Origin of the sequence: Acinetobacter sp. GG2 (genome assembly GCF_000292385.1) — a bacterium.
Classification (GTDB): Bacteria; Pseudomonadota; Gammaproteobacteria; order Pseudomonadales; family Moraxellaceae; genus Acinetobacter; species Acinetobacter seifertii.
This window is the reverse complement of the sequence record NZ_ALOW01000029.1, coordinates 1-115,009: the sequence shown is the minus strand read 5'-3', so window position 1 is coordinate 115,009 and position 115,009 is coordinate 1. Positions and strand designations below refer to the sequence as shown.

General features: G+C 37.2%; 114 protein-coding genes, 2 tRNA genes, 7 pseudogenes and 1 riboswitch (1 of these 124 cut by a window edge). Of the genes and pseudogenes, 62 read left to right on the top strand and 61 right to left on the bottom strand.

Annotated features, from left to right (window positions below):
* From B554_RS0106660 to benA, 7 genes and pseudogenes are all read right to left on the bottom strand, one after another.
* On the bottom strand, positions 1 to 114 hold the 5' portion of the coding sequence (locus tag B554_RS0106660) for an OprD family outer membrane porin (protein ID WP_019457437.1). Its footprint begins 1,149 nt before the window's first position; the window shows 114 of its 1,263 coding nt (coding positions 1–114); it begins with the start codon at positions 112 to 114; the stop codon falls past the left edge of the window.
* A 44-nt stretch (positions 115 to 158) separates the two neighbouring features.
* Positions 159 to 1,517 carry an aromatic acid/H+ symport family MFS transporter gene (locus B554_RS0106655; protein ID WP_019457436.1) on the bottom strand — a complete coding sequence of 453 codons (1,359 nt, stop codon included), beginning with the start codon at positions 1,515 to 1,517 and terminating at the stop codon, positions 159 to 161.
* A gap of 477 nt (positions 1,518 to 1,994) precedes the next feature.
* A complete protein-coding gene (gene benE, locus B554_RS0106650; protein ID WP_019457435.1) occupies positions 1,995 to 3,188 on the bottom strand; it encodes a benzoate/H(+) symporter BenE in 1,194 nt (397 codons plus the stop codon).
* Positions 3,189 to 3,245: 57 nt separating this feature from the next.
* Positions 3,246 to 4,031, bottom strand: a complete 786-nt coding sequence (locus tag B554_RS0106645) for a 1,6-dihydroxycyclohexa-2,4-diene-1-carboxylate dehydrogenase (protein ID WP_019457434.1) — start codon at positions 4,029 to 4,031, stop codon at positions 3,246 to 3,248.
* Positions 4,032 to 4,049: 18 nt separating this feature from the next.
* Positions 4,050 to 5,066 carry a benzoate 1,2-dioxygenase electron transfer component BenC gene (benC, locus tag B554_RS0106640; RefSeq protein ID WP_004702725.1) on the bottom strand — a complete coding sequence of 339 codons (1,017 nt, stop codon included), beginning with the start codon at positions 5,064 to 5,066 and terminating at the stop codon, positions 4,050 to 4,052.
* Between the two features lie 52 nt (positions 5,067 to 5,118).
* Positions 5,119 to 5,638 (bottom strand): annotated as a pseudogene (gene benB, locus B554_RS0106635) (benzoate 1,2-dioxygenase small subunit).
* On the bottom strand, positions 5,635 to 7,017 hold the full coding sequence (gene benA, locus B554_RS0106630) for a benzoate 1,2-dioxygenase large subunit (RefSeq protein ID WP_019457432.1): 1,383 nt from the start codon (positions 7,015 to 7,017) through the stop codon (positions 5,635 to 5,637). The pseudogene benB and the gene benA overlap by 4 nt, the downstream one beginning before the upstream one ends.
* A gap of 106 nt (positions 7,018 to 7,123) precedes the next feature.
* On the opposite strand from benA, the pseudogene B554_RS18575 reads away from it, so the two are divergent.
* Both B554_RS18575 and B554_RS0106625 read left to right on the top strand, forming a co-directional pair.
* Positions 7,124 to 7,253: pseudogene (locus tag B554_RS18575) on the top strand (hypothetical protein).
* Positions 7,254 to 7,297: 44 nt separating this feature from the next.
* The gene (locus B554_RS0106625; protein ID WP_019457431.1) at positions 7,298 to 8,257 is read left to right on the top strand and encodes a LysR family transcriptional regulator; all 960 of its coding nucleotides are present in this window, start codon (positions 7,298 to 7,300) and stop codon (positions 8,255 to 8,257) included.
* A 48-nt stretch (positions 8,258 to 8,305) separates the two neighbouring features.
* Here the strand turns inward: B554_RS0106625 and B554_RS0106620 are convergent, their stop codons facing one another.
* The 7 genes from B554_RS0106620 to B554_RS0106590 all read right to left on the bottom strand — a co-directional run bounded on the left by B554_RS0106620 (position 8,306) and on the right by B554_RS0106590 (position 14,028).
* Positions 8,306 to 9,187, bottom strand: a complete 882-nt coding sequence (locus B554_RS0106620; protein ID WP_019457430.1) for a transporter — start codon at positions 9,185 to 9,187, stop codon at positions 8,306 to 8,308.
* A gap of 185 nt (positions 9,188 to 9,372) precedes the next feature.
* Positions 9,373 to 10,434, bottom strand: coding sequence for an NADH:ubiquinone reductase (Na(+)-transporting) subunit F (locus B554_RS0106615; RefSeq protein ID WP_019457429.1), 1,062 nt, complete (start codon positions 10,432 to 10,434; stop codon positions 9,373 to 9,375).
* Positions 10,435 to 10,448: 14 nt separating this feature from the next.
* On the bottom strand, positions 10,449 to 10,811 hold the full coding sequence (locus B554_RS0106610) for a phenol hydroxylase subunit P4 (protein ID WP_019457428.1): 363 nt from the start codon (positions 10,809 to 10,811) through the stop codon (positions 10,449 to 10,451).
* A gap of 59 nt (positions 10,812 to 10,870) precedes the next feature.
* On the bottom strand, positions 10,871 to 12,397 hold the full coding sequence (locus tag B554_RS0106605; protein WP_000211828.1) for an aromatic/alkene/methane monooxygenase hydroxylase/oxygenase subunit alpha: 1,527 nt from the start codon (positions 12,395 to 12,397) through the stop codon (positions 10,871 to 10,873).
* 45 nt (positions 12,398 to 12,442) lie between these two features.
* Entirely contained in the window at positions 12,443 to 12,709 is a 267-nt protein-coding gene (locus B554_RS0106600; protein ID WP_000049450.1) for an MmoB/DmpM family protein, read from the bottom strand.
* A gap of 11 nt (positions 12,710 to 12,720) precedes the next feature.
* A complete protein-coding gene (locus tag B554_RS0106595; protein WP_019457427.1) occupies positions 12,721 to 13,719 on the bottom strand; it encodes an aromatic/alkene monooxygenase hydroxylase subunit beta in 999 nt (332 codons plus the stop codon).
* A gap of 21 nt (positions 13,720 to 13,740) precedes the next feature.
* Positions 13,741 to 14,028: a phenol hydroxylase subunit gene (locus tag B554_RS0106590; protein ID WP_019457426.1), complete on the bottom strand. Its 288-nt coding sequence runs from the start codon at positions 14,026 to 14,028 to the stop codon at positions 13,741 to 13,743.
* A gap of 369 nt (positions 14,029 to 14,397) precedes the next feature.
* Between B554_RS0106590 and mobR the strand changes: the two genes are divergently transcribed.
* Positions 14,398 to 16,068 carry a phenol degradation transcriptional regulator MobR gene (gene mobR / locus B554_RS0106585; RefSeq protein WP_019457425.1) on the top strand — a complete coding sequence of 557 codons (1,671 nt, stop codon included), beginning with the start codon at positions 14,398 to 14,400 and terminating at the stop codon, positions 16,066 to 16,068.
* 57 nt (positions 16,069 to 16,125) lie between these two features.
* Here mobR and B554_RS0106580 read toward each other — a convergent pair whose 3' ends face one another.
* Entirely contained in the window at positions 16,126 to 16,326 is a 201-nt protein-coding gene (locus tag B554_RS0106580) for a heavy-metal-associated domain-containing protein (protein WP_081400315.1), read from the bottom strand.
* A gap of 166 nt (positions 16,327 to 16,492) precedes the next feature.
* Between B554_RS0106580 and B554_RS0106575 the strand changes: the two genes are divergently transcribed.
* The 3 genes from B554_RS0106575 to B554_RS0106565 all read left to right on the top strand — a co-directional run bounded on the left by B554_RS0106575 (position 16,493) and on the right by B554_RS0106565 (position 19,876).
* Entirely contained in the window at positions 16,493 to 18,964 is a 2,472-nt protein-coding gene (locus B554_RS0106575) for a heavy metal translocating P-type ATPase (protein WP_019457423.1), read from the top strand.
* Positions 18,965 to 19,039: 75 nt separating this feature from the next.
* Positions 19,040 to 19,441 carry a Cu(I)-responsive transcriptional regulator gene (cueR, locus tag B554_RS0106570; protein WP_004642046.1) on the top strand — a complete coding sequence of 134 codons (402 nt, stop codon included), beginning with the start codon at positions 19,040 to 19,042 and terminating at the stop codon, positions 19,439 to 19,441.
* 27 nt (positions 19,442 to 19,468) lie between these two features.
* Complete coding sequence (locus B554_RS0106565; RefSeq protein ID WP_025465127.1) at positions 19,469 to 19,876, top strand: GFA family protein; 408 nt, start codon at positions 19,469 to 19,471, stop codon at positions 19,874 to 19,876.
* A gap of 603 nt (positions 19,877 to 20,479) precedes the next feature.
* On the opposite strand, the gene B554_RS0106560 is transcribed toward B554_RS0106565, so the two are convergent.
* A complete protein-coding gene (locus tag B554_RS0106560; RefSeq protein WP_019457421.1) occupies positions 20,480 to 20,836 on the bottom strand; it encodes a four-helix bundle copper-binding protein in 357 nt (118 codons plus the stop codon).
* A 476-nt stretch (positions 20,837 to 21,312) separates the two neighbouring features.
* Positions 21,313 to 21,642: a hypothetical protein gene (locus B554_RS0106555; RefSeq protein ID WP_029767636.1), complete on the bottom strand. Its 330-nt coding sequence runs from the start codon at positions 21,640 to 21,642 to the stop codon at positions 21,313 to 21,315.
* A gap of 374 nt (positions 21,643 to 22,016) precedes the next feature.
* Here B554_RS0106555 and B554_RS0106550 point away from each other — a divergent pair, with 374 nt between their 5' ends.
* Positions 22,017 to 22,610, top strand: coding sequence for a LysE family translocator (locus B554_RS0106550; RefSeq protein WP_004702695.1), 594 nt, complete (start codon positions 22,017 to 22,019; stop codon positions 22,608 to 22,610).
* Between the two features lie 47 nt (positions 22,611 to 22,657).
* Positions 22,658 to 22,876 carry a hypothetical protein gene (locus B554_RS0106545; RefSeq protein ID WP_004702694.1) on the top strand — a complete coding sequence of 73 codons (219 nt, stop codon included), beginning with the start codon at positions 22,658 to 22,660 and terminating at the stop codon, positions 22,874 to 22,876.
* A 241-nt stretch (positions 22,877 to 23,117) separates the two neighbouring features.
* Here the strand turns inward: B554_RS0106545 and xseB are convergent, their stop codons facing one another.
* The gene (xseB, locus tag B554_RS0106540; protein WP_004702693.1) at positions 23,118 to 23,312 is read right to left on the bottom strand and encodes an exodeoxyribonuclease VII small subunit; all 195 of its coding nucleotides are present in this window, start codon (positions 23,310 to 23,312) and stop codon (positions 23,118 to 23,120) included.
* A complete protein-coding gene (xseA, locus tag B554_RS0106535; protein WP_019457419.1) occupies positions 23,302 to 24,567 on the bottom strand; it encodes an exodeoxyribonuclease VII large subunit in 1,266 nt (421 codons plus the stop codon). Before xseA ends, xseB begins: the two co-directional genes overlap by 11 nt.
* A gap of 265 nt (positions 24,568 to 24,832) precedes the next feature.
* Here xseA and B554_RS0106530 point away from each other — a divergent pair.
* Together B554_RS0106530 and B554_RS0106525 are read left to right on the top strand one after the other, a co-directional pair.
* Positions 24,833 to 24,909: transfer RNA gene (locus B554_RS0106530), tRNA-Met, on the top strand.
* Positions 24,910 to 25,082: 173 nt separating this feature from the next.
* Positions 25,083 to 25,316, top strand: a complete 234-nt coding sequence (locus B554_RS0106525; RefSeq protein ID WP_002119938.1) for a hypothetical protein — start codon at positions 25,083 to 25,085, stop codon at positions 25,314 to 25,316.
* Positions 25,317 to 25,466: 150 nt separating this feature from the next.
* Here B554_RS0106525 and B554_RS0106520 read toward each other — a convergent pair whose 3' ends face one another.
* Positions 25,467 to 26,138, bottom strand: coding sequence for an XRE family transcriptional regulator (locus tag B554_RS0106520; RefSeq protein WP_019457418.1), 672 nt, complete (start codon positions 26,136 to 26,138; stop codon positions 25,467 to 25,469).
* 589 nt (positions 26,139 to 26,727) lie between these two features.
* Between B554_RS0106520 and B554_RS0106510 the strand changes: the two genes are divergently transcribed.
* Both B554_RS0106510 and B554_RS0106505 read left to right on the top strand, forming a co-directional pair.
* Positions 26,728 to 27,117 (top strand): hypothetical protein, encoded by a 390-nt coding sequence (locus B554_RS0106510; protein ID WP_019457416.1) that lies wholly within the window; start codon positions 26,728 to 26,730, stop codon positions 27,115 to 27,117.
* Between the two features lie 36 nt (positions 27,118 to 27,153).
* The gene (locus tag B554_RS0106505) at positions 27,154 to 27,699 is read left to right on the top strand and encodes a glycoside hydrolase family 108 protein (RefSeq protein ID WP_019457415.1); all 546 of its coding nucleotides are present in this window, start codon (positions 27,154 to 27,156) and stop codon (positions 27,697 to 27,699) included.
* A gap of 95 nt (positions 27,700 to 27,794) precedes the next feature.
* Here B554_RS0106505 and B554_RS0106500 read toward each other — a convergent pair whose 3' ends face one another.
* On the bottom strand, positions 27,795 to 28,412 hold the full coding sequence (locus B554_RS0106500) for a LysE family translocator (protein WP_019457414.1): 618 nt from the start codon (positions 28,410 to 28,412) through the stop codon (positions 27,795 to 27,797).
* 514 nt (positions 28,413 to 28,926) lie between these two features.
* Between B554_RS0106500 and B554_RS0106495 the strand changes: the two genes are divergently transcribed.
* The 3 genes from B554_RS0106495 to B554_RS0106485 all read left to right on the top strand — a co-directional run bounded on the left by B554_RS0106495 (position 28,927) and on the right by B554_RS0106485 (position 30,666).
* Positions 28,927 to 29,142 carry a cold-shock protein gene (locus tag B554_RS0106495; protein ID WP_004702680.1) on the top strand — a complete coding sequence of 72 codons (216 nt, stop codon included), beginning with the start codon at positions 28,927 to 28,929 and terminating at the stop codon, positions 29,140 to 29,142.
* Positions 29,143 to 29,346: 204 nt separating this feature from the next.
* Positions 29,347 to 29,556: a hypothetical protein gene (locus tag B554_RS0106490; RefSeq protein ID WP_019457413.1), complete on the top strand. Its 210-nt coding sequence runs from the start codon at positions 29,347 to 29,349 to the stop codon at positions 29,554 to 29,556.
* Positions 29,557 to 29,850: 294 nt separating this feature from the next.
* Positions 29,851 to 30,666 (top strand): pyrroline-5-carboxylate reductase family protein, encoded by an 816-nt coding sequence (locus B554_RS0106485; RefSeq protein WP_004702676.1) that lies wholly within the window; start codon positions 29,851 to 29,853, stop codon positions 30,664 to 30,666.
* 161 nt (positions 30,667 to 30,827) lie between these two features.
* Here the strand turns inward: B554_RS0106485 and B554_RS18565 are convergent, their stop codons facing one another.
* The gene (locus tag B554_RS18565) at positions 30,828 to 30,947 is read right to left on the bottom strand and encodes a hypothetical protein (RefSeq protein ID WP_004702673.1); all 120 of its coding nucleotides are present in this window, start codon (positions 30,945 to 30,947) and stop codon (positions 30,828 to 30,830) included.
* A gap of 433 nt (positions 30,948 to 31,380) precedes the next feature.
* On the opposite strand from B554_RS18565, the gene B554_RS0106480 reads away from it, so the two are divergent.
* Both B554_RS0106480 and B554_RS0106475 read left to right on the top strand, forming a co-directional pair.
* Positions 31,381 to 31,704, top strand: a complete 324-nt coding sequence (locus tag B554_RS0106480) for a hypothetical protein (RefSeq protein WP_004702672.1) — start codon at positions 31,381 to 31,383, stop codon at positions 31,702 to 31,704.
* Between the two features lie 323 nt (positions 31,705 to 32,027).
* A complete protein-coding gene (locus B554_RS0106475; protein WP_025465125.1) occupies positions 32,028 to 32,792 on the top strand; it encodes a membrane protein in 765 nt (254 codons plus the stop codon).
* Positions 32,793 to 32,869: 77 nt separating this feature from the next.
* Here B554_RS0106475 and B554_RS0106470 read toward each other — a convergent pair whose 3' ends face one another.
* Positions 32,870 to 34,087, bottom strand: coding sequence for an MFS transporter (locus B554_RS0106470; RefSeq protein ID WP_019457411.1), 1,218 nt, complete (start codon positions 34,085 to 34,087; stop codon positions 32,870 to 32,872).
* Between the two features lie 109 nt (positions 34,088 to 34,196).
* On the opposite strand from B554_RS0106470, the gene B554_RS0106460 reads away from it, so the two are divergent.
* Complete coding sequence (locus B554_RS0106460) at positions 34,197 to 34,643, top strand: winged helix-turn-helix transcriptional regulator (protein WP_019457409.1); 447 nt, start codon at positions 34,197 to 34,199, stop codon at positions 34,641 to 34,643.
* A 284-nt stretch (positions 34,644 to 34,927) separates the two neighbouring features.
* On the opposite strand, the gene B554_RS0106455 is transcribed toward B554_RS0106460, so the two are convergent.
* The gene (locus B554_RS0106455) at positions 34,928 to 35,800 is read right to left on the bottom strand and encodes an aldo/keto reductase family oxidoreductase (protein ID WP_029767631.1); all 873 of its coding nucleotides are present in this window, start codon (positions 35,798 to 35,800) and stop codon (positions 34,928 to 34,930) included.
* An 80-nt stretch (positions 35,801 to 35,880) separates the two neighbouring features.
* Here B554_RS0106455 and B554_RS0106450 point away from each other — a divergent pair, with 80 nt between their 5' ends.
* Complete coding sequence (locus tag B554_RS0106450; protein ID WP_019457407.1) at positions 35,881 to 36,540, top strand: TetR/AcrR family transcriptional regulator; 660 nt, start codon at positions 35,881 to 35,883, stop codon at positions 36,538 to 36,540.
* 374 nt (positions 36,541 to 36,914) lie between these two features.
* Here the strand turns inward: B554_RS0106450 and B554_RS0106445 are convergent, their stop codons facing one another.
* Both B554_RS0106445 and B554_RS0106440 read right to left on the bottom strand, forming a co-directional pair.
* Positions 36,915 to 37,808 carry a hypothetical protein gene (locus tag B554_RS0106445; RefSeq protein ID WP_019457406.1) on the bottom strand — a complete coding sequence of 298 codons (894 nt, stop codon included), beginning with the start codon at positions 37,806 to 37,808 and terminating at the stop codon, positions 36,915 to 36,917.
* A 16-nt stretch (positions 37,809 to 37,824) separates the two neighbouring features.
* The gene (locus tag B554_RS0106440) at positions 37,825 to 38,913 is read right to left on the bottom strand and encodes an MrcB family domain-containing protein (RefSeq protein ID WP_019457405.1); all 1,089 of its coding nucleotides are present in this window, start codon (positions 38,911 to 38,913) and stop codon (positions 37,825 to 37,827) included.
* A 154-nt stretch (positions 38,914 to 39,067) separates the two neighbouring features.
* Here B554_RS0106440 and B554_RS0106435 point away from each other — a divergent pair, with 154 nt between their 5' ends.
* From B554_RS0106435 to B554_RS0106425, 4 genes and pseudogenes are all read left to right on the top strand, one after another.
* Positions 39,068 to 39,298 carry a hypothetical protein gene (locus tag B554_RS0106435; protein ID WP_019457404.1) on the top strand — a complete coding sequence of 77 codons (231 nt, stop codon included), beginning with the start codon at positions 39,068 to 39,070 and terminating at the stop codon, positions 39,296 to 39,298.
* A 26-nt stretch (positions 39,299 to 39,324) separates the two neighbouring features.
* Positions 39,325 to 39,606, top strand: a complete 282-nt coding sequence (locus tag B554_RS0106430) for a TonB C-terminal domain-containing protein (RefSeq protein WP_019457403.1) — start codon at positions 39,325 to 39,327, stop codon at positions 39,604 to 39,606.
* Positions 39,588 to 39,755, top strand: a pseudogene (locus B554_RS18995) (putative metallopeptidase); the annotation flags it as partial. The gene B554_RS0106430 and the pseudogene B554_RS18995, both read left to right, overlap by 19 nt.
* Positions 39,735 to 40,262 (top strand): annotated as a pseudogene (locus B554_RS0106425) (hypothetical protein); the annotation flags it as partial. The pseudogenes B554_RS18995 and B554_RS0106425, both read left to right, overlap by 21 nt.
* Positions 40,263 to 40,462: 200 nt before the next feature.
* Here B554_RS0106425 and B554_RS0106420 read toward each other — a convergent pair.
* On the bottom strand, positions 40,463 to 41,650 hold the full coding sequence (locus B554_RS0106420) for a sialidase family protein (RefSeq protein ID WP_019457401.1): 1,188 nt from the start codon (positions 41,648 to 41,650) through the stop codon (positions 40,463 to 40,465).
* Between the two features lie 218 nt (positions 41,651 to 41,868).
* On the opposite strand from B554_RS0106420, the pseudogene B554_RS0106415 reads away from it, so the two are divergent.
* The 3 genes and pseudogenes from B554_RS0106415 to B554_RS18990 all read left to right on the top strand — a co-directional run bounded on the left by B554_RS0106415 (position 41,869) and on the right by B554_RS18990 (position 43,742).
* Positions 41,869 to 42,266: pseudogene (locus B554_RS0106415) on the top strand (hypothetical protein).
* A gap of 109 nt (positions 42,267 to 42,375) precedes the next feature.
* On the top strand, positions 42,376 to 43,149 hold the full coding sequence (locus B554_RS0106410; RefSeq protein WP_019457400.1) for a DUF4882 family protein: 774 nt from the start codon (positions 42,376 to 42,378) through the stop codon (positions 43,147 to 43,149).
* Positions 43,150 to 43,222: 73 nt separating this feature from the next.
* Positions 43,223 to 43,742 (top strand): annotated as a pseudogene (locus B554_RS18990) (glycoside hydrolase family 108 protein).
* 140 nt (positions 43,743 to 43,882) lie between these two features.
* Here B554_RS18990 and B554_RS19270 read toward each other — a convergent pair.
* From B554_RS19270 to cysS, 3 genes and pseudogenes are all read right to left on the bottom strand, one after another.
* A pseudogene (locus B554_RS19270) lies at positions 43,883 to 44,894 on the bottom strand (tyrosine-type recombinase/integrase).
* A gap of 136 nt (positions 44,895 to 45,030) precedes the next feature.
* A tRNA-Gly gene (locus B554_RS0106395) sits at positions 45,031 to 45,106 on the bottom strand.
* Between the two features lie 63 nt (positions 45,107 to 45,169).
* A complete protein-coding gene (cysS, locus tag B554_RS0106390; protein WP_019457397.1) occupies positions 45,170 to 46,591 on the bottom strand; it encodes a cysteine--tRNA ligase in 1,422 nt (473 codons plus the stop codon).
* Positions 46,592 to 46,805: 214 nt separating this feature from the next.
* Here cysS and B554_RS0106385 point away from each other — a divergent pair, with 214 nt between their 5' ends.
* From B554_RS0106385 to B554_RS0106335, 11 genes are all read left to right on the top strand, one after another.
* Complete coding sequence (locus B554_RS0106385; RefSeq protein ID WP_019457396.1) at positions 46,806 to 47,783, top strand: KpsF/GutQ family sugar-phosphate isomerase; 978 nt, start codon at positions 46,806 to 46,808, stop codon at positions 47,781 to 47,783.
* Between the two features lie 3 nt (positions 47,784 to 47,786).
* A complete protein-coding gene (locus B554_RS0106380) occupies positions 47,787 to 48,326 on the top strand; it encodes a KdsC family phosphatase (RefSeq protein ID WP_004702656.1) in 540 nt (179 codons plus the stop codon).
* A 37-nt stretch (positions 48,327 to 48,363) separates the two neighbouring features.
* Positions 48,364 to 48,912 (top strand): LPS export ABC transporter periplasmic protein LptC, encoded by a 549-nt coding sequence (lptC, locus tag B554_RS0106375; protein WP_004702654.1) that lies wholly within the window; start codon positions 48,364 to 48,366, stop codon positions 48,910 to 48,912.
* On the top strand, positions 48,896 to 49,444 hold the full coding sequence (gene lptA, locus B554_RS0106370; protein WP_004702651.1) for a lipopolysaccharide transport periplasmic protein LptA: 549 nt from the start codon (positions 48,896 to 48,898) through the stop codon (positions 49,442 to 49,444). Before lptC ends, lptA begins: the two co-directional genes overlap by 17 nt.
* Positions 49,444 to 50,190 carry an LPS export ABC transporter ATP-binding protein gene (lptB, locus tag B554_RS0106365; protein WP_002051056.1) on the top strand — a complete coding sequence of 249 codons (747 nt, stop codon included), beginning with the start codon at positions 49,444 to 49,446 and terminating at the stop codon, positions 50,188 to 50,190. Before lptA ends, lptB begins: the two co-directional genes overlap by 1 nt.
* 274 nt (positions 50,191 to 50,464) lie before the next feature.
* A complete protein-coding gene (locus B554_RS0106360; RefSeq protein WP_019457395.1) occupies positions 50,465 to 51,931 on the top strand; it encodes a TolC family protein in 1,467 nt (488 codons plus the stop codon).
* Positions 51,928 to 54,063, top strand: coding sequence for a type I secretion system permease/ATPase (locus tag B554_RS0106355; RefSeq protein ID WP_019457394.1), 2,136 nt, complete (start codon positions 51,928 to 51,930; stop codon positions 54,061 to 54,063). Before B554_RS0106360 ends, B554_RS0106355 begins: the two co-directional genes overlap by 4 nt.
* A 3-nt stretch (positions 54,064 to 54,066) precedes the next feature.
* The gene (locus tag B554_RS0106350) at positions 54,067 to 55,257 is read left to right on the top strand and encodes an HlyD family efflux transporter periplasmic adaptor subunit (RefSeq protein WP_019457393.1); all 1,191 of its coding nucleotides are present in this window, start codon (positions 54,067 to 54,069) and stop codon (positions 55,255 to 55,257) included.
* A 92-nt stretch (positions 55,258 to 55,349) separates the two neighbouring features.
* Positions 55,350 to 55,949: an IMPACT family protein gene (locus tag B554_RS0106345; protein ID WP_004702645.1), complete on the top strand. Its 600-nt coding sequence runs from the start codon at positions 55,350 to 55,352 to the stop codon at positions 55,947 to 55,949.
* Entirely contained in the window at positions 55,942 to 56,553 is a 612-nt protein-coding gene (locus B554_RS0106340; protein ID WP_019457392.1) for a chloramphenicol acetyltransferase CAT, read from the top strand. Before B554_RS0106345 ends, B554_RS0106340 begins: the two co-directional genes overlap by 8 nt.
* A 156-nt stretch (positions 56,554 to 56,709) precedes the next feature.
* Entirely contained in the window at positions 56,710 to 57,552 is an 843-nt protein-coding gene (locus tag B554_RS0106335; protein ID WP_004702641.1) for a universal stress protein, read from the top strand.
* Between the two features lie 116 nt (positions 57,553 to 57,668).
* Here B554_RS0106335 and B554_RS0106325 read toward each other — a convergent pair whose 3' ends face one another.
* The 6 genes from B554_RS0106325 to B554_RS0106300 all read right to left on the bottom strand — a co-directional run bounded on the left by B554_RS0106325 (position 57,669) and on the right by B554_RS0106300 (position 64,565).
* Positions 57,669 to 58,337: an O-methyltransferase gene (locus tag B554_RS0106325; RefSeq protein WP_004702639.1), complete on the bottom strand. Its 669-nt coding sequence runs from the start codon at positions 58,335 to 58,337 to the stop codon at positions 57,669 to 57,671.
* Positions 58,338 to 58,533: 196 nt separating this feature from the next.
* The gene (locus B554_RS0106320) at positions 58,534 to 59,256 is read right to left on the bottom strand and encodes a D-Ala-D-Ala carboxypeptidase family metallohydrolase (protein WP_174742285.1); all 723 of its coding nucleotides are present in this window, start codon (positions 59,254 to 59,256) and stop codon (positions 58,534 to 58,536) included.
* Between the two features lie 131 nt (positions 59,257 to 59,387).
* Positions 59,388 to 59,711: a ferredoxin FdxA gene (gene fdxA / locus B554_RS0106315; RefSeq protein ID WP_003650851.1), complete on the bottom strand. Its 324-nt coding sequence runs from the start codon at positions 59,709 to 59,711 to the stop codon at positions 59,388 to 59,390.
* 345 nt (positions 59,712 to 60,056) lie between these two features.
* Complete coding sequence (locus B554_RS0106310; protein ID WP_031944931.1) at positions 60,057 to 60,587, bottom strand: GNAT family N-acetyltransferase; 531 nt, start codon at positions 60,585 to 60,587, stop codon at positions 60,057 to 60,059.
* 64 nt (positions 60,588 to 60,651) lie between these two features.
* Positions 60,652 to 63,297: a DNA mismatch repair protein MutS gene (gene mutS / locus B554_RS0106305; protein ID WP_019457388.1), complete on the bottom strand. Its 2,646-nt coding sequence runs from the start codon at positions 63,295 to 63,297 to the stop codon at positions 60,652 to 60,654.
* 356 nt (positions 63,298 to 63,653) lie between these two features.
* Positions 63,654 to 64,565 carry a LysR family transcriptional regulator gene (locus B554_RS0106300; protein WP_019457387.1) on the bottom strand — a complete coding sequence of 304 codons (912 nt, stop codon included), beginning with the start codon at positions 64,563 to 64,565 and terminating at the stop codon, positions 63,654 to 63,656.
* A 102-nt stretch (positions 64,566 to 64,667) separates the two neighbouring features.
* Between B554_RS0106300 and B554_RS0106295 the strand changes: the two genes are divergently transcribed.
* Positions 64,668 to 65,864, top strand: a complete 1,197-nt coding sequence (locus B554_RS0106295; protein ID WP_019457386.1) for an MFS transporter — start codon at positions 64,668 to 64,670, stop codon at positions 65,862 to 65,864.
* Positions 65,865 to 65,918: 54 nt separating this feature from the next.
* Here the strand turns inward: B554_RS0106295 and B554_RS0106290 are convergent, their stop codons facing one another.
* Genes B554_RS0106290 through B554_RS0106275 form a run of 5 tightly spaced genes read right to left on the bottom strand, consistent with a single transcriptional unit; the run spans position 65,919 to position 71,235 of the window.
* On the bottom strand, positions 65,919 to 68,048 hold the full coding sequence (locus B554_RS0106290) for a peptidase domain-containing ABC transporter (RefSeq protein ID WP_019457385.1): 2,130 nt from the start codon (positions 68,046 to 68,048) through the stop codon (positions 65,919 to 65,921).
* Positions 68,049 to 68,051: 3 nt separating this feature from the next.
* Positions 68,052 to 69,317 (bottom strand): HlyD family secretion protein, encoded by a 1,266-nt coding sequence (locus B554_RS0106285; RefSeq protein ID WP_019457384.1) that lies wholly within the window; start codon positions 69,315 to 69,317, stop codon positions 68,052 to 68,054.
* Between the two features lie 8 nt (positions 69,318 to 69,325).
* The gene (locus B554_RS0106280) at positions 69,326 to 70,474 is read right to left on the bottom strand and encodes a JmjC domain-containing protein (protein WP_025465121.1); all 1,149 of its coding nucleotides are present in this window, start codon (positions 70,472 to 70,474) and stop codon (positions 69,326 to 69,328) included.
* Between the two features lie 53 nt (positions 70,475 to 70,527).
* Entirely contained in the window at positions 70,528 to 70,896 is a 369-nt protein-coding gene (locus B554_RS18880) for a hypothetical protein (protein WP_155757398.1), read from the bottom strand.
* Positions 70,897 to 70,935: 39 nt separating this feature from the next.
* Positions 70,936 to 71,235, bottom strand: coding sequence for a hypothetical protein (locus tag B554_RS0106275; RefSeq protein ID WP_019457382.1), 300 nt, complete (start codon positions 71,233 to 71,235; stop codon positions 70,936 to 70,938).
* 1,641 nt (positions 71,236 to 72,876) lie between these two features.
* On the opposite strand from B554_RS0106275, the gene B554_RS0106265 reads away from it, so the two are divergent.
* From B554_RS0106265 to B554_RS0106230, 7 genes are all read left to right on the top strand, one after another.
* The gene (locus B554_RS0106265) at positions 72,877 to 73,419 is read left to right on the top strand and encodes a TetR/AcrR family transcriptional regulator (protein ID WP_019457380.1); all 543 of its coding nucleotides are present in this window, start codon (positions 72,877 to 72,879) and stop codon (positions 73,417 to 73,419) included.
* A gap of 275 nt (positions 73,420 to 73,694) precedes the next feature.
* Complete coding sequence (dmeF, locus tag B554_RS0106255) at positions 73,695 to 74,633, top strand: CDF family Co(II)/Ni(II) efflux transporter DmeF (protein WP_019457378.1); 939 nt, start codon at positions 73,695 to 73,697, stop codon at positions 74,631 to 74,633.
* A 102-nt stretch (positions 74,634 to 74,735) separates the two neighbouring features.
* A riboswitch (yybP-ykoY riboswitch) is annotated at positions 74,736 to 74,848 on the top strand.
* An 11-nt stretch (positions 74,849 to 74,859) separates the two neighbouring features.
* On the top strand, positions 74,860 to 75,939 hold the full coding sequence (locus tag B554_RS0106250; protein WP_223851871.1) for a sodium:calcium antiporter: 1,080 nt from the start codon (positions 74,860 to 74,862) through the stop codon (positions 75,937 to 75,939).
* Positions 75,940 to 76,283: 344 nt separating this feature from the next.
* Positions 76,284 to 77,675, top strand: a complete 1,392-nt coding sequence (locus B554_RS0106245) for a putative bifunctional diguanylate cyclase/phosphodiesterase (RefSeq protein WP_031944930.1) — start codon at positions 76,284 to 76,286, stop codon at positions 77,673 to 77,675.
* 62 nt (positions 77,676 to 77,737) lie between these two features.
* On the top strand, positions 77,738 to 77,932 hold the full coding sequence (locus B554_RS0106240; RefSeq protein WP_004702621.1) for a hypothetical protein: 195 nt from the start codon (positions 77,738 to 77,740) through the stop codon (positions 77,930 to 77,932).
* A gap of 213 nt (positions 77,933 to 78,145) precedes the next feature.
* Complete coding sequence (locus tag B554_RS0106235; RefSeq protein ID WP_019457375.1) at positions 78,146 to 79,078, top strand: lauroyl acyltransferase; 933 nt, start codon at positions 78,146 to 78,148, stop codon at positions 79,076 to 79,078.
* Between the two features lie 144 nt (positions 79,079 to 79,222).
* Positions 79,223 to 79,459 (top strand): hypothetical protein, encoded by a 237-nt coding sequence (locus tag B554_RS0106230; RefSeq protein WP_004702617.1) that lies wholly within the window; start codon positions 79,223 to 79,225, stop codon positions 79,457 to 79,459.
* A 104-nt stretch (positions 79,460 to 79,563) separates the two neighbouring features.
* Here B554_RS0106230 and B554_RS0106225 read toward each other — a convergent pair whose 3' ends face one another.
* The 8 genes from B554_RS0106225 to B554_RS0106185 form a co-directional block, all read right to left on the bottom strand.
* Positions 79,564 to 80,919: a dihydroorotase gene (locus B554_RS0106225; RefSeq protein ID WP_019457374.1), complete on the bottom strand. Its 1,356-nt coding sequence runs from the start codon at positions 80,917 to 80,919 to the stop codon at positions 79,564 to 79,566.
* Positions 80,909 to 81,469: a carbonate dehydratase gene (locus tag B554_RS0106220; protein WP_019457373.1), complete on the bottom strand. Its 561-nt coding sequence runs from the start codon at positions 81,467 to 81,469 to the stop codon at positions 80,909 to 80,911. The genes B554_RS0106225 and B554_RS0106220 overlap by 11 nt, the downstream gene beginning before the upstream one ends.
* Positions 81,470 to 81,598: 129 nt before the next feature.
* Complete coding sequence (folE2, locus tag B554_RS0106215) at positions 81,599 to 82,501, bottom strand: GTP cyclohydrolase FolE2 (protein WP_019457372.1); 903 nt, start codon at positions 82,499 to 82,501, stop codon at positions 81,599 to 81,601.
* 151 nt (positions 82,502 to 82,652) lie between these two features.
* Positions 82,653 to 82,877, bottom strand: coding sequence for a helix-turn-helix domain-containing protein (locus B554_RS0106210; protein ID WP_049065792.1), 225 nt, complete (start codon positions 82,875 to 82,877; stop codon positions 82,653 to 82,655).
* A gap of 139 nt (positions 82,878 to 83,016) precedes the next feature.
* Positions 83,017 to 84,021 carry a cytochrome d ubiquinol oxidase subunit II gene (gene cydB, locus B554_RS0106200; protein ID WP_019457370.1) on the bottom strand — a complete coding sequence of 335 codons (1,005 nt, stop codon included), beginning with the start codon at positions 84,019 to 84,021 and terminating at the stop codon, positions 83,017 to 83,019.
* Entirely contained in the window at positions 84,018 to 85,451 is a 1,434-nt protein-coding gene (locus tag B554_RS0106195; protein WP_019457369.1) for a cytochrome ubiquinol oxidase subunit I, read from the bottom strand. The genes cydB and B554_RS0106195 overlap by 4 nt, the downstream gene beginning before the upstream one ends.
* Positions 85,452 to 85,597: 146 nt before the next feature.
* On the bottom strand, positions 85,598 to 86,056 hold the full coding sequence (locus B554_RS0106190) for a DUF2946 family protein (RefSeq protein ID WP_019457368.1): 459 nt from the start codon (positions 86,054 to 86,056) through the stop codon (positions 85,598 to 85,600).
* Between the two features lie 281 nt (positions 86,057 to 86,337).
* Complete coding sequence (locus tag B554_RS0106185) at positions 86,338 to 87,003, bottom strand: TetR/AcrR family transcriptional regulator (RefSeq protein WP_019457367.1); 666 nt, start codon at positions 87,001 to 87,003, stop codon at positions 86,338 to 86,340.
* 192 nt (positions 87,004 to 87,195) lie between these two features.
* Between B554_RS0106185 and B554_RS0106180 the strand changes: the two genes are divergently transcribed.
* From B554_RS0106180 to B554_RS0106160, 5 genes are all read left to right on the top strand, one after another.
* Positions 87,196 to 88,050 (top strand): metal-dependent hydrolase, encoded by an 855-nt coding sequence (locus B554_RS0106180; protein ID WP_019457366.1) that lies wholly within the window; start codon positions 87,196 to 87,198, stop codon positions 88,048 to 88,050.
* Between the two features lie 21 nt (positions 88,051 to 88,071).
* Entirely contained in the window at positions 88,072 to 88,521 is a 450-nt protein-coding gene (locus tag B554_RS0106175) for a limonene-1,2-epoxide hydrolase family protein (RefSeq protein WP_019457365.1), read from the top strand.
* 221 nt (positions 88,522 to 88,742) lie between these two features.
* Positions 88,743 to 89,834 carry a DUF6670 family protein gene (locus B554_RS0106170; protein WP_019457364.1) on the top strand — a complete coding sequence of 364 codons (1,092 nt, stop codon included), beginning with the start codon at positions 88,743 to 88,745 and terminating at the stop codon, positions 89,832 to 89,834.
* A gap of 661 nt (positions 89,835 to 90,495) precedes the next feature.
* Positions 90,496 to 91,050, top strand: coding sequence for a TetR/AcrR family transcriptional regulator (locus B554_RS0106165; RefSeq protein ID WP_019457363.1), 555 nt, complete (start codon positions 90,496 to 90,498; stop codon positions 91,048 to 91,050).
* Positions 91,051 to 91,315: 265 nt separating this feature from the next.
* The gene (locus tag B554_RS0106160) at positions 91,316 to 92,620 is read left to right on the top strand and encodes an MFS transporter (protein WP_019457362.1); all 1,305 of its coding nucleotides are present in this window, start codon (positions 91,316 to 91,318) and stop codon (positions 92,618 to 92,620) included.
* Between the two features lie 95 nt (positions 92,621 to 92,715).
* On the opposite strand, the gene B554_RS0106155 is transcribed toward B554_RS0106160, so the two are convergent.
* Positions 92,716 to 93,153 (bottom strand): DUF2147 domain-containing protein, encoded by a 438-nt coding sequence (locus B554_RS0106155; protein ID WP_025465118.1) that lies wholly within the window; start codon positions 93,151 to 93,153, stop codon positions 92,716 to 92,718.
* Positions 93,154 to 93,986: 833 nt separating this feature from the next.
* Between B554_RS0106155 and B554_RS0106150 the strand changes: the two genes are divergently transcribed.
* Complete coding sequence (locus B554_RS0106150; protein WP_019457361.1) at positions 93,987 to 94,457, top strand: spore coat U domain-containing protein; 471 nt, start codon at positions 93,987 to 93,989, stop codon at positions 94,455 to 94,457.
* Positions 94,458 to 94,510: 53 nt separating this feature from the next.
* On the opposite strand, the gene B554_RS0106145 is transcribed toward B554_RS0106150, so the two are convergent.
* The 4 genes from B554_RS0106145 to B554_RS0106130 all read right to left on the bottom strand — a co-directional run bounded on the left by B554_RS0106145 (position 94,511) and on the right by B554_RS0106130 (position 99,018).
* On the bottom strand, positions 94,511 to 95,188 hold the full coding sequence (locus tag B554_RS0106145) for a hypothetical protein (protein WP_019457360.1): 678 nt from the start codon (positions 95,186 to 95,188) through the stop codon (positions 94,511 to 94,513).
* A gap of 48 nt (positions 95,189 to 95,236) precedes the next feature.
* A complete protein-coding gene (locus tag B554_RS0106140; RefSeq protein WP_019457359.1) occupies positions 95,237 to 97,408 on the bottom strand; it encodes a TonB-dependent siderophore receptor in 2,172 nt (723 codons plus the stop codon).
* 157 nt (positions 97,409 to 97,565) lie between these two features.
* Positions 97,566 to 98,150, bottom strand: a complete 585-nt coding sequence (locus B554_RS0106135) for a GNAT family N-acetyltransferase (RefSeq protein WP_019457358.1) — start codon at positions 98,148 to 98,150, stop codon at positions 97,566 to 97,568.
* Positions 98,151 to 98,199: 49 nt separating this feature from the next.
* Positions 98,200 to 99,018 (bottom strand): isocitrate lyase/PEP mutase family protein, encoded by an 819-nt coding sequence (locus B554_RS0106130; protein WP_019457357.1) that lies wholly within the window; start codon positions 99,016 to 99,018, stop codon positions 98,200 to 98,202.
* A gap of 315 nt (positions 99,019 to 99,333) precedes the next feature.
* Between B554_RS0106130 and B554_RS0106125 the strand changes: the two genes are divergently transcribed.
* Entirely contained in the window at positions 99,334 to 100,038 is a 705-nt protein-coding gene (locus tag B554_RS0106125) for an SDR family oxidoreductase (protein WP_019457356.1), read from the top strand.
* A gap of 121 nt (positions 100,039 to 100,159) precedes the next feature.
* On the opposite strand, the gene B554_RS0106120 is transcribed toward B554_RS0106125, so the two are convergent.
* On the bottom strand, positions 100,160 to 100,480 hold the full coding sequence (locus B554_RS0106120) for a pyrimidine/purine nucleoside phosphorylase (RefSeq protein ID WP_004702576.1): 321 nt from the start codon (positions 100,478 to 100,480) through the stop codon (positions 100,160 to 100,162).
* Positions 100,481 to 100,718: 238 nt separating this feature from the next.
* Between B554_RS0106120 and B554_RS0106115 the strand changes: the two genes are divergently transcribed.
* From B554_RS0106115 to metC, 3 genes are all read left to right on the top strand, one after another.
* Entirely contained in the window at positions 100,719 to 101,189 is a 471-nt protein-coding gene (locus B554_RS0106115; protein ID WP_004702573.1) for an Lrp/AsnC family transcriptional regulator, read from the top strand.
* Between the two features lie 41 nt (positions 101,190 to 101,230).
* Positions 101,231 to 101,959, top strand: coding sequence for an AAA family ATPase (locus B554_RS0106110; protein WP_019457354.1), 729 nt, complete (start codon positions 101,231 to 101,233; stop codon positions 101,957 to 101,959).
* A gap of 240 nt (positions 101,960 to 102,199) precedes the next feature.
* Positions 102,200 to 103,381, top strand: coding sequence for a cystathionine beta-lyase (metC, locus tag B554_RS0106105; protein ID WP_019457353.1), 1,182 nt, complete (start codon positions 102,200 to 102,202; stop codon positions 103,379 to 103,381).
* A 207-nt stretch (positions 103,382 to 103,588) separates the two neighbouring features.
* On the opposite strand, the gene B554_RS0106100 is transcribed toward metC, so the two are convergent.
* Complete coding sequence (locus B554_RS0106100; RefSeq protein ID WP_019457352.1) at positions 103,589 to 104,311, bottom strand: GMP synthase; 723 nt, start codon at positions 104,309 to 104,311, stop codon at positions 103,589 to 103,591.
* Positions 104,312 to 105,055: 744 nt separating this feature from the next.
* Between B554_RS0106100 and B554_RS0106095 the strand changes: the two genes are divergently transcribed.
* Positions 105,056 to 105,268, top strand: a complete 213-nt coding sequence (locus B554_RS0106095) for a cold-shock protein (RefSeq protein ID WP_002054492.1) — start codon at positions 105,056 to 105,058, stop codon at positions 105,266 to 105,268.
* A 350-nt stretch (positions 105,269 to 105,618) separates the two neighbouring features.
* On the opposite strand, the gene B554_RS0106090 is transcribed toward B554_RS0106095, so the two are convergent.
* Entirely contained in the window at positions 105,619 to 106,191 is a 573-nt protein-coding gene (locus B554_RS0106090; protein ID WP_019457351.1) for a TetR/AcrR family transcriptional regulator, read from the bottom strand.
* A gap of 321 nt (positions 106,192 to 106,512) precedes the next feature.
* Between B554_RS0106090 and B554_RS0106085 the strand changes: the two genes are divergently transcribed.
* A complete protein-coding gene (locus tag B554_RS0106085) occupies positions 106,513 to 107,376 on the top strand; it encodes a hypothetical protein (protein WP_025465117.1) in 864 nt (287 codons plus the stop codon).
* A gap of 94 nt (positions 107,377 to 107,470) precedes the next feature.
* On the opposite strand, the gene B554_RS0106080 is transcribed toward B554_RS0106085, so the two are convergent.
* Positions 107,471 to 108,169, bottom strand: coding sequence for a DUF1826 domain-containing protein (locus tag B554_RS0106080; RefSeq protein ID WP_025465116.1), 699 nt, complete (start codon positions 108,167 to 108,169; stop codon positions 107,471 to 107,473).
* A 257-nt stretch (positions 108,170 to 108,426) separates the two neighbouring features.
* Here B554_RS0106080 and B554_RS0106075 point away from each other — a divergent pair, with 257 nt between their 5' ends.
* The 3 genes from B554_RS0106075 to B554_RS0106070 all read left to right on the top strand — a co-directional run bounded on the left by B554_RS0106075 (position 108,427) and on the right by B554_RS0106070 (position 110,441).
* Positions 108,427 to 109,377: a 3-hydroxyacyl-CoA dehydrogenase NAD-binding domain-containing protein gene (locus tag B554_RS0106075; protein ID WP_019457348.1), complete on the top strand. Its 951-nt coding sequence runs from the start codon at positions 108,427 to 108,429 to the stop codon at positions 109,375 to 109,377.
* Positions 109,378 to 109,535: 158 nt separating this feature from the next.
* A complete protein-coding gene (locus B554_RS19040) occupies positions 109,536 to 109,730 on the top strand; it encodes a hypothetical protein (protein WP_081400313.1) in 195 nt (64 codons plus the stop codon).
* 252 nt (positions 109,731 to 109,982) lie between these two features.
* Positions 109,983 to 110,441 carry a hypothetical protein gene (locus B554_RS0106070; RefSeq protein WP_019457347.1) on the top strand — a complete coding sequence of 153 codons (459 nt, stop codon included), beginning with the start codon at positions 109,983 to 109,985 and terminating at the stop codon, positions 110,439 to 110,441.
* 106 nt (positions 110,442 to 110,547) lie between these two features.
* Here B554_RS0106070 and B554_RS0106065 read toward each other — a convergent pair whose 3' ends face one another.
* On the bottom strand, positions 110,548 to 110,949 hold the full coding sequence (locus B554_RS0106065; protein WP_155757397.1) for a DUF6130 family protein: 402 nt from the start codon (positions 110,947 to 110,949) through the stop codon (positions 110,548 to 110,550).
* A 141-nt stretch (positions 110,950 to 111,090) separates the two neighbouring features.
* On the opposite strand from B554_RS0106065, the gene B554_RS0106060 reads away from it, so the two are divergent.
* The gene (locus B554_RS0106060; RefSeq protein WP_019457345.1) at positions 111,091 to 111,705 is read left to right on the top strand and encodes a TetR/AcrR family transcriptional regulator; all 615 of its coding nucleotides are present in this window, start codon (positions 111,091 to 111,093) and stop codon (positions 111,703 to 111,705) included.
* A gap of 148 nt (positions 111,706 to 111,853) precedes the next feature.
* On the opposite strand, the gene B554_RS0106055 is transcribed toward B554_RS0106060, so the two are convergent.
* Both B554_RS0106055 and B554_RS0106050 read right to left on the bottom strand, forming a co-directional pair.
* Positions 111,854 to 112,567, bottom strand: coding sequence for an HAD family hydrolase (locus B554_RS0106055; RefSeq protein ID WP_019457344.1), 714 nt, complete (start codon positions 112,565 to 112,567; stop codon positions 111,854 to 111,856).
* A gap of 157 nt (positions 112,568 to 112,724) precedes the next feature.
* Positions 112,725 to 113,972, bottom strand: coding sequence for a serine hydrolase (locus B554_RS0106050; RefSeq protein ID WP_025465113.1), 1,248 nt, complete (start codon positions 113,970 to 113,972; stop codon positions 112,725 to 112,727).
* Between the two features lie 707 nt (positions 113,973 to 114,679).
* On the opposite strand from B554_RS0106050, the gene B554_RS0106045 reads away from it, so the two are divergent.
* Positions 114,680 to 115,009: TetR/AcrR family transcriptional regulator (locus B554_RS0106045; protein WP_019457342.1), on the top strand; the 330-nt coding region annotated here is incomplete at its 3' end.

The window sequence follows — 115,009 nt, the reverse complement described above, 5'->3', positions numbered from 1 at the left end:
TTCATCTTCACTTTGTTGAGCTGTATCTGCTGCCCATAAACTTGAGCTAGTCAATAAACCTAATAATGTGGCTATTGCTAAATTACATGGTTTAAAGCGGTGTAATAATTCCATAATCCATTTCCAAAAAGATGCGCCAGTCCTCGGCGCATGTATTTTTACTGCTGGGTAAGCGTGTTTTGAGGGTTAAAAGTTGATGGCGTTTGTGCGGCAACAGAGGCTTTGAGATTCACCATAAATATTGCAAGTGCAGCAATCACACCTGGAATTGCAATCGCTAAGAAATTCATTTGGTGAGGAAGCTCAAGAGTGAGTAGGGCTCCAGTTAAAACTGGTCCGATAATCGCGCCAATACGACCAATTCCAGATGCCCAGCCCATGCCAGTTGAACGAAGTGCTGTCGGATAGAACTGCGCAACAAAAGTGTAGAGTAAGATTTGCGAACCAATTGTGGCAGCGCCAGCAATCGCAATCAGGCTATATAAAATAATTTGCGGACTATTAATGCCAAGCAGAATTAAAGCTGCTGATCCCACAATAAACATGATCGTAATAACAGGTTTTAAATGAAATCTGTCTGCTAAAGCACCGCCACCAATTGCACCGACCATGCCGCCAATATTAAGTGCAAAGAGGAATAACATGCTTGCACCTAATGAGTAGCCCGCTTGCAGCATGAGTTTAGGTAACCAGCTTCCTAAGGCATACACCATGAGTAAGCACATAAAGAAAGCAATCCAGAACATAAATGTGCTGAAGGTACGGCCTTGTTGGAAAAGCGCACGGACAGGTGCATCGGTCGTTGTACTTTCGTTTAACACCAGTTGTGTATTGGCGTTTACCTGCGTTTGAGGCGCAATTTTACAAACAATACTTTTTGCCTGCTCGCTATGGTTTGATTTCACTAAAAAGGTGAGAGACTCTGGCAAAAATTTCCAAATCAGTGGGAGTAGTAAAAGAGGAATACCTGCAATTAAAAACATGATTTGCCAGCCCATGTCTTTCACGAGCCATGCACCGAGTAGAGCAGATGTCATCCCCCCAATTGCATAGCCACTAAACATGATTGCCACTAATGTACTGCGGATTTTTTTCGGTGCGTATTCGGTCATAAGTGCGACCACATTTGGCATAACGCCACCAATCCCTAGGCCTGCAATAAAGCGCAAAATGGCAAACTCAGTTGGTCCTTTGGCAAAGGCACCTATAAAGGTAAAACCACTAAATAATGTGACACAAATCAGGATGGTTTTTTTACGCCCCAGTTTGTCTGAAAGTGTGCCGAAAATCATGGCACCAAACATCATGCCGAATAGAGCAGCACTGGCGAGCAAACCAGCTTCTACCGCAGTTAATGACCATTGTTGCATTAACAGAGGAAGAGCAACTCCATAAATAACTAAATCATATCCATCAAAAATAATAATAAGTAAGCACCAGATTAAAACTTTCCAATGAAAAGATGTAAAACTGGCTTTATCAATTAACTCATTAATATTAACCTTGCTCGTATCCATTTTCTTCACCTCCAATTTGTGAAGCATCGCGTTATTTTTTAATAAACTATTTTGTTATTGGATTAGAGTCAAAAACCTAATTGATATATCTTTATGTCTTTAAGGTATTGTGCTTTTATTAATTTAATTATTTGAAAAATATGTATTTATTTTTATTGTTTTAGTTGGCTTTGTTGTGTCTTTAAAATAGGGTTAAATATTGTATTATGAGAATTTTAAGGATTTTATAGATGTTTTTTTATAGATTTTATTGATGATAATCACAACTAAAAATATCGTTAAATTTATATTATGAGTTGAAGTGAAAATATAAAAATAAAATACTAAAGTCTATTATTTAATTATTTTATAAATTGATCTTAAGAATGAAAATTAATTTATATTTAATAAAAATCGCCAAGTCAGAATTAGCAAGTTATTTGCATCCTGATTTGGCGATTGAGGTTTTATTTTAGTGGCGGGCGCTTAGATAAAAACTTAATTTGTGGCTGAAGTTGAACGTGGGGTGAGAATGAAATGGGCGATTACACCAATACAAATACCCCAAAAGACTGAGCTTAAACCAAGGAAATGCATGCCTGATGCCGTGGCTAAAAAGGTAATAAGTGCGGCATCACGTTGATTATCATTTTTCATAGCAACAGAAATATTGGTGGCAATAGCACCTAGCAAAGCTAAACCTGCCAGTGCTGCCACCAACTCTTTAGGAAGTAAGCTAAATAGCATGACAATACTGCCAGCAAATAAGCCTCCTAAAATATAAAAAATCCCATTGGCGATTCCTGCGATATAACGCTTTTCTTTCAGTTCATGTGCATCTTTGCCCATACATAAAGCTGCGGTAATTGAGGCAAGCACAATCGTAATACCGCCGACGCAGGCAACAGCTAAAGAGGCAATACTGGTGACAGTAATAATAGGTTTGGCTGGGGTATCGTAACCGCTGAGTTTCATAATCGCCATACCCGGTAAAAATTGGCCGGTTAGACTGACTAAAATGAGAGGAACAGCGAGGTTGAGTGTCGAGTTCCATGTCCATTCTGGGCTAATCCACTGTGGAATAGCTAAACTAAAACTCACATCAACCGGATTCATTTTTCCTAAAATGAGGCTTAATAAAACTCCAGCAGCTAACACCCAGATCATGGTGTAGCGCGGCATTAAACGTTTGGCAATTAAAAAGACAATGAGCATGCTAAAGACAATAAAAGGCATGCTATCAGATGCGGTAAATAGACCAATACCAAATTGAAAAAGAATACCTGCCATCATGCCGGCAGCGACGTCTTGCGGAATCCATTTTAGTAATTTGTCGAAGTAACCTGTAACGCCAATTAAAAAAATAACGATGGCAGAAGTAATATAGGCGGCTACTGCTTCATTCAACGAGACGTTAGGAAATAGGGTAACTAATAGGGCAGTGCCCGGTGCAGACCATGCGGTTATGACAGGCGTTTTATATTTAATCGAAAGATAAATACCTGAAACGGCGGCACCAATTGAGATTCCCCAAATCCATGACACCATCATGTCGGTGGACACATGGGCGCGCTGAGCAGCTTGGAAAAAAATAATCAGTGGGCCTGAGTAAGAAATTAAAACCGCAAGAAAGCCAGCAACTGTTGCTGATATAGACCAGTCATTTTTTAATGTCTTTAACAGGGTTGCCATGTGTGATTGCCTCCATGCAAATCATGTTATTTACCCAATCATGCAAAAAGATCAGGGTTAACCCTGATCTCCACCTCCGACTGAAATAACCGAGCCAGTCATATAGGATGCTTCGTCTGATGCAAGAAATAAAATTGCATTGACTTGTTCTTGAATTGTGCCATAACGGCCCATAAATGTTCGATCTATGGTTTGATCAACCACTTGCTGCATCCATTCTTTTTCATTTTGACTTAACGGATTAGCATTGCGTGGTACTTTCCGAGGTGGTGCTTCAGTTCCACCAGTCGCAACAGCATTGACTCGAATTCCATCTTTGGCATGTTCAAAAGCAAGCGATGCTGTTAAAGCATTTACACCGCCTTTAGATGCAGAGTAAGGAATACGGTTAATACCACGGGTTGCAATTGAAGATACATTTACAATCACACCCGATTGTTGCTTAATCATAGCGGGTAACACAGCGCGGCAGCACCATAATGTTGGAAACAACGAGCGATTCACTTCCTTAATGATCTCTTCTTCAGAAAACTCTTCAAAAGGTTTCATCCAGATCGCGCCACCCACATTATTAATCAGGATATCTACCCGACCATAATGTTCAATGGCTTTTGCAACAACCGCTTGCGCACCTGCATAGGTTTCAAGGTCGGCATTAATCGTGACGGCATTGCCACCCGCACTCTGAATTTCTTTGAGAACGTCTTCAACATATTCAGAGCGGTCAGCCATGACGACTTGTCCACCCTCAGCCGCGACTTGTAGTGCCACGCCACGACCAATGCCTTGAGCACTACCCGTTACAATCACGACTTTATTAGTAAATCTTTGACGGTTTGACATAGATAACTTCTCCACCTGTTAATTCGCAGAGAATTTTTCAAACAAGAAATTAGCAGGTTTGATATTTTCAGTTTCTAACCAGCCACGTACAGCTTCTACCATTGGAACGGGCCCACATAGATAAACATCGACGTCGCCACCGTTTAACCAGTCACTTTCAATATGACCAGTGACATAGCCTTTACGTTCATGATTGCTCTCAGGACTTGCAACTACAGTTCGATATTCAAACCATGGGAATTTTGCTTGCAATTCATTGAGTTTTTCTAGAGCAACCAAATCAAAGTCATTGGTGACACCAAAGACTAAACGAACAGGCTGTTCTGAACCTTTTTCTTCAAGCACTTGTAACATCGACATAAATGGAGCAATACCAGTACCACCGGCAAGCATCAACACTGGACGCGCTACATTACGTAAATAGAAGCTACCGAATGGACCCGTAAATGTCATTTTGTCGCCAGCTTGGGCATTTTTGCTTAAGAATTCACTCATTTTGCCGTTCGGTACGTTACGGACCACAAAGCCCGTTAAGCGATTGCCTGGTTTTGAGCTAAATGAATATGAACGTGTTTCGCCAGTTTCAGGAATAGCAACGTTGACGTACTGACCTGCAAGGAAATGAATATCTGGTTGACCTTCATCAAGTTGAATGTCAAAAGTGATGGTTGAATCTGATAAGTTTTCAACGCGGGCTAATGTACCTTGGAAGCTATGAATTGCAGTTTTGCAAACATCTGACGATGCTTGAATCTGGAATACAGCGTCTGAAGTTGGGCGACACTGGCAAGCAAGAATATAGCCTTGCTCAGCTTCTTCTGGGGTTAGTGCATCTTCAATATAGGTTTCTTCTGGCATGTCATAACTGCCGGATTCGCAAAATGCGCGGCAAGTTCCACATGCACCATCACGGCAATCCAAAGGAATATTAATTTTTTGGCGATAGGCTGCGTCAGATAGGGTTTCGCCTTGAGCTACGTTAATGAAACGTGTAACACCATCTTCAAATTGAAGTGCGATATTGTGGTTTGACATGGCATGTATCCTACAAAATATTTGAAACTTTTACCCTCAGCCAACAGTCCGTTTAACTGAGGGGGTATGTCTTAAAGGTGGTAGATATCAATCACTTGATTGATGTAGTCATTTTTCAAAACGACATACTTGCTCAAGATTTTTGGTTGATCACCTGAAAAATCGATCACATAACGTGACATACCGAAATAGCTGTAATTTGTCTTGTAACGGAAACTCAAGGTATTCCAGTTAAAGCGAACAGTGACTTTGTCGCCATCGCGTTCTACGACTTCAACGTTGGCAATATTATGGCTTGTGCGTGTGTCCGGCATGGTTGCCGATGAGCGCTCGGTTTTAATACGGAACACGCGGTCTTCTAAACCTTGACGGTCTGGATAATAAATAAGTGAAATTTCAGATTGTGGATCTTCAGTTAATTTATCGTCATCGTCCCAAGCTGGCATCCAGAAAGAAGCTTCCGGTGCATAGCATTCAATCCATTCTTCCCATTGTTCATCATCTAAAAAGCGAGCTTCACGATAGAGAAACTGAGCAATATTTTCTAAAGTTGCTTTGTCTTGAGTGCTCATGCTGTTTCTCCCTGATCAGCAATTTCTTTCTCTAATGCAATCGCGTGTTTCATGGTGTGTAACCAATATTGATGTTGGGCAAGATAAAGACCTTCATCTTCAGTTTTGATACCACTTAACATTGGTTTTAAACCGATTTCATTCGCTGCATCGTCTGGTCCATAAATCCAGTGTTTTGAACCGCGGCACATGTCATTCCACTCAAGTGCAATACCTGCATAGCCTGCCTGACAAGCACGGAATTCTTCTAAATCGTCTGGTGTTGCCATGCCTGATGCATTAAAGAAATCTTCATATTGACGGATACGACGTGCACGAGCTTCGGGTGCTTCACCTTTAGGTGCGATACAGTAAATGGTGACTTCGGTTCTATTGACAGAAAGTGGGCGAAGTACACGAATTTGCGAACCGAACTGATCCATCAAATAAACGTTTGGATAGAGACACAAGTTACGTGAACGCTCAATCATCCATTTCGACATCGCTTCACCGTATTTTTCGGTGTATTCGTCTGCTTTCGGGAAGTTTGGACGGTCTTCAGGGTTTGCCCATTGTGTCCAAAGCAACATGTGGCCATTTTCAAAGCCATACGATCCACCGCCTTGTTTACCCCAAGAACCTGCACTCATCGCACGGATGTTATCGGCAGCTTGAGTTTCTTTACGGTGTTGAGTCGTTGCTGCGTAGTTCCAGTGCACAGCAGAAACGTGGTAACCATCGGCACCATTTTCAGCGGTGAGTTTCCAGTTGCCTTCATAGGTATAGGTAGATGAACCACGTAAAACTTCCAAACCATGTTCAGACTGATCAACAATCATGTCGATGATTTTGGTGGTTTCACCCAAGAATTCTTCAAGTGAAGGAACATCGGGATTTAAGCTACCAAATAAGAAACCTTTGTAGCTCTCAAAACGAGCCACTTTTTTAAGGTCATGTGAGCCTTCTTGGTTGAAGCAGTCTGAGTAACCAGCTTCGCTTGGATCTTTAACCTTGAGTAATTTACCTGAATTGTTAAACGTCCAGCCGTGGAAAGGGCAGGTATATGTTGCTTTGTTACCACGCTTGTGACGGCAAAGTTGTGCTCCGCGGTGTGAACACGCATTGATCATGGCATTGAGTTCGCCGTTACGGTTGCGGGCAATAATGACTGGCTGACGACCAATGTGAGTGGTGTAGTAGTCATTATTATTTGGAATTTGGCTTTCGTGCGCTAAGTAAACCCAATTACCTTCGAAGATATATTTCATTTCGAGGTCAAATAGGGCTTCGTCAGTAAACACTGAGCGATGAAGTTTAAATTCACCTGTATCGATATTATCTACAAGTAATTCATCAATACGGTCAAGATGGCTAGTATTGATTACAGGAATACGTGGCATGTCCGTTCTCCGACTTTCCAAAAGTGTGGAAGTCACCAAGGCCTTAGCTACGATCTACAAGGTCTTGATATCCTAATATTGTCAATGAAGCGCATGAGTGCGCTGGGTGTTTAACCGTGAATTGATGAAGATGAATCACTGGAAGATTGGCAAGAGGGCTTTTTCACAAAGCAATTCATCACTTCATCGGTTTGTTGCTTGTATATACCTTAAAAGAATGGTTAAACTGTGTCTAAGACTGAATTTGCATTTTTTTATATCTTAAAGGTATGGATGCCTTATGGAACTAAGACATTTACGGTATTTTGTGGCTGTTGTTGAAGAGCAGAGCTTTACAAAAGCTGCGGAAAAACTATTTATTGCTCAACCACCTTTGAGTCGACAGATTCAAAATTTGGAAAGTGAGCTTGGAATTCAACTGTTTGAGCGTGGAAGCCGTCCTTTACAGACAACCCCAGCCGGACATTTCTTTTATCAGCACGCCCTTAAACTTTTGTCGAATGCTGAAGAAATAAAAAGTATGACCAAACGTATTGGACTGATTGAACGTAGTGTGACGATTGGTTTTGTTGGGTCTTTACTCTATGGTTTACTGCCTCGAATCATTTATTTATTTCGACAACAACAACCTCATTTGAATATTCAATTGATGGAGTTAAGTACCACTGAACAACTACAGGCATTAAAAGAAGGACGTATTGATGTTGGCTTTGGACGTTTAAGAATTAGTGATCCTGCGGTAAGACGTATTCTGCTACGTAAAGAACGTTTGGTGGTTGCTGCACATACGAGTCATCCCATCGCTCAGCGTACCGAAGGGGTATATTTGGCTGATCTCATTGATGAAAAGATGTTTATGTATCCCACTTCTCCAAAGCCTAATTTTTCGACCCAGCTTTTAAATATTTTTGCCGAGCATAGTTTGGTTCCAAAAAATATGCATGAAATACGGGAAATTCAGCTGGCTTTGGGCTTGGTAGCAGCGGGTGAAGGTTTGTGTATTATTCCTGCCAGTGCCGATACCATTCGTTTTCCTCATTTAAATTACATTCCGATTTTAGATAACGGCGCAGTCAGTCCGATTTTCATTACGGCACGCGCAATGGACCGAAGTGAAGACTTACAGCTTTTATTTGATTGTATTTATCAGGTTTATGATCTTGAAGGTATTCCATATAAACGTACCGTTTTCACGCTCGATCAGAACCCGATAGATGATTCAAACGGCATCGACTTTTAAATAAAGCTGGGCATAGCCTCAAAAGCTGAAGCTATGCGTTGATGTGTTTTAGAAAGCCCAAATTAGTTTTAGCCAGCTGGTATGTCCTTCGGGACGATATTCGACTTCGGTTTCTTTTAAAAATTTGGCTTCAATAGACCAGTTTTTATCGGCATATTGAATGCCTGGACCAATTGCAAAAGCCTGTCCTTTAAACCCAATGTCACTTCCGTTTACTTTGTCATCTGTGGTTTGTTTAAAAGCATAGCCTTCAACTGCAACTTTGAGTTTGGGGTTAATGCGGTAACCTAAGCTATAGTCACCCGCAATGTATTGTCCAGACTTATAGTCGGTCGCGTCGTTACGTGTATTCCAGCTATAAGACAGTTTAGTTGAAAGATCTAAGCCCGCCGCGTTGGCATAACTATATGCAAGAATAGGTCGAATGGTGTGATAGTTTTTCCCGAGATTGGCTTCAACTGGATGTGTCGTACTTGGAGTGTCGTAATCACCTGTTCCAAGTACGGTTTCTAGGGCTGCAATCCAGTGATGATTTCCTTGATGCCAGCCAAGCATACCACCCAAAATTAAGTCTCCGAGTCCTTGGTTTGAGTCAGCCATTCCATTTACTTTTAGTCTTAGATCAACCAATGGCTGGGCTGCATAAAACCCGAGTTGTCCATCCATAATTTTTTGATTGGTCATCCAGACCAACCGCGGAACCACAGCGTTGACATCAACATGGAACTGGTCGGGACCATTTTGAAAATCTGATGCGTGGTAATTTTGATAATAACTGAGTAGATAGACCCCAGCAGGTGGTAAGGCACCCGCCATCATACCTTCGGCACCTAATGCAAAAGAGTCTGAGCCATTTTCTGTCGCAAATGCAGAGGGAAGGTAAAGGGCGCTGATTACACCACATATGATTGCAGCAATTTTGTTATTCATAGAATGTCCTATTCTGTGTTGTTTGGCTTGTCACTAAAAAAACGTTATTCCTTAACGGTCTTTAAAAACTTAAGTCTGTTTAACCTGTAAATTTTGAATGCAAAACTCCTGTGAGCCTTGTATTTGCTTTCTAAATTACAAATACAAAGCTCATTTGAAAAAGTGGCGTGCTTAACGGTTTATCTTTAGATGTGCTTAAACAAAGCCGAACGCGATTGTCCAGCAGCGCCATGGGCTGCACTTAAGAAACGTTCAGTGTGAATGTCTCGTTCGAATAAGCGGCTTTGCATGAGTGTTGAAATTGCCGAGTCGATCATGATGGGTGGGCCACACAAATACGCTTTGTGTCCACCACATCGATTTTCAAAGTAATCGGCAACAGCCTCATGCACGAATCCGGTAAATCCAGTCCATTGGTCTTCTGCTTTTGGTGCATTGAGAGCAGGGATATAGCGGAAGTTCGGATAGTCTTTCACGAGTTGTTCAAACAATTCTCGGTTGTATAGCTCTGCCAAGTCTCGTGCTCCTTGGAAGAGGTAAATCGTGCGACTATCTCCAGACTCAAGTAAATCTAAAATCATCGATTGTGGACTTGAAAGACCTGAACCTCCTGCAATGAAAATGGCATTTTGATCATCTGACTTGCGTACGAAAAATTGACCGTAAGGGCCTGAAATATCAAGCTGATCACCTGTGGCAAGTTGTTCATGTACATAAGTCGTCGCTGCACCGCCTTCAACTTTACGAATATGCAACTCAACAATGCCCACTTCACTTGGTGAATTAGCAATTGAAAACGCTCGAGTTCCTTCAATATCTGGGAACTGGACATTGATATATTGGCCAGCTTGGAATTCGATTGGGCGATCTAGTTGTAGACGAATACCCTTAATGGTTGGCGATAAGTCTTTTATGTCAATGACGATCGCTTGATAGTCTTGAACCAAATGACCTAAGAAATCTGGGTCTTCATCGACATCAGCTTCAATGACCATGTCGGACTGTGGTTTGCAGCAGCAGGCAAGCACCTTATTTTCATCGCGTTCAATATCCATGAGCGCAAATGGTGAAGCTTCACCAACATCGTAAAAACCATCGGTGACTTGAACCTTACATGTCCCGCAAGTGCCATGACCACAGGCAAAGGGTAACCAAACGCCTTGGCGTAAAGCGGCATCTAAAATGGTTTGGTCTTCTTCTACTTCAATCGTTGTTCCGATCGGTTCAATGGTGACTTGATAACTCATGACACACCTCCGAATTAAACGTAACTGTCGTTATAGCCATTTAATTCTGGCGTAACGAAACGAAGTAATGACTTATGCCCAAAACCAAGCTCTGCCAAGCTTTGTGTACTCTCTGGGCTAATTGTTTGGCCATCTAAGGTGTATTGCACTTTTGACCAATCAATTTTGTCAAAATCTGGATGTTGGGCAAAACCACCTGTAATTTGTTGCTCAATCAACTGTTCAAAAGTTTGTTGAGGCGAGGCAAGCATGGCATGTGCCGAGCAAAAAAGGGTGTGATGATCCCAACCCACGTAAAGTAAGAATTGATCGCCATAATTTTTTTGCAGATCAAGCGGTTCAAATTGATAGTTGTTGTGTATCGCGCGAACAGTCATGTTCAATCTCCTTATTTCCTATCAGGCAGTTTGATGACTGCCTGAACAATTCCTTGTGCTTAAGCTGCGTTGCCTTTCCATTTTTTCCAGCGCTGTTGGTCTGGTGAACCTTCAATATCCAGATTGTCGGCACCGACATTCATACGGTAATAATCGCGGAGCATGGTTTCGAGGTCGCCACCACCACAGTTGCCTTGCAAAATTTGATTTACAGGTAACCATGCTTGTATATATTTCTCAGGCTCACGCTCGAAAATGTCATGACAGCCATCTGAACAGGTGTGGTAGCGTTCGCCTTGGTAGATGCTATGGCGATAACTAAACTGAGTCGGGTCATCGCCCATTTCAGTAAAGGTCATTGGAATCTGACAAACCTGACAAAGCTGTGGTAAACCTGCGCTATAGAAGCGTTTACCTTCGGCTTCCATTTTGCGAGCCAACTCCCATTTTGGACGGTAGTATTTATCGAAAGTGTCTGGATATTTAGCAGATAACCAATCCATTTCTTCGTCGGTTGGAATCCAAGTATGGAAACCAGCAGCATGACCAAAGTTATAGAAAATCCACCATGCCTGATGTGAGACATGCTCTTTTTCTTTCACAATGACATCGCTATATTTCGGCATGCGAATGCCATAACGACTTAAATCTTTAAATAGCGCACCGCCTGCTTGTTCAAAATAAACTTCCCAAGCTTCTTTCCAAGACATCACTTTGTTTGGCAGCATGTAATCCATCATCATGCCCACAATTGAAAGCAAACGCGTCCCACGCCAGAACCATTTATCAATCCATTCCTGCACAATCGGCACATTGTCTTCATGCTGTTCGAGCAAGAATTTTACGATTTCAAGTCCAAGCGTCATGTGACGAGCTTCATCTGACTGAGCACTAAAACCAAAGGTCACGGTTGCCATATCGCCGTTATAAGCTGCACCTGACATAAACGGCACAAACAGTAAGTTGGTAAGTACATATTCAAAAGCAAAACTAATCGCTAATAAAAATTCGAAAGGTCCGGCAGAACGGGCATCTTCAAAAAATGATTTAGGCACAGACAAATACCAAACGCGGTCATGCATATGTGCCCAGTCCTGAAAACCATCAAAGAACTTGTTGTAATGGCTCATAGCATGAATTTGAGTCTGTACATGACGCAGCTCATCAATCGACTGCATCTGAGAAGCAATACGTGCTCCAATACCACTAAACTGGCGGCCTACGTGGGCATAGCCTTGATAAGCCTGATATTCAAGTGGGGTAACTGCCGTTAAAAAGAGTTTTATGGCATTGAGGTAGCGTTCATTGCTGACATTCATCTGACCATTGTTTTGAGCAAAGGCATCAAAAATGGCATAAAGTTTTTTCTCTTTTTCTGCCTGATATTTCCAGTAAGCATCCATAGTTAAACGGAACGGATCTTCCCATTTAGACCAGTCGGTAATTTTGATACCTTCAAACTCTTCATAAGGGAAGGCGTCTTTACGGTCAGCATAAGAAAAGTCCCAGTCCAAATCACGGGTTAATGCACGGTAACGATCTTTAGCATTTAATTTTTTGCTGGTTTCTTTCGTTTGAGTTGTCATGATTGATCATCCTTAAATCTTTGTTAAACAACATCTATGTTGTGATTAATTCCAATGAAGACGGAAAGTATCGTCATCTTCTTCGACGTTGCCGCCTAGCGTAATCATGTTGAGTTGTAACGACTGGATGTCCCAATCTTGGCCTAATTTTTCAGAAACGGTTTCGGCTTTAATCACTAAGTCGGTTTCACTTTCAATTCGGATCATGGCAGGCAAATACTGAATTGAAGCTTCAGGGTTATCTTCTTCAATCGCTTCGAGGATGTAGCGTGAAGTATCGTTGTCTTGTAATGCGAGATAGACTTTAGACATGTTGCTTCTCCTTAAGCATTTGTAAGTGGTTGTAGGCCGAGTTTTTTTGCACGATCAATCACAACTTGTTCTGCTTGATCAACTGCATCTGCTCTTAAGGCTGCTGTTGCCCAAGGTATAAAAGCTGCTTTTACTTGAGCTAAAGACTGGGTGAACCATTCATTTAATAGCTGTTTGTTGTGATCGGATTCTGCTGCCGCAGTTTTAATGACGGTGTCTGACCACTTACGTAAATCACCTAAAGTGTCTTTCATAAACTCAGTCAGCATGGCTAAGTCACGAGCATTTTGAGTGACTAACCACTGATCAAACTGTTGATAAACAAGCTCTGTCACAAAGCCGTCAATCACAAGGTTCTGTAATAGGAAAAGTTTGAAATAGTCTTGCTCGGTGAGACTTTGTTCACACAGACGGCGTAAGCCTTGCCATGCAGGATGTTGCATCCAAGCCTGTTTTGCCTGCTGTAATGAATCGCCGCTATTACCATCTAAAGCTAAGCCAATGCGTGAGATGTACTGCGCAATTCCTAAATGATCCATCGCGGCATAAATACAAGCTTGGGTAATCACGGTGCCATAACCATAGGCACTGCCAGACATCATGTGTAAGTTTGCAGTTTGTTCAACGTGGCGAAATGGCAATAGGCATTCAATGACCTTAGCTTTGACTTCATCAGACAAATGTTCTGCAAGCTGACGTTTTTCAAAAAAAGCAAAATTACTTTCGGCTGTGTCCTGCAAACGTGCACGGTGTTGAACATAAGTTCCATAATAGAATTGACGTGGATCTTTAAATGCATACCAATCTTGCATTTGCAGGGCAGTATGGGTTTTATCATTTAAAGTCTTTTCAGGTTTCCACAAAGGACGATAGTGGAAGTTAGTTTCTGCCTGTACATCGAAACTCACTTCTTGATATCGAGTTGCTGGCTTACTACCAAATCGTCTTTCGATATAGGCGTAGTTTTGGCGGATAGGTTCGACATTTGACGTTTTGATTTCTAAAGTCATGGCTTTATCTCCTTATATTTTTTACATCTGATCATCGTGATCGTTGCTATTACGTTGCGTGCCGACTAAGGTTACTTCAGTGCCATAGCGCCATTTTTCTTCCTGAGCATCATTAAAAGCTTGTTGCTCTTGGGTCATTTCAACCACTTGATTGGTTTTACAAAAATTATTAAATGCATGTTTAGGCAAAACCAGTTCCACAAATAGACTTGGGTCGTGAATGGCAAAATCGAATTCGATAAACTCTGCGTTTAAGTCGCCAGTGACCCGGATATATTTGGTTAATGCTTCGACTTGAGGTTGCGTCATGCTGTACTCCATCAAGACATGGTCTCGAAATTGATGAATGCTCCTTGCTCTCGCTATAAGCTTTACAAAAGCTATGCCAACTTTATTTTTATAATTAAAAACAATTGCTTAGTATTTTTATTAAAAGTGCAGCATTTTTAAAATTCACCATTTCATGAATTTTTTTGAATGGTGAAAAAGAGATATTCATGATTTGATGAAGAGGGTCGTAAAAATTTCTTTTTAGATTGTTTGGGGCTTTAAAAGGAGAAATTTAGAAATACTTTTTTAGTATGAAGTTATGTCTTTAAGGTACTAGGACATTTATCTTGTTCTTCGATAAGATGAGATAGCACCCAAATGTGTTTAATGGATTAAAACAGATCACTCATGGCTCGAGTAAAATACGATACAACGGGACGATACGCAGATCATCCGCAAGAAATTCATGATTTGCTATCTAAACTGCACTTTGATACTGCCCACGGTCAAATCTGGTTTGATGAATATCGGATGCTGCTTTTACACACCAGCATTATGGGATATTTGCGTAAAGATTTAGCGCACATGATTGGACTTGAGCGAACCAAGCGTTTCTTTATTCGTTTAGGGTATCAAGCAGGGTTAAAGGATGCAGAAGTGACAACAAAAATGCGTCCAGATCTAAATGAACACGATGCTTTTATGGCAGGCCCACAAATGCACGCCATTCGTGGAATGGTGCAAGTACAGGCCAACCAGCTCAATTTAAGCCACGATAAAAAACAGTTTTATGCCGATTTAAATTGGCTTAACTCTTTTGAAGCTGATGTGCATTTAGAGCATTTTGGTCCAAGTGATGAACCTGCGTGCTGGATGCTTCTGGGTTATGCATGCGGCTACAGTAGTTTTGCGACGGGCATGACCATTATTTATCAAGAAATAGAGTGTAAAGCGTGTGGCCACGAGCATTGCCGTATTATTGGTAAGCCTTTAGAAGAGTGGGAAAATGCAGATGAGCTGATTCAGTTCATGTCTCCCGAACCCATAGAAAAAGAACTGATTGCGTTGCAGGCTGAACTTTTTGAACTTAAAAAATCAATTTACAGTGACAGTGAAGCCGATTACCAATTATTTAGTTCTGTGGGTAAGTCAGCATCTTATAAACAGGTCTGTGCATTATTAACCAAAGCAGCAGGCTCGAAAGTTTCTATTTTGCTACAAGGCGAAACAGGGGTTGGTAAAGAAGCTTTTGCACGAGGGGTTCATGAAAATAGCCAAAGAAAAGACCATCCTTTTATTGCGGTAAATTGTGCAGCGATTCCACCAGAATTAATTGAGTCCGAATTATTCGGCGTAGAAAAGGGTGCCTATACAGGAGCGCATCAATCTCGCTTGGGTAAGTTTGAACGAGCCAATGGTGGTACGATTTTTTTAGACGAAGTGATTGAGCTTTCACCTCGTGCACAAGCGGCACTATTACGCATTTTGCAAGAAGGTGAATTTGAGCGAGTTGGAGACTCACAAACTCGTATTTTAGATGTTCGTGTAATTACAGCAACCAATGAAGATCTTGAGCAAGCGGTGAAAACAGGACGATTTCGGGCAGATTTGTATTATCGCTTAAATATTTTCCCAGTGCAGATTCCGCCTTTGCGAGAGCGCCGTGAAGACATTCCTTTACTGGTTGAACATTTTCTTCGTCGCTTTGAAAAAATGTACGGCAAAACCATTCAAGGTGTAAGTGAAAAGACCAAAGTTTTTATGCAGCAATATGAATGGCCGGGAAATATTCGAGAGTTGGAAAACTTATTAGAAAGGGCGGTTTTATTAACGGACGATCAGCAACTGATTAAGTTAAATGCCATTTTTCCACAGATCAAGCATGACCTAGAGCAGGCTGTAGCTGTTAAAACTGACTTTGAGCAATTATTACAGGCAGAGTTTAATTTAGAAGAACACGAAAAGCAGTTAATTTTAACGGCTTTAAAAAAGGCAAATCATAATGTGTCTGAAGCGGCACGTTTATTAGGGCTAACTCGGGCAGCACTGGATTATCGAATTAAAAAATTTCAGCTTTGAGTCAATATCAACACGCTCAAAAATAAAGGCCTAACTTTAAATGTTAGGCCTTATTCATTATTGCACTTGAGCAGGGAAACCATCTTCTTCAAGTGCTTCAGTAATTTTATCGATGCTTTCACTGCTTTCAACAGTTACGATTTTGGTCGCTAAGTCCACATCTACTTTTGCATTTGGGTCGATATCTTGAATCGTCGCAGTCACGCCACGAGCGCAGCCACCACAAGTCATATTTTCAATAAGTAGTTTCATATTCATACTCCATCAAGAATGAGATGTTTGTTTGGATAACACTGAGTCTAAACCTTGTCATGATTGTAAGGTCAAGACCAATTTTTTAAAAAAATATGCTTGACCTTCCCATGATGGGAATCTATATGCTCAATACAGAATATTAAATTTTGCAGATTTGCAGAGGTGTTTGATGGACTCAAAAAACACAAAATTGCCAGCATATAGTGAAACACTTCCAATCGAAGGCATGACCTGTGCCTCGTGTGTAGGTCGTGTCGAAAAAGCACTTAAGAAAGTTGAAAATGTAGAAATTGCTAATGTTAATTTGGCAACAGAGAAAGCCGTTGTTTATTCAAATCAACCGATTCAGCGTGAAGCATTGGTTAAAGCAGTTGAACGAGCAGGTTATGATGTTCCTAAAGCTGCGCCAGTGGAGTTGTCTATTGAGGGCATGACCTGTGCATCTTGTGTTGCACGAGTTGAAAAAGCCCTAAAAAAAGTAGACGGCGTTCAAGAAGCCACAGTCAACTTAGCAACAGAGCAGGCTTGGGTGCAGGCAGATAATTCAGTCAATGTCGAAGACTTAATTCGCGCTGTTAAAAAAGCAGGTTACGATGCAAAAGCATCTGAAAAAAATCAAGATGAGCAGCTCGACAAAAAAGAGTCAGAGTTAGATCAGCTTAAAAAAGATTTGATCATTTCGATTGTGTTAGCCTTACCTGTGTTTATTCTGGAAATGGGTTCACATCTCATTCCAGCTTTTCACATGTGGGTCATGCACACGATTGGGCAATACAATAGCTGGCTTTTACAGTTTGTTTTGACCACATTAGTACTCGTTTTTCCTGGTCGCCGTTTTTACCAAAAAGGTATTCCAGCCTTATTGCGTTTAGCGCCAGATATGAACTCGCTGGTTGCTGTTGGCACCTTAGCTGCCTATAGCTTTTCAGTTGTGGCAACCTTTATGCCGCAGGTTTTACCCGAAGGCACGGTCAATGTTTACTTTGAAGCGGCTGCCGTTATTGTCAGTTTAATTTTGCTCGGACGTTATTTTGAAGCCAAAGCTAAAGGGCGTACTTCACAAGCGATTCAACATTTGGTAGGAATGCAGCCGAAAACTGCTCGTATCCAGCGTGATGGTCAAGTGGTGGAAGTTGCAGTTGCTGAAGTGGTCAGTGGAACTATTGTAGAAATTCGTCCGGGTGAACGTGTGCCAGTCGATGGTGAAGTCGTCGAAGGACATAGCTATATTGATGAATCTATGATTACGGGTGAGCCTGTTCCTGTTGAAAAGAAAATAGGAGAGCAGGTGGTCGGTGGTACGGTCAACCAAAACGGTACTTTAAACATTCGAGCAACCGCCGTTGGTTCTTCTTCTGTACTTTCACAAATTATTCGCATGGTTGAACAAGCCCAAGGTTCTAAACTTCCGATTCAGGGTTTAGTCGATAAAGTCACCATGTGGTTTGTACCGGCTGTCATGCTAATTGCTGCAATCACTTTCTTAGTTTGGTTTATTTTTGGGCCAGAACCTGCGTTGACTTTTGGTTTGGTGAATGCTGTTGCGGTACTGATTATTGCTTGTCCTTGTGCGATGGGACTTGCAACGCCAACCTCTATTATGGTCGGTACTGGACGTGGTGCTGAGTTAGGTGTCTTGTTCCGCAAAGGTGAAGCTTTGCAGCTTTTACAAGAAGCACAGGTCGTTGCCGTTGATAAAACAGGCACACTTACCGAGGGTAAACCGACACTAACAGACTTTAATGTGCAATCAGGTTTTGAGCGTGAACAAGTGCTAACTTTAGTTGCTTCGGTCGAAGCCAAGTCTGAACACCCAATTGCACTTGCGATTGTTCAAGCAGCAGAAAGTGAAGGCTTAAACTTATTACCCGTAACAGCATTTAACTCGATTACAGGATCAGGTATTGAGGCAGAAGTATCAGGCCAAAAAGTACAAATTGGCGCAGACCGTTATATGCACCAACTTGGTTTAGACACCAACTCATTCCAAGCGATTGCTGCTCAATTAGGTGAAGAAGGCAAAACACCGCTTTATGTTGCCATTGACCAAAAACTTGCTGCAATTATTGCCGTGGCAGACCCAATTAAAGAAACAACCTATGCTGCGATTGAGGCATTGCATCAATTAGGTCTCAAGGTTGCTATGATTACAGGAGACAACCGTCATACGGCGCAAGCGATTGCTAAAAAGCTGAATATTGATGAAGTTGTGGCAGAGGTTTTACCCGAAGGCAAAGTGGACACAGTTCGCCAACTGCAAAAACAATATGGTCGTTTGGCCTTTGTAGGTGATGGTATTAACGATGCTCCAGCCTTGGCGCAAGCAGATGTTGGGTTAGCCATTGGTACAGGAACAGATGTTGCCATTGAAGCAGCCGATGTTGTGTTGATGTCAGGTAGTTTAAAAGGTGTACCGAACGCAATTGCATTAAGTAAAGCCACCATGCGAAACATACGTCAAAACTTGTTCTGGGCATTTGTATATAACGTTGCACTTATTCCAATTGCAGCAGGTGCGCTATATCCAGCATTTGGTGTGTTACTTTCACCTATGTTTGCAGCAGGCGCGATGGCACTTTCTTCGGTCTTTGTTTTAGGCAATGCATTACGCTTAAAACGTTTTCATGCGCCAGTACAGTAAGGGTGCTGAAAATCAACTTTTGGTTTAAGATCATGACAACAGGTCTTAAACCAAATTTAATATTTGAGGTGTGAGATGAATATCGGTCAGGCATCCAAACATTCGGGCATTTCGGCGAAAATGATTCGCTACTATGAAGAAATCGGTTTACTTGAAGCAGCTCAGCGTTCTGCTTCTGGCTATCGCATTTATTCAGAAACAGACCTTAAAACTTTAAACTTTTTAAAGCATGCTCGAGAGTTAGGTTTTTCATCTGAACAGATGAAAGAGCTTATTTCACTTTGGAAAAATACAGACCGGCAGAGTGCAGAGGTGAAAGCCTTAACCGTAAAACACATTGCCGAATTAAAACAGAAAATTGCCCATCTCCAAGAAATGGTCAATATTTTGCAGGCTTCAGCCGATGATTGCTGCGGCAACCAGCAAGCTTCTTGTGCGATCTTAGATCACATTGAAAAAGGTGTGGGTGTAAGCTAAGTTTCATTAAAATAAAAAAGGAAAATCATAGTGTATACGGCATCTTGTCTATGTAATGGTATCCAACTACAAATTAATAGCGAATTAGAACCCATCATGGTGTGTCATTGCACACAGTGCCAAAAAGCTCAAGGTACTGCTTTCGCTGCCATTACTCAAGTACAAAAAAGTGACTTAAATATTGTGCAGGGTGAAAATCTTTTACAGGCTTATTTTGCATCACCTAATAAAAAGAGAGTGTTCTGTAAAACTTGTGGTTCGCCGATCTGGAGTGAACGTTTAGATAAGCCTGAAGTAGTGCGTTTAAGGGTAGGCCTTATTAATGAAGAAATATCGACATCTGTAATTTCTCATGCTTTTGTGTCTTCAAAAGTGAAGTGGTATCCAATTTGCGATAGTGCTCGCCAATATCCAAATGCGGTAGAAAACCCTTAAATATTAAGGTTGGATCGTATTTTATTCATTTGTAAAAAAACGTGAACAAGACTAGCCATGAATAAATAATGTGCTATAACTGTACCTAAGGTAATCGTAATATCTCCTCGATCCACAGGGAAACTTGGGACAGGGCAAAAGATACGATAGGACCTTACATATAGCTAGCAAAGAGCATGTAAGAGATGGATAGACACAAATCTTAGATTGCTCACCGTTGCAGAAAAGCCCGTGAAACGGGCTTTTTTAATGCCTGTAGAAAGCTATTTCTAATTTGAGAAGTGCATAAATTTTTAGACTATTTATGAAAAATTAATGTAAAAATAACAAAATATTTTAAATAAACAGACTATTCTGTATTGTAATTTGTTTTTATTAAGGGTACATTTAATCAACGGTTTAAAGTTCAAGCTTAATAATGAACTCATGGTCGTTGTGGGAGATCTAAGAGCCTGCATTTTCCCCAAGATGCGGGTTTTTTTTATGCTTAAAGAAAAGTAGTTATTCATCTCATCTAAAATTTTAATTTTCTAGTTCTTAGTTTTTTTAAATTTAAAAACCTACGAGCCTTATAGATCGTAGGTTTCTATGCTCACTAGAAAGTTAAGCACGATATGCCTGACAGGCTTGTGCACATGCTAAACATGCTTTTGCACAAATCTTGCAATGTTCATGTTCATGCTTACTACATTCAGCAGCGCAGAGTTGGCATGCACTCGCACATAATTGCATGGCTTGTTCAGCAAGCTCGGAATGTCTTAATTCTAAAGACGTACATAACTGACAGGTTTCTACGCAGGTTAAACAATGCTTAATACATTCACGCATCATATGCACATGCTCTTCTTGTAAGCATGCAGAGGCACAATGTTTACAAGCAAACATACATTCAATGCAGGCTTGAATAGAATTAGATGCTTGACTAAATAAAGAAGGATCAGGGGTTTGCGAGCTATTCATTTTAATATTCTCCTTTTCAAAGGCTTTTATTAAAAAACCGAATATTGTTATCTTTTTTCATTTTATAAAATCATTTCTCCTACAGGGACTTTTGAAATGAAAGGTCTACAAATGCTCAATAAGTGATTAACCTCGTATAAGAATGTTACATGTACTTGGCTCACTCAATTTTTGAAAGAAGATGAAGCACGAAGAAAAAATTTCTCAAACAAGACATAAACTTTATTTCGATATAATACTTTTGGCTAATTTCTTATTGTGTGAATATTAGGCAAATTAGGAATGTGAACTTTGAAGGACACGAAATGGAAAACGTTAATCAATACGCTCACGGAGCTGAGCATGAAGTCCACATCCATTGCAAACGATCATTAAGCACATTAATACTGAGTATGTTCGTATTAATTACAACTGGTCGTTAAAAGAAAAAGCACCCGAGGGTGCTTTTTCTGTATATAGCGACGAAATAGATAATTTTAAGAACTTATAAAGCCGCGCCGTTTTTTGTAGGCTTTACGGTCATAAGAAGGGATATTTGATTGCTGGAGATCAATCGCCAGTTGTTTCTTGCGTTGAAACTGAACTTCATTAAGAAGAGCAGCATAAATTTTTGGTCGGTCAGTTTTAAACTTATCTACATCCAATGGAATCTTATCTTCATTCTTGACTAAATATAGAACAGAACCGTTTGCATTGGTTTCATATATTGTCCAGCCAAGCCGAACAATGTAGAGACCTGTTTTTTGATTTTTACCTAAATAAGCTTTAAACCCATCGGGATGAGGGCGAACATAAGCATTCATCATGCATCCTCCATCAACTATTTAATTCGATGAAAGCGACAATCAATGAATTGATGGGGAGCGATACATCTATTCAATAAAATCACGATTTCTAATTGTATGTATATTGATCAATTTAACAATTTCAAGTCGTGTGATCATTTTGTGCAATAGTTAAAAAATAATATAATCTGACTGAAACTCATTTAAAAAATGTGTGACGTATTTTGCAAATTAAAAATTAAACAAATTATAATGAATCTAAGTTCACTTTTTAATATGATTATGATTTTAAAAATAAAAAAGTATTTGTAATATTTCTTGTTACAACGATTTTGTCGACAATAGATGCTCTTTTTTGACATATTTCGCCTAGAGCAATCAGTGAGTTTTGGCCTATGGTGTCATTTTTATTTATAGGACTTGTAGTCACTATCTTGCTGACTCCAGGACCAACAAATACATTATTAGCCTCGGCTGGCTTGCAAGCAGGGGTAAAGCATTCTCTTAAGTTAATTCCAGCAGAGGTAATAGGTTACCTGATCGCGATTACCTCATGGGGTGTTTTACTTGAGTCGGTATCTCATTTTATTCCATGGCTTCCAGCTATATTAAAATTGATGAGCGCGAGTTTCATTCTCTATCTTGCTTTTAAACTTTGGATAACATCCACTGAAGATATTAAGCTAGATCGACCACTGATCACGCCAAAGGCTTTATTTGTTGCGACACTTTTAAACCCTAAAGCGTTACTGTTTGCTTCAGCGATTTTTCCACATGCAGCGTGGGAAAATCCGAATTTGTATTTTATTCACATTGTTGTCTTTTTATCTTTAATTACCCCAATTGCTTTTTTATGGATTATGTTTGGAACAGTACTGATTTCAAATAAAGTAACTTGGTTGAATCAACGTAATTTACAACGTACGGCTGCATTTATTTTAACTTTTTTTGCGATGCCAATCGGCTATTCTGCGATTAGCTCATTTTAAACTTAACCGATTATTTATATTAAAAATTTATTTTTCAGGAGATTTTTATGAAAAGATTAAAAGTAATTATCAAGGATCAGTTTGACAAAGAATCAATTGCTTTGGCAAAAGTTAGACCAATGAATGACCATGCACTTGAACTTCATAAAAGCATTGAACATATTGAAATTAATGACGATATCATTTTGCCCAATATGGATTTGTTATATGAAAACCCTAAAGACGGCAAAATTTATCAGTTAATCGGTGCATTCAGTGAGGAATAACTATTAAATTAAATTTAACAATAACCAGTTACATAGTTTGTGTTTATTAGAGTCTCAATGGTGGAAATTAAGCCAAACTAACGTATAGACACAATTAAAATATTGAACATTGGTAGTCATTATGGGACTATGTTTTTGCAAAAATGTGACATAATCCTCATTTTTGCATTTCAGGACTAAGTGGTATTCACTAAGCCCATTCCTTCAATGAGAAGTAGGAATGGGCTTTTTTTATGAAATCTTATTCTTTGAAAGTTTCATCTAAAGCTTGTTGAACAGCTTCAATTCGAGACTTGCAAGCTTTGTAAGCGCTAATAGACTCTTCAACAACTTTCATTAAATTATCAATATCGGGACTTTCTTGAGATTCCAATAACTCAGCATTTTTCTTCAAAATATCATGACCATCTTTAAACGTTAACTCTTCATTCTTCATTTGGAATTACCTGTGTAATGTTGGCTTCAATCACACCATCTTGCATTTCAATTGCAATGGCGGGGCTTGAAATTTGCTGTATAGAGCGAATAGCTTTTCCTTCAGATCTGACTATTGCATAGCCTTTGGCTTGAACCTGTTTCGGGTTTTGCAGAAGAATTTCCTTCATTAAAGATTCGATTTGAGCGAATGAAAATTTAACTTGTTGCTGTGAGCTAAACTGAATACGTTCTTTCATCTGGTCAAGTAGACGATGCGCCGAGTTAAGCTGATTTTGTGCCGAAGACTTAATGTGTTGAAGTAGTTGATCATTTTTGCTTTGGTACGTCGTGATTTGATGCTGAGAAAGCAGCTTAATCGTTTGTAGACTATCTAGTGCTTCTTGTACGCGTTCAACAATATGGTTGCGAATACCAGCAATCACTTTACTTGGAGTATCAAACGAACGGTGTGCAATCTCATCAAGGATGGTACGGTCTTTTTCATGTCCGATACCAACCCAAATTGGTACGCTGCGTTTACAGAGTAGGGCAGCGAGCTCATAATCATTTAAATAAGCTAAATCATTTACAGCACCACCCCCACGGATAATTACAATCAGATCGGGTGGGAAGTTATAACGGTTTGCCCATTGCTTTAAACCAGTTGCCAACGACTCCATCAGACTAACGGCAGCCGTATTGCCCTGAAAGGTTGCATTTTGATAAACAAAATGACAAACCCCATTTCGCTCAAGAGCGTCTGCATCTTTTTTAAAATCACCGAGGCCCGCAGCATTTTGAGGAGCAATCACTAAAACATTTTGTATATCAAAAGGAGTAGGGATGAGTTTATTTTTATGAATTAAACCTTCTTGAGTTAAACGTTCCACAATTTGTTGATAACGTTTTGCAATTTCACCAAGTGTAAAACTTGAGTCTATCTCTTCAATATTGACTGAAAATCCATATTGCGGATCAAAACGCGCTCTAATTTTAATTAAAACATTTAAGTCACTTGCTAACTCAATTCCTGTTTCACGTTCAAACTTAAGAACAATTTTACTCGCTGAAAATTTCCAGATGGTTGCCTTACAACTGGCGATGACTTTATCTGTATCTGCGTCTTTCTCTGCAAGTTCTAAATAGTAATGTCCACCTTTAATATTTAAATTCCGAATCTCTGCTCTAACCCATACGGGATCGTCAAAGGTCAGGCGTATGACTTCCTGCACAGTGCCGAGATATTCACTTAGCGAGAACTGAGGATCAGACATATAAACTATAAATGTATTAATGAGAGAAAGAATCTAGATAGTATAAAAGCTATCCAAGCAAGGCAATTGGTGTCTATAAATATCGGGTTCTATTTAAAATAAATACAACAATTTAACGAGCTAAAAGTTGGAAATTGATATGCCTATTTAGAGCAAGTGATAAAAATTGAAAAATTAATAAAAAGATAATTGTTAATAATTACAACCGATTAAAAAATAAAGTTTGCTTTATAAAATATATAGGCGTATAAAGCTTACTTCCAATTGCGGGGTGGAGCAGTCTGGTAGCTCGTCGGGCTCATAACCCGAAGGTCGTTGGTTCAAATCCGACTCCCGCATCCAAAATATTATGCTCTGTGATGTATCACTTTTCATGATACGAACTCATGAAAAGCAATTAGCTTATAAATAACCCTATATCAAGCTAAATATTAAATTCTAGACGAACTGTCCATACCTTAAATCTAGCGTTCTAATTACATACCGTAAAATCACATGAGCTCAGTAATGAGTAAATGATTGTGAATATAGTAAATGAGTGGCACATTGCCACAGCCGTAAATGGCAATGAGATTAATGTGAGGATTGTTCCTCATGTGCGTAAACAAAACTCTCTCGATGGATATCGTTGGGTTGAAGTTGGTAAAAAAATTCAACTTCAGTCTGGTGAAGAAATTGAGCTAAACCAAGATGGAAAAAGCTTCTATGCTGGTTTTAATCAACTTTATCGTTTAAATACATATTGTTGATAACACATGGCACTAAAGCGTAAAAACCTATCTCTTTTAAAGGAGATAGGTTTTTTTATATTTATAGAGTATAGAAATAATTAAAACTATAAAAAGGTAAAGTCTAAGTAAATTTTGAAATTATTATTTTAACTATATTTAATAACTTAATTAACCTGCTCGCCAGAACTGACGGCCCATAACCTTAAAATTTTTACCGTTCTCTTCAGTTACACGGCGGTCTCTAAATTTTTCATTTAAGCTATGCAAAATTAAAGAACCATCTGCCTCTTTAAAAATTTGTTTAATCATTCCTTCACCAGCGAAATAAACAGCATAAATCTCACCATCAATGACTTCAGTCTGAGAAATATCAATGCCAACCAAATCCCCATCTTTAATGTAATCGGTCATGCTATCGCCTTTGGCTTTAATAATCCGCATACATTCTTGAGGAACGCGCTTTTCTTTAAAAAAAGAAGCAGGAAAAGGAATTTTTCCATTAATTGCATCAAAATGAAATTCGATTGATTCACCTGTACCACAAGAAAAACTTGCTTCAACCACATCAATCCAAAGATATTGGTCTACTGCATCATGACTTACCACAGTAGGACTAAACACATCACTTTCTTTAAAAGAATCTTCTGAGTTACCAGTGGTAAGCCAATAAGCATCTACACCTAAAAACTGTGCAATAAGTGGAAGAAAAGCAGATTTTAAGTTCTTTCCCGATTCTAAAGCTTGGTAGGCAGGCTGAGACATTTTTACTGCTTCAGCAACTTCTGCCTGAGTTTTCTTAGCTTTAATCCTTGAATCTTTTAAACGGTCTTTAAGAGCCATAGTGATCGCACCAGCTAATTTATAACAAATATATAACTTAAGTTATATCTAGTAAAACAACTATAGTTATTGACTAATAATAACTATAGTTATATTATCAGTTGTAAGGAACCATTGATAGTATGACCTAAATATTTTACTTAAATATATTTTTAATTTTTATCAATGGCTTAGTAAGTAGTGATTATTATTCTGCCTCAATGGACGACAGAATATAAAAAATGGCGATAGTGAATCAGTGATAGAGATCAGCTATTAAAAACAAAAAATGAAATAAAAAAAGCCCGATTCCGTGGATCAGGCTTAATGTTCGTCGATAAAGGGTATCAAGAACATGAAGAATCTAACAAAGAATTTAATGACTCACAAAAGTTTCCGATATATGGCAGCATGTTATGTCAAATTTTTGGTCAAAAAAGTGAAGCAATTCATCAACTTTACTCTTTTTTCTTGTTCTTATGCCAATGCTTAAATGCTGGTAAAAGGTCTATGAGATTGAGCGATTTTATTTAAATAGTTTCTCTAAAAAGGTATTAAATAACATTGGTTTATAAAATTTTATCCTTTTAGAGCGTGTGAGGATTGAGTTATGGGAAAGTTTTTAACGACTGATGGATTAGTGACTGCTTTTAATCTCTATGGTACGGCCATGATGATTGCTTTAGCTGTGAGTTTAGTCGTAGCAGTGGTTCTAATCATGCGTTTTCCTCGTTCACCTCAAGAATGGGTAGTCGGTTTGATTTGTACGATTGTCTCAAGCTTGACAGGTGGCTCATTCATTATCATGAAATGGAATTTGCATGAATGGGTAACAGATATATGGGGAATGATTACTTTAGGTGGATTCTTCTTTATTTGTGGATTACCTGGCTGGGCGATTGTGAGGTGGATATTTAACTTCATTAATAAACAAGAAGGAAAAACTATTGTTGAAGTGATGAAAGACTTAAAAAAAGCAAAAGATGATATTCAAAATTAATATCTAACAGTAGGTGATATAAATGAGGACAGTCTTATGAATATTGAACAATATTTAGATGCACTTATAAAACGTGAAGGTGGATATGTAAATGACCCATTGGACTCTGGCCAAGCGACAAGATTTGGAATTACTCAAGCAGTTGCTCGTAGTTATGGATATCAAGGTGAAATGACGGATTTACCTTTAGAAATTGCTAGAGAGATTTATAAGAAACAATATTGGCTTGAACCACGATTTGATCAAGTTAATTTAATCAGTCCCACCACTGCTGAAGAGCTATTTGATACTGGGGTAAATTGTGGAATCAACTTTACAAAACCGCTTCTGCAACGGGCTTTGAACTTGTTAAATCGCCAAGGAAAAGAGGGCTGGACAGATCTTAAGTTAGATGGGGAATATGGACCATCTACATTGCAGGCTTTATCAATGTATATTGATAAGCGCGGTCATGAAGGTGAGCACGTACTCGTACGTCTCCTTAATATTATGCAAGGTCAGCGCTATATTGAAATTACAGAAAAGAATCCAAAATATGAGCAATTTTTTTTCGGATGGATTGCCAATCGTGTGAGCTTATAAAAAGACCAACTTGCTAAAGCTGTTTTAAGCAAAAGGGCTGTAAAGAACTTAACAAGTTGGTCGTTTTTTGTTTGGTTTATATAAATAAAACTACTTTACTGAGTAATAAGTAAAATCGCTAAAAGGAAGAAAATACAGCCACTCACTTTATTTAGTTTTGCAAAATTATTCCCAGCGAGCATTTTCTCTTTAAAAATTGAAGAAAAATTGGCATAGACTAAATGAATTAAAAAACCAATAAAGCAAAATGTTAAAGATAAAACTAAAAACTGATTTAATATTTCTTTTTTAATATCAATAAATTGTGGAAAAAGTGCGATAAAAAAGACAATTGTTTTGGGATTCAGTAGTGATGCAAATAATCCCTGATAGAAAAGTTTTGATTTCTTTATACCTTTCTCGTCATGTGCAGTTTCTAGTAAATCTTGAGTAGGGGACTTTTTGATAAAGTTTTTATAGCCTAAGTACATCAAGTAAAAGGCTCCAATAAACTTTAAAACAGTAAAGATAGTGGGATTACTGGTAATAATAAGCCCAACACCACTTGCAGAAATTACAGCGATAATAAACATACCAATGATTAAACCACTAATACCGAATAAAGCTGTTCGTACACCATAATTAATTGAATTTGTTACTGTAAATAAAACGCCTGGTCCGGGGCTGGATAACGTGAGAAAAGCAATGGTTATAAATACTAAAAGACCGTTCACGTGGTTACTTCCTGTTTTATCATCAACATATTAAGCTGCACGCGTACTTTAAAGTAGAAGAGATAATATGTATATACAAGTCTGTATATTTTGTAAAATAATAAAATATTTTAGTCATTCATCAAAATGACTATGAAGCTTATAGTAAGCCTTAAAAATCTATAGAAGAAAAAATTTTCAGAGTGTAAAAAAATGAGATATATCTAATGAATATATCAATATTAAATCAATTAAATTTCTTGTAAATAGTATTTAAAATCAATAAATAAGGAGATGGTGTCTGTGATCGAAATGAGTAAAAAATCAATTAATCGAGATAGAGATTGCAATTCGATAAGAAGCGTGTATAGTCGAGCATAACTACAAAAATATTCTTGTTAACCTAAATCTTTCTTTTCGCAGTTTTATTTATAATCCTCCGTATTTTATAAGATATTTAAGTAAACGCATATTTTTGAGTTTAATTGGTTTCTCCAATAACAAATGATAATTTTTTAAAAGTTAGGATTAATTTATGTCTAATACTACTGGTACAGTAAAATGGTTTAATGAAACTAAAGGTTTTGGTTTTATTCAATCTGATGAAGGTAAAGATGTTTTCGCACATTTTTCTGAAATTCAAACACAAGGCTTCAAAGTTCTTTTAGAAGGCCAACGTGTTCAGTTTACTGTGACACAGGGTAAAAAAGGCCCACAAGCGTCAAATATCACTATTGTGAATAATGCTTAAATTTATATAATTTGATGATTTTATTGGGTTATCTTTAGAGTAAATTGCTCAAGTAATTTTTAAAAATCATTAATTTAGTTAAAAAACCCACTTCTTCCTTTGTGGGTTTTTTTACATGAACAATCAAATAAGTTGATTATTTTATTTATATAATATAAAAATTAAACTTATGCTTAAAAAGTTAAATCAATAATTGGTATAAAAATGGATATTTGCATTGGCGGTATTTTAAATGGCAAAGTTTGCAAGAATAACGAAAATTATTTTAGTGCGGGAAATCCTCACTCAGATGAAGTAACTAAATATGAGAAGCAGTATTTTCATTTAAATGGGAAGCTTTTATCTTTTTGGGTGTGTAGTGACATAAAATTTCAAGAAGCGTTAAAAATTGCCGAGAGTTTTATTAAAAAATAAGAAAGATTTTTAAGTTAATATTAATTAAAAGTACTTTAAATTTAACAACTCAATTTCTCAAATGAGATAAGCTAAATATTATTTTTAATTACATATTTTTAACAATTTAAGTTATTTTGTTATTCATAAAGTCATGAGTGAAGAGTACTCTTAACTCAGAATATAACTTTGTTGTAAAATTAAACTTAATATTTATAAAAGTTTATTAAATTTTTATAGTTTTAACGGTCTATGACTTAAGTCATAAATAATATTTCTTTTTGTAGTATATCTAAAGGAAGGAAATAACTCTAAATGTTGAATATAGTACAGCCTAATATTTGCTTTATTGGCAGCAGTAACTTGTCTTTAGCTTTGATTGGAGGTTTAGTTTTAAAGGGATTTCAAAAAGAAAAAATTAATCTTATAGAGGAAGTAAAGTTTGATAATGAAATCATTCTGAAGCAAAAGCAGCATGAGGTAAAAAAGGCTGATATTGTTGTTCTGTTACTAGATCCCAAAAACTTAAAAGCCATACTAGCGCCATTAAAAAAATGGTTAGTAGATAAAACTATAGTGTCGATGATGGCAGGGGTGAATATTAAACAACTTATGAGTATGACGGGCTCACAAAAAATTATACGAATTATTTCTAACCCCCCAGTATTAACTTATAGCGGTACACATGTGCTGATTGGTTCTGAATACTTGGAACCTTTAGATAAAGAGGTCATTGAGGTAATTTATTCAGCAACAGGTAAGACGTATTGGGCGCATTCTGAATCAGATGCTGATGCGATTATTGCGCTATCAGGTTCAGGGCCAGCTTATTTCTTTTATATTCTCGACAGTATGATCAAAACAGGTACGGCTATGGGTTTAGATAAGCAGTTTGCTTTAGATCTAGCACTACAAGCTGCATCGGGTGCTGTAGAAATGGTACGCAAAAGTAACGTTCAGCCAAGTGAGTTATGTGGAAAGGTGACATTGGCTAATGGAATCACTGAATCTGCATTACGGATGTTTGAATTAGGCAATCTTTCTGATGATATTCGACTCGCTTTAAAAGCAGCGTATCACCGTAGTAAAGAAATAAGTGCAGAGATTAACGCTGAAATTATCAAACACTAGTTTTTGTTTCTAACCAAGTACCTTTTAACACTGAAATAACATATCGTTGAAAGGTACTTGATACAGTCACTTTAACCATGTGCTTGCTGAATAAACATTTTAGTGTATTTAATCTTAACGAAAGCTCTTCTAAATTCACTTCGTAACTTCAAACTTTTAAATCAATGAAGTTTAAGAAAATATTCCCAAATAATAAAGCCGATGCCAAACCCTAACATTGAGTAGAGAGTAATAATAAATAATACAAAACTAGCTTTATTTTTCTTTCTCAAAAAATTCATGTTAGCTACCTCGTGTCTAGATATGTACATCATGAACAGATTCGATGTGTAATCATAGATACAGAATTTTTTTAAAAAAATATAACAGATAAGAAGACTGTTATAATTTACTCATTAATTAATTTTTTCTTAAATTTTCAGAAAGGTAAGCAATAGTAATAATATGCTGTAGAGCAATTAAAACGATATTTATTTTTAAATTTTAATGACTTTTAGAGGAAAAATAATCGATAGTCATAAAATATATTTTTTGAATTAATTGGAAATTATACATTCAGTAGGTCGTAATCTTGATAAAGAATCTAGCTGAAAAATCTAGGAATTCATTTACATATTGTGATGAATAAGTTTGTCTGATTTGAAAGTTGATCTTTTGAGACTTAAATTTTAGAGGATAAATTGCTACCCTTGCGCGTGAAATTAAGGTGAGACTATGAAATTTATATTCCTCTTTATGAGCGCTATCACACTTCCATGTTATGCGGCATCAGAAACAATGGAGATCCACTATTGTCAGCTTGTGAAAAATGCTGCAAAAGGAGTGATGGATGCAAGACAGCATGATGTGCCAGTGATTGAACTACAAGAGATTGCGAGTCATCTTGAAGAAGTAGAGGCAAAGCAGTTGTATCAACAGCTTATTGATACAGCATATTCTTCAAAGTTATTTGAAGATCCTTTGACTAAGACAAAAGCTGTCGAAGACTTTCAAACGGCATGGCATGAAAAATGTTTAATCAAAAGTTCTATAAGCTGAACTTACATGTAAATCGAACCTACTCATTGAGTAGGTTTTTTATTTCAATTAACTAAAGAATTTAAAAAAATGCTGCATCGGATACTATAAAAATAGGTGTCGCATTCCACTATCTTTATAGCTCATTTAGCTTTTATGACATGATTATTAAACGGTTGTGCATCGCAAAATGTTTACAACAAATAAAAGGCTAATTATGTCTTCTAGTTATTAAAAGTACTCATTATAGGCAAAATTTGTAGTTTGTTTTTACTCTTAATTTGGGCTTAAGGCTGGAACTCTTAGATATGGGCGAATCAGTAAGTATGTTTGGAGAACATACAATGATAAGTCATGAAAGTTTATCTAAAAGTTTAAGTAAAGTTCCGGAAGTCACTTTGCTATTCTGGATCATTAAAATTGCTGCCACAACTTTGGGCGAGACAGCTGGAGATGCGCTATCTATGTCCCTGAATTTGGGGTATGTAATTAGTACAGCCATTTTCGCGGTGATATTTGCAGTTTTTGTTGGCTTGCAAATTAAAGCTAAGAAATATAATTCATTTTTTTATTGGGCGACTATTATTGCTACGACCACGCTCGGAACCACAATTGCCGATTTTGTTGACCGAACTTTAGGCGTGGGCTATGCAGGGGGTAGTTTAATATTACTTATTTTATTAGGCGTCTCTCTGTTTGTTTGGTATTTAAGTTGCGGCACAATTTCGGTAAAAAGCATTCAGTCTGCTAAAAGCGAAGCTTTTTATTGGTTAACCATCATGTTCTCTCAAACATTAGGGACAGCATTAGGTGACTGGACTGCAGATACCCAAGCGTTGGGCTATACGAGCGCGGCTTTAATTTTTGGTACTTTATTATTGGTACTAGCAATTTGCTATTTTTATACCAAAATCTCAAGAACATTATTATTTTGGTTAGCCTTTGTTCTTACCAGACCTCTAGGTGCAGTATTGGGAGATTTCCTCGATAAACCCATTGCACATGGTGGATTAGAGCTAAGTAGATTTAGCGCATCTTTCGTTTTGTTGGTTTTTATTGTGATTTGTTTAATGGTCTTTAGACCTAAAGCAGCCCAGACAGCTCATTAAATTAACTCTTAAAAAAGACCGCATTACTCTGTTGGGTGATGTGGTTTTTTTTATTTGAGGCTAGATTTTATCGATATTTAAGAGACTTTACGTGTTATCCACCAAAATAATAGCGCGAAACAACTAACACTTGCACCAAGTGTGCATACGCTCAGCCACCCAGCATAAGCATAAGTAACGGTTGTGCTAATTGCACCTAGCCCACTTCCTACCGCGTAAAAGAGCATGTATAGCCCAACGAGCCGACTATGCGCTTCTGGATGAGTACGAAAAATCATACTTTGGTTGGTTACATGCAGAGCTTGTCCACCTAAATCTAACAGTACTATGCCAATTATGAGCGCCCAAAGTGAGTAGTCCATGAGCGAGAGTGGTACCCATGCGCTTAGCAATATTAAGAGTGCTATGGCGCTTGTAAGTTGAGCGTAACCGTGGTCAGCCCAGTACCCAGCTCGTGCGGCAGCTAATGCACCTACAGCCCCGACAAGTCCAAAAGCCCCAATTACAGTGTGCGAAAAACTATATGGTGGTGCACTTAACGGCAGTACCAACGCGCTCCAAAAAATATTAAACGCCGCGAACATGAGTAAAGCTAAAACACCGCGTACTTGTAAAACTTTCTCTTGGCGAAGCAGTTTGAACATTGATGTTAAAAGCTGTAGGTAGCGCATGTTAACAGGCTGAGTTTGTAAATGAGGAAGGCATTTCCAAAGTGGTAATGCAAGGATGAGCATAAGTATTGCTGCGCAAAAGTACACACCACGCCAACCGGCAATATCGCTAATTCCTCCTGAAAATATCCGGGCAAGCAGTAAACCTATAAACACACCACTTTGTGCAGTACCTACTATATGTCCTTGCTCATGTGGGGCAGCAGCACTTGCAGCATAAGCAATTAGTCCTTGAGTCATGGCTGTGCCGAGTAAACCGACAGCAAGCATTCCTGCCAATAGAACACTTACAGAATGAGCAAAGGCAACCACGAGCAATGCAGATACTAAAGCTAGTAATTGTAGGGTCATTAATCGACGTCGATTTACAAGATCACCCAACGGTACTAGAAACAATAGGGCAAGAGCGCAGCCAATTTGTGTAGCTGTCACTACACCACCTATTGAGGCATGGCTAACATTAAAGTCTTTAGCCAATATGTCGAGCAAAGGCTGCGCGTAATAGACATTTGCCACACTCGCACCACTGGCTATAGCAAACAGCAAAATTACGCCACGAGGCATGCTTGAAAGCGGTTTATCACTTTTGGCGTGTGAAGTAGAAGATGCAAGAGAAGCTTTCATGGCTAAATCCATTTAATCTGGTTTTAAAATGCAACCAGTTGAATGTTAAGTCTACTAGTTTTAAAATGCAACTAGATGGCTTGTTACTGATTATTGATAAGGAAACTCAATGACGAACTCTACATTGTTAAAAGATGAGCCTTGTCCTGTTGCGCGCTGCGTCAACCTTATAGGAGACCGATGGTCACTGCTTATTGTGCGTGATGCTTTTGATGGAATGCGCCGTTTTAAAGATTTTCAGCAGAGCTTAGGAGTGGCTAGAAATATTCTTTCTGATCGACTGAAAAAGTTAGTAGATGCTGGTGTTCTTGAAATGCAAGATGCTTCTGATGGTACGGCTTATCAGGAGTATGTGCTGACTACTAAAGGAGAAAGTTTGTTTCCAGTAGTGGTAGCTTTACGACAATGGGGAGAGCATAACTTATTTGAAAGTGGTGAGCGTCATTCGCTATTAATTGATAAAAATACAGGTCAGCAAATTCCATTTATGGCACCCGTTGGACAAGATGGAAAAGTGCTCAGAGGTTCAGATACTCAAGTGCAAAAGGTTAAATAAAATATTGTTAATATTTTATTTTAGGCGTAAAAAAGCCCTTGCTCGAAAGCTAAGGGCTTAGTCATTCATTGATCTAGCAATGAACTATATAAGGCTCATCTCATACTAAGGCCAGTATATATGAAATTGAGTCAATAAAGAAGGTGGTAGTGTCCTAATAGTAATAAAAGGCTTTACATAGATTTTTAATACTAATGGCCAAAAACCATCTAATTCTCTCTCAAATTAAGTGATTTAAATTTTGGAATCTTGGCATTGGCTGGAACTCACTTCCAGCCAAACAATTAGCTGTTATTTAAAGAGCTTAGTAAATTGTAGACTTCATCTGACAATATTAATTTGGAAGCACCAATATTTTCTTCTAAATGAGCTACCGATGATGTGCCAGGAATTAATAAGATATTAGGCGATCGTTTTAATAACCATGCCAATGCGACTTGTTTTGGAGTTGCACCAAGATCATTTGCTACAGCAGATAATGTATCTGATTGAAAAGGTGTAAAACCACCTAGCGGAAAAAAGGGTACATAACAAATTCCTTTCTTAGCTAGTTGATCAATTAATACATCATCTTGACGATTGAACAAATTATATTGGTTTTGTACACAAGCAATATCTGTGATTTTTTCAGCTTCAATAATTTGAGCTTCTGTAACATTGCTTAATCCAATATGTTGAATTAAACCTTCTTCTTTTAATTTGGCCAGTACAACAACTACTTCCTCAATGGAACCTTCGGAAGGCATCATAGGGTTAAACATTGCTCGAAAGTTTACAACATCTAAAGTTTCTAAACCCAAATTACGCAAATTATCATGTACATCTTTTTCTATTTGTTCTGCAGAAAAAGCTGCTAGCCAAGAAGCATCTTCTCCACGCTTTGCTCCAATTTTTGTGACAATGGTAAGATCATCTCGATAAGGATATAGAGCCTCTCGAATGATTTGATTGGTTATGTGAGGACCATAAAAATCACTGGTATCGATATGATTAATACCTAACTCGATAGCGATTTTTAGGACATTTATTGCAGCATTTTTATCTTTTGGTGGTCCAAATGCATGGTGACCTGCCAGTTGCATTGCACCATAGCCCATTCTATTTACAATTTTATTTCCAAGTTTGTATGTGTCGGAAAGATTTATAAGATAGGACATAAGTTTTCCTCAGACTTTACTTTCAATATTGTTAAAGATAAAGTTTATGAAGAATCCTTCACATTTAGAATTCGCATTTTATGTCTATAAATAAAACTGCTCTGAAGCCACGAAAATCACCAGTTCAGGCGCGTTCAACAGCAACAATAGAAGTTCTTCATGAAGCAACCATTCAGGTTTTACTCAAAGAAGGAATTGTAAAATGTAATACCACACGTATTGCTGAAAGAGCGGGTGTATCAGTCGGTAGTATTTATCAATACTATCCAAACCGAGATTCTTTATTAGCTGCAGTTTTGCAACGTCATCTTGATAGTGTTGCAGAAAAAATTGAAGAGCTTTGCCTGAAATATGAAAAGACTTCAATTAAGACCCTAATCTCAGCTTTAGTCGATGAAATAATCTTGGCAAAGTTAAGTAATCCCGAGGAATCAAAGGCGCTATATGCTATTTCAGGAGAAAGAGGGGGATTGGATCTTTCAAAGCGAATGAATGACCGTATGTTAGCCGCTGTTTCAAATTTATTGGAGAGTGCGTCGGATATTGAGTTTGATGATAGTCAGATCGTCGCTGAGTTTGTTTTAGGTGCAATTATGGGATTAATAAGAAGAGTGCTTGAAAATCAGGTAACAGATAAAGTGGAGCAGGTATTAGAGTCTCATTTAAAATTAATGGTCGTCGCTTATTTACAACAAGTTGGACATATAAAGAATTCAAAAATTTTAATCTTACAAATATAAAAGCTTTTGTTTGTATGGAAAGAAGAGTGGTAAAACTTCTCTAAATTTATACATAGCCAATAAAAAAACCACCTAATTCTTTCGAATTAAGTGGTTTTGAATTTTGGAGCGGGAAACGAGACTCGAACTCGCGACCCCAACCTTGGCAAGGTTATAATAAATATTAAATAACAATAGGTTATGTTTTAATGGTGCCGAAGTGGTGTCGAATAAATTTTTACAATTTAAATGCTTTCAACTAAAATATTAAGATCACTTTATATTGAAGCTGTTATGAAAAAAATTATTAAGTATTTCTAATACTGTATTAGTTGTTTGAATTAGAGAGAAGTTTTTAATTTATACATCTCTCTTTTTTAATTATTCAATTTTAATCAATTTGCCGCAGTATTTATTATATCCATTTTGTTATAGCAATTGGGGCACAGTAAAATAGTCTTCTCTACTGTATCTGTTTCACTTGGAGAAAGTTTTTTAATACTATAAATTTCGAAATAGGGACTACTATTTTTATCTCTAAATGGAGCGGGTTTTTCACAGAGTTGACATACATTTGTATTCTTCTTTTTTCTTCTAGTTCGAAGTGGGTTATATTTTTTTAGTAAAGATTTAGATGAAAAGTTGTACTGTTTTACTTGATTCTTATTTAACTCTTTTAAAATTTTAGAAATATATAAATATCTAGTAGCTTGTATTAGCGAGAGAAACGCAAAAAAAGTTGTCAATATACATAGAATTGCTAAGAAGACTATCATAGTGGTTCTTAGTTCAGGTTGAATATGGGGAAGATAATTTTGATAAAATTCAAGTAAACCTACATTTAACATTCCTAATATAAAATAAGCAAAGAGGAATAAAAAACTTTTTGTTCTTGGCAGCTTAATTTTACTAATTAGTTCCTCTCTATTTTTTTCATTTACTATAACAAAATGCTTCTGATTGTTTTTTAACAAACTAAGAAAATAGTAGAGTTGATCAGGAAATTTTTTAATAAAAAAATCTGTAAATTCAGAGGGAATAGCAACATTCTCTGTTAATTCATCACTATCAAGTTTTTTTAAAAAAGTATTTATCTTATAAGAGGGAGCCCTATTAATGTACTTTTCGAAATATTCAGTTGCTTTTTCTCTTCTGTTCTTCTCTTTTTTAAATTGTTGAAGAGTAAGTAGATAGGATCCTCTTGTGTAATAAAAAGCAGCAAATGCAACAACGATTGAAATAACGGTAAGAATATTTGGAGTAAAAAAAGTAATATCTATATTGTTCATATTAAAAAATCTCAATCTAATCGTATAGTTGATCTAAACCAGTCTTAAGGTAAATATTCTGCAATTCTTTAAGAGTTAAATAAACTCCTTGCTTGATCAGACGGGAATTGCGTAATTCAAATAAAATCTGAAGCTTCTCTTTAATAACTCCTTTATCGCCATAATGTAGGGCTCTATGACAGTTTGGGCATAAGCAAATAAAGTTAGAAGTAACATCGAGTGAGACGTTGAAATTTAGCTGCTGACTCATGGGTATTAGGTGATGCCCCTCAACATAAAACCTCTTATTTTTTGTTATAAATGTCATATGACATGGATCAATTTCGTATTGAAAGTTAGCAAGTTTTAAGGCCTTTCTGCTTTTTTCTTTTGAAACCTTAAATTTAGTTTGCAGTATGGATAAAGTACCAGGTACAGTCTCTTTAACTTCAATCAGCTGTGTTATATCAAATTGTTCTTCATTACTTTGCAATGAAGCCTGGTATGAGTGATCTGATACTGGAACTAAATTAGCAAGATTTTTATTTGCATTAGCATATAGTGTTTCATAATCTTTAATTAGAATTTTGAATTGATCTTCGATAATTTGGTCATCTATAGTTTTTAATAAATCTTTTTTGTATTCAAAATTTTTAATAGCGTATTTTTGATATTTTTTACCTAAGGTTTTAGTCGCTTTTAAGTCGATACTACCTAATTTTAGATTTGAGTAAGGAGAGTTTGAGCCTACATATTCTAATGCAAGAGAAGCGAAATCTACTAAATCATCTTGATTTGCATCTGTCACTCCTTGCAATAGCCCCATGAAGCATGAGCTCATATCAGCTGAAAACAATATACCCAGGTAATAACCACGTTGCGCCGAGTTAGTTATATCTGTATTTGTACATAAAACCCAAGGTATTTCTGCCCAATTACCTTTTCCATGTGACCAGTTGACGTCATAGCCAATAGAGGAGTCAGAATACTTATTAAGCCAGGTTTTAACTGTACTTGTGATGTCCTTAGACAGCGCTTGATAATGCCCCTGTAACTTGTTGGTATTATATGGCTGTTGTTTTGCATATAGATAATGATCAAGAACATTTAAGAAATGTTTTTTCATTTTTGATAAAATCAAGTATTTGAAAATTATTGTTTATTATATAGTCTTGAGCAGTGAATATCATTATAAGTAATAATTAAACTTGCGTGTTTTACTTCTAATTGAATAGATTAGCCTATAAAATTTAGCATATCTTTAATTTTCGAAGAAAATCATGTTGAAGGCAAATAAACTTAATTGGTCAAATCAAGCAATAGAAATTTTATCAGATAAGTACTTTCAATATTTAGAAGAAAGTAAATTAGAAAATAATTTTGATAATTGCTATACCTTTTTAGGCAAGACTATAAGTCCTTCAGAAGTAAAATCATATTATGGATTAGGCAGCACAGTAAAATTAGCTGAATGTCTGTCGGGGAATAAAGCTGGGACCTTTAGCCTTTAAATAATTAAAAATTTTATGGATAAATAATGATAAAAAAATATTTAGTAAGTGGACTATTTGCTATAAGTCTCAGCATGAATATCCATGCAAATGAGGAAACTCTAAGTACTCAGACTACTAAACCAGGACCAACAGATCTAACGGCGGAGGCACGTATAGAATTATATAAAAATGGTTCGTTTGAGGTAGTTCTTACAAAGAGTAGTGGTGATCCAGTGCAAGATGAAAAAATTTTAAAATCAATAAGAGCTGCAGATTTTAAGATATTTCAAGAAAAGCTGAACCTTATGAAATGTGGGAATGGATAAGTCGAGTTTTTCTAGATCCAAAATCTAAATTATTTAACCCTGACCATTTGCACTTACGGCCATTTCGTTGGCCAGATATTGCTGCGATGTGGGCTAAATCTGGTTTTAAAAAGCAAGGTCGTCAGGTCATCGGTACTACATTTAAAGTCCAATGGCAGAGCTCAACCGGTGCAAATGGCTACCGTATGCAAATTTGGTCGAATGGAGCAATGATTCGAGAAGTTGATATAACCAATACTGAATATAGCTACTCTATAGAGGATGCTAAACAAGATGGGATCGGCCGCGCTTATACAATACGTGTTGCTAGTAAGAACGGCGACCAGATCAGTACATTTGCTAAGCTAAGTATTAGTAATCCAGTACCGCCGTTGCTACTCAATGTTTATACGTCAGCAACAATCAATGCAATCACTGTGTCATGGATAGCTAGCGAGGTTCCAGACCTGAAAGATTATGCGGTATGGCTCAGTAGTACACCTAATTTTGATCCTACCCAAACGCAGCCAATTTGGACCGGCACAACGCTAACAACTACGATTGGAGGTTTACAACCAACTACCCCTTATTACATCCGCGTTGCTGCACGTGATGTATGGGAAAATACTGTCTGGAACTATACAAATCAGATTAGTCAAAGTACTTCTGAAGCTTAATTTAAGTGCATTTTTTATTAAAAATATTTGCAGGAAATATGAACTTGCATGAGTAAAAAGCTAAGCTAATTACTTAAATATATTTTAGTAGTTATAATTTCTTTGATACTAAAATAAATAAAAGGATGTATATACATCCTTTTATTTATTATTTTATATTTTTAAGCAATCCTCTATGTTAGAGATATATGAGAAAATTTTTATTTTGAAAGATGATCAAATAACTCTTTTTTATTAAAAATAAATATCCCTACATTTTCAGAAGTATTAAAAACAACTTTATCCATTAATCCTTCTAAAGCAACAGCGTAGCTATTTTTATCTAATTTTATGATTTGTGAATACCCTACATAAAAAGATGGAGGAAAGGGTGAATAACTTTTCTCCCAATTTTTGGTGTCATTAAAGCTCAACTGAATTTTATAGTGATCACGTCCATTTCCAGTTGGGGAACTATGTAAAAAAAACTTATTATCAGCATCATATAAAATTGAAGCCCCAATACCTGGCGTCCTAAGATCTTTGTTTAAATTTAAATCTTGAATAGTTTCACCACCATCAGTGGAAATTAATAATTCTCTGTAAGGCTGATTGGATGGTCTTGCTGAAATAATAATGTGATTATTTTCATCTAGGGTAATAGAAGGTTCATAAGGAGCTGTATATGCTGGCTTAAATGTTTGTCCATATTTCCAAGTTACACCAGAATTATCAGAATATAACATTCCTGCCGCATTTAAATAATCAATGTAATAAACAGGGCAAACTAAGCGACCTGATGGTAGAGTTAAAATAGTGCCGGTACTTCCAAGAGATTGTGTTTTTGCAATAGGGTTATTAGGGATCTCTATTGGTTTCGTAAAAGTCTTTCCTTCATCACTTGAGAATGCAAGCATAATCTTATAGATTCTATATCCATTTTTCTCTAAAGATGGCTGTCTTACATTAAACATTAATATAATTCTACCATCTTTAGTTCTGCCCAACATGGGCTGTTTAGCAACTCCGTTTAAATCAGGAGATGAATAAAATAATTCTTTTTTTCCACTATCAATAATTTGTCCTTTAGAATTATATTGAAGAATTCTTTTATATAATTTTACCCCAGTAATATCTCCATCATAGCCTTTAACACCACCACCCCAAAAATATAAAATGCGATTACCTTTTAATTTTAATATTGCTGGAATTCTTTGGATTTCACCTTTGTTACCAGTAAATGGCTCAACAATGGTAAGTTCTTTGACAGGAATGTCATCACGAATCAGGGCGTTTGTTGGTATTGATGTGGTTGCTAGTGTTGGTTTTACTGTTTGGTCGACGCAAGCGGTTAATGATAAGTTTAAAAACAAACCTATTGATATTAAAGGGATTATTTTTAATTCCATTGTTTATACTCCAATAGATGGTTGTTAAAAATTTATTTCTACTAAAGTGTAAGTATTTTGCTTTAAAGAAATCTTAAAATTTTTACTTAAACAAGTTTAAGCGCTTACAACGCTCAACAAAATTTACTAAGCCCTGACTTTTAGTCGGGTTTTTTTATTACTAAAAATTAAGCACCCATTTCGAGTGCTTTTTTATTGCCTATGATCTGGAGAAAGGCATGGAACCAGTTTCCACTAGCGGTTTAACTGCAATTTTAAAATTTTATGGTGCAGCAATCATGGTGACTTTAGCGGTTGCTTTGGTTGCAGCAGTTGTATTAATGACCCGTATGCCACGATCACCTCAAGAATGGGCCGTAGGTCTGATTTGTACCGTCGTATCAAGTCTGGCTGGTGGCTCATTTATTATCGTAAAGTGGGGGCTTCATTAATGGGGGACTGATGTATGGGGATGATAGCACTAGGTGGCTTCTTCTTTATTTGCGGTATTCCTGGCTGGGCTTTAGTTCGCTGGATCTTTAACTTTATTGATAAACAGGAAGGTAAGACCATTGTTGAAGTAATCAAAGAAGTTAAAAAAGCCAAAGATGATATTCAAAATAGTGAACCACCTTAGGGCGGTATCATTAAATAGTTCATATATATTTCTGTCATCTGTCGGATTTAATTAAATGATTTAGAGACTTGTTTATACTAAATGTTCAAAATAAAAACAGGATAACGCCGTGAAAAAAATTATTTTAGCAACAGTAATTGGCTTTAGTGGAATCAATAGTGTATTTGCTGAGTGTACATATAACTTTGATGCAACAACAACCCAATTGCAATCTTTAGGTAATACTTCTATTCAGAAGTTCCCAAATATTACAGGCAATAAGTTTTCTTATAAGACATCTCAGCAAAGTCCCATTTACTCGGCTTACAGCCAAGATTACCTTTCACGATTTCTAGCAGCAAATGATTCATCTGCTATGTTATACACCAGAGGGGATAAAGTAATACCAACTTCTGGAATTATAGCCTTTGAATATAAAATTAAAGTTCCTACGTTAGGTAACACAGGGTATGTAAATATTTTCCCTACTCTAGCAGCAGGTATTATGCAGAATGGTAAAGCTGTGAATTTTATAGTTGCATATCAACATGGGCCTACAGTTAATAACTTTTATATTAAAACTACATCAAATGATGATGCATTAGTTTCTGATCTCTTTAACTTAGCCCCAGAAGTTACTTCTGATGGTTACCAAAAGATTGGTATCTATATTAATCAGAACTCTAATCAAGTTGGCTTAGTTTTTAATGGAGTTAATAAAGGCTATTTTGCAACATTTCCTTCTAAGCTAGATAACTTGTATTTTTCATTAACCTCTAATTTTTATGATTTAGCAGCAACTGATGCGAACAAAGATGTTTCGATCGAGTTCCTACTGGATCAATCAAAAATTACACAAACTTATCCAACAGGTACTAAGGATATTTGTGGAGTCGCTTTGTAAAAAGCAAATTGAATTAACTGATTTTTTCAACAGCCACCTTCGGGTGGATTTTTTACGTCTAAAGGAAAGTGAAATGAATATTGAAGAATATCTTGATGAATTAATTAAACGTGAAGGCGGTTATGTAAATAACCAAGTGGATAAAGGTGGTGTAACAAAGTACGGTATTACTGAAGCTGTAGCACGGAAAAAAGGCTACAAAGGCAACATGAAAGATTTACCGAGAAAACTATTGGACAGCCCCGCGCTTTGATCAGGTGAGAACAATCAGTTCGGCAGTAGCTGAAGAACTTTTAGATACTGGTGTGAACTGCGGTATCAACTTTGCAAAGCCACTTTTATAACGTGCTTTGAATTTACTTAACAACCAAGGTAAAGCAGGATATGCAGATTTAAAGATTGATGGCGTTTATGGTTCTAACACTTTAGGAGCTCTCAAAATTTACTTGGACAAGCGTGGCAAAGAAGGTGAGAAAGTGCTTGTTCGAGTTCCAAATATTATGCAAGGCCAGCGCTATATTGAAATCTGTGAACGAAATCCAAGTCAGGAACATTTTTTCTATGGCTGGATCGCCAATCGGGTTGTTATATGAAAGTCTTTCATTGCAGACGATTAAAGATAGCTTTAACAATTACATTCCTGTGCATTCTATTTTCAGGATGCACAGCTCATACGATCAATAATAATGTGAGTATAGGAATTTGTGTTAAAGCCCTCTAATGAGGACTTTTTCTACGCAGCACTCAACATCTTAGCAATTTCAGATGCTTTAGGATTGTAATAAGTATTCACCAAAACACTAATCGTTTTATGGCCAGTAATCTTTGCTAGGATCTCTACAGGTAAACGCTAGTCATGAACAAAACGTGTAATAGCTTCATGACGTGTATCATGAAACGTAATAACACCGTCTAAGCCAACTCGGCGTAAGTTACGTTGACATATTAATCGAAAGGCATTAGATGTAAGAGGAACCATACGGTTATCGTCAGGATCGTCTGGTAGCCAAGAAAGTAGCTCTTTTGCCTTAGCAGTTAAAGGCACATCACGAGTAGTACCATTCTTAGTATCTAATAGGAGAATGAAATCGGGAAATATTAATTGCTTCTCTACACTAAGTATTTCACCTTTGCGCATTGCCGTTTCAAGTGCAAATAGAAACGACCATGCAACTCGGTGTCTTGGCTGAATAGGCACTTTTCCCCATTCATAATCAAGCCCAGCTAAAATTTTATCTATATAGTTCTGATAAGTCCGCTGATTACGTGGAGGAGGAGGAGCAGTAGGTTTTGATATTTCTTTAAAAGGATTTTCTTTTGTTAAAAATAGCTCTTTCCGTGCAAAGTCAAAAACTGAACTATACATAGCCATTTCTCGAATGACTGTTGCACCTTTAACTTGCTTTAACCGTTTATCACGCCATTGTTTAACTAATGCTGGTGTTAGGTCGTGAATTGATTCATCTGCTAATTTCCCCCAGTTTTTCTTGAGGTATTTAAGCATTTGAACAATTAAATGGGCATTCTTTATTTTTCTGCCTTCTTTTTGATAGTACTGTTTAAAAGGGCTTAGAAGGAGATATGGATTTATTCGCTCAGGGTTAGCCAAGTCAGATTGTCATTCTAATAATTTTTGCGGCCCATTGTTCGCACTCACTCGCAATATCTCGAGTATCTGTATAACGTTTGCCTAAGTAACGAACAGTGATGCGCCATGCGTTCCCGCGCTTAACTGGCTTTTGCATAATAACACTGCAAATTTCGTGGTGTTGTAACAGAATATAAAGCATTTCTTTGATGTAAATTTTTAATTAGTCAAAGCTAATTACCAGACAATAAAAAAACCACCTAATTCTTTCGAATTAAGTGGTTTTTGAATTTTGGAGCGGGAAACGAGACTCGAACTCGCGACCCCAACCTTGGCAAGGTTATGCTCTACCAACTGAGCTATTCCCGCAATGTGAGCACATTATAGAGTGTTTCATTAAAGTGTCAACACTCTTGTGATCTAATTGAACGTTTAATCAGCACGACGCCAAACTGTACCTTGACGCGTATCTTCAAGTACCACACCTTGGTCGAGCAAAGACTGACGAATACCATCTGCTTTCGCAAAGTCTTTAGCTTTTTTCGCATCAACACGTTGTTGAATGAAATCTTCAATTTCAGCATCAGACAAAGCAAGCGCTTCTTGTCCAATATCTGATTTTAAGAAATCATCTACATTGTGTTGTACCAAACCTAAAATGTTGGTGAGGTGACGTAAAGTCGAATAAAGCACAGTTGCTTGGTCAGCTTGCTCTTCTTTTACAGCACGGTTTAACTCTTTGTTGAGTTCAAACAATACTGCCATTGCTTCAGCCGTATTGAAATCGTCACACATTGCGTTGTTAAAGCGTTCAATAAAACTCTGATCAAGCGTTTCAGTTGCCTTTTGACCATATACTTGTTGATAAGCTTTAAATGAATGATAGAAACGAGTTAAAGAAGTTTTTGCTTCTTTTAGCGCTACATCAGAGAAGTTCACAGGGCTACGGTAGTGTGAAGACACAATAAAGTAGCGAATCACTTCAGGGTGGAACTTCTCCATCACGTCACGAATCGTGAAGAAGTTGCCTAAAGACTTAGACATCTTTTCACCATCAACGTTAATAAAGCCAACATGCATCCAATAGTTCACATATTGCTCGCCAGTTGAAGCTTCACTTTGAGCAATTTCATTTTCATGGTGTGGGAACATTAAATCTGAACCACCACCATGAATGTCAAAGTGATTGCCTAAGCAGCAAGTCGACATTGCAGAACATTCGATGTGCCAACCCGGACGACCATTACCCCAAGGAGATGCCCAAGATGGTTCGTTTTCTTTTGCATGTTTCCAAAGTACAAAGTCAAAAGGATGTTTCTTTTCAACTTCTACATCGACACGTTCACTTGCACCAGCTTGCATATCATCAAGCTTACGGCCAGAAAGGCGACCATATTTTTCAAATTTGGTCACTTCAAAATAAACATCGCCGTTTGAAGCAGGGTAGGCAGCGCCTTTATTGACCAAATTGCCAATCATATTTTGCATCTGGTCGATGTATTCAGTCGCTTTAGGTGCTTCATCGGGTGCAGCACAACCTAAATTGGCTGCATCTTCATTCATTGCATCAATAAAACGAGTGGTGAGCTGTTGGATGGTTTCACCATTTTCATGAGCACGTTTGATGATTTTGTCGTCAATATCAGTAATGTTGCGAATGTAGCGAACATTCCACCCTTGACTACGCAAGAAACGAATAATGTAGTCAAATGCAACCATAACTCGAGCGTGCCCGATATGACAGTAGTCGTAAACGGTCATACCGCAGACGTACATATCGATGTGACCTTCTTTGCGAGGTACAAATTCAACTTTTTTTCGTTGCTCAGAGTTATATAAAACAAATGGTTGCATAAGGGTTTTCAAACACTCAACAAAAATAGTGTTACATCATAACTTATGCATCATTTTTAAAAAAGTTTTATGCATTAATTTTATAAGCTTGTGAAATCTTATACATTTAAAAACGTGTAACTGATTGAGTTATGCTAGAATGCCCCCAAATCTTTTGATTAAAATCACCGATCTCAATAGAGAGATCAGATCAATTATTTTGAGTCACACTCGTATGCCTAATCCTACAGATTTCCAAAGCAGTGCATTAGCTACATTGCGCATTGAGCAACAAGCCATAGATGTATTAGCAACACAAATTGATGACCGTTTTAACCGTGCTTGCGAAGTACTTTTACAGTGCAAAGGTCGTGTTGTGATTACAGGTATGGGTAAATCTGGGCATATTGGTCGAAAAATGGCGGCAACATTTGCCTCTACAGGGACGCCGTCTTTCTTTATGCATCCTGGTGAAGCAGGCCATGGCGATTTAGGTATGCTGGTTCGTGGCGATGTGCTTATTGCAATTTCCAACTCTGGAAAAAGCGATGAAATCATGATGCTCATGCCACTGATTAAACATCTTGGCGTACCTATGATTACGATTAGCCGTACTGATAAAGGCCCAATGCCACAAAATGCTGATATTGCTTTAACTTTAGGTGAGTCTGATGAAGCTTGTCCTTTAGGTTTGGCACCCACATCAAGTACGACGGCAACATTAGTGTTAGGTGATGCTTTGGCCGTTGCATTACTAGAAGCACGTGGTTTTACTGCTGATGATTTTGCTCGTTCACATCCAGCAGGCGCATTGGGTAAGCGTTTACTTTTACATGTAAAACATTTAATGCATACAGGCGATGAGCTACCAAAAGTTTCGCCAGAAACCCCAATGAATCAAGTGCTTTATGAAATTTCGAATAAGCGTTTGGGTTTAACGACGATTGTTGATGAACAAGATCATTTGCTCGGTATTTTTACAGATGGGGACTTACGTCGCCTCATTGATAAACAGCAAGGTTTTGATGTGAATTTACCTGTTTCTGATGTGATGACAAAAAAACCGTCAACTATTTCACAAGAAGCACGTGCTGTAGAAGCGTTACAACAGCTTAACCAGAAAAAAATTAGTCAGTTTGTGGTGGTCGATGACCAAAACAAAGTGATTGGTGTAATTAGTATGCATGACCTTATTCAGGCAGGGGTGAATTAATTCATGGCATCGTATGCATTGTTAGAACAAGCACGTCATTTACAGGCATTGGTTCTGGATGTTGATGGTATTTTGAGCGATGGCTTTGTTACATTAACCAATACGGGTGATGAAATTAAATCATTCGATATTCGTGATGGTTTAGGCATGAAACTTGTTCAAAAAGCAGGTATGAAAGTCATTATCATTACTGGTCGGAAAAGTAATATCGTTGACAAACGCATGTCTGATTTGGGTGTAGACCTTGTTTTTCAGGGTCGTGAAGACAAAGGCTCAGCACTTCGTGAAGCTTGTGCACAGTTTAATATTTTGCCTTCTGATTGCTTGTATATGGGCGATGATTGGCCTGATCTTTCGGCTTTTGCGATTGCCGGAATGAACGTTACTGTGCCAAATGGACATGAAGAAGTGCGTCGCCGTGCACACTTGGTTACCCAAGCGATGGGTGGTCGTGGAGCTGTACGTGAAGTCTGTGATATGTTGCTGATCGCAAAAGGCATTTACCAAGAACTTCTTGAAAAATATCTTGCAGTACCGCATTAATAACAAGATTACTTAAAAAGGTAGGCTATTCCTGCTTATGGATACCAGAGTTTTATATATTGTTGCTGTAGTGGTTGCTGCTGTAAGTGGTGGTTACTACTACTATAGTGGCAAGGCAAAAAAACTGGACATTGGTTCGGCGAAGAATATGACTTATTCAGCGCAGGGCGTCCATTTGACTCAAACTGATGACAAAGGCAATTTGTATGTTCGTGCTGAAGTTCGTCAGCTTGAACAGGATATGCAACAAAAAACGTCGAAGTTGGATCAACTTAATGCCTCTATGTATAAATTAGGTAAAGTTGATGCAACATTCTTTGCTAAACAAGCTTATGGTTATGATGATAATCAAAAGGTTGTCTTATCGGGTGATGTGGTTGCAACTAAGATTGCACCTCAAGGAACAATTGAGTTTCAAACCGATCAGTTAACTGCCTATCCCAAAAACAGAGATATTGAAACCAATCATCAAGTGATTGTTCAGTCTCCACAAGGCGAGTTTGTGAGTAAAGGATTAAAAGGCAATTTGAATAACGGTCAGTACGAATTTTTTAATATTCGAGGAAAGTATGCACCAAAGTCTTAATTTAAAACGTTCTTCAGCTTTCCTAAAACAAGCTGCGGTAATTACATTCGTTGCTTTAACATCTGCTTCGACGTTTGCTTTGCCGTCTGACCGTAATCAACAAATTTCATTGGTTGCAGACCGCGCAACATATAATGAAAAAACTGGTTTGACGACTTATACCGGTAATGTTGTGATTGAGCAAGGTACGATGAAGCTACAAGCAGATTCGATTGTTGCTAATCTTAACTCGAAACGTGAAATTCAGGTTATCACTGCAAAGGGTAGACCTGCTAAGTTTCAGCAGCAAGTGAATGCGAATAAAGGCTTAGCGCGTGGTGAGGGTCAGACCATTGTTTATAATGCTGATACTGGCATTATTACTTTGTCTGGTGGTGCATATTTATATCAAGATGGTTCAAGTATTCGTGGTAACTCTCTGAAATATAGTATGAATAAAGGTGATGTCGAAGCTCAAGGCTCTTCTTCAAACCGTGTACAAATTATTATTCCACCGTCAAGTTCAAAAAGTTTCCCAGGAGCGCGTGACTAATGCAGCAAGCTCTTCAACAACCGCAAACTTTGTGTATTAAGCACTTAGCAAAAAACTATAGTAAGCGTTGGGTAGTTAAAGACGTCTCTTTTAGTATGCAAAGTGGACAGATTGTTGGTTTGCTTGGTCCTAATGGTGCTGGTAAAACGACGAGCTTCTATATGGTCGTTGGACTGGTACGCATGGATAAAGGCGAGATCCATCTTGACGACTTAGATATGTCCGATTTGGCGATGCATGAGCGTGCACGTAAAGGTATTGGTTATTTACCTCAAGAAGCCTCTATTTTTAGAAAACTGACAATTGCTGAAAATATTATGTCGATCTTAGAGACGCGTAAAGATTTGAATAAACAGCAACGTCAACAACGTCTTCATGAGTTATTGAATGACTTTAAAATTAGTCATATTAAAGATTCATTAGGAATGAGTGTATCGGGTGGTGAACGTCGCCGTGCAGAGATTGCGCGTGCTTTAGCAGCAGACCCTAAATTTATGCTTTTAGATGAACCATTTGCGGGTGTCGATCCAATTTCAGTCGGTGATATTAAAGACATTATCCAGACCTTAAAAGATCGTGGCATTGGCGTACTCATTACAGATCATAATGTTCGTGAAACTTTAGCAATCTGTGAGCGTGCATATATCGTGAGTGAAGGCTCAGTAATTGCAGAAGGTACGCCACAAGAGATTTTAGATAATGAACAAGTTCGTAAAGTCTATTTGGGTGATGATTTTACAGTTTAATTAAAGCCACTAATCTGTTTGGTTAAAAAGAGGTCAAGGCCTCTTTTTTCATTTTTGGAGGTTTTGTAAATAAAAACAATAATATATACCACTCATTTAATAAAAAAATAATGTGTGATTTATTCCGCTAATTATGCTGTTTTAACTAAAAAACTCTGTAGAATGGAGATGCTTTTAAACGATAACAAACAACATCAACAAGATAAGCATGATTGGATATAACCAGAAAAGAAAGAAAGGGAAATGTAGAAAGCAAGCTTTCCTGAAAGGGCTAATGCTTTTAAGTTCACTACATGTACCTGTCGTGATATACGCTGCTAAACCAAGTGAGCAATATCACACCCTGAAAGATAACTTGTCACAACTTTTTGTCCCGAAAAGTAGTGATGATTTTAAAGTAGCCAAGATGCAAGAGCTTAGTAATTTTAAGCTAGATCGTTCTATTGCGCAGGAATTTCCAACTGTTCAACTTAATGACAATTCGGCTTCATCTTTTAACGCCTTGCCCTCTAAAAAACTGACACTACAAGATGCAGTAAAAATTGCGATTCAGCGTAGTCCGGATATTTCACAATCTATTGCAACTTTAGCAGGTCAAAATTCAGGTGTTGACGTTGCTAAAGCTGGTTACTATCCTCAGCTTGCCGGAGGCGTCTCAACTGGTGACTTGACCACTGGAGAACGAGGAAGGCAGTTACTCACTTTAACTGCCACTCAAATGCTTTTTGATTTTGGTAAAATCAAATCAGGTGTAAGCGTTGAACAAGCTAAAGTTCAGGTGGAACAAGCAAACGTTCTGGTCAGCGTAGATACCCTTGCGCTTGATGTTGCGCAGACTATCGTCAATATTCAGCGTTATCTGCAACTTAATAAAATTGCTGAGCAGCAAATTGCAGGTATTCAAAGAATTCAAGATATTGCTAACCTGCGTGCAAATGCAGGTGTTGCGAGTCAAGCCGACCCTATTCAAGCGCAGTCATACTTACAAGCTGCACAGTCAACTTTAATTGCCCAACAATCATTGTTACGTCAGTATCAACAGCATTTAAGAACATTATTGGGTGCTGATGTTACTCGTACAGGTTGGATTATTTCTGATGATTTAGTGAAGCAATCTGACTTATATGGTGAGCCTGAGTTTAATACTATTCCTAAAATGATTGCCGCACAGGCAAGTGTTGAGGTTGCTAAAGCGCAAAAAGAACAAACCCGTTTAACTCGCTATCCGACCTTAGCTGTAAAAGGCTCAGTTAGTCAGGCCATTAATGGTAAAAATCCAAACAACGATAAAGATAACGGTTTATATAGTTCAGTCATGCTAGAAGCAACGAGTCAGTTTTATCAAGGTGGGGCAACTGCTTCACAGGTAAAAATGGCAAGTTACGCTGAAGAAGCTGCGAAAGCTAAAGTAAATTCAGTATATATGGATGTGCTGGATCAAATTCGAACCAGTCGCGAACAGATTGAGAATAAACAGCGTCAAATGCAGGTTTTGGTAAGTCGCCAAGCAACCACGGTTCGTACACGTGAACTTTACCAAGAACAATACAAGCTTGGTACTCGTTCACTGGTCGATTTATTAAATGCCGAACAAGCCATTCACAGTGCCAACTCAGAACTCGAATCAGCACGCTATGACATTTATAACAGCATTGTTCAGTACATTGAAGCAACAGGACGTTCCCGCCAAGCCTACGGCTTAAATAATATTTCAATTCAGGGGTTCGAAGTACAACCATGATGACAAAAATAAATTACCAGCCTTGGTTACAGGCGGTCTTAACTATTGCCAAACATTACCGAATAGAACCGTCAGAAGAAAGAATTCGCTTACAACTTGATTGGAACCAAAACCAGAATCTTGATGACATCTTGCAGTTAATGACGCGTCAGGTCGGGTTAAACCTTCGTAAGGCACCATTCTCGTTAGACTTATTAAACCCATGGCGTTTACCGGTTATGGTGGAGTTTAATGATGGACAAGTCGGGGTTATTGATAAGGCGGATACGCAAGGAAATGTCAGTATTCAGTTCAGTGGAGATCAAGGTCTTTCTCAGAACTTATCTTTAGAAGCATTGAAAACGACACTTAAAAATGTCTATATCTTGCGCCCTGAAATGTCTATTCCAGATGCGCGTATTGATGAATATATCAAGCCATACGAAGCAAACTGGTTCTGGTCAATTGTTTTAAGAGACTGGAAGCGTTACATCGATATTATGTTTGCCTCTTTAATTGCCAATATTTTGGCACTGGCAACCATTATTTTCTCCATGCAGGTCTATGACCGTGTTGTACCATCACAGTCAATTCCGACCTTGTGGGTTTTGGCAGGTGGTGTGCTGATTGCAGCTCTTTTTGAGTTTACCTTACGAGTTTCAAGGGTTTACTTATCCGATATTATCGGTAAACGTGCTGACTTACGTGTTTCGGATCGTGTGTTTGGCCATGCCCTAAGAATTAAAAATAAGGAACGTTCAAAATCTACAGGTAGTTTTATTTCCCAGATTCGTGAACTTGAAGGTGTTCGTGAACTGGTGACTTCAACCACCATTAGTGCAATTGCAGATTTTCCATTCTTTTTCTTATTCATTACTATTTTTGCCATTATTGGTGGCAAATTATTCTGGGTAATGTTGCTTGTTGTGCCTCTCATGATTTTGCCGGGTATTTTGGTACAGAAGAAGCTGGCACAACTGGCACAAGAGGGTATGAGAGAATCTTCAATCCGTAACGCAATTCTTGTTGAAGCTGTGCAAGGTATTGAAGACATTAAACTTTTACGCGCTGAGTCACGTTTCCAAAACCAGTGGAATCACATGAATGAAGTTTCAGCCGATATTGGTATGAAACAGCGTAAAATTGTGGGTACTTTGATGGCTTGGACCCAAATGATTCAAGGTCTAACTTATGCCATTGTGGTTTTAGTTGGCTGTTTTGCAGTGATGGATGGCGAAATGACCACAGGTGCGTTAGTGGCATGTTCAATTTTATCTTCACGTATGCTGGGGCCGATTGCCCAAATTACAGGGGTGTTAGGTCGTTTACAGCAAGCGAAAGTTGCCAAACAAAGTTTAGATGAACTTATGCAACGTTCGATCGATCAGGCTGATCGCTCTCATTTAGTACATAAGGCTGTCTTAAACGGAAATTATGAATTAAAAAATTTATTGTTCCAATACACTGACGATGACACAAAACCAAGTATTGCTATTCGCCATTTGCAGATTCGTGCGGGTGAAAAAATTGCAATCTTAGGTCGTAATGGTGCAGGTAAGTCGACCTTACTTCAACTTTTATCTGGTATGCAGGTTCCAGTGCAAGGCGCTGTGCATTTAGATGGTCTGGATCTTTCTTTAATTGACCCATCTGATGTACGTCGTGATATGGGCTTACTTAACCAGAATGCTCATTTATTTTACGGTACGATTCGTGAAAATCTAACCTTAGGCGCACCACTTGCAACGGATGAAGACATTCTTCGTGCATTGGTTGTGACAGGGGCACTTCCTTTTGTTCAAGAGAAAAAAGAAGGACTTGATCACCTCATTTTAGAAGGTGGCGTTGGTTTCTCTGGTGGTCAAAGACAAGCCTTATTGCTTGCACGTTTATTAATCCGTCAACCTAATATTCTCTTACTTGATGAACCAACAGCAGCGATTGATGATGTGGCAGAGAAGCAACTGATTGATCACCTTAAAGGGTGGTTGGCACATCGAACATTGGTTGTGGCAACACACCGTCGCGCTGTTTTAGAACTGGTCGATCGTATTATTGTCGTGAATGAGGGCAAGATCGTGATGGATGGACCAAGAGATCAAGTACTTAATCAATCATTAGCCCAACAAAAACAAGTAAGCCAAGGGGGATAATTCATGAGCGAACCACAACAAGAACTCACCCGTTCAATGAATGTATCTTATACTGAACCACCATTACCACGTGCCAGTTTAGTGATTTGGATTGTAGGTATTGGACTCATTAGCTTGTTTGTTTGGGCATGGTTTTTTCAGTTAGAAGAAGTATCTACAGGTACAGGTAAAGTAATTCCATCATCTAAAGAACAGGTGATTCAATCATTAGAAGGCGGTATTTTAACTAAACTGAATGTGCAAGAAGGCGACATTGTTCAAAAAGGTGAAATTCTTGCTCAATTAGACCCAACGCGTTTTGCGTCAAATGTGGGTGAGTCTAGATCTTTATTAATTGCAGCTCAGGCCACATCAGCGCGTTTACGTGCAGAAGTGAATGGCACACCATTAGTCTTCCCTGAAATCGTTGCAAAAGACCCTAAGCTTGTACACGAAGAAACAGCATTGTATGAGTCCCGTAGAGCTGATCTTGAACAGACATTATCTGGTTTAAGACAAGCCTTAAAATTGGTTCAACAAGAGTTGGCAATGACAGAGCCGCTAGTTGCTAAAGGCGCAGCGAGTGAAGTTGAGGTTTTACGTTTACGTCGTGAAGCAAATGATTTGCAAAATAAAATGAACGATGCACGTAACCAGTATTATGTGAAGGCTCGTGAAGAGTTATCTAAAGCCAATACAGATAGCCAAACTCAACAACAAATCGTACTAGGCCGTAGTGACAGTTTAGATCGTGCTGTATTTAGAGCGCCTGTGCGAGGTGTTGTAAAAGAAATTACTGTGACAACACATGGTGGTGTTATCCCGCAAAATGGTAAGTTAATGACAATTGTTCCAATTGATGAACAATTGCTTATTGAAGCGCGTATTTTGCCACGTGACATTGCATTTATTCGTCCGGGTCAAGAAGCTTTGGTGAAGATCACAGCGTATGACTATTCAATTTATGGCGGTTTAAAAGGTAAAGTTACCGTTATTTCTCCAGACACGATTCGTGATGAAGTTAAACAAGATCAGTTCTACTATCGTGTTTATATCCGCACTGATACAGATAAGCTCTACAACAAACAAGGTAAAGCTTTCGGTATTACACCAGGTATGGTGGCAACTGTAGATATTCGTACGGGTGAGAAAACTGTAATGGATTACTTGCTGAAACCGTTTAATAAAGCGAAAGAAGCATTACGAGAAAGATAATAGTAAAAGCCCCGAAATTCGGGGCTTTTTTATGGGTTTGCTTCTATTAAATTCACGCTATAATTTGATTTTTATTATGCTTTATTTATTTTATGGCTTTTACGATTGCGTCACCTGTTACATTTGAAGAAGAAATTAAAAAAAGTAGATTTCAGGCAATTGCTGCGCCAGTAGAAAATGAGCAACAAGTAAAAGAATTTTTAGAACTCAATAAAGATATATCGACCACACATCAATGTTGGGCGTGGAAAATTGGACATAACGTCCGCTTTAATGATGATGGCGAGCCATCTGGTACGGCAGGGCGGCCAATCTTGGCGACTATTGAAGGTAACGACTTAACTAACATCATCGTCATGGTGAACCGCTGGTATGGTGGTATAAAACTGGGAACTGGTGGTTTAGTACGGGCTTATGGCGGTTGTGCAGGGCAATCCTTATTGTTAGCTGAACGGATTGAACTCATTGCAAAGAAAACCATTCACTTTTCTTGTCATTTTAATGAATGGGCTATTTTTCAATATGAACTTTCACAGCATCAAATAGAATACCAAGAAACTTATACCGCAACAGGTGTAGATATTGAAGCTAGACTACAAGTCCACCAAATTGAACCACTTGCTTTGAAACTTCGCGACGTGACGCGTGGCCGTGAAGAATTAAAAGTTGAGGAGGAATTAACTGATGACTGACTCCTTACTCAAGTACCGTGAGCAACATAAACACCGTTTAAATTATATGCCGTGGTTATATTGGACGCTAAAACCTAAAAACCGTGCATGGGCTGAAGAGTGGCAAAAAGAATATCAGACTTATTTAATGGACATGGAAACAGTCGAGATTGGTGAGAACTGTTTTATTTCACCTTTAGCTCATATTTTTGCCGAGCCTGGTCGAAAAATTAAGATTGGTGATAATTGCTTTATTGCAGCCGACTGTAGTTTGCATGGGCCGCTTGAGATTGGTAACGAAGTCGCAATTAACCATCATTGTATTTTAGATGGTGGGCGAGCTGGCATCAAATTACATGATCAAGTTCGTATAGCTGCTTATTGCCATCTCTATGCATTTGATCATGGTATGCAATTAGACCGTCCACTTTACCAACAGCCTGTTCGGTCTCAGGGAATTGAAATTGAGCAAGATGTTTGGTTAGGTGCACATGTAGGAATAAAAGACGGTATTAAAATTGGAAAACATGCTGTTATTGGTATGAATAGTATGGTGACTAAGGATGTCGAACCCTATCATATTGTGGGGGGAAACCCAGCAAAATTTATTCGCTTAAGAGAGTAATACAGTCTTAAGAGTGTAATAAAATGTTTGATCTTTAAACAAAAAAGTGGATTTTAATACATAAACCTTAACATACAGATTTTTATCTATGTTAAGTTAAAGCTAAGTTATAGAAAAATCTCCAAGGCAAATAGACCTGAAGAAGAGAGGCAAACAATGAACCGTGTTATTGCGTGTATTGACTCATCACCTTGTATTAATGCTATTGCAGATGCAGCAGCGTGGGTTGCAAAAGCAACTGGACGAGAGCTTGTATTATTACAAATTCTAGATTACTACCCAGCAAGTTATCACCTTGGTGAGATTAGTGGGGTAATCGGCTTTGAAAGCAATGCGATGTTGCTTAAAGAGTTAGCTGAATTAGAGCAAAAACAAAGTGAACTCGCTTTAGATTACAGCAATAATTTACTCAGACATATTTCTGACTTAATTAAAGAAAAACACGGAATTACATGCTCAAAAATTCAAGAAAAGGGTGATTTTTTAGAGCAAAGCTTTAATCTCCTCGATGAAAATGACATTGTTATTTTAGGTCGAGTTGGCGAAAGAGCAGCTGAAAAGCACAAACCTATTGGTAGTAATGTTGAAAATTTCATTCGCGGCGCGAATTGTACAGTGTTGACCATTGGTGAAAACTTTAAAGTGCCAACACGTTTTATTTTCGCCTATGAATATTCACCAACATGTCAAAAGATGATGCGCCGTATTGCCCAAAGTGACCTATTACGGACTTTACAATGCCATTTAGTGTATGTGGGTGATCATCCTGAAATATTAAATGAACCTGAGCATTATCTTAAACAAGCTGGTCTAGAGGTTGTCACTGTTTACCGATATGGTGATGTAGCTCAGAATATTCTTGAATATCAACAAGAGCATGGTATTCAAATTATTGTTCTTGGTGCATTTAGTCATAGCAAGATTCATCAGTTCTTCTTAGGAAGTATCGCAACGACGATATTCCGAAATGCAACTGTACCTTTACTTGTGGCTAAATGATGAGATTTGCATATAGTTATCCGCAAATGTTGTGGATAACTATATGGAAAAGCGAGGGTAATAAAAGTAATCTATTGATTATAAATGATAAAATAAAAAAGATGATTTTTTGATCATTATTTCACAATCGCTATAGCGAAACCATCATGACCTTTTGAGCCAACCGTTTGTAAAGCTGTGCAAGACAGAATTTGCGGATGATTTTCGAGGGCTTTAAAAGTTTCGCGAATACCTTCAATACTCGGTTTTTTGTTTTCAGGATTTAAAATATCGCCACCACGGATGACATTGTCTAGCACAATAATCGTGCCTGATTTTGAAAACTTCAAACTGAGTTCCAAATATTCAGGATAACCCTGTTTATCTGCATCAATGAATATAAAATCGAAAGGTTGAATTGACTGTGGGTCAATTGCTGAAAGGATATCTGCAGCACGGCCTGCTTTTAGCTCAACTTTTACAGGAAGATTTGCATGGTCGATATTCTTTTGGGCCATTTCTGCATGAGTATCACGGCCTTCAATAGTCAGTAAATAACCATCTTCAGGCAGGGCACGTCCTAGCCAAATGGTACTGTAGGCTGCAAAAGTTCCAATTTCTAAAACACGCTTGCAATTATTCATCTGAATAAGCATTTGCAAGAACATCCCTTGGTTTGGAGCAACTGCAAGATGATTTGAAAAGCCGTGTTCGTCGGTATTTTTTAATGCAAAGTCGAGTCGAGGATCTTCGGGAATTAAATGTGAGTCGATATATTCGTCAATGTCTGTCCACAACTGCTGCATAGTCAAATTTACCTGTATGTTGATAGGCTTATTTTAAACGTTTATGACTAGAGTGCAAAAATCTTCGGATTAAGAAATTTTGGTTGATTATGGAATGTACAAATTTGTAATTAATTTAAGTGTTTTTCTTACTAGGTTATATAAATGAGAACAACAGAAATCCCCTAATACAAAAGTGTATTAGGGGATATTAATTTTAAAAATTACACATTGAAGTATTACGGGTTAAGTCAGGCCCCCAAGTACGATAGCCTTGAGTATCAATATGGATTTGTCCTGAACTATATAAACCAATACCTAGGTTTAAACTTTGGCCATGTTGAGCCCAGAATTGACACAATTTAAACTTTGTATTTTCAATAAATGCGTAGTCTTGTGGCTGTGGAATTTCTGGTCCAATACGAAAATCGATGGCTGAGTTAAACAAATGTTTAGACGAACTTGCACCGCCAGCACACTGATTTAAAGGTAAATCACGATACACCGAGGTTACTTCAAAGTCAGTTAGAACTTTTGCCGCAATTAAATATTTAAAGACGCGTAAGGTCGATAAAGAATTATTCCAAAGTTCGCGGTTTGGTACAGCATATTCCGAGCTGCCGCACTTTTGCCAATCACGCGCTGATCTTAATAATTCAAAGCTTGGTACAATGCCTGCAACATTATTACGCGCTAGAAATTTTTCATATTCTCGTACACGCTCATAATGATCGCCAGTATTTAACCAAGCCCGATAAGAAGCAGGCTCAACTTTAGGTGGAATAGGACGTTCGATAATAACGCGCTCTTGAGGAATAAAAATGCGTTTACCGTTTGGAGAGGTTTTGCCTGTTGTTGTGTGTTGGGGAGAGCTGACGCAACCTACCATAATCGCTGGGATTATGCATAAGGGCAACATACTCTGCAAAAACTTCCGCATAAGAAAAATCAAAAGCTTAATAAATATTGCGCTTATTTTAATGCAAAACAGTGCACAAATTACGAGGAATTTGCAATGAAATGTTTGAATAGGGTATAAAAAAGATCAGCGGTTGCTGATCTTTTTTGAAATTATTTTTCTAGATACTGTAACTTATCTGGTTTGCCGTTCCATTCTTCACGGTCAGCAGGTTGGTCACCAATTTGAGTAATGTTAGGCCACTTTTGAGAAAGATCTGCATTTAATTCAATAAATACTTCCTGACCTTCTGGTAACTCATCTTCAGAGAAAATTGCATTTGCAGGGCATTCTGGTTCACACAATGCACAGTCAATACATTCATCCGGATTAATCACTAGGAAATTCGGACCTTCGTAAAAACAGTCTACAGGACAAACTTCTACGCAATCTTGGTATTTACATTTAATACAATTTTCAGTGACAACAAAGGTCATGGCGACAGCTACCTAAAAAATATGGTTTCATTTCGAATAGCTTATTTTAGGCAAAAAAGGGGTAAACAAACAATTGCTTTTATTGATATTGTTTATTTATACATATGAAGATAAGTTAATACATTGATATTTAAAACAATGTTGTGAGCTTGATATTAGCCAAATTGTAAAATTAAGATAATAATATGTTTTAAAAAACAACAGCTTGAATAAATTTTTGCATCTAGTTGCAAATGTCATTTAGGTCAAGGTATCTATTTGATTAGATACCTTAAATACAACTTTCAGTTTTAAATTTTACTTTTATACCGAACTGATATCCAAAAAAACTTTAAATATCGAGACTTAAAGTAAGCAAAGCAAATGAATATCTTCTGGTTCAAGCTCCCATAAGTGCTGATCTGGATGTCCTAATACTACTGCGCCATGCTTGATATAAAAGTCGACAGTACGTTTACTCGGAGTGGCTGAAATATAAAGTTGCAGCGCGCCCAGTTGCTTAGCTGACTCTTTGGCTGCCTGCATGAGTTTTGCACCAACACCTTGACCTTGTTGGTCTGCATCGACATAAAAGTATTGCAGTAATTTTGCATCTGGATAATCAGCAATGTGTTGATTCGACACGACACTAATGCCAACTAATTTTTCAGATGTATTAAAAGCACCTACAAATGAAGCACCTTGTTGATAGAGTTCTTTTAACTTCGGTGGGTCATTTTCTAAATGATAGTCATCCCAATTTTCAACATCGTAAAAACAATCTGTTAATTCGAGTTGTTCTTGTTTTTGTATATAGAGTTGGGTAATGAGTTCACGTCGACTAATTTGTTGCCAAATTAAATCGATCTCTGTGTATTGTAGTGGCCTTAAGAAAATAGAAATTTTATTCTCCTTAAAGTAAGAGCAAACATGCCCATAGACATGTTTGCTCAATCAATGATTATGATTTAAGTGCAGCTTTTAGTTCGTAAAGTTGTTCAAGTGCTTGGCGAGGTGTCAAGTTATCGACTTCAATTTGCTTAAGCAAATCTAGGGCAGGTGAAGGCACTTCAATTTCAATCACTTTCTCTATGACTTGCGTACTTGGTTTAGCATTTGAATCTAAAGTTGCAAACAAATCATCTTGAACACTAGTTTGTAAGTGTTGCTGTTGTTGCTTCTCTAAAATGCGTAAACGTTTTTGAGCTTCTTTAATGACATTAGCAGGAATACCAGCTAATTTCGCAACTTGTAAACCATGACTTTGACTTGCAGGACCTTGTTGAACTTTGTGCAATAAAATCAGGTTGCCGTTAAGCTCTTGCGCCGTCACATGATAGTTATCGATACCTGCTTCACTACCTAACTCAGTCAATTCGAAATAGTGCGTGGCAAATAGACATAAGCATTTTACGCGCTTGGTTAAATCAACCACACAGGCCCATGCCAAAGAAAGTCCATCGTAGGTACTGGTACCACGGCCAACTTCATCCATTAACACCAAAGACTGATTGGTTGCATGGTGCAAGATTTGTGAAGTTTCAGTCATCTCGACCATAAATGTTGATTTACCTGTCGACAAATCATCGGCTGAACCAATACGTGTGAAAATACGGTCAATCGGGCCAAGCTTGGCAGCTCGAGCAGGAACATAACTACCGCAGTAAGCAAGTAAACTAATTAATGCAGTTTGACGCATAAAGGTAGATTTACCACCCATGTTTGGGCCAGTAATAATTGCCATGCGGTGCTGAGCATCAAGGAAAGTATCATTTGGTGTAAATGGTGCTTTGTTTAATGCTTCAACAACAGGATGACGACCACCTTGAATCTTAATACCGGTTTCTGGGGTAAATTCAGGTCGCGCCCAATTGTTTAAACGTGCTTGATAAGCAAAGTTTGCAATTACATCAATGTGCGCAATTGCCGAACTCATCATTTGTAGGTGAGCAATATTTTCACGGAGGTTTTCAAGTAAAGCTTCAAATAACGCTTTTTCACGTGCTAATGCACGAGACTCACTTGATAAAACTTTATCTTCAAAGCTTTTTAGCTCAGGTGTGATGTAACGCTCGGCATTCTTTAAAGTCTGGCGGCGAATATAGTCGGCAGGGGCTTGTTCAGCTTGAGCACGCGTAAGCTCAATGTAGTAGCCACTCACACGGTTATAGCCGATTTTTAAGGTGTTAATGCCCGTGCGTTCACGCTCTTTTATTTCTAAATCAATCAGGAATTGACCTGCATGATCACGAATTTTACGCAGTTCATCAAGTTCTGCATCATATCCTTCTGCAATTACATTGCCATCACGAAGTAATACAGGTGGGTTTTCAACAATAGCTGCCATTAAATGCTGGTGTAACGATTTAAAGTCACCAAGTTCTTGATCGAGTTGAATTAATAACTTGGATTTTTTTGATTGAATAACAGGCGTTAAAGCATTTCTTAAAAATGGAATTTGTGCGCAAGCATGACGAAGCTGAACTAAATCGCGTGGTCGAGCACTACCAAGCGCAACACGGCTAAGAACACGTTCAATATCGCCAATTTCTTTAAGCACTAAACGAACTGGAGTTTCGTGATAGCCTTGAATGAGTTGTTCAATTGCATCTAAGCGGGCATCGAGTAATGCCGTATCACGAATAGGTTGCATGAGGGTACGGCTGAGTAAACGGCCACCCATTGCAGTTTGGCAGTCATTTACCAGTTGGAATAATGACGTACCATGTTCAAATAAAGGTTCAATAATTTCTAAATTACGGCGTGTAATCGGGTCAAGCGCAATAAAGTCTGTGCTTTGTTCTAAAAGAATAGAACGAATATGCGGTAACGCCGTTTTCTGAGTTTCTTTAGCGTAGTGAATCAGAGCTGCCGCGGCAGCCTTAGCTAACGGTAATGTGTCGAGTCCAAAACCAGAAAGCGTTGATACTGAGAACTGATCACATAAGGTTTTTTGTGCGTTATTTAAATTGAAATCTACATTTGGACGCTTGGTTACAGGGCAATCTAAATGCTTTTTAATTTGTTCAATAATATTCGGGTCAACCAGATCTTCATCAATCAAGATTTCACTTGGCATGAGGCGAGCAAGTTCAATTGGAAGTTGTTCAGGTTTGTAGTCTTGTTGCTGAACTTTAAAAATACCCGCGCTTAAGTCGAGTAAAGCAAAACCGATTTGATTTTGATGAATACATAACGCAACAAGGTTAGACGACTGATAGCTTGTGAGTAGTGCGTCGTCGGTTAATGTACCAGGTGTAAGAATACGAACAACTTTACGTTCAACAGGGCCTTTACCAGTGACTTCACCGACTTGTTCGCAAATGGCTACTGTGCGACCTGCTTTGACAAGGCGAGCAAGATAACCTTCGGCTGAATGGTAAGGAACACCCGCCATTGGAATCGGGTTACCATTTGCTTTACCGCGATGGGTTAGGGTAATTCCTAAAAGTTTGGCTGCTAAGTGTGCGTCTTCAAAGAAAAGTTCATAAAAGTCGCCCATACGATAAAACAGCAACGCATGTTGATAATCTTTTTTGACCTTGAGATATTGCTGCATCATTGGAGTGTGGTTAGAGAGATCGGCCATGATTTCAGCGCTATTCATGCGTAATAAACCCTTAAAAAAAGCAATAATATTTTACGGTTGGTCATCTAACCAATTCTAATAACTTCTGTGTGAATTGGACTTAATCTAAGAAAAAAGTATACCTTTTCATGTACCTTTTTTATGTCAAAATTGAGTCAACAGTGTGTAAGAGCTTAACTTAATTTCTCACGGTTGCCATCTTAACAAATTGAGACTGATTCGCAAAAAGGATTCCTAAAATGAGCGAGGAAATAAGCAACAAAAAGAAAGCGACCTGAGCAGTTTGAGTAGAAGACAGGGTGACGATTGACAGTCCTTATAAAACTGACATAGGTAAATATGCCGATTTCAGAATGCATGTGCAATGACAGATTTTATAAGGATACATGCCCCAATTTCTGCTGTATGAAATCTATAAGCGCTCTTGTTTTAGCAGGCAAATAGCGGCGATCTGAATAAAGTGCAAACAATTGCAGTGGCGCTACTGCTTGTTCAAACTCAATCTCGATCAGGCGACCGTCACTAATATAAGGTTGGCAAGCGTGTTTCGATAAAATTGCAAATCCGATACCTGCTACAGCAGCTTGGCCCGCCATTTCTCCGCTGTTCACCCGATAGTGTCCTTTAACCTTGATGGTCTCGAACTCACCCTTTTTATTAACAAATTGCCAAGGAGCACCTTTGAGTGCACTGACTGTTGTAATACAAGGTAATTCTTCAAATTGCTGGATATGAGTAGGGGTGCCATAACGCTGAATGAGAGAAGGGGCTGCCACAATGGTGCAAGGGATAGTCACCAGATGACGAGCGATGTAGTCACTGTTATCCATTTGACCGCGGCTAATAATAATAGCTAAATCCAGATCATCTCGCAGAGATTCAAAACCCGACAAATTTGTGACACAGCTTATTTGTAGTTCGGGATACTGGCAGGCGAATTCTGCAATAACAGAACCTAGCAATGCAGGGCCTATTTCAGTGGGAATACAGATTCGTAAAGGACCCTTGAGCTGCATTTGCCGCAACGTTAACTCTGTCTCCGTTTGCTCAAGCGCTTCGAGTAATGGCTTTGCTCTGGTATAGAGTAGCTGCCCCGCCTGAGTGACTTTCATATGTCGGGTGCTGCGCTCAATGAGCTGAAGATCGAGTTTTTCTTCTAACTGAGAAATACAGCGACTCACGTTTGATGTTGGCATTTCAAGGAGTTTCGATGCACCCACAAAACTTTCTTTTTCGACCACAGCAACGAACACTTTCAGGGTATTAAAATCCAGAGTCGGACGCATCAATTGTCCCATATTTGATAATAATAAATGCAATTTTTACCATATAATCAATACTATTGATAGCAGTTAAACTCGGACATCTTTTATCTATAGGTTACTGCGATGTCCCTAGCCAAACAGACGTTTAATCATAAAGCCCTCATGTGGATAGCCACTGTCATTGCTTTCGTCCAGTTCACGAATGCACTGGAATATATGGTGTTTAATCCTATTTTTGTTTTTATGGCGACAGATTTTGCAGTGCCAGTATCATTCTCAGGTTATGTTTCAGGGATGTATACGCTTGGCGCGGTCCTTTCAGGAATTATTGCTTTTTACTGGATTGATCATTTCAATAAAAAGCGGTTTTTAATTATCAATATGGCGCTGTTGGGTCTACTAACACTTTTAACTACCTGCACATCTAGTTTTAGTCTTCTACTTGCACTTCGATTTTGTGCAGGGTTGGTCGGCGGTACCACCATGGGAGTGGGGATCAGTATATTAATAAACAACGCACCGCCTAATTTACGGGGGAAAATGTTAGCGACGGTGATCGCATCATTTTCAATAGTAAGTATTGTCGGAATGCCCACCATATTATTTCTATGCACTCACTATGATTGGCATGTGGCTTTGTGGCTCATAAGTGCATTGTGTGTGTTGGCATTGCCACTTATTGTATCGTTTATACCCAAAGACCAAGTCTCTTTAGATACGCTTCGTGCGCCGCCTTTAGATGTGGATACAATACTTTTCGCTTCTGCTAATGCGCTCGTACAGTTTAGCCCTATGCTGGTTATTCCTATTTTGGCACCCTTAATGATTCAACAGTTGGGCGCTTCGCAAGACCTACTGCCTTGGCTATTTTTTAGCGGGGGCGTGATGGGCTATGTATCTACAAAAATTACAGGGGCGTTAACCTCCCGTTTTTCTGCTTTACTACTGGCTACAGCTTCGACTCTAGTCTTTATATTGAGTTTGCTTATACCAATGCTAGGCTATCAGCATGCAGCGTTATTTATTAGTTTATTTCTCGGTGCATCTTATAGTCGTTTGGTGTCATCTTCAGTGGTTACGATGCAGTTTCCTAACGACCGACAACGAGCTGGATTTTCTTCATTACAGACATCCATCATGTATTTGCTGACAACAGTTGCATTTTTCTTATCTGCCTTTTTATTACCTGCTCATGGCATGACGCCACAAAGTGTAAATACGTTACTGGCGGTATGTGCAATTTCCGCAGCAGGGTTCCCAATATTGGTTATCATTCTACAAAAGAAGCTGACTAAACGTGTGCCCACATGCTACACATAAGTTATCATTTTGTTAGAATACTAATATTAGGTATTCTTGAATTAACTTGGATGTCTATGATAAAGAATCAAATATTTGATCATTCACAATACGACCATTGTTTAAAGCAATAATACGGTCTACAGAAGAAATTGTTTCTGGGCGATGAGCGATAATAATTCGAGTAATATTTAATGACTTAATCATGCTATTAATTTCTTTCTCTTTAATAATATCTAGATGACTTGTTGCTTCATCTAAAAATAAAATTTTGGGTTTTCTATATAGTGCTCTTGCTAATAAGATTCTTTGTTTCTGTCCTCCTGACAGAATATTTCCCATATCTCCAACTAATGTTTGATAGCCCATTGGCATCGCTAGAATTTCATCATGTACTGATGCCATCTTTGAACATTGTTCTACCCAATCTTGTTGAGCACTATCATCAAAAAAACTAATATTTTCTAGAATGGAACCTGCGAATAAAACATCATCTTGGGCAACATAGGCAATAAAACTTCTAAGTTTATTAGGGCCCATATTCTTTATGCTTTGCCCACCAATTTTAATTTCACCATGCTCAGGAGATAAATTACCTAATAGAAGATTCATCAGCGTGGTTTTGCCACAACCTGTCGGACCAACAATCGCGACTGATTGTCCTTCTGGGATCTTAAGATCAACCCCGTGGATAATCCAAGTTTCATCTTCTGAATACCTGAATCTGATTGATTTAACTTCAATTTCAGTTTTTTGTTGTTCTGATGATTCGGGAGCAAATAAATCACTACCTGATTTTTCTTGATCTGTAAGAACGATGTCTGCTAGACGTTCGCCATGTAAACTGAGCATCTTTACTTCAATATATTTATCAATCAGAGAGCTGACTCGGCCACCGAACTGATTTTTATAAGCAATAAAAGCCATTAATATACCAACAGTAAATTTACCCTCAATGGCTAGAGTTGCACCCAACCATACGATAATAATATTCTGTAATCCAAACAATAATGTATTTACAAACCCAAACATGAGGCTAAGTTTTTGTGTAGTTAATCCTGCGTTAATTTGGTTTACAAATAAACTTAACCATGTAGCTTGACGATAGTCCTGCTTTTCAAATTGTTTGATGGTTTTTATGCCACGCATGGTTTCCATAAAATGGGTGTTTTGTTTTGCAGTGTGGACAATTTGATCTTCTGTTGCGCGTCTTAAGGGATAATACCAAATCCAACGAATAATCGCATATAACAACATAGTGAGCACAGCGATCCATGCTAATGTTGAACTATATATGAACATTAAAATTAATGTAAAAATCGTCATTAGGCCATCTAGAATGGCTGTAATAAATGATGTTGTTAATGTCCTTTGAATTGAATCAATAGAGCCAAATCTAGAAATAATATCGCCTAGATGACGTTTCTGAAAAAAATTAGTTGGTAAGTTAATGAGATGATGAAAAATGTTGGCTTTCCATTGAACATTCAATGTGGTTGCCATATGCATAACTACCCATGCTTGTAATAAACTGATTAAGCTACTCAATAGCATCAATAGACCGAATCCAACAGCTAATGTGGTGAGTAAGTTTAGATCAGCGGAAACAATCGCGTGGTCAATTACCCATTGCATGAAAAATGGGCTGATCAGTGAGAATACTTCTAATACTAAAGCAAGGATAATAATTTGCCCTAAAGATTTCCATAAACCACTAATTTCACCAAATAATTTAAAAATGCGAATACTTGTTTTATCTTTTTTTTCTTCAAAATTAGAATCAGGCCATAACTCTAAACCGATACCTGTAAAATGTGATGAAGCCTGATCATAGGTGAATACTTTTTCCCCAAAAGCTGGATTAACAATTGTTATTTTTGTTGCCGAAACATTCTTTAGAACCACAAAATGATTTAAATCCCAATGTAAAATACATGGTAGCCTTAATTGATTTAATTCATCTAGTTCAAGTTTTAAGGGACGGGTTGTAAGGTGCAACTTATTGGCAATCTTAACCAAAGTCGTAAGAGTTGCCCCTTTTTGAGATATAGGATACTTCTGCCTTAAGGTTAAAAGATCTGATTCATACCCATAATAGCCTGCAATCATAGCGAGACAGGCTAGTCCACATTCTGATGATTCTGTTTGTAATATTACAGGAACTTTTCGACCAATACCTAAAGATAAACCATCAAGATAACGCATGGACTATAGCTTTCCTGTAATACTAAATAATGGTTCTAGAACCCACTCATACAATTTACGTTTTTCATGCATGATATCGCCTTCAAGAGTCATTCCCACCTGTAAAGGCATATCCTGACCATAAGCTTTCACCATTTGCTTATCGAGTTTTGCTCGTACCAAATACACAGGTTCATTATTAAGCTGTTCTTGTGGTGAAATAATTCCGATAGTTTGTAAATCCTGGCTGGCTAATGCCGTTTTTGCTACAGATAAGACTTGTGCTTTTGCGTGACCAAATTTTTGATAAGGGTATGCTTGATAACGTAGTAAGACCAGATCACCCTCTTTGACAAATCCAATTGCTCTACTAGGTACATAAAGTTGTGCAATCAAGGGTATATTTTGGGGAAGAATAGTTAATAATGGCTTAGATAAGTCAGCAAACTGTCCAACTTCCGCATTTATTGTACCTATAACGCCAGATGAGTTTGCTTGTATGGCAATATGCTGCCTAGATTGCATTTCGATTAATTCTTGCGTATTACTCGATAACAAACGTTCTAGCTGCTCGATCTCATTATTTTGCCTATTTTCCAGTCCTGATAAGCTAATTTGCTGCTCTGTTAGCTGTTTTTCTAATGATACTTTTTCACGTTGTAATGATTCATATTGAGCCAACTGATCCAGATAGTCTATTTTTCTTGCTTCAAATTCTTCATGAGAAATTGCATTGTCATGAAGAATATTGCCATAACGTTGTTGATTTTTTTTTGCCAGATTGACTCGTTCCTGTTGATTGGCAATTAAATTTTTAATTTTAATCAAGGTTCCATTAAGCAAACTAATTTGATTGTTGATTGTTCGTTTTTCATCTTGATGAATGAAATGCATCCGAGTTATTTCGTTTCGTAAAGACTGTTCTTTTAATTGTGTTTGCTTTGCTAAAGCATCTGCGATGCTACCTTGTTCGCCATAACTCGCTGTTGAAATGATAAAAAGGATATCACCTTTTTGAACTGTTTGTCCTTCGTATACATTCTTCTTTAGAATTGTACCTGACTGTGTTGTATAAACCTGTATCAGCCCAGATTGAGGAATGAGTTGGCCTTGTACCGTACTACGTTTGGTATAGCTTCCCCATATTGCAAAAGCTATTATTACCAAAGCAATACATAAGGCACAGATTGTAAAAAAGGTGAAGCTAAATGGACGGGCTAGAATGATATTGCCTGTCCATGTAGTCTGTTTTGCATCAAGTGCTTCTTTACGAAATAAATTTGAACTCATTTATAGTTTTACATAACCAACTCAATAATATTTTCTATTGATAGTTGAAATAACAATTTATTTATTTTTTCTGATGGATATTCTTTAAACTGATCTAAAATATTTCTTACTCTTGAATAGGGGTGTTCAAATAAGTATTGAATTAAATTCAAACTAATCGGATCAATATTAATTTTATTGCCATTTATAATCACAAAACCTTCATTAAAGTAATACAGTAAGTTTGCATTCAAAAAAAGTTTTTGATTGCTATCCAATTGACTTACTTTTCCATTACCCAATACATCTAGTGATAACATAGACGGTATCGAATGTTCTGCCAGATGGTGCATCATAAAATTTTGATAACATCCTTTGTCTCTGATAATTTCAGCAACTTGATGACTAAGGCTATCTATCATCTCTGCATCATTTTCAAAATTAGTAAAGTTCTTACGGCTGTCTAGAATACTTGGTATGACATTCTGTAACCAGCGCATATACTCAAATCCTGTTGGTGCAAATGTTGCAACAGCTAAATGAAAAGTTTCTTCATCTAAAGGCAATGGATCGTGCCACCAGCCACGAGGAATATAAAGGATATCACCAGCCTCTAAGATCACATCCATATAAATTTCTTCAGGCTCTTTAATATCTGGAAAATTCTTTGTTTGTTGCATGTACAAAGGAAATTCAAAGTTAGGCTTTCTTAATATCCAGCGCTTTCGACCTAATAATTGCACTGCATATACATCACGTGTATCCCAATGGCTTTTATATGATGATTTTGAACTAAAAGCAGCATAACTACCTGCGAGTGTACGAGCTTCAGCGAAATTACCAATTTGCTTACTAATTTGATCAACAAATGGTTCATTTTTAATGCGATTGCGGACTAAGGTTGCACCATTTCTAAGATATTCATAGAGAACAGATGTAATACAGCGATATTCTGTTACTCCTAGGTTGTCATAAGTTTCTACATACTCATTTTTAGGAATTTCATAACCATTCATTAATTTAAAGTCACGATGTTCAATATTACCACGACTATAGAGTTCATTTACATTCTTCCATGATAATTGTATTGGATCTATGGAGTTTTTAAATAAATAGGGAGTTTTATAAAGAAAATTTTTTTTGAAATTTTCTTTAGTCATGTTGAAACTTATTATCATATTCTTTCAAGGTTAAAAAATTAAGTTTGTACTGGATTTGGTGTGGACAAGAATTAAGATTTATTTTTTATATTAAACCTTAAAAAGTGTAGGAAAACTCCTAAAGACATACATATAAATAAATTTAAAAAACTTTCCAATGTAAGTGTAATGTTGAAGTTTTTTAAAAAGTAGAAAATAATGGAAAATAAAAAGCTTATTATAAAAGACAATAATAAGCTTTTTACATATTTTTTATGAGTTGGATGTTTTGCAAAAGAATATCCAGAATATATTAATAATATATTAACAAAAACAATAGCAACAATTGTTGCTATATCATTGTTAACATTTAATAACCTTAAAAAAGATCCTAAAATTATGCCAAAAACAATACAGACAACAACTCTAGAAAGGCCATAACCAATATATTCTAATTTCATAAATATTAATTTCTAAAACTTAATGAGATAATGTCATTATCAATAATTGCCACCATCTGCGCAATAGTTATTGCCATCTTCTGGTTCATTTAGAGATGAAAGGAATGAGGTAGCAGATGTAATTACTTTCCCTGCTGGAGATGCTGCTGCAACACCAGATAATCCATTTTTTTCATATGCAGCAACATATGCATTCACTTGGTCCACCGCCATATTCATACCCTCAGAAACAGCCCATCCAATTAAAGCGGATCTAAAATCATTAGAAGGAACCGGTTTATTCGTATCACCAGCAGCTCCTGCTACTACGCTCATTTCTTCAAGTGTTAAAGTTCTCATAGATTATATTTATCCTAATGGTTTTTGCGTATTATACTTAATTTTATGAATTATTCTAGCAATTTGAGAAAAATATTTAATTTCAAAATTTCTTTTGAGTTGGTTATAAATTATTAATATTTATATTTTATAAGTCTTTGAATTTATTTGATATTTAATTTTTTTTATCATATTAAAAAGTCGCTTTTCTTATAAATTTATATTTAAAATCTAATGATCTTTATGCATAAAGTATTCCATTTAAACTAATTGAGAATGGTAGATTTGTCATAAAATTCTTATAAAGAAAAAGTTGTTTTTCCTAAAAATATTATTGGAAATGTAGTTTGGTTTCTTTAAATTTATTGTTATGGAGTTGTTTGATACTGAAAATATTTAACAAAGTTCATAAGATGTTGATATTGCTTTCGACTTGAGCTTTTTTAGATAGGATAATAATAAATAGAATTTTATAAAGTTATTGAGCACTTTATGGTGAATGGTTTGCCAATAATACGCAATAAGTCATATTTATAATTCGTAAATAAGAAGATAAAGAGGTATTACGCAAAAGATGTCTTTAGAATCATTAAAGAATTAATTAGCTATTCTTGGCAGTTCAGTATCTTTTATGAAAAAATACGTCTTGCATTAGTAGCTTTCCAGTTGTGGTTAGATATTCAAGAATATAGATTAACTAGGTCTGATGAAATAATATCATGGACTATTAACTTTTTATTGGATTTTGTTACAAAATGCTATTCGAATCAAATATATAAATCCTAATGTGGTAGTATAAATTGAGAAACAGCGTTATTACCGTATTGGCAAGTATTAAGCAAATTGAAATTGTAGAGCTCTTTCAAATAAAATCTTCCTTTACTTTAGACACTCTCCTTAAATTTCTAGTTTGAAAAAAGCTGCGAGGAAGCTGAAAAATACCTCTCTGAATACCATAGTCATGAATCTCCGTGAATAAATAGCCAAAAGAGCTCAGTTTTTTAATTGCAATACAAGATTATAGGCTATAGTTTTGGAAATTGACTCTGCTACAAAAACTCTTGTTGTGGTGTGAAGCCTAAACTCTGTTTACGATAACAAGTCTATTTTCTTGTCTGTTTGTCTTTAAAAATAAACTCATCATTTTCATTATAATATCCCTGTCCATACAGTGAATCACCGACACACTTTAACTGCGCACTAAATTATTCTTAAATTTTCTTAATAATTAGTTTGCTAGGCTAATCTAATGCAAAACAATAACAATCACTTTACAACTTAGTCGATAGATCATTGACACCTTAAATGTTGCACACTATCCTTTGCATGCTGGCCTACATTGCCAGTCTGCGAACCCCCTTCGTTCTGCCACCATAATTTTAATGTCGGCAGAACTCCCAGTAAAAAGGAGTTGGCTTTCCACATCCATTATTTGGCAGCCTTTGCCAAAAGCTATAACGACACGGCTTAAAAAAATTACAGCAGCTTGAACGCCGTAGGGTTTTCAGGCTTTAAGTCTTTTTTATTTAAAACTTAGCAACAACAAACTTGAGATGTGCCAAGCACCGTCTTACGGCTTTGCTGTGCCTTTTTTTCTCCCAGAAAGGGCACAGGCTTTTTTATCTCATTTAGAAACAACAAGAATTTTATAATGGTAAAACTATGCGAAATTTAGAAAGCTCTTCCAAAAAACTACATGTAGTTCAAACTGCCATACAACTCATTACGGCGCATGGGTTCCACAATACAGGCGTAGACCTGATTACTAAAGAAACCAAAATTGCCAAAGGCACGCTTTACAACTATTTCCACTCTAAAGAACACCTGATTGAAATGTGTATCGCCTTTCAAAAAAGCCTGCTCAGAGAAGAAGTGCTTTCTATTATTTACTCAAACCGTTACTACAGTTCAAAAGATAAACTTAAAGAAATTATTGTGTTACATACCAATTTAAACAGCCAGTACCATCTTTTAATCAAAGCTATTTTAGAAATAAAACTGCTTTATCCAAAGGCTTACCGCATGACAGTTGAATACCGAAAGTGGTTGCGCCATGAAATTTTTGACCTGATTTTTAGCGGCGAAATCCGCGAGCCAAAATTCAATGCCCACATGGTGGTAAATCTGATAGATGGTTTGCTGTTACAGGTTTTAAGCTTAAACAGTTTGAAAGAAAGGGATGAGGTGTTGGAGCAATTTTTTTAAGTTTAGTCTGGGGTATCTGATTGGTTCAGATATAGATTTTTTTGTGAAAAAATTGCAAGGAGTGTTCTAGATGCTCTCATATGCAGCTCTATGAATGGATGTACTCAGCCATTCAGAGTGCCTCAATCTATAGTGGTTTTGAATATAGTGGATCAATTTTAGGTGATGACTAAGTAAAGATTTCTCTAAAAGTTTTCTGGTCTTGGTCGTGATGTAACTTATTTTTCTTCAAAAAAATATATACTATGAGGGAGTATTAACAAAAGACCATAAATATGGAAATTAACAGCAATTTAGAACGTTACCATTCTCATCAGTTCGATGAAGGAAACCCGCTTGCTCAAAAGAAAATTTTGATCGCAACGATTTTAACTGCTGTGATGATGGTTTTTGAAATTGTGGGTGGATGGATCTTTAACTCCATGGCTCTTTTAGCTGATGGCTGGCACATGAGTTCACATATGGTTGCTCTAGGGTTGGCCTATGTCGCTTACAAAATGGCTCGCCGTTATGCTCATGACAAACGCTTTAGTTTCGGAACTTGGAAAATCGAAATTTTAGGTGGGTATAGCAGTGCAATCATATTAATGGTCGTTGCACTGTTAATGGGATTTCAATCTATTGAGCGATTACTCCATCCTGTTGATATTCATTATAATGAAGCGATTTCTATTGCTGTTGTGGGGTTGGCAGTCAATTTAATTTGTGCGTGGTTATTACATGATAATCATGAACATCACCACCACCATCACGACCATGAGCATAGTCACCACCATCATTATGATCACCATCACGATTTAAACCATAAAGCTGCGTTTCTACATGTGGTTGCCGATGCCGTAACGTCTGTATTAGCCATAGCCGCACTTATAGCGGGTAAATATTTTGGATGGAATTTTTTAGATGCTTTGCTGGGTATTGTAGGGGCGATACTTGTTGCACAGTGGTCATGGGGGCTTTTGCGTGACACAGGAAAAACGTTATTAGATGCTGAAATGTCACATCCAGTAGTCGCTGAAATCCAAGAAGTGATTGAGCAATTATCACAAGTGAAAATTACAGATTTACATGTATGGAAAGTCGGTAAAGGAAAATTTTCATGCATTTTGGCTTTAGAAACAGACCGAACAGATTTAACACCCGATTCAGTTAAAAAGGCTTTGTCTATTCATGAAGAAATTGTACATGCCAGTGTAGAAATACATTTTATTTAGTCGATAAAGAGAGCTTTAAAACCGACTGTGAATTTTTAAAGCTCTTGATCATTTTGTCAGACCATTTTTGTAGAGTTACTTTTCAATCACTGGTAAACTTCACCTATTGTCATTGGGGAGTAGCCATTCCTAGTACCCAACTAGGAAGACCACGTCAACAAACTTGAGATCAGTATCTCATGGCGTGTTCAGCCACTGTATACACAGTGTGAGCTAGGCGAGACCTTTGGCCGCAACGTACTTTGCTAGTCGGGCGAGGAGCGTTGTCGCGCCAATGGTTTCTTATTCGCCCGGCTGGACTATTCCTATGCTCCTCACGTTCATCTTATTCTTTGTGTCCGCCGCGGCAATTTACCTAGCCTGTGAATATTTCGTCAATGGAATTGAATGGTTTGGTAAGCGTCTTAATCTTGGTGCAACAGCAGTAGGCTCGGTACTCGCAGCTTTTGGTACAGCGTTACCTGAAAGTGCGGTGACCTTTATGGCCGTCGTATTTGGTGATACCCCAGAACAAAAAGACCTTGGTGTTGGTGCTGCAATGGGTGGCCCATTGGTTTTAGCGACCTTGGGTTACGCCGTAGTCGGTCTGGTATTGATGCTTCATCGCAAAAAATTAGCTCGAACTTCGCATAAAGTTCAAGTTGATTATGCCCGTTTAAGCCGAGATCAAGTCTCTTTCCTTGCTATCTTTGTTTTAAAAGTAGCGCTTGGTTTAGTCGCATTTGCCATCAAACCTTGGTTAGGCATTCTATTTTTAGCGGCTTATGCAGCTTATGTTTGGCGTGAGATTAAGGAAGCTGATACATCTTCCGATGAAGAAGACCTTGAACCGCTCAAGTTCCGTCCTAATACAGCCGAACCGTCACTAGGGTGGGCTGGTCTACAGGTATTGGTCGCTTTAGTTGTAATTAGTGTTGCTTCGCATACTTTTGTTGCTCAACTTGAAGCGATTGGTACAGCGCTAAGCTGGCCGCCACATTTGGTTGCTTTATTACTGAGTCCAGTTGCTACCGAATTACCTGAGATTATGAATGCACTGATATGGGTACGCCAAGGTAAAGAGCGTTTGGCTTTAGCGAATATTTCTGGTGCGATGATGATTCAGGCCACCATACCAAGTGCATTAGGTATTTTCTTTACGCCGTGGCGCTTTGATACCTTGTTGTTAGCCTCTGGCATTATTACTGCATTAGCGATTGTGTTTCTGTGGAATTTATTCCGCCGTGGCACAGTCGATGACCGATCATTGGTTGCAGTAAGTGCGCTGTATGGTGTTTTCGCAATTTTAGTTGTGATTTATCTCTGATAAACATTAACGCGCTGGACATGTGCCAGCGCGTTTCAGTCGTCGTATTTGCTATTGATTAGATAATCTTAAAAAACGATGAGCTAATAACCTTGTAAAATCGGTAAATAATTAACCAATTGTCCTATTTTTCATAACTTATGCCCTGTACCTTAGTAGCAGAGGCTTGTACCCTGAGTGAATCATAATTTAAACTTATGGGGTCTTTGAAAAGTCCTCTTTTTTGACTAAATTTATTAAACAAATGAACTTTATTTTGTGTAATAAAATACTTTCTAAACGCATAAAAGATAAATAAAAACTTTATAGAAATTAAGTTTGATTGTTAAATTCTGAAATAGAGCATGAAGGGCAATATTGGTGCTTTTGTTATATTTATGGTTGATTTACCTATGATAGCTTCGTCTTACTTAAAAAAATGTAAAAATAATTACCACAACATAAAAGACCAGCAGCTTACCATCGCAGCTAAAGCAAATATCTTTATTTGTATTATTTTTTGCCTGTTCTGGACCATATATTTCGCATTTTCAAAAATGTGGATCATTGTTTATATGGATATCGTTTTTACACTGCTTTCCATTTTTAGTTTTTTTCTCATTTATATAAATCGAATTTCAGCGGGTATTCTTTTATCTCAAGCTGTTCTACTTGTTTTTCCAGTCGTTTTTTGCGTATTTTTTGATATAGCGACTACTCATCATCCTCAAGTTGCTCATTTGTTTTTGCCTGCCGGGGCAATATTAGGATACTTAAACTACCGCAGAAATCCGAGTTTCTTACAACTCGTTTTAATTTTACTGTCAATCGCGTGCTTTATATTTTTTAGTGGCAGCTCTTTTACTTTAGATCATGCTATACCGCTATCGGAACATACTCGGAGTCATGGTCGATGGATCGCAATTTGCGTCGCCACGCTCATGATTTGTATATCCATCTATACCATGCAATTAGAAATACAAATAGAAGATTCCATGGCGAAAGACTTACGTTTAGCACTCGGCAAAGAGCAATTTGAATTGTTTTATCAACCTCAAGTCAATGCTTCTGAAAAGTTAATTGGTGCCGAGGCTTTACTCAGATGGCATCATCCTGTTTTGGGTTCTGTACCCACACAAGATTTTATTCCTGCGGCACAAACTTTAGGACTAATGCCTGAAATAGGTACATGGGTTTTAGCGCAAGCCTGCAAAGTTTTACAAGATTGGAGTAAACAAGAACAGACTAAAGATTTGACACTTTCAATCAATATTAGTGCTGATCATTTCATGCAAGCTAACTTTGAGGAAACCGTAATTTGCATGATTCATAGATATGACATAAATCCATCTCGGCTTATCTTGGAAATTACTGAAAATATTGCTTTGAACAATTGTGTGAGCATGATTGAAAAAATGAATTACTTATCGGAAAGAGGAGTTCAGCTTTCTCTTGATGACTTCGGAACAGGTTATTCATCTTTAAGTTATTTGCAAAAAATGCAAATTAGACAAATCAAAATTGATCGTAGCTTTGTACAGGCAGCGTTGGATGATAAACGCAGTTATAAATTAGTCTCGGGTATTGTTAAAATTGGTCTAGATTTAAACCTTCGAGTGTTAGTAGAGGGAATAGAAACGGCCGAACAATTTTATGCTTTTAAAAATAATGGTTGTATCGAGTTTCAAGGTTATTTATGGGGCGTTCCAATGCCGTTAAATGACTTTATTAAACAGTTGCCAACTTTTAATAAATAAGTAAAACAGATCTAAATTTTGTTCTATAGTGGTGACATCTCATAAAATAATAGAACATTGTTATGCCAAGAGAATATAAATATTACCAAGTAGGTTCAACACATTATAATCTTGAACAAGTTGTTAAATTTACAACCAGTTCTGATTTAAGTTCTGTTCTTGTTCGATTCGCAGATGGCTCAGACGTAGAGTTTACTTTTGAAAATGAAGATGAATATTCAGAATTTCTGCAAGTCATACGAGGTGTGGATTTCTAATTTTTATCTATGATTTATAAACTAATTTAGCTAACTAAAACCATATAAGTAATTGTTAAATATTATATAATTTTTAAATAAAATATGGTGGGTCGTCATTACGCGATATAAACTTTTCTAATAAATTAATCTACATATTAAGACACACTTTGCAAACGGATGTAGATTCGGGCTGTGTTAGGATGAAGACCTATACCTCTAGATATTTACAGTATGACGAAATCTGAACCGCAGTATCAATCTGGGCAGTTTCAATTTTCCTTTCTATCATTAAAATATTGGGGTATCTGGTTCACAGCTTTTATTCTCATGTTTCTTGCCTACTTGCCTTGGGCAATCCAGTGGCGTTTAGCAAAGGTTTTCTCAAAAATTGCTTGGATACTATTAGCTTCGAGACGGAAAACAACATTAAGAAACTTACAAGCTTGTTTCCCTGAAAAAACACCTGAGCAAATTGAAGCCAAAGCAAAGCTAGTCTTTAAAGACACCATGATAGGGATATTTGAAGCCTTAAACGCTTGGTATTGTCCTGAATGGTTTAAAAAAAGAGTTCGTATAGAAGGCTTGGAACATCTGGAACAGAATCGGGATAAGGGTATCTTGTTGTTAGGCACACATAGTACTTTACTAGATGCTGGTGGCGCTGCGTGTACCTTATTTTTTGATATGGATGTGGTGTATAGACCGCAAAATAATCCTTTTATGGATTTTCTCATTCATCGTAGTCGCGCTCGAGTTTATAAAAACCAAATTGCGAAAGACAACATGCGTAGCTTAATTTCGAAACTAAAAAATGGTCATGCAATCTGGTATAGCCCTGATCAGGACTTTGGTTTGAAGCAAGGTGTGATGGCATCGTTTTTTGGAATACAGGCGGCAACAGTAACAGCTCACCGTAGACTCATGGATATTTCAAATGCTGTTGCAATACCTCTATATTTTTATAGAAGTGGGGATATTCGAAACCCTCAATACAATGTGCTCGTCGAACCTAAACTTGAAAACTTTCCAAGTGAATGCGAAGTAAATGATGCTGAACGCGTCAATAAAATTATTGAGAACCAAATTCGAATCGCCCCAACACAATACATGTGGTTTCATAGACGGTTTAAAACTCGTCCGATTGGTGAAGCAAAATTTTACTGATAGATTTTGCTTTCATTATTTAAGATTGAGTTGCTTCTTATCTTTGCTTAGTAGCTTACACACTAGTACAGATCATCACTTGTAACTAGCTACCGACTTATGTCTTACTTTAAATTCCAGTACTACAATAAAAAGGAATTTTGTATGAAGTACATTAAGTATATTTTCGCTGCATTGGTCATTGCGCTTTCAGCTCCGACCTTTGCACAAGACCATGGTTATCGTGAATCACATCATGGTTATGGTCATGCTTATCACGGTATGCATCATGGTAAGGCTTATGCCTATCACGGCAATCATCATGGTAAAGGGTACTATCATAATAAAGCACATCGTGAACGTGGTTTTGAACGACATCATGACAGACGCGGTCATTGGTAATTCAATGAACTACAAAAAATCCCGCAATATTTTGCGGGTTTTTTATGGTTCAATCTGAACAAGTTATAACATCTAATTTAATTATTTTTAAATTTTCACTTGAGCTATCTGTCTATGTCCAATGCTTCACCTCGACAACTTAAAAATAACTGATTTTGATGCCAAGCCAACTGTCCTGAAACAATAGTTGTATCAACTTCATAGCGAAAGCTTTTGTTTTGAAATGGCGTCCAGTTACATCGCATATAGTTTTTTTGATTTTTAACAGTAATGGCTTCTTTATTTTCTTTAAGCAGAACCAAATCTGCCCAGTAGCCTTCGCGTATATACCCTCGATCTTTGAGTTTAAATAAATCAGCGACTTGGTGAGATGTTTTCTTAACCATTGTTTCTATATTTATTTTTTTATCTGCTACAAGTTCCATGAGTGCAGGAATAGCATGTTGAACTAAAGGAAGGCCAGATGGTGCTTTTAAATAGGATTGTTGTTTTTCATCCCATGTATGCGGTGCGTGATCTGTACCAATAATATCTAAGCGATTGGTTTGAGCGATGGCAGTGATAAGTGCATCTTTGTCTTGTTGGGTTTTAATGGCTGGATTACATTTAATTAAATGGCTAAGCGCAGCATAGTCTGATTCATCAAAACTAAGGTGATGAATGCATACTTCCGCAGAAATATGCTTTAAATTTAAGGGCAAATCTTTAAACAAACATAATTCTTTGGCTGTACTAATATGTAAAACATGCAGTTGAGTTCCATATTTTTCTGCTAAAGAGACAGCTAAACGTGAACTCTCAAAACAGGCTTGTTTATCCCGAATTTTAGGGTGCATATGTGCTGGAATGTTTGCACCATATTTCTCAAAATATAATTTTTCTCTTTCTTTAATGCGCGGTGTATATTCGCAGTGCGTTAAAAGAATGGTCGGGACATTGGCAAATAAACGTTCAAGCACTTGTGGGTCATCTACCAACATATTGCCAGTAGAGGCGCCCATAAAAACTTTTACGCCGCTAATAAGTTTGGGATTAAGCTGTTCAACAATATCTAAATTTGCAGAACTTACTCCAAAATGGAAGGCATAATTTGCCATGCTATATTGGGCGGCTATTTGCTTTTTTTGTATTAAAGCATCTAAAGATAGGGTTGGTGGATTTGTGTTGGGCATATCCATATAACTGGTAATTCCACCAATGACTGCTGCCATAGATTCCGAAGCAATACTGCCTTTATGGGTTGAGCCTGGATCTCTAAAATGGACTTGATCATCGATCATTCCGGGAATTAGCCAGTTTCCATTAGCATGAATTGTTTTAGCGTTAACAACATGAGGAATGCTTGGTGCAATTTTTTTGATTCGTCCATCTTGAATAAGTACATCTACAAATTGCTGTTTTCCCTCATTCACTACATTGGCATCTCGAATAATAATTTTAGAATAGGGTTTAAAACTCATTGTGTAATGCCTTATAGCCTTTGACCAACTCAATGTTTGTTGAGACAACACTCTCTGAAAATTCACTGATAGAGATATCAACCGGAGGGTACTGTGCTAAGTCAGTTTTAGGGTTGATGTAGCTCATTGCAGGAACATAAAAATGGTTCGGTAAATCACGTCCGTCGACGACTGCGTTATGGCGAATAGCGCTGTAATTACCGACCTTGCAGTTAAATATGACGCTGTTGAAACCCACGAAAACATGATGACCAATTTCACAAGGCCCATGAATAATTGAACGATGAGCAATTGATGTACTTTCACCAATCACTACTGATGCACCAGCTTTGGAGTGAATCACAACACCATCTTGGATATTGGAATTTGCGCCAATGATAACAGGTTGCATTTCTCCATTTTCGTCGGTTTCATCTGCACGAATTACGGCATAAGGGCCAATAAATACATTGGCATGAACAATGACCTTGCCACAAATAATAGCGGTTTGATCGACATAAGCTGATTGATCAATAACAGGGAGATGGCCAGATGGATTTTTACGTAGCATGGAATTACCGTTGATATCAGTTTATTTAAGTTGAGATGACGAGAGGCGTAAGCTGAAATTATTTAATTCATGAGAAACACAGGTTTTTTCAACCCAATAACGCATAGTGTCGGTTGCTTATAGAATGTCCTACCACTGCCAAGACCCCTGCGCCACAGCATCATGGGCATGCAGGCTTTCTGCATGAGTCACTTTAAATTTGAAACCATGAATATATTTGTGATGTATAAATGAGCCATAAAGTCGTCTTAATGCATCTTCGCAAAACATTAAATTTTGGCCGTTGGCAACAGCAAATGCTTGTTCGTCAACCCGTTTTACAGCAGTTTGTACGGGTGTCATTAAGGCTAGTTCAGCTTGATTTATAAACGCGATGAGTGGAATGTCGTGAAAGTCTTGGTTTAATTTAAACTGAAGGAGGGCAAAGCTTCTTTGGCTATGTGGCGTTGCTGCAATTGCATCGGTGGTATTTAACCAGCTCATAATGTCTTGTAGATCAAGCCGAATTTCTTGGTTTTGTAAGGCTGACTCAAACCGTTGTTGAATAATATTTCTTGAAAGTGCAGCAGAACATGGACAGGTTGAAGAATAGGGAATCTCGACTTTTAATTCTGCCTCGAATTGATCATTAAAGAGTTGGCATGACAAAACAAAAGGATAACTTTTCCACCCTGAAAGCTTGCTGACTAATGCTGGTCGTTCGATATAAAGGCTACTGTGAATTTCAATTTTTGCATGCTGCGATAAATTTTGATGGCTGTCTAAAAAGTCTTCTAAGACTAATTTTAGATCGAGCATATTAATATTTTCGAGGGATGTTAACTCTAAAAGACGTGTATATAGACGTGACATGTGGATGCCCTTTGCTAAGGGATCATCTAAACTGACATAAGCATTGACGTGACTTGAGCATAAAGTATTTTCAATACGGACTGGCAAGGCGATGTTTTCCATACCGACCCAATCAAGGCGGTAACTATAAGCATTTGGTAAAGTTGGCTCGGCAGAGATATCTGGGAGAACAAGATTCATTTATTAAGAACTTAAATTATGAAATTAATGTTATGTTATAACATAACATTAATAGCTGGCAAGTTTGCTAGATGGCTTAAGTACCTTGATAAATTTTAATTAAGTAAAAAATAAAGTAGAAAAGACCATGCTTGTGCATGGTCTTTTCTTGTTAAGTCAGATTTTTCAAAACAAATTCGGGTGATTTAATAAATAGCCGAATAAGTGCTTGAGACGGTTTAGAAGGGTGCCTAATTCCTCTTTCCCAACTTTCTAAAGTGCGTATTGATATTCCTAGCTTACTTGCAAGTTGAGCTTGTGAAATTTTCATTTGGCGCCGTGCTCTGATAATTTCATAGCCAAACTCTTGCTCGTCCATTTGCATGATGGAGGGCATATCCACTGTGTGATCCTCCTTTAATAAGCAAGCTGCAAAAGTAATCTAAAGAACATTGCAATAGTGAGTAGACTTAAGAAACCAGCAACCCAGAGTAAAATAAACCATTGGAATTTAGATAATTTCATGTCATTTACTCTTAGTGGTAACCTTCATCACCTACACGTACTTTATCCCTAAACACCCAATAAGCCATAATGGTATAAATGATGATAATAGGGATAAGTATGAGCGCGCCTATAAGCGCAAACAATTGACTATTGGCAGGCGCTGCGGCTTCCCAAATCGTAATTGATGGCGGAATAACGTATGGAAAAATGCTAATCAGAAAACCTGTATAGGCCAAAAATACTAAAGCCAAGGTATATAAGAAGGGCATAGATTCTTGCTGTTTTTGACAGGCTTTAATGGTGAGATAAGTAAAGACTACGACCAGAATAGGTACCGGACTAAAGTAAAGAAGCTGATGCGCATTGAACCAACGTGCTGCAATAGCCGGATGAGCTAATGGGGTATAAACACTCACAGCAATAAAAACTAAGAATAGCGTCATAATTAGTTTTGGCATTAAGCGATACATACTCTTTTGTAATTGCATTTCAGTTTTCATGATGAGCCAACCGCAACCAAGTGCTGCATATACAATGATTACGCCGAACCCTGTAAAAACTGAAAAAGGCGTTAACCAATCTAATCCACCGCCTGCATAGCGACCGTCAATAACATGGATACCTTGAATATACGCACCAAGAATGACACCTTGTAAGAAACTTGATAAAACAGAACCTCCAATAAAAGCAGCATCCCATAAGTATTTGGTTCGATTCGCCTTAAATCTAAACTCAAAAGCGACACCGCGAAAAATTAGAGCGATCACCATGAGAATAATAGGTAAATATAAAGCAGATAAAACTGCTGAATAAACCATCGGGAATGCAGCAAACAAACCAGCACCGCCAAGTACCATCCATGTTTCATTACCGTCCCAGACAGGTGCAACGGTATTCATCATTACATCGCGTTCCTGCTGGTCTTTGATAAAAGGAAACAAGATTCCAATGCCTAGATCAAAACCATCAAGTACGACATATATAAATACGCCAATTGCAATAATGACAATCCAGATCAAAGATAAATCAATCATGAAGATGCTCCTTGTCCTTGATCGTCAATATGTTCATCAGTTGCACTTAGCGGGCGCATTGGTGTTTTAAAGTGTCCAACACCGCCAACTTCATTAACTTGGCTATAAATGAACTCAGGCCCTTTATTGATCAATTTCAGCATGTAATAAATGCCGATTCCAAATACGATGCAATAAACCAAAACAAAAATAATGAGCGTGAGTCCGACTTGTTCGGCAGATACGGGAGATAATGCATCTTTAGTTCGCATGACCCCATAAACAACCCAAGGTTGACGTCCAACTTCTGTAGTAAACCAACCTGCAAGTAAAGCAATAAAACCTGACGGGCCCATAACTAAAGCGAAGCGATGAAACCATTTACTCTCATAAAGCTTGCCAGTTTTTCTTAGCCATAATCCTGTAAGTGCCAAAAGCAGCATAAGCATGCCAAGCCCGACCATAATTCGGAAACTCCAAAATACTACAGTCGAATTCGGACGATCTTCTGGTGCAAAATCTTTCAAACCTTTTACGCTACCATCTTTGGAGTGAGTAAGAATTAAGCTTCCAAGATTTGGAATTGAAATCGCATACTTAGTGCGTTCTTCTTGCATATCTGGAATACCAAATAAGTACAGTGGCATTCCCTCGTTATGATTGGTTTCCCAATGACCTTCCATTGCTGCAAGTTTTGCTGGTTGATGTTCTGAGGTATTTAAACCGTGTGCATCACCGACAAAGATTTGTAATGGCGCTAAAATTAAAATCAGCCAAAGAGCCATAGAAAACGACTTTTTTACTAACTCGTCACGGCGACCTTTAATTAAATGCCAAGCTGCGGTACCTGCTACAAGTAAAGCTGCAACCATAAAAGCTGCGATTGCCATATGCGCAAGTCGATAAGGGAAGGAAGGGTTAAATACAATTGCAAACCAGTCTTGAGGAACTATTATGCCATTCTCAATTGAGAACCCTTGAGGGGTTTGCATCCAGCTATTTGAAGATAAAATCCAGAACATTGAAATACAGGTACCTATCGCAACCATAAGCGTTGCGAAGAAGTGAGCTTTTTTACCCACACGCCCCCAGCCAAACAGCATAATTCCTAAGAAACCAGCTTCCAAGAAAAAAGCACTAAGAACTTCATAGGTGAGTAAAGGGCCTGTAACTCCACCTGCAAATCTTGAAAATTCGCTCCAGTTGGTTCCAAATTGATAGCTCATGACCACACCAGAGACAACGCCCATTCCAAATGCAACCGCGAAGATTTTGACCCAATACTTAAAGAGATCTTTATAGATAGCGTCATTAGTACGCAGCCAACGCCATTCTAAAACAGCAAGGAAGCTTGCAAGACCAATCGAGATTGCAGGGAAAATAATATGAAATGAAACAGTAAATGCGAATTGGATTCGAGCCAATTCAAGTGCTGTTAAACCTAGAGTCATAGGAGCACCTCAAATTTTATTTGATTTGCTAAAACGACAGTTGTAGTTATCTCTACCCGTTTAAGAGCATGATTTTGAAAAGAAAGCATTACTATAATCTCTTGAAAAATATATTTTTTTCAAAACATAAAGTTTTGAGTATCAAGTTAGACTGATAGTAATAAAGGTGGGGCGCGGCCTTGGGGAATAAGAAAGAGCTGTTGAAGCTTAAAGAAAACATGAAAAAAGTTTTCTAGAAAAGCAAGAAACCGAACCTGAATTCTGACTAGAATTTGCTTTAAATCCAGATCTGGCAAAGGCAACACGTGACTGTAAACAACACAGTACTGACATTGATGACCCGCATCATGATGATGTGTCGTATTTTGCTTCGCTTCAGCTTTAATGACGGAAGAAGAGGTCATATCATGCATTTGATGATGAGATAAATCATCATGATGCATTGAATGGTGAGAATGCTGCTCTGGAGAGTGATTGAGTTGAAGTGCTTGGGCAATAGTCTCACATACTGGAGAAACTTGATATTTCTCTGGTAGTAATGGCTGTAAGAAAACAGCGATTTGTAACAAGATTGCTGCTAAACCAAGCAATCTGCCTAAAACCATTGACACCCAAATAATCACTTTATGGAAATCAGTTGCGCAACACTATAACAAAAAATCTGACTTCTTAAAGGCATAAATAGATTTTTTTATAAAACTTTGATTTTTGCTATTTTATAAGTTTAATTAGCCTACTGATAAGATCCCTTCAGTAGGCTGATTAGAGATAATTAGATTCAGTTTTTGAGACGAAAACTTATTGGTTCTTACTAAGTAGAGGAGGGTGATCTGACTCCATAAACTTTGACATCTAATAAACAGTTTTAAAAATACTAATTTCTAACTTATAACCGTTTATGGCCAATAGAAAATTGAATGAAATTAACAAGATCATCTTCAAGGTCTAATAGTTCAGTAAATTTGTTCTGGCAAATATAACGAAAGATAATCTCATAAGCGCCACCAATTGCCGCATCGTAAAATAAATCTGGGACAGCCACCCACTGATCGGGCTGAGTCTTTTTAATAACGGTATGTATAGATTTAAGTCTTTTGCCTAATTCAGCGAAGAATAAGTTACGTTGTTCACGACAACGATTCCCTGCATTTGGAAACTCGATTGCCCAAGCTTTGGTAAAGTCTTGTTCGCTATTACACAGATGTAAGTAGGCGCGGACGGAAGATCTAATCCATTGATCGGCATCATTACTCTCAAGTTTAATATCAGAGAGAACTTGTTCAAATAAAGCTTTTCTACCTAAATCATCCGCTGCTAAAAAACAATCTTCTTTATTTTCAAATATTTCATAAAAAACCTGTTTAGATACACGTGCTCTTTTAACAATGTCTGTAATGGTTGTAGCGGTAAATCCTTTTTCTGCAAATGCACTAATCGCTGCTTTAACCAAACGACGTTGCTGCTTTTCACGTGTTTCTTCAGTTAACAGGCTGGTTCTACCTCTGGGTAAGCCTGCTGCTTGAGTATCGTAAGCGCCAGAGAGTTTTTCCACACTAAATCTTCTAATATTTTGAAATCTTGCTAAAACTAACATTAACCGCTTTTTGGCTCAAGATTGTTTTTTTAAACATTGAACCTTACAAATAAATATTTGAATTTCAATTGGATGAAAATTAGCTATTGACGGGAAATCTATTCCAATTTACAAAAGAACTAATTGGTACTTTTGCAAATTGGAATAAATATGACCACGCTAGAAGCAACTAAATCTAAACCGTCTTCGATAGCACATCGCTTAAAAGCTTCTTTTCCAGTTAGACGGTTAAGTTTTGATTTCACTAGTTCAAAGCGCTATTGGTTCGATAATGATCCTTATTTCACGCATTTAATGAATGCGATGTCAGCTATTTTTCCTCAAGGAGAATTAATGTTGATTGAAGCTTTAAGAAATGTTCGAGATAAGATTGATGATTCTGTACTTCAAGCAGAGATAAGTGCTTTTATTGGGCAAGAAGCAATGCATGCTAAAGAACATTTGGCATTTAACCGATATGCAGATGAACAGCAGATCAATATAGATAAATTGCAGAATGAAGTTAAAGCCTTATATGCCCTAATGCAAAAAATATTACCAAGTATGCATATCATGTCGATTGGCTGCGCGATTGAACATATCACCGCAACCTTGGGGGCTGAACTATTACGCAATGATAATTGGAATAATCGTCTGGTAGGTCCAGTTGCTGAACTATGGCTATGGCATGCGGTAGAAGAAAATGAACATAAAGCAGTTTTTTTTGATGCTTATGTCGCATCTGGCGGGGGATATTTATCACGTATTTTTTACATGACATTTGCAGGAAGTATTTTAATTTTCTTAATTGCAAATAATACCCGAAGACTACTCAAAGCAGATCAAGTACTTTCTTTAAAAGGTATCACTAAATTTTTTAAAAAAGGTTTGGGAAGTGAAGGACTACTGACAATGCAAACCGTTAAAGATTTTTTAGATTACTACCGACCAGATTTTCACCCTTTTGACCACGATACCAAAAAGTTAGAAAACCTGTGGCAACAGCGTTTAAACCTCAAAATTTAAACTTTTAGAGTAATACCTAAAATGAAAACAGCCTTAAACAGTGATGTAAGTAATATCCAAGCGCAATCTGAAGAAATTGTAGAACGCTTTCTAAATGCACTAATGCAACAAGATCATGTCACGATCAGCGAGTTACTCCATCCTGACATTGTTTATACCAATGTTTCTTTACCAACATTTAAAGGTGGAAAAAGGGTAGCTGGCTTGATAAAGCTCGCCCTGAGCAGCGCAAGAAAATTAAAAGTTAAAAATCATCAGCTTGTTGCTAAAGAAAATATTGTACTTACTGAACGTACAGATATTTTAGAGATTGGACCGCTACATGTCGGATTTTGGGTCTGTGGTACATTCGAAGTTGAAGATGGAAAAATAATTTTATGGCGTGATTATTTTGATTGGCTAAATGTGAGTAAGGGACTAATCAGAGGATTTCTAGGAATAGGAATAAAAGCTTTACGTCCAAAAGTTTAGATAAAAAATCTATAAATGATTTCAGAAAGTAAGATGTGTGAATGTCATTTTATTGCCCTTAATTCAAACAAACGAGCTTCATTCGAAATTTTAAAATTTGGGATGGAATTGTTAAATCTTAATTTTAATTAACGATTGTCCCTAAATGATATTTTTCTAGCACCAATCAAGTTCTAAAATAGAACTTGATTTTAAGTAGATAAAAATAAAGGATTTTAAAAATGCTAATCTCAAGCCATAGAGTGCCAAGCAGTATTAAAGACAAAGCCAATCAAACAATTGCAAAGGTTTCTGGCTCATTGATGGGAGCTGTTACACCAGAGCGCCAAACAACATTACCAAAAGATTTTGAACTCAGTCCACATACGCTTTATAAACGCTTTGGTAGTACACATTATGGAGTCATGATACCCGATTTACCTGAACCATTCCGTTACTTGTCATGGGCTTCAGTATTGGGTTATGTAGGATTTACCATTACAGACATGAATTATCAAATGTCTAAAGATGGAAAAGGAGATACAGCTTCTTTAGTGCATGGTACGGCTTTATCTACCACATCTGAAGCTTATAGAACATTTTCAATTAAAAATGATATTCAGTTTAATCAAACCCCTTTTGCGATTAACTTTGATAATCAAACTGTCATACACGAAGACGGTGATGGATTTTTATTAATTACCAAAAGAGAAGACTTAGAGTTAGAAATTTATTTAAAACCTACACCAGCAATTTCATGGTTTGCCTACAGCAAGTTTTATAAGCACTTTAGTGTGCTAATGCAGTACGAAGGTCATATCAAACAAAAAGGCCATAGTAAGACAGTTCAAGGGTTATGCACACTTGAGTCTTGGAAAGCTGTAGCGACTTCAATGCTAAAGAACAAATGGTTAGTTGAAAATATACAACTTCCCGTTAAAGTTTTTAGTTATCAGGTGATTAATATTGATCATGAACAGCAGTTATTGCTTGCTTTTATTTGCTACGAAGACCAGCCAATTTTGACTTCTGTTTACTACCGACATATAGATGGAACTTCAATTCAATACAACGGAGATATTCTTTTTGAAGTAACTACTCTTCAAAAAGAGCCACAGATTACTCCCGATAATTTTTCAATGAATTTACCAAATACTTTTCGGTGGGTTGCTTATCACAATAACCAAAAGGTTTTAGATATTTCAGCAGATGTAGACACTCCATATTGTTTCGGGTTAGCTGCTGGATTTGTTTCTGCCTATCAATGGGAAGGTGAATTTTCTTCTCAAAAAATGAGTGGCCGAGGCTACTTAGAATATATAGATCGAAGATAAAAAATCATTTTAATGCGTAATTCTGTAGATAATGTTCTAACTCAATTGGAAAAAAATATCTATTTTATAAACCCAATTTAACAATAACCTACTCATTGTTTAGCCTTACTTTTTTAATGATCTAATTTAAAACAAATGTCATTTTGTGTGCTTGACGCCAATAAACTTGGGCACTATTCTTTGCCTGCTGGCCACATTGCCAGTCGGTTTTAGCAGACCGTGATGAAAGATCGCATCAGAGTTATTCCGTCTGAGGAATACTCTTATGTGTAAACTCCTAGTCTCCTCCCGTAGCGGTAGGACGGGAGAGGGACACCTTCGGGTGTGCTGGTTATATCTTTCACCAGTCTGCTAACCCTTTCTCGTTCTGCCACCATAATTTTAATGTCGGCAGAACTCCCAATAAAAAAGGAGTTGGCTTTGCACATCCATTATTTCTTGGCAGCCCTTGCCAAAAGCTATAACGACACAGCTTAAAAATTTAAAGCAGCTTGAACGCCGTAAGGTTTTCAGGCTTTAAGTCATTTTTACTTAAAACTTAGCAACAACAAACTTGAGATGTGCCATGCACTGTCTTACGGCTTTGCTGTGCCTTTTTTTCTCCCAAAAGGGCACAGTTTTTTTCTTTTAGAAACAACAAGAATTTTATAACGGTAAAACTATGCGAAATTTAGAAACCTCTTCCAAAAAACTACATGTCGTTCAAACCACCATACAACTCATTACGATACATGGGTTTCATCATGTAGGTGTGGACCTGATTGTTAAAGAAACCCAAATTGCCAAAGGTACGCTTTACAACTATTTCCACTCTAAAGAATGCTTAATCGAAATGTGTATCGCTTTTCAAAAGAGCCTGCTCAAAGAAAAAGTGCTCTCTATTATTTATTCAAACTATTACCGCACGCCAATCGATAAACTCAGAGAAATAGTGGTTTTCCATGCCAATTTAAACAGTCTGTATAACTTTTTACTTAAAGCTATTTTTGAAATAAAACTACTTTACCCGCAGGCATATCGCATGGCAGTTGAATATCGAAAGTGGCTGCTCCATGAAATTTTTGATTTGATTTTTAATGGAGAAACTCGCGAGCCAAAATTCGATGCTCACATGGTGGTAAACCTGATAGATGGTTTGCTGCTACAAGTTTTAAGCTCAAATAGTTTGGAAGAAAGAGATGCAGTGATCGAGCAGTTTTTTAAAACATCTGTCTGAATTTTAAAATAATGTAAGTAAGAGCATGTATGGTCTGCTTGATTTTTGCCAGAAAAGCAGACCAAAGGCCGTTTGTAATAAGCTGACATGATGAATTGGAGAAAATTAAAAACTCAATCTAATCCATTGTTTATATTATAAAAAAATATTTTTTTGACTTTATGGGAGTAATATTGCTATTTTTAATTACGCCAATCGTAAATAAATTACGAATAACGTAATTAAAATGGATTAATTTAAAGCATGTCATGGAGAAGGGAATACCATGAAAGAAGTTGCATTAAGTGATTTGATCAATCAGCAAAAAGTTGGACGTTATCAAAAATTTATTCTGATCACCTGTTTATTACTCATGATTATGGATGGCTATGACATTCAGTCTATGGCTTACGCAGCCCCAATGATTATAGAAGACTGGGGTGTTCAAAAAACCATGCTAGGGGTGGTGTTTAGTGCAAGCTTATTTGGTTTGTTTGTCGGATCATTTTTATTAAGTTCACTTTCTGATCGTTTTGGTCGCCGTCCGATACTACTCATTTCGACCTTTATGTTCTCGGTATTGATGCTGTTAACGCCCCATGTCGGCAATATTGAGCAATTGACCGTAATCCGCTTTGTTACAGGAATTTTTTTAGGCGGTATCATGCCAAATGTAATGGCTTATAGCTCCGAAATTGTTCCACACAAATCTCGTATTTTTACCATGATGGTCATTTCTTGTGGCTATACAGTCGGCGCAATGTTGGGGGGCGGTATATCTGCCTTACTCGTTCCTTGGGGAGGGTGGCAGTCGATTTTTTATTTTGGCGGTATTATCCCTTTAATTATTTTCTTTATTACATACTTTAAGATGCCAGAATCTTTATATTTTCTGAGTGAAGATAACAAAAACACGCCTAAAATTTTATTTTGGTTAAAGAAATTTTATCCTGCATTAACATTCAATTCAGAAATAAAAATCATTAATAACACTGAAGTTGAGGTTAAAAAGTCGCCACTAGAATTGTTTAAAAATCAGCGCGCATTTTTTACCTATTCCATCTGGATCATCAGTATTTTAAATATGATCAGTCTCTATTTTCTGGCGAATTGGCTACCTACTCTAGCCAAAGAGTCAGGTCTTTCATTAAATCAGGCATTAATGATTGGTTCCACCTTACAGTTAGGCGGGACGATTGGTAGTGTGGTGATGGGACTTAAAATTGATAAGACAGGATTCTATAAAGTACTCATTCCTGTTTTTATCGTTGCCGTAATGAGTGTTGCTTTAATTGGTTATGCTGTTAGCCATATTGCTTTACTATTTATAATTATTTTTATAGCTGGCTTCGCAATTGTTGGTGGGCAGCCTGCTATTAATGCACTGTCTGCAAGTTATTATCCAGTTTCACTTCGTACTACAGGAGTAGGTTGGAGTATTGGAATTGCTCGTTTAGGGTCCGTTATTGGGCCGCTATTTGGTGGGTATCTCTCTCAATTTTTGGTCATTACCCATTTATTTGTGATTGCTGCAATACCTTCGCTCTTCGTCATTATCATGCTGATGATTCAGGCTAAGTACCGATCATAACAATGTCTACATACATCATTTATATAGTGCACATATAGACCGTAATTATGATCGGTGAGTGGCTAAAGAGAGTGGGTCACAAGCTAGTTCAAGAGTTATTTAACTCGATACCACGTTTGGTTTCGGCCAATTGCAGAAATACCAATATAGCCACGCGCGGTAAGTTTCTCGCCGTCTGGTGATACTGTGACGCTAAAGCGATAAGTTTTGTCTGACTGAGGGTCGAGAATAGATCCTTTGTCATATTTATTTTTACCTACGCTTTTTAAATTTTTGACAATGGTTAAACCAACTAAAGACTTGTTTTTATAAGTGCCTTCACACATCGTACATTTGTTGGCTTCGCTTGGAACAAGGATTTTTTCAATGTTTGCAGTAAGAAGCCCATTTTTATCTTCACTAAATTTTACCAGTGCTCTAGGTTGATTTGTTTCATCATCAATGGTTTTCCAAACACTGCCATGTAGTTTGTCCGAAGCAAATGAATGTATCGAATAGAAGCTAAGTAAAAGTAATAATAAATATTTTTTCATATCCATGATTTCTCAAGTTAAAGGTGGATGATTTTAGTCACTAGAATTATTCATTTTAAATTTAACTTCACAGTTTTCTTAGTATTGAATCTATAAACTAAACAATATGTAAAGTTATATTTTATTGGGCTTTATATTATTTTGATCACCTTTTTTATGCAATTGCGAGAATGTACAGAATTTCTCAGTCTCAAAATTCTGAAGTCGCATGGCGTGTAAAACCAACATGGTATTTCATCACAGCTAATGATAATGCCTTGAAGCCTCGAATATAGGAATTAATTTCAAAGCAGACTCACTCAAGTGCAATAGTAGTCAATCCGAATCATTCATCCCTAATTTCTCATACAGATCAAGTTTCTAAACTTATTGATAAAGCAGCTAAAATCTTTAAACAATAAGGAATAACTGATTGTTTTTTATTGTCTTGTACAGATTGCTTTAAAAGTATTTGTAAAACCCTCTAATTGATAAAAATTTTATATGAGTTTGTGGCGCGACATTTTAATAACTTGAATACAAATATTTTATCTAAAAATATAATCATAAAACTTTAATTTTTCGGAAGATTAATTGAGTAATTCTTAAATAAGTGAAGAAATGTAATTAATAGAAATAAAAAACATCAACTACTTTTTAAACTAAGTGAATTACGTTTAATTCATCACAAATTATAAGAATAATATGAAAATCATGTGATTATTATCGATTGACAGTATGCAATATTAAGCTTTATAAATAAAACGAACCTGAAAAAACTGTTTCTTTAGTAAAACAGAAAAATGACATTATAAATTTGAAAAGACATTAGAACATAAAGATAAGGAGAAGAAATGAAACTCATTAAACACGCCTTATTTTCTCTTATGGGAATACTCTTAATAAATAGTGCAGAGGCTGCAAGCGCATCTACTTCATTAAAGGTTAGCTTAACTATTGTAGAAAGTTGTGAAGTCTCAACTCAAGGAAATTTAGATTTCGGTTCTGTTGTACGTGCGCAACCAGTTGCTGCCGCTAGAACCGATGTAATTGTCCAATGTAACCATAATACACCGTATCAATTGGCCGTAACTTCCGACAATAATTTTGAACTTAAATCTGCTACAAGTCCTGCCTCTGTCGCATATATACTGTATCAAGATGCAGGACATACTCAAATTTGGGGAAATGTAGCAAGTAAAATGCATTCAGGAATCGCAACAGGAATGAAAGAAAATATTCCTATTTATGGAGTCATTCAGTCGAGTACCAATGTGCAGGCTACAAAGTATGAAGACTGGGTTCGTGTGAATGTCGTCTACTAATCGCAGCTCTGCAAGGTGTAATCAATAAGACCTTGAGAGCTGTATAAATGATTTTATTTGTTGGTGAGCCATTGAATTGAGGCATCAAACAGTTTTAAGCCATCGTCAGATAGATTGGTAAACGTGTCATTGTTAAGAAAGAACATAAGACGTTTTGCTGGCGCTAAGGATTCATAATCCATGGTTGCACCTTTTTCATATCCCCAAATTGCGACTTTCTCAGGTTGTCCATAAATCGTTGCGATAATGGTGGCACCTAAACCCGGCTTACCCCAACTCATAGGCGCTTGAGCTTTATACACATTGCGTGTTCCGGCAGGAAGCTGTGCAGACAATCGATGCGGCGCATTGACCAACCACAAATAACGTTCTTTCTCGACTTCACCAAAATCGCTATTAATGCGTTTACCTGTCATAGCCAAGTCATCAAGATAATCGTTTTCCCACGTCATGAGTGGAAGGGGTAGTTGACGCCAACCAGATTGAAGATTTTTAGAAGCAACTGTAGATGAAATAATGACTAAATCAGTGTTCTTTAAGGTGTTTGGTGAAACAGATTGATCTAATACCTCAACTTGATAGCCCTTGCTTTGCAAGTATTTTTGAATGGCAATATCTGTACCAGCCGATGCACCTTTAACTTGAGAGATGAGGGCTATTCGTGTTTGAGCATAAACTGCTGAGCTAAACAATGTACCAATCAACAAGACAACGGAAAGAAGCTTTTTCATAATGTTCTCAAAAGAGCAGTGATTTAGGCACTGCTCTGATCCCATGTTTTAAAATTTAAAGGTTGCACGTAATACTGCTTGGCGAGAGTCACCTTGAGACACGGCTAAATTGTTGACGCTGGCTGTGTAGTAGGTTTTGTCGAAGATATTATTTAAATTAAATTGGAACGTGACTGCTTGTTTGGCAATAGTCGTGTCATAACTTACAAAGGCATTGGCAAGGGTGTAGTCAGGCAGGTCAAAGGTATTTTCCGAATCGCCAGCGCGTTTACCCACATAATTACCGCTTACGCCAAAACGTAAATTACCGTTGTAAAGTTCGCCATAGTTATATGCCAATGCTAGAGAAGCAGTATTTTTCGCTACATTATTCAAGCGATTGCCTTCAAGGCCGCTTTCATCTTCAGTTACTTTCGCATCTGTATAGGCATAGGTTAGGGTCGCATCAAGTTGATCGGTTACACGTCCTGTCAGGTCAAGCTCAGCACCTTTAGAACGAACTGCACCCGTAGTATGTAGTTCAACTTCACCAGTTGATGAGTTAGTGACTTTAGCTAAAACATTACGCTTTTTAATATCGTAGAGTGCAAAGTTAGCTTTGATACGGTCATTTAACTCATATTTCGCGCCAACTTCATAAGACTTGGCTTGTTCAGGTTGAACATCAGAGTTAATAACAGCATCGCCACCCAAAGGTGCAATTGAAGAAGACGGTTTAAGTGACTCGGTATAGCTACCATAAAATGAAAGCTGGTCATTCCATTTATAAACTAAACCTGCATGTGGTAGCCAAGCATCATCGTTAGTGTTGGTATTTTCTTTAAACGGTCTGCCACGCCCAGCAGTTTGTTGATAGTTCAGGTAACGACCACCAAGTACAGCAATCCATTTTTCATTTAAGTGAATTGCATCTTGCACATAAAAACCGTAAGTGTGCAGTTTATCGGTTTGGTCACTATCTGATGCGACCACATTTTGAGATGCTTCAACAGTTCCATAACTTGGATTTAAATAATCTAAAGTTGAAGTATTGCCACGAACCATATCTGGACGGAAATACTTACGGTATTCGATGTCTGAACCGAATTGAATATCATGCTTTAAACCAAACAAATTGGTTGAACCATTAATATATGCTTGAGCATTACTGTCTACGCTTTGGGCATTTAAAGTCGCATCGGTACGGCGTGTCATGGTGTGTTTAGTTGTATCTAACTTGGTTACACGTAATTGGTTAGCATCATAAGTTTCGTAGTTGTAGGTATAACCAAAGTGAGCCGACCAGTTATCATTAATTTGGTGGTCTACCAACAATTGCGCCAAATGATCTTCGCCTTTCATTTGGTTAAACGCTTCATCTAGACGTTGGTATTTAGAGATCGGTAGGGCTTTATTGGTTTTCGGGTCAAAAACGGTAGAGCGGTCAAAGGGCACATCAAAGTGACGATATTGATAGCTCAGGTTCACTTTAGTTTGACCATTATCCCATGCGACAGACGGAGCAATTAAAGTCTGTTTGAGATTACCAAAATTACGCCAATAGTCAGCGTCGGAATGATCTGCAATAAAGCGATAAGCAAAGTTACTGTCGCTAATTGCGCCTGTGGTATCTATGCTTGCACCTAGACCATTTTTACCTGCTGCAAAGCTTGAACCGTAAACGGAAAGTTCAGTTTTCTGGGTAGTCTCAGGTTTTTTTGTAATGACATTCACCACACCACCCGGGTCCATAATGCCATAGAGCAATGAAGATGGGCCTTTTAAAACTTCAACTTGTTCAACTGCCGCATTCATGGTTCGGCCTTGCACAATTGGCATACCATTTACGGTAATTGAACCGTCACGGTTATCACCAAAGCCACGCTTCATTACTGTGTCTTGTGTACCGCCTAAAGTATTACCCTGCGTAATGCCGCTGACTTGGGTCAATGCATTGTCCAAGTTTGCAGGCAAATAATCTTTCATGTATTGCTTCGATACAACGTTTACAGTTTGCGGGCTTTCTAAATTTTTTTGTTTGCCTCTAAGCGTCGACGCTGTTTGTGTTGCGATATAGCTTGAGTCTGCTTCAGCCTGAACCTTAATCGTTTCTAGTTGTGCTGGTTGAATCGCGGTTGTTTCTGCCCAAGACATGATCGGGATGAGGGATAAAAGTAAGGGGCTACTATGTTTTAAAATTTCAACAGTAATTAAATTTTTACGCGGGGAGAAAGCAAACATAAGTATACCTAAGTGATATAAAAATCGTGAAAGGCTAAAAAAGAGCGACTATTCAAGCGAACAAACAAGAGTGCTGACTAGACTCAAAAAAGTGAGTAAAGTATATATAAATGAGACTCATTTGCAATGGTTGTGGGTGATAAAGCCGTAGGAAAAATTAATAATAATTTAACTTTTTAATTAGATTATCTTTTATGCTCGGCCACTCTTCATCAATAATACTGAACCTGACAGAATTTCTTTTTCTGCCATTAGGCATGATTCGCTCATTTCTAACCACACCTTCTTTTTGGGCGCCTAGTCTTAAAATCGCATTCTGGGATTTTTCATTAAGTACATCTGTTGTGAACTGAACTCTAACGCAATTTAGCTCTTCAAAGGCATATTGAAGAAGTAAATATTTTGCTTCTGTATTTGCGTATGTTCGCTGCCACGATTTTGAGTACCAAGTACTTCCAATTTCTAACTTTAAATTTTTTCTATCTATTTTCCAAAATCTGGTAGACCCAATGATTTTTCTTGTAGCAATATCTTCGACTACAAAAGGAAGAACCGTACCCGCTTGGTAACCTTCTAGTGCATGCTGAATATAGTCATCTACTGTTTCTGCTGAAGGGACTACAGTGAAAGGGAGGTTCCATAGTTCTCCATCGGAAGCAGCGGTAACTAAGTCTCTTGAATCTTCAATAGTTAATATGCGTAGTCGTATACGATGGCTTGAAAGCGTTATGTTTAAAGGCATAACAGAGGTCCTAGCTAAAAGGTACTAAATAAAGCGGTTTATCCAAATCTTATTTAAATCGACTATTAAGATCGCCACTTGAAACCGAAGTATTGAGCGAATGGAAATTACCTGACTCGGCAATCGCACTTGCTGTTTTAATAAAACCATCCCAAGCTGAACGAGCTAATGCTCCACCAAGACTAATACGTCTTACACCCAAGTCTGCAAGTTCTGCTGCCGTTAAATCACTATCCCAACCAATTAAAACGTTTACAGGTTTTGGTGAAACGGCATTCACCACAGCAATGATTTGTTCACGAGTTTTAATACCAGGCGCATACAGGCAGTCAGCACCAGCTTCTGAATATGCTTTTAACCTGTTAATGGTATCTTCTAAATCGGGTACACCCACAAAGAAGTTTTCAGCACGACCAATAAGCATGACGTTAGTTCCGCTTTGGTCGATCGCTACGCGAGCTGCTCGTATTCTTTCAACTGCGTCAGGAATATCACGAAGCGGCTTTTCACCATTTCCGGTTGAATCTTCAATAGAAATACCCGCTATACCTGTATCAATTGCTATTAGAACATTTTCAATGACGCCTTGAGTTGTATCTGAAAAGCCACTTTCAAAGTCAGCATTGATAGGCAGGTTAGTGGACTGAACCATATAACGTAGATGTGCCAAGGTTTCATCTCGGTCGAGTTGACCATCGGCCTTTCCAGAAGACCATGCATAACCTGAGCTTGTTGTTGCCAGTGCTTTATAGCCCAGTTGTTCGAGTATTTTTGCACTGCCTGCATCCCAAGGGTTGGGTAAAATAAAGCATCCGTCTTTATGGAGATCGCGGAAAATTTTTCTTTTCTCATCGACTGAATTTTTCATTATTTCTTACTCTTTTTAATGTATTTACTTAAATTTAGTCACTCAATTTTGCCTTTAAACTAAGAGATTGAAAGACCAACTCAAGTCGAATGACTATAACAACTTTTTAATGTATACAAATACAACCACTTCTTCATTTCAAATAAGAAAATCAAAATAAAGTCATGTCCATTTTGGGGATATTGATTATAGTTTTCTTGAATTGATATAAATCTGTTTATCGTCATAAAAAATCATAGTGAGTGTTTTATTATTTTTGTAGTTAACAGGGGAGAACAAACCAGAAACTATTTTTATGTCTAATAAGGATCCGCTATGAAAAACACTTATTTAGTGATAGGCGCTACAAAAGGTATTGGAAAAGCAATTAGCGAAGAACTGTCCTTGCAGGGACATCAGGTGATTGGTATTGCCAGAAACATTGAAAATATAGATTTTCGCGGACAGCTTTTTAGTTGTGATCTATCTAATATAGAACAGACTGAAGAAACTTTAGCTTTAATTTCTCAATCTCATGTCATACATGGAATTGTAAATAACTCAGGAATTAGCTTGCCTCAACCTTTAGGCCAGATTTCCTTTCTTGCCTTGGAGGAGGTTTGGAACTTAAATGTAAGAGCGGCTATACAAGTAACTCAGCATTTTGTTGCGCAACTAAAAGAACAGCGCTTTGGACGAATTATTAATATTGGCAGCAGAGCAATTTACGGAGCAAAACAACGGACAGCATACTCGGCAGCAAAAAGTGCCTTGGTCGGGTGTACTAAAACTTGGGCACTTGAGTTGGCTGAGTTTGGAATAACGGTAAACTGTATTGCGCCGGGGCCAATTGAAACGGAACTTTTTAGAAAGACCAGACCCGTTGGAAGTGAAGCTGAAAAAGCAATATTAGAAAGTATTCCTTTGGGAAGGATCGGTACTCCACAAGATGTTGCACATGCAGTCGCTTTTTTATTGTCAGATCATGCAGGTTTTATTACCGGCCAAGTTCTCAAGGTTGATGGCGGTGGAAGCTTATAGATAATTGTAAAAATGCTTAGGTACTAAAAATTTAAAATTCATCTCGTCTAGTTCTCAGAAAAGATGAACATATTCATAGGAAAACCAAATCCTATGAAAGGTATGACTTTGTAATTTTAATTCATTCTAAATGGCAGACGTAATCAATCACTTCATCTGTGATAATTTTAAATTTACTATTTTCGGGAACATTAAAAGATTCACCACTTGAATAGACTTTAGTATCCGGATCATCGCCAATTTGAACACTACATTTCCCTGAAATGATCTCAATGCGTTCTGAAACGTGGGTTTTAAAAGTTAAAGCTTTTTCTGTTGGAAGAATTACTCCTAAAGTCTTTTTTGTACCATCTTCAAGTTCAATAACATGACTAATTGAGTGTCCTTCGTAATGAACATTCGCTTTTTTTGTTATAGAAACAGCATCAAATTGATTTGGCATTTTTCTTGTCTCTTTTATTGTACCGAATATGTACAAGATAATAATAAAAGCTCATCTAAACTTTCAAGCTTTAAAAATAGATTATTAAGTGAACAATACAAATAAATGCGTCTCGAATGCGCGGAGATCATTTAAAACATAGGTAAATATTTTTTTTATTAAAATTAGAATAACAATCTAATATATTGTTCATTGATTTGATTTATTACAAATACATAGTGCAGAGAAGCTTGAAGGTATGAAGTTAAATTTAGATAAATATGACCGTGTAATATTAGATCTTCTACAGAAGGACTGCACATTGGCAATAGGTGATATTGCGGAAAAGGTGGGATTAAGCAACACGGCTTGTTGGCGCAGAATACATAAGATGGAAGAAGAGGGTATTATTCGTGCAAAAGTCGCTTTGCTAGACCGTAAAAAACTCAACATTAATGTGATTGTGATGGTGTTTATTAAAACAGCACAACACAATATTGAGTGGATTCAAAAATTTCATTCTCATATCTATAGCATCGATGAAGTGATTGAAGTGTATAGAATGGCAGGTGAAACAGATTATTTACTTAAAGTCGCCGTATCGGATGTTGCTGAATTCGATAAAGTATATAAAAAATTAATTGAAATTAACGGATTGGCCGATGTGAGTTCTAGCTTTGCTATGGAGCAAATTAAATATACGACAGAACTTCCTTTAAATTTTTTCTAATAAAAACTGCGAATACTATTAAAAATTAAGGACCAGCAAAAATGCTAGAAGCTAAACCTTATTTACGTTCGGTACAAATTAAAGCAAACATGCAGGCAGACTGGTCAATTTATCCTTTTGCAATACCAGCTGTTAATGATATTGAACAATTAAGGTTTCATCCAGACGTTACTTTTTTTGTTGGTGAAAATGGCTCTGGTAAGTCGACGATTATGGAAGCCATTGCTTTGGCGCTTGGCTTTTCAGAAGAAGGCGGCACTCTAAATGTGCGACTTAATTCAGCCAGTAGTTCATCAAATTTATTTCAGTATTTAAGAATAATTAAAAGCTTTAAAAAGCCTAAAGACTATTACTTTCTAAGAGCCGAGAGTTATTACAATATCGGCACATATATGAATGAATTGGACTATGTAAAAAGTTATGGTGGCAATATCCATGCTTGTTCACATGGTGAAAGTTTTTTGAAATTGCTGACCAATAAATTACAAGGTGAGGGTCTTTATTTATTAGATGAACCAGAAGCGGCTCTTTCACCTACCATGCAATTTGTCGCTTTATCGGCTATTCATGAATTGTGCAAAAAACAGTCACAACTAATCATTGCAACGCACTCGCCAATTTTACTGGCTTATCCCAACGCTAAAATTTATCACTTTTCTGACACTGGGATCCGTGAAATCCAGTATGAGCAAACGGAACATTTCCGAGTAACGCATGATTTTTTAAATAATTACCAAAAGCGTATCCAGCAAATCATGGATGAAGAATAGTGTGAGAAGTACCTTTTATAACAGCAAGTTCGAACAACAAGCAGATCAACACAAAGTACGCAATAAGATAATATTTTACTCTAAGAAATAAATATTGGATTAAAATTCTAATTTAAAGTAAAAATAGGAAATATAGATCTAATTTTAGGATAAAAAATAGAAAAGATTAAAATTTATATCCATTGAAACCTCACTATCATGAATTGGTAATAAAGTTGATATGTTTCTTGGAATATAAAAGTGAATCAATTCAGCACAGATGTCATTAATTTAGGACGAACACCCGAGCGCTTTGATGGTCTAGTCAATACACCTGTTTTTCGCGGTTCGACTATTGTTGTAAATAGCTTTAGTGAGTGGGAAGAATTTAAACGCAATGGTGGGGTGTATCGACATTACGGCCGTTTCGGTGCTGCAACAGCTAAATCTTTTGAAAGTGCAATCAATGCACTTGAGGGTGGTGCGGGTAGTATGGTGTTTCCTTCTGGGTTATCGGCATGTACACATGCACTTATGGCTTGTGTAGAGGCAAATAGCCATGTTTTGATTGCCGACAACATCTATGGTCCAACGCGAAATTTTGCTGACAATATATTAGTCCGAATCGGGGTAAGCGTTGACTATTTTGACTCTACTAACCTTGGGGCATTAACTGAAAAAATTAATCATCGTACTAGTGTGGTGTTTATCGAGTCACCGGGTTCAATGACATTTGAACTGAGTGATGTTGCGGCAATTTCTGCAATTAGTCATCAATATGGCGCAAAAGTATTAGTCGATAACTCTTGGGCAACGCCGTTACTTTTTCAACCCTTAAAGCATGGTGCTGATATTTCTATTCAGTCCGTAACCAAATACATTGGTGGCCATTCTGACATACTCATGGGCGTGGCTACTGCAAATGCCGAAACATACGAACAACTCACTAAAACTGGTCATTGGTTTGGTGAAACCACAAGCCCAGACGACATTTATTTGGCTTCACGGGGCTTGCGAAGTCTGGCGGTAAGGTTAAAGCAGCATCAAAACAGTGCTCTCATTATTGCTCAGTTTCTATCAACACATCCGGCTATTAAGGAAGTGCTTCATCCTGCTTTAGAAACAAGCCCATATCATGATTTGTGGCTGAGAGATTTTCATGGTTCATCTGGAGTATTTGCTTTTTATTTAAAAGAGTCTGAATCTTCTTATGTGCAAAAATTCTTTGATTCGCTGCAATTATTTCACATTGGTTTGTCTTGGGGTGGGTTTGAAAGTCTGATTTTACCTGTTGGACAAGCTTATCGAACCCATACCAATTTACCTAAAGATGGTTATTTAGTACGCTTAAATATCGGACTAGAATCGGTGGTCGATTTACAAAAAGATTTGGAATATGCACTAAAGTGCGCAGAACAAATGCGTGTTGAAAGTGTTATATAGTCGTCTTAAACCTAACTTTGCACATCAGCCGCTTTATGTGTGACAGGGGCTATCATTTTATTAGATATTGTATAGCGACCATATACTAATTGGGATTCTGTTGCTGCGATATTATGTTCGTTTACTGTCGGTGCTAAAGCGAATTTAAACTTTATAGATCATCTAATTTTATGAAAGAAAGCCCTATTAAAAGGGCTTTGCCATCATTTAGCTAAGTTTTAAATACTTATCTTTTAATTTATCTAGGAAAATAAACAAGTTTTGGTTCATTTCTTGATAGTCATGACTCCTCAATTCTTCTCGGGTATTAACAAATTTATAATCATGAGCTTGATTGAGTTCAGTTGCTGAATGTTGAATGAGTAATTCAACAACTTCAGGCGTTAGTTCCATATGACATTGCAAACCATAAACTAATTTTGAGTATTCAACGATTTGTCGCGGACAGCCTGCACTAAAAGCAATAATTTTTGCATCGTTGGTTAACCCGGGCATATCATTGTGCCAGTGGCCAACTTCTTTCATTTTTCCTAAATGTGAAAATAGAGAATTTTTAAAACCATACTCTGTCAGCATAATAGGAAACTTACCAATTTCTCTTTCAGGGCTATGTTCAAACTTGGCACCTAAAGCTTCACCAATCAGCTGTGAACCTAAACATACCCCTAAAACGACTTTGTTTGCTTGGATGGCTTTCTTAATAACCGCTTGTTCAGCGAGTGAATTAAAATGAGGACACATTTCAACTGTAGTATCTGGACTTTGTGGGCCACCCATCACAATCAGGAAATCGATTTCTTCAACCGTAGAAGGGAATTCTCCATTTAAATACACTCTTGAATATGTCATTTTGCAGTGATTATTTTGACCCCAAATTTCATATGCACCAGGTGCTTCAAAATCTTCATGAACAATAAAATGTAGGTGCATGATAGTTCCCTAAATTCAAAGAAGGTATAGATAGGTTTATTGCTAGATCTAAGCCAAAGATAGGTTATGGAGCTTAAGGGCTAGTGAACACATCCAGTTTTTCAAAGTTATATGGTCCAGTTTGATATATTCTTTGCAGTTGTTGCTAATTCGATTATTTGAAAAAGAATATAAAATAAAAATAATCATTTCATTTATTTAATAATTTTAAAAAATATTTAATTTTTCTTGTTTTAATTGTGATTTAAAGATAAATTTCTTAAATATTTTTTTATGTCCTTATTCAAAAAATTAATAAGTAATAATAATTTTTAACATTATATAAAAATATACTTAAAAATTGTAAGTTGTTGTATTTGATAAAGACTATGAGTCTGTTTTTTTATTCATTATTTGTAGTTATATTTCCATTTAGTATAGTTTTAAAATTTTAAACTATTAAATAGAAAATTATTTACTATTTGTTTATATAATAAATTGTAATTGTTTTTTACAAATGTAAGCGAATGTTTGCTGTAGAATCAGTAAATTAATTTATATAAATTGCTTGAATAAGTGTTCTTTTGATGTATAATGAAGTCAACTAGAAAAAAGACTTATTAGTTTAGTAAATCCTCTTTTAGTATCGAAGCTTTATTCATAATCCTCCGTTTTTAAGATCTTAAGCTCAATTCGTTATTTTTTCCAAGTTAAACCCGTCATGTCTCATGGCACAAGTTCTTAAAAATCAATAGGATGTATATCATGTCTAACAACACAGCTACTGGTACAGTTAAGTGGTTCAACGAAACTAAAGGTTTCGGTTTTATCCAACAAGATTCAGGTCCAGACGTTTTTGCTCACTTCAAAGAAATCGCTTCTTCTGGCTTCAAAACTTTACATGAAGGTCAACGCGTGACTTTTAATGTTGTGCAAGGTCAAAAAGGCCCTAGCGCTACAAACATCATTCCTCAGTAATTAGTACTGTAGAATAGAAAAAGCCCTCATTTGAGGGCTTTTTTATTGACTAAAAAAAGAATAATTTCATCTTAGTCCCATCAAACTCTAATCAAGTGTTGTCTGAATGCTTTGTACTAAGACTTTTTGATGAAGAGAAAGAGAGTTTGACCAACAATTTTAAATTGAACCTGTTAGCTCAACGATTTCTTATGATGAAACTTAAAAATCGCTTAATCGTATGAGAATAATATAAGAGGTATATAAAACCTTATATTACATTGAGTAAATATAAGGCTTTAATAAATTTGATGTTAACTGAAATTTTAAAAGAGATCTTTTAATTGATGTAAAAATCTCTTCTATATAATTTAACTAGCGATGCGTGCTTCTGTTTTTTCAAGCTCAATTATTTTAATAATATAAGACCATGTTTTTTCCCGATTAACTAAACCTTTATCAATTGTGCCATCAATAATAATGCCATCAAGAATATTCAGAAAGAGTGTAGTTAATGCTTCAGGATCCTCAACATAAACTTTAATTAATATCGAAAAAACAAGCGTATAGATCCATTTACGATAGTCGTTAATAGGATTTTTTACTGAAGGATAAACTTGTACAACTTCCATGGTCGCCTTTTTAAATAAGCAGCCATTAAAATCGTCGGTATAAATCCAGTCAATATACCAATCAAATAAGCTCCTGAGCTGAACTAAAGGCAAATCTTTAGTATTGATTCTTTCTAATATAGCTGCCTGAATATCTGAATTTCTCTTGTAAAGGCATGATTCTATTAAATTTTCCTTGGACGGAAAATATTTGTAGAATGTCATTTTTGCTACATTAGATTCAGCAATAATTTTGTCAATTCCAATGCCGTTATAGCTTTTCTGATTAAAAAGGGCTATAGCTGTTGTTATAATAGTGTCTCTTTTTGACATCAATTTCCCCATTGTAAACTTTTGAATTCCGTTTCTTTTTAAAGTGGTCTCTTATAAAAGTTAATTTCAATCATATTGAAAAGATTGTCGTAATACAACAGATGAAATAATAAAAATGACAATATTTTTTGCTATGAATTGTTAATTAATTTATTAAAAAAATTTATTAAAACATGGATTGATTTGTGTAAATAATAAACCTAATATCGAATTGTTTAGGGATGAGTATACAATTTTATTGAGTAGCAAATGAATGCGCAATTAAAATAATGGAGAACTCAAAACCTAACTATAAGAATTAATTTGTTATTGAGAATGATTATGTCAAAAAAATTTGAAGATTTTAATAATCCAAGACAAAAAGCTTTACTGGGGATGAAGAATAGTATTCCTTCACAACAGTGGGAAGAAAATCTAGCATTTCTCAAACAATTAAGAGAAAAAATCGCTAAATTACCAGTATGTACACATCCAGCAATTGAAATTTTAAATAACGGACAGCTTGATAAATTTACCTTAACAAAAATTCATTTGGAATATCGTCACGCTATTGTACAAGTATTTACGGATGCTTTATTAATGGCTCAATTTCAGACTAAGCAATTAGAACCGAAATTACACTCTGGAGCTAAAATGTTCCCACGTGTTTTATTAAGTTTAAATATACTAGATGAATTTGGTTTTAGACCTGGAACAGACCAAGATAATTATTATTTGGGTAATCCTGAATATGCACATTATCCACTTTATGAAGATTTACTTAATGATTATGGTCTAAATGAACAGGATCGAAGATCATACCATCCTTCAAAAATCGCAGATCAGGTAAGAAGGTTTTTAGAATCTTCATACGATAGTTATATTAAAGTTGTTGCATTGCTTGCGGTTGCAGAAGAAGAAGTCATTCTTTTTAGTCCTCCGCTACGTGAGGCGACTAAGGCTGTTGGAATTGAGGTTGAGGGTGGTGGCTATTACCATGTACATGGTGTATCGACTGACGAGACATCAGAAGCAGCAGATGATGATCATGAAGATGACTTGTGGTTTGCATTGGCTCAAGGTATAACCAAAGATGATTATGAAAGTCTTACCAAGCTGTGTATGGAGTACTGCGCTTTATGGAATGAATTTTGGGATGCCCAAATTGCTTATGTCGATTTTATGGAGACAAAAAAACTGGCATAAACTTAATATTCCATTCCGAATGCTTCACGAAAGCTTATCCAATAGTGGGTAGGCTTTTTTATTGGTGGTTTTATCTTAATCTTATACGCATAAGCTAACAAATTAACAGCAATCGATACTCTCCATCTTTTTCAACGGGTGCTCTATGCACACACGGTAAAACTTTTTGAGTTGGATGATCTACCGCCAAACGCCACAAGTGTCCTGTACCCAAATTTATAGGTTGTGCATGGGCTTTAGGCTGGTAATGTAAATCAAAAAAATACTCTGCTAAAAAGCTTTCAAATTCGGCTTCTGGGCCGTCATGTAATGCTTTGAGTTTGCCTCTAATTTCTGGAATTAAAACTTTTTGCTCAACCTGATCATTAGGCACAATATCGCTGGCTGCGCCGTGATAAGTACATAAAAAAGTATCTGTTTCTATAGGGGAACGATCAACATGAAATGAATAGACATCTGTTGAAATAAAATCTAGTTCTTCATCACGTTCATAGTGTTTAAGTAAATTAAGTACAGGTGATGCACCCATATCAGTTAAAAGCTGCATGTCTTTTAAAATAATGTCTCGAGCCAAAACACCTTGTTCTGAAAGCTCAAGTGCTAAAAGGTCTTCAGCAGAAATTTCGGTAATATTTTCTTTTAACTCAAGTTTAGTCACAATTTCTTTAAAGTCGCCCATCAAATTTCTGTGCCAACAAATAGCATTCTTATCTCCCTGAAAATGTGTATTTACAAGTTCAGCAAAAGTAGACACCACTTCAACTTGCTTGTGGTCAGAAAATGTATTTGTCATATGAAATTTAAATCGCTCAAAACCCTGCCAATCATACACGTTTAGCGCTACTAGGGCTGCAATCTTTAGCCGAAATTTTAGCTGTTAAAAAATGAATATAATGCAAGAAAAGTACAATAATGATATGAACTTTGGGTTCAGCTTGCCTATTATAAAATGGCTTTAAGTAACCGAGACAAGATGAGAAGTCGACTATTTTTATAGTCGTGTAAGGAAATAAAGACAGTTTTTAAAAGTAATAGGGTCACGAGGAAAGTATGGAAGAAATTAAAACAATCGGTGTGGTTGGTGTCGGTGTCATTGGCGCAAGCTGGACAGCTTTATTTTTATATAAAGGCTTTAAAGTAAAGGTATATGACCCATATCCCATAGATGAAGAATTATTTAAAAAGAGAATACAAGCAAATTTAAAAGATTTACGAGATTTAGATTTGCAAATACAGCCTAGCCATTCTTTACAAGATATTCTTTCAAATCTAGAACTTCACAACAACTTAAAAGATGCCGTAGCCGATGTCGATTTTATTCAAGAAAATGCACCAGAGCGTTTGGATGTAAAGCAAAAGTTATATCAAGACATCACGTCATATTGTCCACAAAAGACACTGATTGCCTCAAGTTCTTCCGGCCTAAAAGTTTCAGACTTTCAAAAAGAGGCAACTCATCCCGAGCGTATACTTTTAGGTCATCCATTTAACCCACCTCATCTATTACCTTTGGTTGAAATTGTAGGCGGAAATTTAACAGCCCCACAGTTTTTAAAGCGCGCCTCCGAGTTTTATCAAAGCATTGGTAAGCACCCGATTATTTTAAATAAAGAAGTAAAAGGTCATGTTGCAAACCGTTTGCAAGCAGCATTATGGCGAGAAGCATTTTCACTGGTTAAAGAAGGTGTGTGTTCAGCCGAAGATGTTGATATTGCAATTACCAGTGGGCCAGGGCTGAGATGGGCATTATTTGGCCCTTATATAAATATGGAACTTGCAAACCAGAAGGGTTTTAAAGAGGCAATTCATCACTTAGGGCCACCTATGACCGAATGGTGGAATGATATGCAGGCGTTTCAGCATTCTGATGAAACTACAGAGGTGCTAGAAGCACAAACAAAAGAGCTTTTAAACCACTATAAACATGTCGACCTATCTCAAAAAAGAGATAAAGGGCTAGTCGATATTTTAAAGCTAAGACTACAGTTAGAGTTAGATTAAACTCATTTTTTAGAAGTGCCAAACAGGGCTTTACTGCAATGTTTGGCTTTTTTGTTGTGGCGTATTTCGGTAATATTCCTATTCTTCTTTCTGCTCAAAACTTATAAAAAGCTTGCTCTATTCCTAAGCTTTTTAAAGTCATAAATTTACTTAGCTATATGAAACGATACTACAAACAAATTGAATCGACTGCTTCACATTGGACAACTGAACAAGACTGTTTTTTAATAGAAAATAATTCTCTTTCTATTGATGAGCTAAAACAACATCTGCCATTTTCTGAAGAAGAAATTAGGGTTCGTAGATCGGTTTTGGGTTTAGTTAGACGAGATCAGCAAATGCGGCCTTATTAACTTTACCAAATGGTAAATTTTCAATTGAAAATAAATGTTTCAAAATATCTTAATAATTTAGAAAAATTGTGGATGAGTTATCAAAACCATACTTTTTTTAGGTGATTGTTTAGCAAGGTTTACAGAACACTTAAACTAATTACATTCAATAATAATAACATTTCACTCCTTTACATTTGTTTCCTCATAATCAGAACCATAAATCATTTTAAGATCAAAACTTTATAACAATTGAGATCGAGGAGGTTAAAAATGCCAAAATATTTAGCCGTGGCTGAAAAGGTTTATAAAAACATTCAAAAAGATGACTTATTCACCAATGACCTTACACAAAATCTGAATTGTTTGATCAGTCAGATACGTAAGGCCATTAAAGGGACTGAGTTTAAACTTAAGTTTAATTACATCGATTTTGATGAGCAATTAACTAAACCGATTAGTGAGTGCAAAGTTAAAGTTGATTTAAGTGTAATGCCTAAGTTTGAAAATGAAGGAGAGTATTTACTTTGGTTGGCAAGTTTTATTGAACGGATTACAGAAGGGGGAAAACCTAAATTTCCGCCAATTTCACAGCTCATTCCATATGGTTTTAAGATGTCGAAAGAATCATTCCCTGTAGTCGCTGCGCCTCAAAAAGAACAACATGCAGATATGATTATTAGCTATTTTAAATCGAATGATTTTCTGAAAACCGAGAAAACTCCTTCATAAAAGAATATAGAAGTATTCGTCCACCATACTTCTATATACCTGCTGGTTTATACTCAGCGACCGCCTTCTGGGGCGGTTTTTTTTATGGGTGTTACACCATTACTGGTCAATGGGGATGTGTATTTCTAGAGTCTATGTTTGTGGTTACAAACGTCAATGTCTGATGATCTAACACTTGATGTGTTGCATCAGCTAAATCAATCGAAACCGTATGCTCACCGGGAGTCAGTCCCTGAAGGACGATTGGCTCTTCAGACGCTTGTACCCAATGCCAAGAATTGTGATCAAGCGAAACATGCAGGTGACCGAGTTTTGGTTTAACCGCGAGTGCAGCATCGCCATAAACAGACAATATTCGAATATTCTGCGCATGCCAGCGGATAATGACGACCCCTTTAATGACCTGATGATCTGTTGGAGAGTCAATAATCAAATGGGGAGCATTATCCTTTTGCTGCACTGGTGATACACCAAAACTGGTCTCGTTCGCATAGGCTTGCGATCCCAAAAGCAATACCCCCCAGTATTCCTGTGACCAGTAACTTTGTGTTCATAACGAAGCACTCTGAGATTAATGTAAGCACAGATTACATTGATCTCAAAGTACTGTCAAAGTTAAACTATCGTAAATTTACAAGTGATGAAATTCATGGCAGACACACAACGGGGTTATCACCATGGCGCACTGAAAGCCGCACTTATTGATGCGACGCTAGTTCTTTTAAAAGAGGGTGGGATTGAAGCCGTTTCTGTGCGAGAGGCGGCTAAACGGGCTGGTGTTTCACCAGGCGCACCGTTTCGCCATTTTCCGTCGAGAACTGCACTATTGAATGCGGTTGCAGAAGAGGCTATGGTTCGTCTCACCATGCAAATCGATCAGGCACTCACACAAGCAGCGAGTCTCTCACCCTTAGAGCAATACCGTGCATTGGGACAGGCATTCCTGATTTGGGCCTTTGAAAATCCACATCACTTTCAAGTGATTTCCATACGCGCCGTCATCGATTTTGAGGGAAGTGGGCTTCGGGCAGCTAACGACAAGATTCGTCGCCAGATGCGGCAACTGTTAAATGACGCTGTATCGAGTGGAGAGCTTGTCGGTATTTCGGCTGAAGATGCTTTGTTGTCTACTCGTGCATTGGCTTATGGCCTTGCTCGTATGAACATTGATGGACAGTTACAGAGTTGGGACGTTGAGTCAGGGAACTACCTTGGGCTTGCACAACATCTGATTAATGAACAAATTGATCGCCTCAAACGTTGAGATTTCAATTCTGATCTCTAAGTCGTACTCAATGTCTTAAACAGGGTGGGCAGTGTAGATGAGTATCAGCAATTACAGCATGAGGAACTGGTGCCATGTCTTTCCCAGAGGACAAACCCATCGAACTGTAAAAACTTCATCTAACTTTTTAAATTGAGTCTTCTTTTATATAGGGCAGATTGGTGTGAAAAAGGGAAGCATTGGCCAATCTTTTAATAGCTTCTTCAAGTTCATCGTAATGATGAATGCTTGCATCAGAAAGAGACGGATGAAGGGTTAGAGCTGGATGAAAATATATAGTTTGCATGCCAACTTTTTTTGCGCCTGCTATATCTGCTATTGGATTGTCTCCAATAAAAATGCAATCGGATGGACTACAGCCTAATTGAGTGCAAGCATATAGATAAATTGCTGGGTCGGGTTTTCTTAAACCAATGGCTTCAGAAATCACAATAGTTGAAAAATATTCTGTTATTCCTAAAGCATAAAAATTATGCTCCTGAAAAGGTGTTTTTCCATTTGATACTAAGCCCAATGTGTATCCTTGAGCATGAAGATTTTGGATAGTCTCTTGAGCATTTTCAAAAGCCGTAGAGAACTTATTAAAGTTACTAATGTAAGACTGGAGTAATTCAGATGTATCATATCCTTTGATATTAAAGTCTTTAATTAATTGATCATAAACAATATCTTTCCAAACACTTCCATTATTATCTAACTCGATGAAGCTTTTAATAAAAGACTCTTTTAATTCTTGTGGTACTAATTTAAAGAAGTTTATTTGCCAATTTAGAAATTTTAAAAGTGATTCATTGCGGTTAAGAATGGTTTGATCTAGATCAAACAAAAGTACTTTTTTCATTTTTAGCATCTTTTATAAATAGATTAATATTTATATCGAATTTCTATCTATTATTCAGTTTAATTAAAATACTTTTACGATTATTCTCTGTATAACTCCAAATCAACCCATCATAAGGAATTGCTAAAAACCTTCTACTCATGATGGGCTTATGTGCTTAACGGTTCATAGAATCAACGGCTTGAAGTATGCCTGTAAATAATATTGCTAGTTTTGACTCAGGCTGTGGCTCATTTCCATTTGCGGTAAATACTGCACAAACTTTATGACCTTTTTGAGTTTTTCCAATCACGGAAAAGTTGATGACGCCGTATTCAGAGCCACCTTTAAAACCAATTTTCTGCCAATTTAAATTTTTAAAAAGTGGGTTTAAAGAACTATTCAGAGCGGGAGCATCTTGAACACTTTCAAGCAGAGGGCAAATCTCATTGGCTGACATATACCATTCAGCATCTTGCCAAGTAGCCGATTTTCCAATGTCACTCACACTCGGAAGTGGTAGTTTGTCTAAATCAGAGAGTGCTTCTAGACGAGCCGACTTTGTACCTGTTTTAAACTTATTTTTTAGTTTTTCGTTGCTTGGGTCAATCAGTTGAAATAGCTCTCGTGTTGTTAGGAGAGGAGAATTTCTAGGTGACAACGCTTCTATACGAGGTTTCTTTAATACCTCTATCAGGCTATCGGTCGCTGTATTATCGCTAATTTGTATCATTAACTGCGCGAGAAGTTCCAGATTTACTGGTGTACCATCAGGCAAGTTTTGTAAAACTCCTGTTGGTAATGAGCGATTTTTTTCTTTTAAAGAAACAATAGTTTCTCTTTTTAATTCGTCTTCTTTTATCGCATCTTCATATGCTTTTAAAACGAGTAACTTAAAAGTCGAACCCACAGCCATCGGGGTTTTATCATTTTCAACAACCACAGGTTTGTTATCTACAACAACTAAAAGAGAGGTTTTACCGACTGAGTTTTCATGCAGGCCTCTAACCATTTCGTCTAGGCTTACGGTCTTAAAATGAGGCGCGCTAAACCAAAGGGTACTAATTTGCCCTTGCTCATCTAAGCTAATTGAAACAGGTAATTCTCCTTTCTCGAAATCAATAGTCCCAGTGCCATTTGAAACATTAATACCTTTAACCGTGCCTAAAGAGGCTTTTAAATCATCAACGATTTTTTGAATTTGTGTTATGGAAACTTGTCCTAAAAATTGAGGACTAAATAAAGCAGGTTCTACGGGTTTATCTGCAAAAATGAGTGAAAGCTTAGTCGATAAATTATCCATTTTTTGTTCTGTCGCTGCATGAGTAGTAGAAATAACAATAGGGGAAACATTCAAAGCCATAACGCCTACAGCAAAAAATAAAGCTCTAGTTGTGTACATTTTCTTGGTGAGAAAGTTCTTCATTCAATGTCCTCTTATATTCAGACTCATCTACAGTTTTTTATAAATGGTTTTAAAATAAGCATTCATTTTGGCCCATCAAAACTTATATATCTATATAAATTTCTTCGATTTTATAAACCCTCATTTAATAATAAAACTAAATTATTTACCCTTACTTTTAATGATTTATTTTAAAGCAAATGTCATTTTGTGTGCTTGACTGCACGTAACTTGGATAATATCCTTTCCGGACTGGCCTACATTGCCAGGTGGTTTTGACAGACCACTTAGGACCGCATCAGATTTATTCCTTTCTGAGGGATACTTCTATGTGTACTTCTCGTTCCCTCCCGTAGCGGTAGGACGGGAGAGGGACACATTCGTGTGTGCTGGAGTCCTACCAGTCTGTCAACCCGCTTCCGTTCTGCCACCATAATTTTAATGTCTGGCAGAACTCCCAATAGAAGGAGTTGGCTTTGCACATTCATTATTTCTTGGCTCTCGATGCCAAAAGCTATAACGACACCACTTAAATCATCTTTAAACAGTTTGATGGCCTTTAGGGTTTTCAGGCTTTAAGTCATTACGGCTCAAAATTTGTATCAACAATAAAACTTGAGATGTGCCAAGCACAGTCTTTACGGCTTTGCTGTGCCTTTTTTTCTCCCAAAAAGGGCACAGGCTTTTTTCTCTTTTAGAAACAACAAGAATTTATAACGGTAAAAACTATGCCACCTTTAGTATTTTCTACACGTGCTTTAAAAGTTATTAATAAGGCGATTGATTTATTTCACCACCACGGATTTCATTTAGTGGGCGTCGACAGAATTGTGAAAGAATCTGAAATTACAAAAATGACTTTTTATCATTATTTTCAGTCCAAAGCGCGGTTTATCGAAATTTGCCTACTCGTGCAAAAAGAACGGCTACAAGAGAAAGTCATTGCAATAGTCGAGTACGACCACAACACAAGCGTAAAGGAAAAACTCAAAATACTTTATGACTTGCATACCGATTTGGAAGGGCGGTATTACCTGTTATTTAAAGCCATTTTTGAA

What these genes read in the sequence shown, in the direction of transcription:
- B554_RS0106655 (WP_019457436.1), bottom strand. Translation starts at nt 1,517, where the DNA reads ATGGATACGAGCAAGGTTAATATTAATGAGTTAATTGATAAAGCCAGT.
- benE (WP_019457435.1), bottom strand. Translation starts at nt 3,188, where the DNA reads ATGGCAACCCTGTTAAAGACATTAAAAAATGACTGGTCTATATCAGCA.
- B554_RS0106645 (WP_019457434.1), bottom strand. Translation starts at nt 4,031, where the DNA reads ATGTCAAACCGTCAAAGATTTACTAATAAAGTCGTGATTGTAACGGGT.
- benC (WP_004702725.1), bottom strand. Translation starts at nt 5,066, where the DNA reads ATGTCAAACCACAATATCGCACTTCAATTTGAAGATGGTGTTACACGT.
- benA (WP_019457432.1), bottom strand. Translation starts at nt 7,017, where the DNA reads ATGCCACGTATTCCTGTAATCAATACTAGCCATCTTGACCGTATTGAT.
- B554_RS0106625 (WP_019457431.1), top strand. Translation starts at nt 7,298, where the DNA reads ATGGAACTAAGACATTTACGGTATTTTGTGGCTGTTGTTGAAGAGCAG.
- B554_RS0106620 (WP_019457430.1), bottom strand. Translation starts at nt 9,187, where the DNA reads ATGAATAACAAAATTGCTGCAATCATATGTGGTGTAATCAGCGCCCTT.
- B554_RS0106615 (WP_019457429.1), bottom strand. Translation starts at nt 10,434, where the DNA reads ATGAGTTATCAAGTCACCATTGAACCGATCGGAACAACGATTGAAGTA.
- B554_RS0106610 (WP_019457428.1), bottom strand. Translation starts at nt 10,811, where the DNA reads ATGACTGTTCGCGCGATACACAACAACTATCAATTTGAACCGCTTGAT.
- B554_RS0106605 (WP_000211828.1), bottom strand. Translation starts at nt 12,397, where the DNA reads ATGACAACTCAAACGAAAGAAACCAGCAAAAAATTAAATGCTAAAGAT.
- B554_RS0106600 (WP_000049450.1), bottom strand. Translation starts at nt 12,709, where the DNA reads ATGTCTAAAGTCTATCTCGCATTACAAGACAACGATACTTCACGCTAC.
- B554_RS0106595 (WP_019457427.1), bottom strand. Translation starts at nt 13,719, where the DNA reads ATGACTTTAGAAATCAAAACGTCAAATGTCGAACCTATCCGCCAAAAC.
- B554_RS0106590 (WP_019457426.1), bottom strand. Translation starts at nt 14,028, where the DNA reads ATGACGCAACCTCAAGTCGAAGCATTAACCAAATATATCCGGGTCACT.
- mobR (WP_019457425.1), top strand. Translation starts at nt 14,398, where the DNA reads ATGGCTCGAGTAAAATACGATACAACGGGACGATACGCAGATCATCCG.
- B554_RS0106580 (WP_081400315.1), bottom strand. Translation starts at nt 16,326, where the DNA reads ATGAATATGAAACTACTTATTGAAAATATGACTTGTGGTGGCTGCGCT.
- B554_RS0106575 (WP_019457423.1), top strand. Translation starts at nt 16,493, where the DNA reads ATGGACTCAAAAAACACAAAATTGCCAGCATATAGTGAAACACTTCCA.
- cueR (WP_004642046.1), top strand. Translation starts at nt 19,040, where the DNA reads ATGAATATCGGTCAGGCATCCAAACATTCGGGCATTTCGGCGAAAATG.
- B554_RS0106560 (WP_019457421.1), bottom strand. Translation starts at nt 20,836, where the DNA reads ATGAATAGCTCGCAAACCCCTGATCCTTCTTTATTTAGTCAAGCATCT.
- B554_RS0106555 (WP_029767636.1), bottom strand. Translation starts at nt 21,642, where the DNA reads ATGATGAATGCTTATGTTCGCCCTCATCCCGATGGGTTTAAAGCTTAT.
- B554_RS0106550 (WP_004702695.1), top strand. Translation starts at nt 22,017, where the DNA reads ATGGTGTCATTTTTATTTATAGGACTTGTAGTCACTATCTTGCTGACT.
- B554_RS0106545 (WP_004702694.1), top strand. Translation starts at nt 22,658, where the DNA reads ATGAAAAGATTAAAAGTAATTATCAAGGATCAGTTTGACAAAGAATCA.
- xseB (WP_004702693.1), bottom strand. Translation starts at nt 23,312, where the DNA reads ATGAAGAATGAAGAGTTAACGTTTAAAGATGGTCATGATATTTTGAAG.
- xseA (WP_019457419.1), bottom strand. Translation starts at nt 24,567, where the DNA reads ATGTCTGATCCTCAGTTCTCGCTAAGTGAATATCTCGGCACTGTGCAG.
- B554_RS0106525 (WP_002119938.1), top strand. Translation starts at nt 25,083, where the DNA reads ATGATTGTGAATATAGTAAATGAGTGGCACATTGCCACAGCCGTAAAT.
- B554_RS0106520 (WP_019457418.1), bottom strand. Translation starts at nt 26,138, where the DNA reads ATGGCTCTTAAAGACCGTTTAAAAGATTCAAGGATTAAAGCTAAGAAA.
- B554_RS0106510 (WP_019457416.1), top strand. Translation starts at nt 26,728, where the DNA reads ATGGGAAAGTTTTTAACGACTGATGGATTAGTGACTGCTTTTAATCTC.
- B554_RS0106505 (WP_019457415.1), top strand. Translation starts at nt 27,154, where the DNA reads ATGAATATTGAACAATATTTAGATGCACTTATAAAACGTGAAGGTGGA.
- B554_RS0106495 (WP_004702680.1), top strand. Translation starts at nt 28,927, where the DNA reads ATGTCTAATACTACTGGTACAGTAAAATGGTTTAATGAAACTAAAGGT.
- B554_RS0106490 (WP_019457413.1), top strand. Translation starts at nt 29,347, where the DNA reads ATGGATATTTGCATTGGCGGTATTTTAAATGGCAAAGTTTGCAAGAAT.
- B554_RS0106485 (WP_004702676.1), top strand. Translation starts at nt 29,851, where the DNA reads ATGTTGAATATAGTACAGCCTAATATTTGCTTTATTGGCAGCAGTAAC.
- B554_RS18565 (WP_004702673.1), bottom strand. Translation starts at nt 30,947, where the DNA reads ATGAATTTTTTGAGAAAGAAAAATAAAGCTAGTTTTGTATTATTTATT.
- B554_RS0106480 (WP_004702672.1), top strand. Translation starts at nt 31,381, where the DNA reads ATGAAATTTATATTCCTCTTTATGAGCGCTATCACACTTCCATGTTAT.
- B554_RS0106475 (WP_025465125.1), top strand. Translation starts at nt 32,028, where the DNA reads ATGATAAGTCATGAAAGTTTATCTAAAAGTTTAAGTAAAGTTCCGGAA.
- B554_RS0106470 (WP_019457411.1), bottom strand. Translation starts at nt 34,087, where the DNA reads ATGAAAGCTTCTCTTGCATCTTCTACTTCACACGCCAAAAGTGATAAA.
- B554_RS0106460 (WP_019457409.1), top strand. Translation starts at nt 34,197, where the DNA reads ATGACGAACTCTACATTGTTAAAAGATGAGCCTTGTCCTGTTGCGCGC.
- B554_RS0106455 (WP_029767631.1), bottom strand. Translation starts at nt 35,800, where the DNA reads ATGTCCTATCTTATAAATCTTTCCGACACATACAAACTTGGAAATAAA.
- B554_RS0106450 (WP_019457407.1), top strand. Translation starts at nt 35,881, where the DNA reads ATGTCTATAAATAAAACTGCTCTGAAGCCACGAAAATCACCAGTTCAG.
- B554_RS0106445 (WP_019457406.1), bottom strand. Translation starts at nt 37,808, where the DNA reads ATGAACAATATAGATATTACTTTTTTTACTCCAAATATTCTTACCGTT.
- B554_RS0106440 (WP_019457405.1), bottom strand. Translation starts at nt 38,913, where the DNA reads ATGAAAAAACATTTCTTAAATGTTCTTGATCATTATCTATATGCAAAA.
- B554_RS0106435 (WP_019457404.1), top strand. Translation starts at nt 39,068, where the DNA reads ATGTTGAAGGCAAATAAACTTAATTGGTCAAATCAAGCAATAGAAATT.
- B554_RS0106430 (WP_019457403.1), top strand. Translation starts at nt 39,325, where the DNA reads ATGATAAAAAAATATTTAGTAAGTGGACTATTTGCTATAAGTCTCAGC.
- B554_RS0106420 (WP_019457401.1), bottom strand. Translation starts at nt 41,650, where the DNA reads ATGGAATTAAAAATAATCCCTTTAATATCAATAGGTTTGTTTTTAAAC.
- cysS (WP_019457397.1), bottom strand. Translation starts at nt 46,591, where the DNA reads ATGCAACCATTTGTTTTATATAACTCTGAGCAACGAAAAAAAGTTGAA.
- B554_RS0106385 (WP_019457396.1), top strand. Translation starts at nt 46,806, where the DNA reads ATGCCTAATCCTACAGATTTCCAAAGCAGTGCATTAGCTACATTGCGC.
- B554_RS0106380 (WP_004702656.1), top strand. Translation starts at nt 47,787, where the DNA reads ATGGCATCGTATGCATTGTTAGAACAAGCACGTCATTTACAGGCATTG.
- lptC (WP_004702654.1), top strand. Translation starts at nt 48,364, where the DNA reads ATGGATACCAGAGTTTTATATATTGTTGCTGTAGTGGTTGCTGCTGTA.
- lptA (WP_004702651.1), top strand. Translation starts at nt 48,896, where the DNA reads ATGCACCAAAGTCTTAATTTAAAACGTTCTTCAGCTTTCCTAAAACAA.
- lptB (WP_002051056.1), top strand. Translation starts at nt 49,444, where the DNA reads ATGCAGCAAGCTCTTCAACAACCGCAAACTTTGTGTATTAAGCACTTA.
- B554_RS0106360 (WP_019457395.1), top strand. Translation starts at nt 50,465, where the DNA reads ATGCTTTTAAGTTCACTACATGTACCTGTCGTGATATACGCTGCTAAA.
- B554_RS0106355 (WP_019457394.1), top strand. Translation starts at nt 51,928, where the DNA reads ATGATGACAAAAATAAATTACCAGCCTTGGTTACAGGCGGTCTTAACT.
- B554_RS0106350 (WP_019457393.1), top strand. Translation starts at nt 54,067, where the DNA reads ATGAGCGAACCACAACAAGAACTCACCCGTTCAATGAATGTATCTTAT.
- B554_RS0106345 (WP_004702645.1), top strand. Translation starts at nt 55,350, where the DNA reads ATGGCTTTTACGATTGCGTCACCTGTTACATTTGAAGAAGAAATTAAA.
- B554_RS0106340 (WP_019457392.1), top strand. Translation starts at nt 55,942, where the DNA reads ATGACTGACTCCTTACTCAAGTACCGTGAGCAACATAAACACCGTTTA.
- B554_RS0106335 (WP_004702641.1), top strand. Translation starts at nt 56,710, where the DNA reads ATGAACCGTGTTATTGCGTGTATTGACTCATCACCTTGTATTAATGCT.
- B554_RS0106325 (WP_004702639.1), bottom strand. Translation starts at nt 58,337, where the DNA reads ATGCAGCAGTTGTGGACAGACATTGACGAATATATCGACTCACATTTA.
- B554_RS0106320 (WP_174742285.1), bottom strand. Translation starts at nt 59,256, where the DNA reads ATGCGGAAGTTTTTGCAGAGTATGTTGCCCTTATGCATAATCCCAGCG.
- fdxA (WP_003650851.1), bottom strand. Translation starts at nt 59,711, where the DNA reads ATGACCTTTGTTGTCACTGAAAATTGTATTAAATGTAAATACCAAGAT.
- mutS (WP_019457388.1), bottom strand. Translation starts at nt 63,297, where the DNA reads ATGAATAGCGCTGAAATCATGGCCGATCTCTCTAACCACACTCCAATG.
- B554_RS0106300 (WP_019457387.1), bottom strand. Translation starts at nt 64,565, where the DNA reads ATGCGTCCGACTCTGGATTTTAATACCCTGAAAGTGTTCGTTGCTGTG.
- B554_RS0106295 (WP_019457386.1), top strand. Translation starts at nt 64,668, where the DNA reads ATGTCCCTAGCCAAACAGACGTTTAATCATAAAGCCCTCATGTGGATA.
- B554_RS0106290 (WP_019457385.1), bottom strand. Translation starts at nt 68,048, where the DNA reads ATGCGTTATCTTGATGGTTTATCTTTAGGTATTGGTCGAAAAGTTCCT.
- B554_RS0106285 (WP_019457384.1), bottom strand. Translation starts at nt 69,317, where the DNA reads ATGAGTTCAAATTTATTTCGTAAAGAAGCACTTGATGCAAAACAGACT.
- B554_RS0106280 (WP_025465121.1), bottom strand. Translation starts at nt 70,474, where the DNA reads ATGATAATAAGTTTCAACATGACTAAAGAAAATTTCAAAAAAAATTTT.
- B554_RS18880 (WP_155757398.1), bottom strand. Translation starts at nt 70,896, where the DNA reads ATGAAATTAGAATATATTGGTTATGGCCTTTCTAGAGTTGTTGTCTGT.
- B554_RS0106275 (WP_019457382.1), bottom strand. Translation starts at nt 71,235, where the DNA reads ATGAGAACTTTAACACTTGAAGAAATGAGCGTAGTAGCAGGAGCTGCT.
- B554_RS0106265 (WP_019457380.1), top strand. Translation starts at nt 72,877, where the DNA reads ATGCGAAATTTAGAAAGCTCTTCCAAAAAACTACATGTAGTTCAAACT.
- dmeF (WP_019457378.1), top strand. Translation starts at nt 73,695, where the DNA reads ATGGAAATTAACAGCAATTTAGAACGTTACCATTCTCATCAGTTCGAT.
- B554_RS0106245 (WP_031944930.1), top strand. Translation starts at nt 76,284, where the DNA reads ATGAAGGGCAATATTGGTGCTTTTGTTATATTTATGGTTGATTTACCT.
- B554_RS0106240 (WP_004702621.1), top strand. Translation starts at nt 77,738, where the DNA reads ATGCCAAGAGAATATAAATATTACCAAGTAGGTTCAACACATTATAAT.
- B554_RS0106235 (WP_019457375.1), top strand. Translation starts at nt 78,146, where the DNA reads ATGACGAAATCTGAACCGCAGTATCAATCTGGGCAGTTTCAATTTTCC.
- B554_RS0106230 (WP_004702617.1), top strand. Translation starts at nt 79,223, where the DNA reads ATGAAGTACATTAAGTATATTTTCGCTGCATTGGTCATTGCGCTTTCA.
- B554_RS0106225 (WP_019457374.1), bottom strand. Translation starts at nt 80,919, where the DNA reads ATGAGTTTTAAACCCTATTCTAAAATTATTATTCGAGATGCCAATGTA.
- B554_RS0106220 (WP_019457373.1), bottom strand. Translation starts at nt 81,469, where the DNA reads ATGCTACGTAAAAATCCATCTGGCCATCTCCCTGTTATTGATCAATCA.
- folE2 (WP_019457372.1), bottom strand. Translation starts at nt 82,501, where the DNA reads ATGAATCTTGTTCTCCCAGATATCTCTGCCGAGCCAACTTTACCAAAT.
- B554_RS0106210 (WP_049065792.1), bottom strand. Translation starts at nt 82,877, where the DNA reads ATGCCCTCCATCATGCAAATGGACGAGCAAGAGTTTGGCTATGAAATT.
- cydB (WP_019457370.1), bottom strand. Translation starts at nt 84,021, where the DNA reads ATGATTGATTTATCTTTGATCTGGATTGTCATTATTGCAATTGGCGTA.
- B554_RS0106195 (WP_019457369.1), bottom strand. Translation starts at nt 85,451, where the DNA reads ATGACTCTAGGTTTAACAGCACTTGAATTGGCTCGAATCCAATTCGCA.
- B554_RS0106190 (WP_019457368.1), bottom strand. Translation starts at nt 86,056, where the DNA reads ATGGTTTTAGGCAGATTGCTTGGTTTAGCAGCAATCTTGTTACAAATC.
- B554_RS0106180 (WP_019457366.1), top strand. Translation starts at nt 87,196, where the DNA reads ATGACCACGCTAGAAGCAACTAAATCTAAACCGTCTTCGATAGCACAT.
- B554_RS0106175 (WP_019457365.1), top strand. Translation starts at nt 88,072, where the DNA reads ATGAAAACAGCCTTAAACAGTGATGTAAGTAATATCCAAGCGCAATCT.
- B554_RS0106170 (WP_019457364.1), top strand. Translation starts at nt 88,743, where the DNA reads ATGCTAATCTCAAGCCATAGAGTGCCAAGCAGTATTAAAGACAAAGCC.
- B554_RS0106165 (WP_019457363.1), top strand. Translation starts at nt 90,496, where the DNA reads ATGCGAAATTTAGAAACCTCTTCCAAAAAACTACATGTCGTTCAAACC.
- B554_RS0106160 (WP_019457362.1), top strand. Translation starts at nt 91,316, where the DNA reads ATGAAAGAAGTTGCATTAAGTGATTTGATCAATCAGCAAAAAGTTGGA.
- B554_RS0106155 (WP_025465118.1), bottom strand. Translation starts at nt 93,153, where the DNA reads ATGAAAAAATATTTATTATTACTTTTACTTAGCTTCTATTCGATACAT.
- B554_RS0106150 (WP_019457361.1), top strand. Translation starts at nt 93,987, where the DNA reads ATGAAACTCATTAAACACGCCTTATTTTCTCTTATGGGAATACTCTTA.
- B554_RS0106145 (WP_019457360.1), bottom strand. Translation starts at nt 95,188, where the DNA reads ATGAAAAAGCTTCTTTCCGTTGTCTTGTTGATTGGTACATTGTTTAGC.
- B554_RS0106140 (WP_019457359.1), bottom strand. Translation starts at nt 97,408, where the DNA reads ATGTTTGCTTTCTCCCCGCGTAAAAATTTAATTACTGTTGAAATTTTA.
- B554_RS0106135 (WP_019457358.1), bottom strand. Translation starts at nt 98,150, where the DNA reads ATGCCTTTAAACATAACGCTTTCAAGCCATCGTATACGACTACGCATA.
- B554_RS0106130 (WP_019457357.1), bottom strand. Translation starts at nt 99,018, where the DNA reads ATGAAAAATTCAGTCGATGAGAAAAGAAAAATTTTCCGCGATCTCCAT.
- B554_RS0106125 (WP_019457356.1), top strand. Translation starts at nt 99,334, where the DNA reads ATGAAAAACACTTATTTAGTGATAGGCGCTACAAAAGGTATTGGAAAA.
- B554_RS0106120 (WP_004702576.1), bottom strand. Translation starts at nt 100,480, where the DNA reads ATGCCAAATCAATTTGATGCTGTTTCTATAACAAAAAAAGCGAATGTT.
- B554_RS0106115 (WP_004702573.1), top strand. Translation starts at nt 100,719, where the DNA reads ATGAAGTTAAATTTAGATAAATATGACCGTGTAATATTAGATCTTCTA.
- B554_RS0106110 (WP_019457354.1), top strand. Translation starts at nt 101,231, where the DNA reads ATGCTAGAAGCTAAACCTTATTTACGTTCGGTACAAATTAAAGCAAAC.
- B554_RS0106100 (WP_019457352.1), bottom strand. Translation starts at nt 104,311, where the DNA reads ATGCACCTACATTTTATTGTTCATGAAGATTTTGAAGCACCTGGTGCA.
- B554_RS0106095 (WP_002054492.1), top strand. Translation starts at nt 105,056, where the DNA reads ATGTCTAACAACACAGCTACTGGTACAGTTAAGTGGTTCAACGAAACT.
- B554_RS0106090 (WP_019457351.1), bottom strand. Translation starts at nt 106,191, where the DNA reads ATGTCAAAAAGAGACACTATTATAACAACAGCTATAGCCCTTTTTAAT.
- B554_RS0106085 (WP_025465117.1), top strand. Translation starts at nt 106,513, where the DNA reads ATGTCAAAAAAATTTGAAGATTTTAATAATCCAAGACAAAAAGCTTTA.
- B554_RS0106080 (WP_025465116.1), bottom strand. Translation starts at nt 108,169, where the DNA reads ATGACAAATACATTTTCTGACCACAAGCAAGTTGAAGTGGTGTCTACT.
- B554_RS0106075 (WP_019457348.1), top strand. Translation starts at nt 108,427, where the DNA reads ATGGAAGAAATTAAAACAATCGGTGTGGTTGGTGTCGGTGTCATTGGC.
- B554_RS19040 (WP_081400313.1), top strand. Translation starts at nt 109,536, where the DNA reads ATGAAACGATACTACAAACAAATTGAATCGACTGCTTCACATTGGACA.
- B554_RS0106070 (WP_019457347.1), top strand. Translation starts at nt 109,983, where the DNA reads ATGCCAAAATATTTAGCCGTGGCTGAAAAGGTTTATAAAAACATTCAA.
- B554_RS0106060 (WP_019457345.1), top strand. Translation starts at nt 111,091, where the DNA reads ATGGCAGACACACAACGGGGTTATCACCATGGCGCACTGAAAGCCGCA.
- B554_RS0106055 (WP_019457344.1), bottom strand. Translation starts at nt 112,567, where the DNA reads ATGAAAAAAGTACTTTTGTTTGATCTAGATCAAACCATTCTTAACCGC.
- B554_RS0106050 (WP_025465113.1), bottom strand. Translation starts at nt 113,972, where the DNA reads ATGAAGAACTTTCTCACCAAGAAAATGTACACAACTAGAGCTTTATTT.